Annotated in this window: 102 protein-coding genes, 1 pseudogene and 1 riboswitch (1 of these 104 running past the window's edge); of the genes and pseudogenes, 51 read left to right on the top strand and 52 right to left on the bottom strand. The window is 72.9% G+C overall.

The genetic code is table 11. From position 1 onward, the window contains the following. Positions 1-391 carry the 5' portion of a pyridoxamine 5'-phosphate oxidase family protein gene (locus IH09_RS04945; RefSeq protein WP_052854373.1) on the bottom strand. 92 nt of this gene lie to the left of the window's left edge, so only the first 391 of its 483 coding nucleotides appear in the window; the start codon lies at positions 389-391; its stop codon lies beyond the left edge, outside the window. 223 nt (positions 392-614) lie between these two features. On the opposite strand from IH09_RS04945, the gene IH09_RS04940 reads away from it, so the two are divergent. Further along, positions 615-1,259, top strand: coding sequence for a cysteine hydrolase (locus IH09_RS04940; RefSeq protein WP_052854370.1), 645 nt, complete (start codon positions 615-617; stop codon positions 1,257-1,259). Between the two features lie 65 nt (positions 1,260-1,324). Here IH09_RS04940 and IH09_RS04935 read toward each other — a convergent pair whose 3' ends face one another. Beyond that, entirely contained in the window at positions 1,325-3,487 is a 2,163-nt protein-coding gene (locus IH09_RS04935; protein WP_052854369.1) for a S9 family peptidase, read from the bottom strand. A 654-nt stretch (positions 3,488-4,141) separates the two neighbouring features. Beyond that, complete coding sequence (locus IH09_RS04930) at positions 4,142-5,653, bottom strand: glycoside hydrolase family 3 protein (RefSeq protein WP_052854368.1); 1,512 nt, start codon at positions 5,651-5,653, stop codon at positions 4,142-4,144. Between the two features lie 899 nt (positions 5,654-6,552). Here IH09_RS04930 and IH09_RS04925 point away from each other — a divergent pair. The 5 genes from IH09_RS04925 to IH09_RS04905 are packed head-to-tail and all read left to right on the top strand — an operon-like array spanning position 6,553 to position 11,915. Then, on the top strand, positions 6,553-7,617 hold the full coding sequence (locus IH09_RS04925; RefSeq protein WP_052854366.1) for a YbiU family protein: 1,065 nt from the start codon (positions 6,553-6,555) through the stop codon (positions 7,615-7,617). Further along, positions 7,599-8,930, top strand: a complete 1,332-nt coding sequence (locus IH09_RS04920) for a DUF6271 family protein (RefSeq protein WP_052854364.1) — start codon at positions 7,599-7,601, stop codon at positions 8,928-8,930. The genes IH09_RS04925 and IH09_RS04920 overlap by 19 nt, the downstream gene beginning before the upstream one ends. After that, positions 8,927-10,174, top strand: coding sequence for a type III PLP-dependent enzyme (locus IH09_RS04915; RefSeq protein ID WP_052854362.1), 1,248 nt, complete (start codon positions 8,927-8,929; stop codon positions 10,172-10,174). Before IH09_RS04920 ends, IH09_RS04915 begins: the two co-directional genes overlap by 4 nt. Continuing rightward, positions 10,171-10,740, top strand: a complete 570-nt coding sequence (locus IH09_RS04910; protein WP_052854360.1) for a GNAT family N-acetyltransferase — start codon at positions 10,171-10,173, stop codon at positions 10,738-10,740. Before IH09_RS04915 ends, IH09_RS04910 begins: the two co-directional genes overlap by 4 nt. After that, the gene (locus tag IH09_RS04905) at positions 10,740-11,915 is read left to right on the top strand and encodes an MFS transporter (RefSeq protein WP_190233205.1); all 1,176 of its coding nucleotides are present in this window, start codon (positions 10,740-10,742) and stop codon (positions 11,913-11,915) included. The genes IH09_RS04910 and IH09_RS04905 overlap by 1 nt, the downstream gene beginning before the upstream one ends. A 114-nt stretch (positions 11,916-12,029) precedes the next feature. Here the strand turns inward: IH09_RS04905 and IH09_RS04900 are convergent, their stop codons facing one another. The 7 genes from IH09_RS04900 to IH09_RS04870 all read right to left on the bottom strand — a co-directional run bounded on the left by IH09_RS04900 (position 12,030) and on the right by IH09_RS04870 (position 18,755). Next, the gene (locus IH09_RS04900; protein ID WP_052854358.1) at positions 12,030-13,037 is read right to left on the bottom strand and encodes a HEAT repeat domain-containing protein; all 1,008 of its coding nucleotides are present in this window, start codon (positions 13,035-13,037) and stop codon (positions 12,030-12,032) included. Between the two features lie 3 nt (positions 13,038-13,040). Next, a complete protein-coding gene (locus IH09_RS04895) occupies positions 13,041-13,712 on the bottom strand; it encodes a HEAT repeat domain-containing protein (RefSeq protein WP_052854356.1) in 672 nt (223 codons plus the stop codon). Between the two features lie 238 nt (positions 13,713-13,950). Then, complete coding sequence (locus IH09_RS04890) at positions 13,951-15,951, bottom strand: beta-N-acetylhexosaminidase family protein (RefSeq protein ID WP_110952067.1); 2,001 nt, start codon at positions 15,949-15,951, stop codon at positions 13,951-13,953. Then, positions 15,948-16,256 (bottom strand): hypothetical protein, encoded by a 309-nt coding sequence (locus tag IH09_RS04885; protein WP_244933824.1) that lies wholly within the window; start codon positions 16,254-16,256, stop codon positions 15,948-15,950. Before IH09_RS04885 ends, IH09_RS04890 begins: the two co-directional genes overlap by 4 nt. 400 nt (positions 16,257-16,656) lie before the next feature. Then, entirely contained in the window at positions 16,657-17,538 is an 882-nt protein-coding gene (locus IH09_RS04880; protein ID WP_052854354.1) for an ABC transporter substrate-binding protein, read from the bottom strand. A 156-nt stretch (positions 17,539-17,694) separates the two neighbouring features. Continuing rightward, a complete protein-coding gene (locus IH09_RS04875) occupies positions 17,695-18,453 on the bottom strand; it encodes an SDR family NAD(P)-dependent oxidoreductase (protein WP_052854353.1) in 759 nt (252 codons plus the stop codon). Next, the gene (locus IH09_RS04870; protein WP_143682008.1) at positions 18,450-18,755 is read right to left on the bottom strand and encodes a hypothetical protein; all 306 of its coding nucleotides are present in this window, start codon (positions 18,753-18,755) and stop codon (positions 18,450-18,452) included. Before IH09_RS04870 ends, IH09_RS04875 begins: the two co-directional genes overlap by 4 nt. Positions 18,756-19,239: 484 nt before the next feature. Here IH09_RS04870 and IH09_RS04865 point away from each other — a divergent pair, with 484 nt between their 5' ends. From IH09_RS04865 to IH09_RS04840, 6 genes are all read left to right on the top strand, one after another. Further along, positions 19,240-20,064: a HipA family kinase gene (locus IH09_RS04865; protein ID WP_052854349.1), complete on the top strand. Its 825-nt coding sequence runs from the start codon at positions 19,240-19,242 to the stop codon at positions 20,062-20,064. Further along, on the top strand, positions 20,061-20,456 hold the full coding sequence (locus IH09_RS04860; RefSeq protein WP_052854347.1) for a DUF3037 domain-containing protein: 396 nt from the start codon (positions 20,061-20,063) through the stop codon (positions 20,454-20,456). The genes IH09_RS04865 and IH09_RS04860 overlap by 4 nt, the downstream gene beginning before the upstream one ends. Positions 20,457-20,723: 267 nt before the next feature. Further along, positions 20,724-21,485, top strand: coding sequence for a 3-oxoacyl-ACP reductase FabG (gene fabG, locus IH09_RS04855; RefSeq protein WP_052854345.1), 762 nt, complete (start codon positions 20,724-20,726; stop codon positions 21,483-21,485). 29 nt (positions 21,486-21,514) lie between these two features. Next, positions 21,515-22,285: an SDR family oxidoreductase gene (locus IH09_RS04850; protein ID WP_052854343.1), complete on the top strand. Its 771-nt coding sequence runs from the start codon at positions 21,515-21,517 to the stop codon at positions 22,283-22,285. 176 nt (positions 22,286-22,461) lie between these two features. Then, positions 22,462-23,139 (top strand): uracil-DNA glycosylase, encoded by a 678-nt coding sequence (locus IH09_RS04845; protein WP_052854341.1) that lies wholly within the window; start codon positions 22,462-22,464, stop codon positions 23,137-23,139. A gap of 102 nt (positions 23,140-23,241) precedes the next feature. Beyond that, positions 23,242-23,784, top strand: coding sequence for a hypothetical protein (locus tag IH09_RS04840; RefSeq protein ID WP_052854339.1), 543 nt, complete (start codon positions 23,242-23,244; stop codon positions 23,782-23,784). Here IH09_RS04840 and IH09_RS04835 read toward each other — a convergent pair. Together IH09_RS04835 and IH09_RS04830 are read right to left on the bottom strand one after the other, a co-directional pair. Beyond that, positions 23,772-24,233 (bottom strand): hypothetical protein, encoded by a 462-nt coding sequence (locus IH09_RS04835; RefSeq protein ID WP_052854337.1) that lies wholly within the window; start codon positions 24,231-24,233, stop codon positions 23,772-23,774. The two genes, IH09_RS04840 and IH09_RS04835, sit on opposite strands and share 13 nt — an antisense overlap. Before the next feature lie 157 nt (positions 24,234-24,390). Next, complete coding sequence (locus tag IH09_RS04830; RefSeq protein WP_052854335.1) at positions 24,391-25,002, bottom strand: TetR/AcrR family transcriptional regulator; 612 nt, start codon at positions 25,000-25,002, stop codon at positions 24,391-24,393. A gap of 80 nt (positions 25,003-25,082) precedes the next feature. Here IH09_RS04830 and IH09_RS04825 point away from each other — a divergent pair, with 80 nt between their 5' ends. Further along, a complete protein-coding gene (locus IH09_RS04825) occupies positions 25,083-26,318 on the top strand; it encodes an FAD-dependent monooxygenase (RefSeq protein ID WP_052854333.1) in 1,236 nt (411 codons plus the stop codon). Continuing rightward, a complete protein-coding gene (locus tag IH09_RS04820; protein ID WP_052854331.1) occupies positions 26,315-27,220 on the top strand; it encodes a Gfo/Idh/MocA family protein in 906 nt (301 codons plus the stop codon). Before IH09_RS04825 ends, IH09_RS04820 begins: the two co-directional genes overlap by 4 nt. Here the strand turns inward: IH09_RS04820 and lnt are convergent. The 4 genes from lnt to IH09_RS04800 all read right to left on the bottom strand — a co-directional run bounded on the left by lnt (position 27,192) and on the right by IH09_RS04800 (position 32,037). Next, complete coding sequence (lnt, locus tag IH09_RS04815; RefSeq protein ID WP_052854329.1) at positions 27,192-28,721, bottom strand: apolipoprotein N-acyltransferase; 1,530 nt, start codon at positions 28,719-28,721, stop codon at positions 27,192-27,194. The genes IH09_RS04820 and lnt overlap by 29 nt on opposite strands. Positions 28,722-28,855: 134 nt before the next feature. Beyond that, on the bottom strand, positions 28,856-29,356 hold the full coding sequence (locus IH09_RS04810) for a nuclear transport factor 2 family protein (RefSeq protein WP_052854327.1): 501 nt from the start codon (positions 29,354-29,356) through the stop codon (positions 28,856-28,858). A 60-nt stretch (positions 29,357-29,416) separates the two neighbouring features. Continuing rightward, positions 29,417-31,309, bottom strand: coding sequence for an ABC transporter ATP-binding protein (locus IH09_RS04805; RefSeq protein WP_052854325.1), 1,893 nt, complete (start codon positions 31,307-31,309; stop codon positions 29,417-29,419). Positions 31,310-31,488: 179 nt separating this feature from the next. Beyond that, complete coding sequence (locus IH09_RS04800) at positions 31,489-32,037, bottom strand: GNAT family N-acetyltransferase (protein ID WP_052854323.1); 549 nt, start codon at positions 32,035-32,037, stop codon at positions 31,489-31,491. 165 nt (positions 32,038-32,202) lie between these two features. Between IH09_RS04800 and IH09_RS04795 the strand changes: the two genes are divergently transcribed. Next, a complete protein-coding gene (locus IH09_RS04795; RefSeq protein WP_052854322.1) occupies positions 32,203-33,510 on the top strand; it encodes an SLC13 family permease in 1,308 nt (435 codons plus the stop codon). Between the two features lie 20 nt (positions 33,511-33,530). On the opposite strand, the gene IH09_RS04790 is transcribed toward IH09_RS04795, so the two are convergent. From IH09_RS04790 to IH09_RS04755, 9 genes and pseudogenes are all read right to left on the bottom strand, one after another. After that, positions 33,531-35,249, bottom strand: coding sequence for a GAF domain-containing protein (locus IH09_RS04790; protein WP_110952066.1), 1,719 nt, complete (start codon positions 35,247-35,249; stop codon positions 33,531-33,533). Between the two features lie 258 nt (positions 35,250-35,507). Further along, complete coding sequence (locus IH09_RS39630; RefSeq protein WP_275126321.1) at positions 35,508-35,633, bottom strand: hypothetical protein; 126 nt, start codon at positions 35,631-35,633, stop codon at positions 35,508-35,510. 171 nt (positions 35,634-35,804) lie between these two features. Continuing rightward, positions 35,805-36,161: an ASCH domain-containing protein gene (locus tag IH09_RS04785; RefSeq protein WP_052854320.1), complete on the bottom strand. Its 357-nt coding sequence runs from the start codon at positions 36,159-36,161 to the stop codon at positions 35,805-35,807. 142 nt (positions 36,162-36,303) lie between these two features. Further along, positions 36,304-36,537 (bottom strand): cold-shock protein, encoded by a 234-nt coding sequence (locus IH09_RS04780; protein ID WP_052854318.1) that lies wholly within the window; start codon positions 36,535-36,537, stop codon positions 36,304-36,306. A 366-nt stretch (positions 36,538-36,903) separates the two neighbouring features. Next, a pseudogene (locus IH09_RS04775) lies at positions 36,904-37,262 on the bottom strand (glutathione peroxidase); the annotation flags it as partial. Between the two features lie 127 nt (positions 37,263-37,389). Continuing rightward, complete coding sequence (locus tag IH09_RS04770) at positions 37,390-38,736, bottom strand: SGNH/GDSL hydrolase family protein (protein ID WP_052854317.1); 1,347 nt, start codon at positions 38,734-38,736, stop codon at positions 37,390-37,392. Then, positions 38,733-40,229, bottom strand: coding sequence for an alpha-L-fucosidase (locus IH09_RS04765; protein ID WP_110952065.1), 1,497 nt, complete (start codon positions 40,227-40,229; stop codon positions 38,733-38,735). The genes IH09_RS04770 and IH09_RS04765 overlap by 4 nt, the downstream gene beginning before the upstream one ends. 81 nt (positions 40,230-40,310) lie before the next feature. Further along, complete coding sequence (locus tag IH09_RS04760; RefSeq protein ID WP_240150910.1) at positions 40,311-42,104, bottom strand: hypothetical protein; 1,794 nt, start codon at positions 42,102-42,104, stop codon at positions 40,311-40,313. Between the two features lie 622 nt (positions 42,105-42,726). Beyond that, entirely contained in the window at positions 42,727-43,101 is a 375-nt protein-coding gene (locus IH09_RS04755; RefSeq protein WP_052854315.1) for a VOC family protein, read from the bottom strand. A 934-nt stretch (positions 43,102-44,035) separates the two neighbouring features. Here IH09_RS04755 and IH09_RS04750 point away from each other — a divergent pair. The 5 genes from IH09_RS04750 to IH09_RS04730 all read left to right on the top strand — a co-directional run bounded on the left by IH09_RS04750 (position 44,036) and on the right by IH09_RS04730 (position 46,707). After that, the gene (locus IH09_RS04750; protein ID WP_052854313.1) at positions 44,036-44,278 is read left to right on the top strand and encodes a hypothetical protein; all 243 of its coding nucleotides are present in this window, start codon (positions 44,036-44,038) and stop codon (positions 44,276-44,278) included. After that, on the top strand, positions 44,275-44,637 hold the full coding sequence (locus tag IH09_RS04745) for an ArsR/SmtB family transcription factor (RefSeq protein WP_052854311.1): 363 nt from the start codon (positions 44,275-44,277) through the stop codon (positions 44,635-44,637). The genes IH09_RS04750 and IH09_RS04745 overlap by 4 nt, the downstream gene beginning before the upstream one ends. A 101-nt stretch (positions 44,638-44,738) precedes the next feature. Beyond that, a complete protein-coding gene (locus IH09_RS04740; protein WP_052854309.1) occupies positions 44,739-45,134 on the top strand; it encodes a hypothetical protein in 396 nt (131 codons plus the stop codon). 422 nt (positions 45,135-45,556) lie between these two features. Next, a complete protein-coding gene (locus IH09_RS04735; RefSeq protein WP_052854307.1) occupies positions 45,557-46,201 on the top strand; it encodes a histidine phosphatase family protein in 645 nt (214 codons plus the stop codon). 62 nt (positions 46,202-46,263) lie between these two features. Further along, entirely contained in the window at positions 46,264-46,707 is a 444-nt protein-coding gene (locus IH09_RS04730) for an SPW repeat protein (protein WP_052854305.1), read from the top strand. A gap of 155 nt (positions 46,708-46,862) precedes the next feature. Here IH09_RS04730 and IH09_RS04725 read toward each other — a convergent pair whose 3' ends face one another. From IH09_RS04725 to IH09_RS38795, 3 genes are all read right to left on the bottom strand, one after another. Further along, complete coding sequence (locus IH09_RS04725) at positions 46,863-48,098, bottom strand: cation:proton antiporter (protein WP_052854303.1); 1,236 nt, start codon at positions 48,096-48,098, stop codon at positions 46,863-46,865. A 6-nt stretch (positions 48,099-48,104) separates the two neighbouring features. Continuing rightward, on the bottom strand, positions 48,105-48,590 hold the full coding sequence (locus IH09_RS04720; protein WP_052854301.1) for a cation:proton antiporter regulatory subunit: 486 nt from the start codon (positions 48,588-48,590) through the stop codon (positions 48,105-48,107). Positions 48,591-48,753: 163 nt separating this feature from the next. After that, positions 48,754-48,927: a hypothetical protein gene (locus IH09_RS38795; RefSeq protein ID WP_190233204.1), complete on the bottom strand. Its 174-nt coding sequence runs from the start codon at positions 48,925-48,927 to the stop codon at positions 48,754-48,756. A 551-nt stretch (positions 48,928-49,478) separates the two neighbouring features. Here IH09_RS38795 and IH09_RS04715 point away from each other — a divergent pair. From IH09_RS04715 to IH09_RS04680, 8 genes are all read left to right on the top strand, one after another. Then, positions 49,479-50,480 carry a methyltransferase gene (locus IH09_RS04715; protein WP_397846839.1) on the top strand — a complete coding sequence of 334 codons (1,002 nt, stop codon included), beginning with the start codon at positions 49,479-49,481 and terminating at the stop codon, positions 50,478-50,480. 104 nt (positions 50,481-50,584) lie between these two features. After that, positions 50,585-50,758: riboswitch (M-box (ykoK) riboswitch) on the top strand. 305 nt (positions 50,759-51,063) lie between these two features. After that, positions 51,064-52,704: an NRAMP family divalent metal transporter gene (locus IH09_RS04710; protein WP_052854295.1), complete on the top strand. Its 1,641-nt coding sequence runs from the start codon at positions 51,064-51,066 to the stop codon at positions 52,702-52,704. A gap of 158 nt (positions 52,705-52,862) precedes the next feature. Continuing rightward, entirely contained in the window at positions 52,863-53,312 is a 450-nt protein-coding gene (locus IH09_RS04705; protein ID WP_052854293.1) for a winged helix-turn-helix domain-containing protein, read from the top strand. A gap of 176 nt (positions 53,313-53,488) precedes the next feature. Then, complete coding sequence (locus tag IH09_RS04700; protein ID WP_052854290.1) at positions 53,489-54,268, top strand: 2,3-dihydro-2,3-dihydroxybenzoate dehydrogenase; 780 nt, start codon at positions 53,489-53,491, stop codon at positions 54,266-54,268. 116 nt (positions 54,269-54,384) lie between these two features. Beyond that, positions 54,385-55,029 (top strand): isochorismatase family protein, encoded by a 645-nt coding sequence (locus IH09_RS04695; protein WP_052854288.1) that lies wholly within the window; start codon positions 54,385-54,387, stop codon positions 55,027-55,029. A gap of 5 nt (positions 55,030-55,034) precedes the next feature. Then, positions 55,035-55,265 (top strand): phosphopantetheine-binding protein, encoded by a 231-nt coding sequence (locus IH09_RS04690; protein WP_052854285.1) that lies wholly within the window; start codon positions 55,035-55,037, stop codon positions 55,263-55,265. Continuing rightward, positions 55,262-59,188 (top strand): non-ribosomal peptide synthetase, encoded by a 3,927-nt coding sequence (locus IH09_RS04685; RefSeq protein ID WP_052854283.1) that lies wholly within the window; start codon positions 55,262-55,264, stop codon positions 59,186-59,188. The genes IH09_RS04690 and IH09_RS04685 overlap by 4 nt, the downstream gene beginning before the upstream one ends. Then, the gene (locus tag IH09_RS04680) at positions 59,185-59,370 is read left to right on the top strand and encodes an MbtH family NRPS accessory protein (RefSeq protein ID WP_052854280.1); all 186 of its coding nucleotides are present in this window, start codon (positions 59,185-59,187) and stop codon (positions 59,368-59,370) included. The genes IH09_RS04685 and IH09_RS04680 overlap by 4 nt, the downstream gene beginning before the upstream one ends. A gap of 81 nt (positions 59,371-59,451) precedes the next feature. On the opposite strand, the gene IH09_RS04675 is transcribed toward IH09_RS04680, so the two are convergent. The 7 genes from IH09_RS04675 to IH09_RS04645 are packed head-to-tail and all read right to left on the bottom strand — an operon-like array spanning position 59,452 to position 68,938. Continuing rightward, positions 59,452-60,510 (bottom strand): FecCD family ABC transporter permease, encoded by a 1,059-nt coding sequence (locus tag IH09_RS04675; protein WP_052854278.1) that lies wholly within the window; start codon positions 60,508-60,510, stop codon positions 59,452-59,454. Continuing rightward, positions 60,507-61,556 carry a FecCD family ABC transporter permease gene (locus IH09_RS04670; protein WP_052854276.1) on the bottom strand — a complete coding sequence of 350 codons (1,050 nt, stop codon included), beginning with the start codon at positions 61,554-61,556 and terminating at the stop codon, positions 60,507-60,509. Before IH09_RS04670 ends, IH09_RS04675 begins: the two co-directional genes overlap by 4 nt. Then, positions 61,553-62,161, bottom strand: a complete 609-nt coding sequence (locus IH09_RS04665; protein ID WP_052854274.1) for a dTDP-4-dehydrorhamnose 3,5-epimerase family protein — start codon at positions 62,159-62,161, stop codon at positions 61,553-61,555. The genes IH09_RS04670 and IH09_RS04665 overlap by 4 nt, the downstream gene beginning before the upstream one ends. After that, a complete protein-coding gene (gene rfbD / locus IH09_RS04660) occupies positions 62,161-63,123 on the bottom strand; it encodes a dTDP-4-dehydrorhamnose reductase (protein WP_110952064.1) in 963 nt (320 codons plus the stop codon). Before rfbD ends, IH09_RS04665 begins: the two co-directional genes overlap by 1 nt. Then, complete coding sequence (rfbB, locus tag IH09_RS04655) at positions 63,120-64,079, bottom strand: dTDP-glucose 4,6-dehydratase (RefSeq protein ID WP_052854272.1); 960 nt, start codon at positions 64,077-64,079, stop codon at positions 63,120-63,122. Before rfbB ends, rfbD begins: the two co-directional genes overlap by 4 nt. 51 nt (positions 64,080-64,130) lie before the next feature. Next, positions 64,131-65,198, bottom strand: a complete 1,068-nt coding sequence (locus IH09_RS04650) for a glucose-1-phosphate thymidylyltransferase (RefSeq protein ID WP_052854270.1) — start codon at positions 65,196-65,198, stop codon at positions 64,131-64,133. Beyond that, positions 65,195-68,938, bottom strand: coding sequence for an ABC transporter transmembrane domain-containing protein (locus IH09_RS04645; protein ID WP_190233203.1), 3,744 nt, complete (start codon positions 68,936-68,938; stop codon positions 65,195-65,197). Before IH09_RS04645 ends, IH09_RS04650 begins: the two co-directional genes overlap by 4 nt. Positions 68,939-69,113: 175 nt before the next feature. Here IH09_RS04645 and IH09_RS04640 point away from each other — a divergent pair, with 175 nt between their 5' ends. From IH09_RS04640 to IH09_RS04630, 3 genes are all read left to right on the top strand, one after another. Continuing rightward, on the top strand, positions 69,114-70,262 hold the full coding sequence (locus IH09_RS04640) for a nucleotide disphospho-sugar-binding domain-containing protein (RefSeq protein WP_052854268.1): 1,149 nt from the start codon (positions 69,114-69,116) through the stop codon (positions 70,260-70,262). Next, on the top strand, positions 70,259-71,587 hold the full coding sequence (fes, locus tag IH09_RS04635; protein ID WP_094791108.1) for an enterochelin esterase: 1,329 nt from the start codon (positions 70,259-70,261) through the stop codon (positions 71,585-71,587). Before IH09_RS04640 ends, fes begins: the two co-directional genes overlap by 4 nt. A gap of 103 nt (positions 71,588-71,690) precedes the next feature. Further along, on the top strand, positions 71,691-72,689 hold the full coding sequence (locus tag IH09_RS04630; RefSeq protein WP_052854266.1) for an ABC transporter substrate-binding protein: 999 nt from the start codon (positions 71,691-71,693) through the stop codon (positions 72,687-72,689). A 189-nt stretch (positions 72,690-72,878) separates the two neighbouring features. Here IH09_RS04630 and IH09_RS04625 read toward each other — a convergent pair whose 3' ends face one another. Both IH09_RS04625 and dhbC read right to left on the bottom strand, forming a co-directional pair. Beyond that, entirely contained in the window at positions 72,879-74,558 is a 1,680-nt protein-coding gene (locus IH09_RS04625) for a (2,3-dihydroxybenzoyl)adenylate synthase (protein ID WP_052854264.1), read from the bottom strand. Next, on the bottom strand, positions 74,555-75,760 hold the full coding sequence (gene dhbC, locus IH09_RS04620) for an isochorismate synthase DhbC (RefSeq protein ID WP_052854262.1): 1,206 nt from the start codon (positions 75,758-75,760) through the stop codon (positions 74,555-74,557). Before dhbC ends, IH09_RS04625 begins: the two co-directional genes overlap by 4 nt. A gap of 361 nt (positions 75,761-76,121) precedes the next feature. On the opposite strand from dhbC, the gene IH09_RS04615 reads away from it, so the two are divergent. Together IH09_RS04615 and IH09_RS04610 are read left to right on the top strand one after the other, a co-directional pair. Continuing rightward, a complete protein-coding gene (locus IH09_RS04615; RefSeq protein WP_052854260.1) occupies positions 76,122-77,192 on the top strand; it encodes an enoyl-CoA hydratase/isomerase family protein in 1,071 nt (356 codons plus the stop codon). Positions 77,193-77,400: 208 nt separating this feature from the next. Next, positions 77,401-79,431 (top strand): ATP-binding protein, encoded by a 2,031-nt coding sequence (locus IH09_RS04610; protein WP_052854258.1) that lies wholly within the window; start codon positions 77,401-77,403, stop codon positions 79,429-79,431. Between the two features lie 18 nt (positions 79,432-79,449). On the opposite strand, the gene IH09_RS04605 is transcribed toward IH09_RS04610, so the two are convergent. The 6 genes from IH09_RS04605 to IH09_RS04580 all read right to left on the bottom strand — a co-directional run bounded on the left by IH09_RS04605 (position 79,450) and on the right by IH09_RS04580 (position 84,213). Then, entirely contained in the window at positions 79,450-80,490 is a 1,041-nt protein-coding gene (locus tag IH09_RS04605; protein WP_052854256.1) for a serine hydrolase domain-containing protein, read from the bottom strand. Further along, entirely contained in the window at positions 80,487-81,419 is a 933-nt protein-coding gene (locus IH09_RS04600) for a DUF6895 family protein (RefSeq protein WP_052854254.1), read from the bottom strand. Before IH09_RS04600 ends, IH09_RS04605 begins: the two co-directional genes overlap by 4 nt. Continuing rightward, a complete protein-coding gene (locus IH09_RS04595) occupies positions 81,416-82,381 on the bottom strand; it encodes a DUF6895 family protein (protein ID WP_052854489.1) in 966 nt (321 codons plus the stop codon). The genes IH09_RS04600 and IH09_RS04595 overlap by 4 nt, the downstream gene beginning before the upstream one ends. Then, positions 82,378-83,037, bottom strand: a complete 660-nt coding sequence (locus IH09_RS04590; protein WP_052854252.1) for a hypothetical protein — start codon at positions 83,035-83,037, stop codon at positions 82,378-82,380. Before IH09_RS04590 ends, IH09_RS04595 begins: the two co-directional genes overlap by 4 nt. Positions 83,038-83,086: 49 nt before the next feature. Further along, positions 83,087-83,272 (bottom strand): hypothetical protein, encoded by a 186-nt coding sequence (locus IH09_RS04585; RefSeq protein ID WP_052854250.1) that lies wholly within the window; start codon positions 83,270-83,272, stop codon positions 83,087-83,089. Between the two features lie 164 nt (positions 83,273-83,436). Then, the gene (locus IH09_RS04580; protein WP_052854248.1) at positions 83,437-84,213 is read right to left on the bottom strand and encodes a GNAT family N-acetyltransferase; all 777 of its coding nucleotides are present in this window, start codon (positions 84,211-84,213) and stop codon (positions 83,437-83,439) included. A gap of 225 nt (positions 84,214-84,438) precedes the next feature. On the opposite strand from IH09_RS04580, the gene IH09_RS04575 reads away from it, so the two are divergent. From IH09_RS04575 to IH09_RS04540, 8 genes are all read left to right on the top strand, one after another. Continuing rightward, positions 84,439-86,394 (top strand): MFS transporter, encoded by a 1,956-nt coding sequence (locus IH09_RS04575; RefSeq protein WP_404827227.1) that lies wholly within the window; start codon positions 84,439-84,441, stop codon positions 86,392-86,394. Further along, positions 86,394-86,888 carry a MarR family winged helix-turn-helix transcriptional regulator gene (locus tag IH09_RS04570; protein WP_052854246.1) on the top strand — a complete coding sequence of 165 codons (495 nt, stop codon included), beginning with the start codon at positions 86,394-86,396 and terminating at the stop codon, positions 86,886-86,888. The genes IH09_RS04575 and IH09_RS04570 overlap by 1 nt, the downstream gene beginning before the upstream one ends. Positions 86,889-86,951: 63 nt before the next feature. Then, the gene (locus IH09_RS04565; protein ID WP_052854244.1) at positions 86,952-87,695 is read left to right on the top strand and encodes a dienelactone hydrolase family protein; all 744 of its coding nucleotides are present in this window, start codon (positions 86,952-86,954) and stop codon (positions 87,693-87,695) included. 62 nt (positions 87,696-87,757) lie between these two features. Beyond that, on the top strand, positions 87,758-88,042 hold the full coding sequence (locus IH09_RS04560) for a DUF6295 family protein (protein WP_052854242.1): 285 nt from the start codon (positions 87,758-87,760) through the stop codon (positions 88,040-88,042). Between the two features lie 461 nt (positions 88,043-88,503). Then, positions 88,504-89,013, top strand: a complete 510-nt coding sequence (locus IH09_RS04555; RefSeq protein WP_052854240.1) for a molybdopterin-binding protein — start codon at positions 88,504-88,506, stop codon at positions 89,011-89,013. A 161-nt stretch (positions 89,014-89,174) separates the two neighbouring features. Beyond that, a complete protein-coding gene (locus IH09_RS04550) occupies positions 89,175-89,570 on the top strand; it encodes a TOBE domain-containing protein (RefSeq protein ID WP_052854238.1) in 396 nt (131 codons plus the stop codon). Between the two features lie 100 nt (positions 89,571-89,670). Then, positions 89,671-90,474, top strand: coding sequence for a molybdate ABC transporter substrate-binding protein (modA, locus tag IH09_RS04545; protein WP_052854237.1), 804 nt, complete (start codon positions 89,671-89,673; stop codon positions 90,472-90,474). A gap of 199 nt (positions 90,475-90,673) precedes the next feature. Further along, a complete protein-coding gene (locus IH09_RS04540) occupies positions 90,674-92,671 on the top strand; it encodes an ABC transporter permease (protein ID WP_052854234.1) in 1,998 nt (665 codons plus the stop codon). A 73-nt stretch (positions 92,672-92,744) separates the two neighbouring features. On the opposite strand, the gene IH09_RS04535 is transcribed toward IH09_RS04540, so the two are convergent. Further along, the gene (locus IH09_RS04535; RefSeq protein WP_052854487.1) at positions 92,745-93,191 is read right to left on the bottom strand and encodes a nitroreductase family deazaflavin-dependent oxidoreductase; all 447 of its coding nucleotides are present in this window, start codon (positions 93,189-93,191) and stop codon (positions 92,745-92,747) included. Between the two features lie 29 nt (positions 93,192-93,220). Then, positions 93,221-93,697, bottom strand: a complete 477-nt coding sequence (locus tag IH09_RS40550; protein ID WP_094791098.1) for a TetR family transcriptional regulator — start codon at positions 93,695-93,697, stop codon at positions 93,221-93,223. A 36-nt stretch (positions 93,698-93,733) separates the two neighbouring features. Between IH09_RS40550 and IH09_RS04530 the strand changes: the two genes are divergently transcribed. After that, positions 93,734-95,239 (top strand): APC family permease, encoded by a 1,506-nt coding sequence (locus IH09_RS04530; protein WP_052854231.1) that lies wholly within the window; start codon positions 93,734-93,736, stop codon positions 95,237-95,239. 139 nt (positions 95,240-95,378) lie between these two features. After that, entirely contained in the window at positions 95,379-97,019 is a 1,641-nt protein-coding gene (locus IH09_RS04525; protein WP_052854229.1) for an amidohydrolase, read from the top strand. 278 nt (positions 97,020-97,297) lie between these two features. Here the strand turns inward: IH09_RS04525 and IH09_RS04520 are convergent, their stop codons facing one another. Further along, positions 97,298-98,218 (bottom strand): UbiA family prenyltransferase, encoded by a 921-nt coding sequence (locus IH09_RS04520; RefSeq protein ID WP_052854226.1) that lies wholly within the window; start codon positions 98,216-98,218, stop codon positions 97,298-97,300. Between the two features lie 289 nt (positions 98,219-98,507). Here IH09_RS04520 and IH09_RS04515 point away from each other — a divergent pair, with 289 nt between their 5' ends. The 3 genes from IH09_RS04515 to IH09_RS04505 all read left to right on the top strand — a co-directional run bounded on the left by IH09_RS04515 (position 98,508) and on the right by IH09_RS04505 (position 101,261). Continuing rightward, positions 98,508-99,563: a type III polyketide synthase gene (locus IH09_RS04515; RefSeq protein WP_052854222.1), complete on the top strand. Its 1,056-nt coding sequence runs from the start codon at positions 98,508-98,510 to the stop codon at positions 99,561-99,563. Between the two features lie 130 nt (positions 99,564-99,693). Next, on the top strand, positions 99,694-100,251 hold the full coding sequence (locus IH09_RS04510) for an isoprenylcysteine carboxyl methyltransferase family protein (protein WP_052854219.1): 558 nt from the start codon (positions 99,694-99,696) through the stop codon (positions 100,249-100,251). After that, positions 100,248-101,261, top strand: a complete 1,014-nt coding sequence (locus IH09_RS04505; protein WP_052854217.1) for an NAD(P)/FAD-dependent oxidoreductase — start codon at positions 100,248-100,250, stop codon at positions 101,259-101,261. Before IH09_RS04510 ends, IH09_RS04505 begins: the two co-directional genes overlap by 4 nt. Positions 101,262-101,295: 34 nt before the next feature. Here IH09_RS04505 and IH09_RS04500 read toward each other — a convergent pair whose 3' ends face one another. Beyond that, on the bottom strand, positions 101,296-101,592 hold the full coding sequence (locus IH09_RS04500; protein WP_052854215.1) for a hypothetical protein: 297 nt from the start codon (positions 101,590-101,592) through the stop codon (positions 101,296-101,298). Between the two features lie 242 nt (positions 101,593-101,834). Continuing rightward, positions 101,835-103,055 carry an erythromycin esterase family protein gene (locus IH09_RS04495; RefSeq protein ID WP_052854213.1) on the bottom strand — a complete coding sequence of 407 codons (1,221 nt, stop codon included), beginning with the start codon at positions 103,053-103,055 and terminating at the stop codon, positions 101,835-101,837. A gap of 58 nt (positions 103,056-103,113) precedes the next feature. Here IH09_RS04495 and IH09_RS04490 point away from each other — a divergent pair, with 58 nt between their 5' ends. After that, positions 103,114-103,848 (top strand): TioE family transcriptional regulator, encoded by a 735-nt coding sequence (locus tag IH09_RS04490; protein ID WP_052854208.1) that lies wholly within the window; start codon positions 103,114-103,116, stop codon positions 103,846-103,848. A gap of 103 nt (positions 103,849-103,951) precedes the next feature. Here the strand turns inward: IH09_RS04490 and IH09_RS04485 are convergent, their stop codons facing one another. Together IH09_RS04485 and IH09_RS04480 are read right to left on the bottom strand one after the other, a co-directional pair. After that, positions 103,952-105,619 carry a gamma-glutamyltransferase gene (locus IH09_RS04485; RefSeq protein ID WP_205379972.1) on the bottom strand — a complete coding sequence of 556 codons (1,668 nt, stop codon included), beginning with the start codon at positions 105,617-105,619 and terminating at the stop codon, positions 103,952-103,954. A 283-nt stretch (positions 105,620-105,902) separates the two neighbouring features. After that, positions 105,903-107,675, bottom strand: coding sequence for a gamma-glutamyltransferase (locus IH09_RS04480; RefSeq protein WP_110952061.1), 1,773 nt, complete (start codon positions 107,673-107,675; stop codon positions 105,903-105,905). Between the two features lie 844 nt (positions 107,676-108,519). Here IH09_RS04480 and IH09_RS04475 point away from each other — a divergent pair. Then, the gene (locus tag IH09_RS04475; RefSeq protein WP_052854203.1) at positions 108,520-109,176 is read left to right on the top strand and encodes a class I SAM-dependent methyltransferase; all 657 of its coding nucleotides are present in this window, start codon (positions 108,520-108,522) and stop codon (positions 109,174-109,176) included. 117 nt (positions 109,177-109,293) lie between these two features. On the opposite strand, the gene IH09_RS04470 is transcribed toward IH09_RS04475, so the two are convergent. Both IH09_RS04470 and IH09_RS04465 read right to left on the bottom strand, forming a co-directional pair. Continuing rightward, entirely contained in the window at positions 109,294-110,403 is a 1,110-nt protein-coding gene (locus tag IH09_RS04470) for an LAETG motif-containing sortase-dependent surface protein (protein WP_110952060.1), read from the bottom strand. A gap of 122 nt (positions 110,404-110,525) precedes the next feature. Then, positions 110,526-110,957: a hypothetical protein gene (locus IH09_RS04465; protein WP_190233202.1), complete on the bottom strand. Its 432-nt coding sequence runs from the start codon at positions 110,955-110,957 to the stop codon at positions 110,526-110,528. Positions 110,958-111,385: 428 nt separating this feature from the next. Between IH09_RS04465 and mobA the strand changes: the two genes are divergently transcribed. The 3 genes from mobA to IH09_RS04450 all read left to right on the top strand — a co-directional run bounded on the left by mobA (position 111,386) and on the right by IH09_RS04450 (position 113,926). Continuing rightward, a complete protein-coding gene (gene mobA / locus IH09_RS04460; RefSeq protein ID WP_052854196.1) occupies positions 111,386-111,997 on the top strand; it encodes a molybdenum cofactor guanylyltransferase in 612 nt (203 codons plus the stop codon). 56 nt (positions 111,998-112,053) lie between these two features. Further along, entirely contained in the window at positions 112,054-113,367 is a 1,314-nt protein-coding gene (locus tag IH09_RS04455) for a bifunctional folylpolyglutamate synthase/dihydrofolate synthase (RefSeq protein WP_240150909.1), read from the top strand. Between the two features lie 244 nt (positions 113,368-113,611). Next, the gene (locus IH09_RS04450) at positions 113,612-113,926 is read left to right on the top strand and encodes a hypothetical protein (protein WP_190233201.1); all 315 of its coding nucleotides are present in this window, start codon (positions 113,612-113,614) and stop codon (positions 113,924-113,926) included. Positions 113,927-114,025: the final 99 nt, after the last annotated feature.

The raw sequence follows: 114,025 nt of genomic DNA, 5'->3' as shown, positions 1-114,025 counted from the left end.
TGCCGAAGTACTTCGCCGCGAACAGCCGCTCCGGAACGGCCAGTTCGGGGCATGGCTCGCCGGTCCGCGGCGCCTCGCCGACGAGGGCGGCGCGGCCGGTCAGTTCGACCCCGCGCAGTTCCCCGTACGCGTGCCCGCCATCGACGACCACCGCGACCCGCGGGTCCGCGCGTACCTGGGCCCACCGCTTGCTGCGGGTGATCGAGTACAGCCACAGCGCCGTCCCGTCCCAGGCGAACCAGAGCGCCCCGATGTGGGGCGCGCCGTCCCTGCCGACCGTCGCGATCCGGCAGGTCCGCTGCGCCGTCAGGAACGCGTCGCGCTCGTCCCGCGTCATCATGATCCGGCGCCCGCGCCGCTGTGCGCCGGCCTCGGGCCGTGTACCGGCCATCCGTCATCGCCTCCCGCTGTACGGGGACCGCCGGCCGGCCCGGGAACGACTCCCGCGGGCTCCCACTCGACCACCGGCCGCCCTCACCACCCGACCTGACTAAGTGTCAGAAAGCATGCGGGCTCTTCCTGCCGGGCGCAATGGCCGATAGCCTCGCGCACTTCCGGCAGCTCCGTGCACCGGCCCGGAACGGGGTCGCGAACGCGCCACAGAGGGGGATGCGATGCCTTCGGACGCCCGACTGGCCGGGCAACTGGACCCGGCGTCGACGGTGCTGCTCACCGTCGAGTGCCAGCGCGGTGTGGTCGGCCCGGACAGCGCACTGCCCGAACTCGCCGAGGAGGCCCGCGGATCGGGCGCGCTGGCGAACGTCGCCCGGCTCGTCGCGGCCGCCCAACACGCCGGGGTCCAGGTGCTGCACGCGGTCGCCGAGCGCCGCCCCGACGGCCGCGGCGCCAGCCGCAACGCCCGCCTCTTCAGGGCGGCCGAGCGCCTGCCGGTCCGGCAGACCACCGGATCCCCCGCCGTACGGATCGCCGACCCGATACCGGTCTCGGCGGACGACCTGGTGGTGCGCCGCCTCCACGGTCTCTCGCCGATCGCGGGCACCGAAGTGGACGCGCTGCTGCGCAACTTCGGCTGCCGGACGCTCGTCGTCACCGGGGTGTCGGCGAATGTGGCCATCCCCAACGCCGTGTTCGACGCGGTCAACCTCGGCTATACGGCCGTGGTGCCCGCGGACGCCATCGCCGGGGTGCCCGCCGACTACACCCCGGCGCTGGTCCGCCACACGCTCGCCCTGGTCGCCACCGTCACCCGCACCGATGACGTCCTGGCCTGCTGGCGAGAGCCGCCCGGCACCCGCTGACCGGGGCCGGACCCGGCCGGACGGGACGCACCCGGCCGGGCCCCGCCCGCCGCTCCGGGTACGCCTCACCCCTCGGCGGCGCGCTCCCTCAAGGCGTCGAGCAGGAAGTCGCGCTGGAAGCGCAGCAGGTTCTCGTTGACCCTGTCGTCGGCCGGCATATGTGTGGCGCCGGGCAGCGGCAGCACGGTGTGCGGTCTGCCCGCCGCGAGCAGTTCCGCCGAGAAGCGCAGGGTGTGCGCGACCGCCACGTTGTCGTCCGCCAGCCCGTGGACGAGCAGCAGCGGACGGCGCAGCAGATGGCCGTGCCCGGCCAGGGAGGAGCGCGCGTAGTTCTCCGGCCGCTCCTCCGGGTGGCCCAGAAAACGCTCCTTCCAGTGGGTGTCGTACAGCCGCTGGTCGGTGGGCGGGGCGCCGGCCACCGCGGCGTGGAAGACGTCCGGCCGGTGCAGCACCGCGGCCGCCGCCAGGAACCCGCCGAACGACCAGCCGCGGATCGCCACCCGCGTCAGGTCCAGGTCGGGGAACCGCTCCGCGGCCGCGTGCAGCGCGTCCACCTGGTCCGCCAGCGCCGGCCCGAGCTGATCGCCCAGAATGGCCTTCTCCCAGGCCGGGCCGCGCCCCGGTGTCCCGCGCCCGTCCACCACGAGCACCGCGAACCCCTGCTCCGCGAACCACTGCGACACGCACGCGAACCAGCCGCGGGCCCGCACCGCGAGCTGCATGGACGGGCCCCCGTACGGATCGAGCAGCACGGGCAGCGGACCGGTGCCCTCCTCGTACCACGACGGAAGGTAAAGCGCACCGCGCAACTCCCGTTCGCCCAGCGTGAGATGGCGGGGGCGCGGCGCGACAAGCGGCTCCTCGGCGTGTGAGGCGATGACACCGTACGGCGCGGGGTCACCGGGCCCCGTGTCCGCCCCGGTGTCCCGCACCACGCTCACCTCGGCGCCCCGCGGCGTCAGCCCGGCCAGGACGGCCGTGCCGCCGCGCGAAGTCGCCCCGTACACACCGGGATCGCGGGTCAGCCGGCGGTTGCCCAGGGCGGGGTCGTGACGCCACACATGCGTCTGCGTCGGGTCCTCGCTCGCCGTGAACAGCACCCTCTCACCCTCGACCCCCAGGACCTCGCGCAACTGGAGCCCGTCCGGTGTGACCCGCCGCCCGCCGACGGTCAGATACCGGGTGTCGCCCGCGTCCTCGGGCAGTACGAGAGCGCCGGAGGCGGTACGGGCCGGCGTGCCGGGCACGATCTCCACCCACGCGGGATCGGTCCGCTCGTGCAGCACCTCGGTGGCGCCGGTCGCCGGGTCGACCGCGAGTGTGCGCAGGGTGCGCTGGTCGCGGCTCTGTACGGCGATGAGGGGCCCGTGCGCGTCCCAGCCGGCGTCGACCAGGTACTCGAACGCCTGCCGGTCCCAGGTCACCTCGGTGCGTTCCCCCTCCAGGGACAGCAGTTGCAAGGTGACCTCGGCGTTGGCGGTGCCCGCCGCCGGATAGCGGATGACCCGCGGCGGCTGCGCCGGGTCGGCCGGATCGCTCAGGTAGCGCCGTGCCACGGGGGAGGTGTCGACCCGGGCCACCAGGAGGCGGCGGCTGTCCGGCGCCCACCAGTAGCCGCGCGGCCGGCCCATCGACTCGGCGGCCGTGTACTCGGCGAGCCCGTAGGAGATCTCGGGTCCTTCGGCGCGGGCCAGCTGCCGGTCGGCCCCGGCCGGCTCGACGACGTGCAGGCAACGGCGGCTGACGTAGGCGATGTGCCGGCCGTCGGGGGAGGGGCGGGGGTCGACGACCGGCCCGGCCGCCGGGACGGAGAACGGCGCACCGCCGTCCGTACGGACCGCCCACAGGGCACCGGACAAGGTGAAGGCGACGAGGCGGGCGGCGGTGTCGGTCGCGTAGCTCACCACGCCCACGGACCGCTCGCGGGCCCGCTCCCGGCGCAGTCGCTCCTCCTCCGGAACGGCCGCGGGACCGTCCCCCACCAGGAGCGCAGGGTCGGCCAGCAGATGTTCGGCACCGTCCGCGTACTGCCAGAGCCGGCCCACCGGGTCGGTGCCCGATCCGGTACGGGTGAAGAGAATCCGGTGGCCGTCCGGAGAGACGGTGAAGTGCCGCGGCGCCCCGAGGGAGAAGCGGCGGGTGCGCGCGAACTGGCGGGGGAAGTCCGCCGCGTTGACGGAGTGGTGGTCCGTGGGGTGGTCGGTCGGGTGGTGCGTCGAGTGGTCCATGGCGCTGTCCTCCAGAATGTTGTCGTCCAGCGGCCGCCCGTACGGTACGCGGGCAGCACGAAGGGCCGGTACGTGACCGGGACAAAGGCTGATACATGACCGGGTGAAAACGATCGGGAAAGTGGCCGCCACCGCGTCGTCCGGGACTGCCGGACCGGTCCCCGTGGCGCGCTCCGGCACGCCTCGGATGAGAGTGGATCGCTCCCGGAATCGTCGGGGCCGACGAACCTGCGTACTTATTATCATGAACGGGCCGGGGCCGGGGTCGCCGAGCGGGGCATTCGACGGGCGGTGAGCGGGGCCCGGGGGCGGCATTTGGTCACGGCTGACATGCGGTCATGGCTGGTATACGGCCAGGTACGTGGAGCGGGACCGTGCGGCGCGGTGGCCGGGCGCTTGTGCCGGGCCGGCAGCGGAACGGGAGTTGCTGGGCGGGGCATGGCCGGTGCCGCCGAACTGGCGGCCGACGCCCGCGAGGCCGCCGCCGCGATCGGGCGACGGCCTGCGCGAGGCGGTCTTCTCTCCGAGGGCAACGGCGTGATGTACGCCGCCTGGACCTCGCCGAGGTCTGCCGGCAGTCGTCGTGATCCGCTTACGTGATCCGCCGGCGCGGGACCGTCGGTGCCGACGTGGACACCGGGGCGAGGTGACGGCCTATCGGGCGCCGGCCAGGACCTCCGCGGCGGCGACGCCGGCGGCCGCGGTGGCACCGTGGGTGAAGATCTGGACCGCGCCGAGGGCGGGGCCACCGGGCAGGCCCATCTCCACCACGATCGCGTCGGGGCGCGCCTTGGCGAGGTCGGCGAGGGCGCGGCCCATCCAGGCGTGCCGGGAGGCGTCCCGGACGACGATGACCATCGGCCGTCCCGCGGCGGGGGCCAGCGCGTAGTCCTCCAGGACGGCGGAGCGAGCCGTCAGCTCCTGGTGGTGGACGCGCACGAAGGTGGTGCCGGGCAGGCGCTCGCGCAGCGGCGCGGCGACGCCCCACGGCGTCTCCTTGCCGATGGCCAGGTTGGTGGTGGGCACCAGCTCCACCACGTGCGGCGGGGCGGCCAGGGGGAGGGTGTCGTGCACGGAGCCGCTCAGCCGGACGGCGCGCCGGGCGGCGGTGAAGCCGATGTCGCCGCTGATGGGGTTGACCGGGACGGCCCGGCCCAGGTCGATCGACCAGTCGGCGAACGCCCGGACGCGGTCGGCCGCCTCCGCCAGCCGCGCTTCGGCGAGTTCTCCGCGGGACACGGCGTCGACAAGGGCACCGGCGAGGAGTTCGGCGGTCGCCTCCTCGGCGTTCTCCCCGCCGACGCAGATGGCGTCGGCGCCGGCGGCGATGGCCTTCACCGTGGCGCCGTCGATGCCGTAGCGGTGGGTGACGGCGCCCATCTCTATGGCGTCGGTGACGATCAGGCCGTCGAATCCGAGTTCTTCGCGGAGCAGGCCGTTGAGGATGCGGTGGCTGAGGGTGGCCGGCCGGTCCGGGTCGTAGGCGGGCACCAGGAGGTGGCCGCTCATGACCGCGCGCACGCCCGCGTCCAGGGCGGCCCGGAAGGGGGGCAGCGCCTGTGCGGCGATCTGGTCGAGGCCGGCGTCGTAGCTGGGCAGGCCGTGGTGGGAGTCGACGGCGACGTCCCCGTGGCCGGGGAAGTGCTTGGCGCAGGCGGCGACACCGGCGGACTGGAGTCCCCGTACCCATGCGGTGGTATGGCGGGACACCACGGCGGAGTCGATGCCGAACGACCTGACGCCGATGATGGGGTTGTCGGGGTTGGAGTTGACGTCCACGCTGGGCGCGTAGTCGAGGCTCACCCCGGCGGCGTGCAGCTGACGGCCCAGGTCGCGGGCGACGGACTCGGTCAGCTCGGGGTCGTCGACGGCGCCGAGGGCGAAGTTGCCGGGGCGGGTGGAGCCGGTCGCGGACTCGATCCGGGTGACATCGCCCGCCTCCTCGTCGATCGCGATGATCAGCGCCGGGTTCTCGGCGCGGAGTTGCGCGGTCAGCCGGGCGAGTTGTTCGGGGGAGGCGATGTTACGGGTGAAGAGCACGACGGACGACAGCCCGTCACGAATGGCGCGCAGTACCCACTCCGGTGCCTCGGTGCCCACGAAACCCGGTTGCAGGACGGAGAGCGCGAGTCGCCGCAACTCCTTGCTGTGCTTGCTGGAGGACATCGGCTGGGCCTTCCGGGTAGTGCGCGCGCATGGATCACAGCGACGAGCATTGGTACAGGCCAACGAATATTGGCCTAGTCCAATCCGCAGTGTCAAGGGTCCCGTTCACCCCGCTTCGGCGCCGGGTGGCCGGGCTGGGCCGCCTCATGACGGAACGGGCGCGGGGTGCGGAGGGGTGTCGGGTGGGGTGCGGGAAGTGCCGTGCGGGGAGCGTCGAGTGGGGGTGCCGGGGGGTGAGTGTCGTGCGTGGGTGGCCTCTCCGGTCGGCTTCCCCGGTTGCTCCGGCGCCGTGCGAGCGATGGTCGTTTCGAGCGGGGAAGCCGTCGGCCGCTCCGGAATTCGGTATTGACACCGGAAGTTGGTCTAGTCCATTTTAGTGGGGCGCAAGCGCAGCAAGTGATGGATGTTGCGTGCCGGCCCTGGCGCAGCGGGGGAATGTGGCCGGCCGACATCATGCGGACACTTCGTCCATGGCCCGTGAAGGGCACCACGTACACGGCGTAACGGTGCGGGAAGCCGGTGCTGTTTCGCCGAGAACCACGACTTCTGCGGAACGGCCGGTCGGCGCGGTGGTGCGCCCCTTCCGGGTCTCGCCGCACTGATCCTTTCTGCCCCCTGCTCCTTTCTCTCCTGCCCTTTCACCCCCTGCCCTTTCCTCCTCGAAACGACTTCTGCCGCTGCACGCGTCAACGTCCGCGCCGGTGAACGGCGTCGGCCGCGCCGCGCGCCGCCGCGGCATGGGCGCCGACGGCCGTACCGAGGCCGTTCTCGACGCCGACCGCGTATACGACCGCGTATACGACTGCGTATGCCCCACCCACCCGGCGATTCCCGGTACGCGAACAGTCCGGGAGCGATCTGCTCGGGCATACGGAAAATTCGAGCTCTGGAGCGACTGCATGCCGACATCTGAACGCCATCTGTCCCGAGCCCCTTCGGACGTGCCCTATTTCAGCTCGGACGGTGACACCTATCTCGCGCAGACACCGCTGCGGGACCTCCGGAAATCACGGCGGCTTCGCGTGCTGTCCGAGGAGGACTTCGCTTTCTGGCAAACCTACGGTTACGTCGTGGTGAAGCAGGCGATACCCGCCTCGGCGGCGAAGCGCCTGCTGGAGTTCGCCTGGGACTTCCAGGGGCTCGATCCGGCGCGGCCGGACACGTGGTACGAGGACCGCGAGTTCCGGTCGGATCTGGACCGGGAACTGCATATCTACGGGTTCGTCGAGGCGTACCACCACCAACTCCTCTGGGACAGCCGGCAGGCACAGCGGGTCTACGACGCATTCGTCGATGTCTGGGACTGCGAAGAACTCTGGGTGACCCTGGACCGGCTCAACCTGAACCCGCCCAACATCAAGAACCGCGACCGCGCCCTCATTCCGGCCACGGAGCGCGGGTTCGACATCGAGCTCCACTGGGATATCGACACCTCGCTCGGTGTGCTGCCGCAGCGGGTTCAGGGGATCATCGCGCTGAATGCCACCTCGCCGGAGCACGGCGGCTTCCAGTGCGCGCCCGAGCTGTTCCGTCAGTTCGACCGGTGGAAGGCCCTTCAGCCGGCGGACCGGGACCCGATCCGGCCCACGTTCGACCGGGCGGAGATGCCCGTGGTCCGGCCGGAACTCCAGGCCGGCGACCTGCTGATCTGGAATGGCGCGCTGGCGCACGGTGTGGCGCCCAACACCTCGGAGAACGGGGTGCGGGCCGTCCAGTACCTCTCCATGATGCCCGCGCTGGAATCGCATGAGGAACTGCGGCGCTCCCGGGTCGAGTCCTGGCGCCGGCTCAGTACACCGGACTGGAACAGGACGCTGCTCGGTGACGCCAGGCGGCATGAATCCCTGAGGTACGGCACCGCCGCGCTGAACGGCCTGGGTGCCAGACTGCTGGGCCTCGAACCGTGGCGCGGGCGGGAAAGCGAAGAGTCGACCGGGGAACGGGTATGCGCAAAATCTGCCTGACGCTGCCCACCAACCGGGAATGCGCCGCGACGATAGCGGCCGTCAACGAGGAGGCCGTGTACGCGGCCGAGCATTTCGATGTCGAGGTCCATCTGCTGATCCTGGACTCCTCCGACGCATCCGCGTTCGCCGGGCACACGCGAACCGTCCGGGAATTGCCCAGGGTGCCGGGGGTGGTCGTGCACCATCTCGGCGAAACGGAGCAGCGGGACTTTCTGCAACGGGTCATCCACCGCGCCGACGTCATGAAGCCCGAACTGGTGCTTGATCTCATGCTCCCGGCCGATGTCTCCTACGGCGCCTGCACCAATCGTGCGTTCCTGATCGGTGGAGCGCTCGGCTGCCATTCCATCCACCGCAGGGATTCGGACAGCCGCTACCAGGTCGTGAACGGCGCGCCCGTCTTTCCCATCCATCATGAGCTCGGATCGCTCGGAAAACGCGCGAGCGACGCGGTGCACGGCGTATCCGAGACCACGCTGGATCCGCGGCACGCGGACAAACCGGTGACGATGGCGGGCAGTTCCTTCGTGGGCGAGCTTTCCGTGGACATCGGCGAGATCTATCAGCTCGACCCGGACGTCTATACCGACATGGTCGGCCTCTGGGCGCCCGCCGACTGGTCCGACGAGGAGAAGAAGCAGCTCGTCGACGAGTCCTTCCGGGGAGCCGGCTCCGATTCGTTCACCCGGGACCATTCGATCCTGACCCTCGTCGATCCCCTGCGGGTGGACATGTGCAACATCAGCTTCCATCAGGTGCACGAACGTGTGCCGCTGCCGCCCGCGACCAACACCATCGGCAGCGACTACTTCCTCATGCACCTCGTCCACGACGCCGCGCTGCCCGGTGTGCTGCACAACCGCAACATCGAGAATTTCTACACCGGGGAGCGCAGAACCGGTCCGGGATTCCTGGCGTACCAGATGCGGTTCGTGAAGTTCTTCCTCTCCATGCTCTACTTCAATTTCCTCTACGACAGGATGGCGCAGGCCGGCGAGTCACTGCTCGACGACCGGTATCAGGTGCGCGCCTCCGTGGTTGCCGAGCTGGTCCGGGAAAGCACCCGGCTGGACCGGGCGGAGAACGTCCGGCGGCTGGATGTCCTCGATGTCTCCTACCGGAAACTGGGCGGCAGGTATGCCGAGTTCGCCGATCTCCTGGCGTCGCGTCGCGAGCGGCTGCTCGACGAGGCCCGGCATGACATGGAGGACTTCGCCCTGCTCATCGAGGTGTGGGAAGCGATGATGAGCGCGAGCGGAGCCACCGGCCTTCACCACATCCCGAGGCAGCGAGGCTGCGACCGTCGATGACGTACGAGAACACGTCCATGTTCGCCGCGCTGGCGGCCGCCGCCGAGGACCGGATCATCTTCGATCTCGCCGGAATCGAGGACTCCTACGACACCCTGCTGAGGGAGCTGCCGGGATTATCCGTCCGCTTCGCGATGAAAGCCTGCCCGGTGGACGAGGTGCTCTCCTGTCTGGCGGACAAGGGCGCCGGGTTCGACGCGGCGAGCCCCCACGAGATCGCGCAGGCGCTCCGGACCGGAGTGCCGGTCGAGAGAATCCACTACGGCAATACCATCAAGTCCGACCGGCACATCATCGAGGCATATCGCCTCGGCATCCGGGATTTCGCGACCGACAGCCTGGAGGACGTGACGGCGATCGCCCGCCACGCCCCCGGTGCCCGGGTGTTCTGCCGGCTGGCCACCGAGGGGGACGGGGCGCTCTGGGGACTCGGCAACAAATTCGGCTGCTCGCCCGCGGACGCGGTGCGCGTGCTGGAAACGGCCCGCGAAACGGGGCTGACACCGTCGGGGCTTTCCGTGCACGTCGGTTCGCAGCAGATGACGGCCGAAGCCTGGCGCAGTGCCGTCGAACGCCTCGCGGACGTTCTCGAAGTCCTGGACCGGCGAGGGATATCCCTGGATCACGTCAATCTCGGCGGTGGCCTGCCGGCTCTCGGCTATCTCGACAAACGGGGCAGACCGCTGGACCCGCCGACGGACAAGATATTCGCCGTGATCCGCGAGGGCATGCAGCAGCTCAGGGAGATACCCGGGCACCAGCTGGACTTCATCGTGGAACCGGGGCGCTATCTCGTCGCCGACCACGGTGCCATCCGGACGCATGTCTCCCGGCTCTCCGCGCGGCAGAAACTGAACGGTGAACGTCAGTACTGGCTGTACCTGAGCTGCGGAAAGTTCAACGGCCTGTATGAGATGGACGAGTTGCAGTACCGGCTCGTCTTTCCCTCGCACCCGGATGCCGCATCGGTGCCGGCCGTGGTCGCAGGCCCCACCTGCGACAGCGACGACGCCTATGCGCATGAGCACGGTCTCGTCCAGGTGCCCCGAGCGGCCGCTTCGGGAGATCCGGTCTGGGTGCTCTCCTGCGGCGCCTACGCCACCAGCTATATGACCCAGGGCTTCAACGGCTTCACCCCGCTTCCGTACACCTGCGTACCGGGCGAGGGCGGTGGGCCACCCGGCCCGCGGCACCAGGTTCCGCCACCCGGTGCCGGCACTTCCCGGGAAGGCACCCGTAAATGAGCCACGATGTGCGTATACGGCATATCTCCGACGGCGACTGGGGCGGCATCGTCGCGCTGGAATCCCGTACCTATGCCGCCCTCGGGCTGTCGGAGGAACGGGCCGCGCTGGAGTCCCGAGTTCACGCGTCGCCGTCCACCTGCTTCGTGCTGGAACTCGGGCAGCAGTTGGCGGGTTACCTGTTGGCCCTGCCCTATCCGGCGTTCCGGTATCCGGATCTGACCCGGACGGAAGAGACCGTCTTTCCCTCGCGCAATCTGCATCTGCACGATCTCGTCATCGCGGAGAACCTCCGCGGCAGGGGGCTGGCGCAGCATCTCCTGTACCAGGTCACGGCGACGGCGGGCGCACAGGGATATGAGCAGATCTCCCTGGTCGCCGTCGCCGGCAGCGCGGCCTTCTGGGCGGCGAACGGATTCATCGCCCATGACGAGGCCGTGCCCGCGGAGAGCTACGGCGCGAACGCCGTGTACATGTTCCGGCCGGTGCGGACCGGCCGGGCCGGGAATCCGGAGCCGGCCGGCATGGTGCCGAGCGGTTCCTCATCGCAATGCGAAGTGGGCTGATGCATGTGTTCCGCGTTCACGATCCGTTCCGCAGAGCACAGTTGGCGATTGCCGCCCTGTTCTGTTCTCTCGGTTTCCAGTACGCCACCTGGGCGTCGCGAATTCCCGCGCTCAAGACGGACCTCGGCCTCACCGCGGGGGAAGTGGGGCTGCTGCTGATGGCCGCCGGTGTGGGTGCGGCGGTGTCCTTCCCGCTGGTGGCGTTGCTGATGAAACGGCTGGGCTCCCGGCGCCTGGCGTTCGCGTCGGCGCTCTGCCTGGCCGTACTGCTCCTCGCCCTGGCCGCGGCCCCGAACTATCCGACCGCGCTGGTGATCATGTGCGTGGACGGAATCCTGGTGGGGTGCCTGAATGTCGCCATGAATGCCCAGGGAGCCGCGCTCGAAGTCAAGTACCGGCGAAACGCCATGGCGAAACTGCACGCGACGTTCAGCGGCGGGTCCCTGTGCGCCGCGGTCCTCGCGTCGGCCATGAACACGGTGACCTCGACCGTGGCCGTGCATTTCGGCGTGGCGGCCGTTCTCCTTCTGCTGCTGGTCGCCTCTGCCGGACCGGGACTGCTGACGGAGGACCAGCCGGCCGCGGAAAAGGAGAAGAAGAGCCGCCGCGGCTGGACCATGCCGTCCCGTATGACGTTGTGGATGTGCTGCGCCATGGCGTTCGGCACCGTGACCGAAGGCGCCATGAACGACTGGTCGGCCCTCTATCTGAAAGATATCGCCAAGGCATCGGTGGAACTGGCGCCCATGGGCATCGCCGTCGTCTCGGGAATGATGGTATTGGCCCGCCTTTTCGCCGACGGCTGGCGCAGCCGCTGGGGCGACGGGCGCATCGTCCTGGTCGGCAGCGCACTGGCCGGCGCGGGGCTGGCGCTCGCCCTGCTGAGCGGCGGCGTGGTACCGGCCCTGATCGGGTTCGCCTGCGTCGGGCTGGGCATCGCCGCCGTGACCCCCTGCGTCTATGTGGCCGCGGCGGGACAGGGCTCGGACGCGCTGACCCTGGTCGCCGCCATGGGCACAACGGGCCTGCTGGCCGGACCGCCGGTCATCGGCTTCATAGCGAACGCCGGCAGCCTGGTGTGGGGTCTGGGAGCCGTCGCCGCCTCCGCGCTCGTCGTGGCCCTGTGCAGCACCCGCATCCGTTGGACGAGCCCGCGAACGGCGGACATCTCATGAGCCACACCCGACGCCCCCGGGTGGACGCCCCACCATTCGCTGGGACGTCCATCCGTGGGCCTGTCGGCGCTGACCAGCAACAACTGGCCCCGTACACAGCACCTCAGGAGAGATTCACTGTCGTGCGTCGCGCAGCGTGAGAACGTATGTCGCGGTGAGCGCGACGGCACGGTCTTCGTCATGTGACAGATCCGCGAGGGCACGTGACGTCGTGAGCCCCGGGATGTCCGCGAGCGCCTGTGCCAGCCGTCGACGTGCAGGCGCGCCAAGGGTGCCGCGGGCGAGGCAGTCGACGAGCCCGGTGGCGATCTGATCCGCCCACGCGGGATCACTCGCCAGCGTGCTCAACGCATCGGCTGCGTCGGCATCGTTCCTCTCCTCGACGATCATGTCGATGAGCGTCGGGACCGCGTCCGCCACTCCACGCGCCCCGAGCGCCAGAGCCGCGTACCCGCGGACCACGATGTCGGGGTGGGCGAGGGCGTCCCGCAGCAGTGCGGTCGCCGCACCGTTCGGAATCTCGGCGATGGACCGGACAGCACGTTTCCGTACCTCGGCCGCGGGTGAGCCGAGGCCCTCCGCCAGCAGTGCCGGCCCGTCCTCGCCCGTCTGCGCCAGAGCCCACCGAAGGGCTCCGGCGACGTGCGGGTCCGGCTCGCTCAGCACGGCCTCGACCAGTGCTTCGACCGGCACGGGAACGTCCTCGACCGCGGACAGGGCCGCGCGCTGCCGCGCCCCCGCGCTCTTCGACCCCAACGCCTGGAGGAGCGTGACGATCTGGAGGACCTCCTCCCAGCCCGCGGGCTCCGCGGCACCGATCCGGCGGAGTCGCGTGAGCAGCTCCGTCTCCGCCGCGATGCGGTCTCGCGTCTGGCGGATGAGGCCGTCGACGAGCTCCGCGGGCGCGAAGCCGGGGTCATCGAGCGCGCGCCCGACGTCGCGCAGCGACAGCCCCAATGACCGAAGGCTCTCGATGTGGAAGATGCGCCGGATGTCCTCGCCGGAGTACTCCCGATAGCCGGAATCGGTGCGACCCGTTGGCCGCACCAGGCCGAGCGATTCGTAATGCCTGAGCATGCGGGCGCTGACCCCGGACCGTCGCGCGACATCACCGATCAACAATGCCTACCGCTCCTTCTGGCCGGCCCTGCCGAGGGCGACGATGCGCTTCGCCTCCTCGATCGCGAACTCGAATCCGGCATCCGGGTCGCGCCACAGCCGTTCCGTGGCGATCGCGTGCGTGCGCACACGAGGGTCGGGATCCGCCGTCGCGGCGCCCACCGTCGGCAGCATCGCCTCCCCGAGCGCGATCAGCGCCCGGCTGAGGCTGAGCTGCGTCGCACGTTCGCCGCGCCCGAGCTGTGTCGCCAACACTACGGCCAACTCGTGCTCCGCACCCTCGGGCACGAGCACGACCGCTGCCCGCCAGGCGCTCCGGGCCACCTCGTCGTCGGCGTCGGACACCAGCGCCGGTGTGATCGCCGGCCACGCTCGCCGATCCCCGATCTTGGACAGCGTGTGCAACGCCTGGCTCCGTGCCTGCGCACGCTCCGAGCGGACTTCGTCGAGCAGCACCGGGAGCGTCATCGATGCCGCGTGGCGGGTGAGTGCCCAGGTCAGCATTTCGCGCACGGAGAACTCGGGCTCGATCGCGCAGCGCTCGATGAGCTTGCCGATGAACGCCGGCTCCGGGGCCGTACCGACCGCCAGCGCCGCCTGCAGCCGGACCGACGAGCTGTCGTTCTCCAGCCCCTGCAGAGCTCGCATCGTGTTCGTGTCCTCTTTCGGCACGGTCATCGGGACCACCTCCTTGACACAGTGAAGACCTTGTCACTGTGTCAAGGTCAAGCAGCGGCCCGCGCGGCCCTGCCCCGGACGCCGAAGACCTTCCGGCGCGGGCGCAGGACACCCGTCCGTACCGGCTCCGGCGGCGGCACCCACGTCTGCGGGAGCGCCCCGGCTCGGGGCCGGTGGACGGCGCGACGGTCGGCAGCCCGCGCCGCGCGGGGAGCGGGGCGGCGAACTCCCCGGTGTTTCAGGTGAGTTGGGGGGCGCGCTGGATGAAGGTGTCGAGGACGCCGTCGGCGATCTTGATTGTGCCCTGCGGTCTGGTGGCACCGGGGAGGGTGCGGATTGCGGATGCCTGGCGTGCGACGTCGGCGGCGGCGGTGAAGGAGCGGGTCGCTTGGGTGCTGCGGCCGCTGCTGCGGAGTTCGAGCGCTTTGCAAGTGTGCCGGAGCGCTTGGGCCCACAGCGTGAGGGCATCCAGCCAGGGCTTGGCCTCGGTGACGAAGCCGGGGTCGGTGACTCCTTGGCGGATCCGGCCGGGGGCCTGCGCGAGCGCATCGACCTGTGCCCGCAGGGCGGCGACCGCTCGGTCCTTCCTGCCCGCTCGCCAGGAGCGTTCGACGGCGTCGAGCCGGGCTTTGAGAGCCGGGGCGGGTGGCTGCCACGGGGCGTCCGACCAACTGGGCGCCAGATGCTGGGTGTCGAGGAACACCAGCAGGGCCCGGGTGGTCTGCTGGTTGCCCCCGGTGAGATACGCGGCGGCCGCGCGCCAGGAATCGGCGGGCCGGTAGGCGCGGGGGTTCCATGCGTAGTCGGCGCCGGTGAATTCGGCGATCTTGCTGGCCGATGCCTGGTTCATCGGGTTCAGGGCGAGGCCGCCGAGGTGCTCGCCGAGCTCGGGGGTGCGCTTGTCGTAGGGAGCGAGCAGGAGGCGTCCTGCGGCGCGGTCGTAGTCATTGGTGGGGTAGTTGTCCCACAGCAGCACGTCGTGGCCCCACACATCGGCCGCCCGGCGTGCCTGGCCGCTGGTGATGGAGGTGGGTACCACGTCGGCGCCGGTCCACCACACCTTCACCCGGCTGTCCAGGGTGCGGCGCAGTGTCTTCTTGTAAGGGGAGTCCGCGAGGTCGCTGTACTGGGTGGGGACGAACTGCAGTGGCCGTACGCCGGGATGGCGGTCGGCGAACTCGCGCTGGACGCGGTTGGTCAGGTCGCTCTGGGCGGCGGCGGCAGCCTGTTCGGAGACGGTGCCGTAGCGGGCCAGGTCCGCGGCGCTGTTCCACACGGGGAGGGGGTGGACGTCGTCGAAGGCGAGGGCGAAGTCCTTGATCCCGAGGTCGTACAGGAACCGGAGTTTGCCGGTCAGGGCCTTGCGGTCACCGGCATCGTTGTAGCCGATGGACTTGCCCGGGGAGAGGACGTACGTGAAGCGCACATGATGGGCGGCCGCGTGGCGGGCGAGCTCGGCCAGCTCCCGTGCCTGGCGGGCGGGATACGGATCGCGCCAGCGATCCCGTTCGTACGGATCGTCCTTGGGCGCGTAGAGGTAGGTGTTGAGCTTGACGGAACCGAAGAACGCGATCTGGTCCATGCGTTCCTGGTGGGTCCAGGGTTTGCCGTAGAAGCCCTCCACGACACCACGCAGGGGCATCGCGGGATGGTCGACGACCGTGGCACCCGCGATCCGGCGGTCACCGGCCAGTTGGGCAAAGGTCTGGGCGGCGTAGAAGACGCCGTCATCGTCGGCCCCGGCCAGCAGGACCGCGGTGCGGCCGCCGAGGCTGCCGGCGGTGATCTGGTAACCCTCCGGTGGCAAGGGCCCGGCGGTGAAGGCTCTGCTGCGCTGGAGCATGCCGGCCATGGGCGGGGCCGCGGCGTTGCCGAGGACGACGGTCAGCGGGCGGGGGGAGCGCGGGGCCGACCCGGCGGGGCTGACGCGGACGTCGGCGGCGCCCGCGCGTCGCAGCGCCCGGCCGACGATATCCGCACAGCGGGGGTCCGCCCCTTCAGCGGTGAGGACGTCCACCAGGCGGGGCACGGGCAGGTCCGGGCCGGTACGGCGCATTTGCTGCGGGGTCGGTGACACCGTCGGCAGAGCCTTGCCGGCAACCGCCTCCAGAGCGATCGACGGAGCCTTGGGAGTGCGGGGGACGGAACGGCCGGCGGAGCCTGGTGCGTCCCCGGGCGCACAGCCGGAGAGCAGCAGGCCCGCGCCGAGAAACGTGGTGACGATCCTGCGGCTGATCATCGGCGCGCCCCCCTGTTGCAGGCGCCGAGAAGTGCCCAGGCCGCCAGGAGCAGCAGCAGGAACCAGCTGCTGGGGACGAGGAGGAACAGCGAGGTGGCGATGGCCGACAGCGGGTCGCCCAGGGGCAGGACGAGCCAGTACGTGGCGGCGCTGGTGACCGTCAGGCCCAGGGCGGCGACAGGCCATACCAGGACCCCTGCCATTTTGGCGCGCACGCTCCATCCACGGGCCGGTATCCACAGGGCCAGGCCGAGCAGCCAGCCGACGACGGGCAGCAGGAATCCCCCGAAGACCAGTAGCAGCACGGCAGTTGTCTGCCGGGATGAGCAACCACGGAAACGGTTGCCGGAACACGCGGACGGCGGGGTGCCGCCGCCCGTGGCCGGTACCGGTTCGAAGGGGCCGGAGGCGGGGTCAGGAGAGGTGTGCATGAACTTCCCTCGGGATCGAGCATTCGGCGGTTCGCCCGTGGCCAAGGGCACTCGGAGGCCCTCAAGGACGACGATTCAACTAATTGACGCCCAAAGTGGAGTAAACAGTTCCACTCATTTTGACCGGCTGACCTTGACCGGCTGGCCTTGCCCGGTTCGGCCGATGCAGTCCGGGGAGCAGGTGCAACGGCCGAGGGCGACGCGGTCGAGTGGATCCACCGGCAGTCCGGCGCGACCCGGCTGCTGCCCCGACTGACCGCGGGCAAAAGGGCCCTCAGCGAGGACAGGTGGCCGCGGTGCGGTAGAACTCGGCTGCGGTGACGGTGGCGGGGACGCCGAGTTCGGCGGCTACTGCGGTGATCGCGGTGGCGCCGATGCCGAGGTCGGCCTGGCCGTCGGTGGTGAAATACGGTGCGATGAACGCCTCGTAGTGGGCTCGGGCTTCGTCTGCGGTGTGCCGGCCGAGGAACGTCCGGATGTGCCGCACCGCGGTCCCGGAATCGTTGTGGATCACCTGTAGGGCGCGCCGGTGGGCTCGTACGACGGCCTGGACCGCGGGGTCGTCCGGGCGGATGTGAGTGGGGTCGACGGCCACGCCTACGGTGGGGATCCGGAAGTGGTCGCCGACCCAGGCCAGCACCCGCCAGCCGTGCTCGGCGGCTATCGCCTCCGGTGCCATGGTGCTGCCGACCAGTGCGGCGTCGATCCCGCCGTCGTGCAGCCGGCGCAGGTCCATGCCGTAGTCGCCGGGCGGGCGGACGACGGTGTGGATGTCGCGGTCCGGATCGAGGCCGGCCTGGCGCAGCACGATCCGGGCGAAGCACCCGGGTGCGGTGTGGGCGGCGTGTACCGCCAGCCGTCGGCCGGTCAGGTCGGCCAGGGTGGTCGGGCCGGGGCGGGCGAGGAACCAGAACAGCGGGTGGTGGGTGTTGACATGGAGCGCGACCCAGGGGATGCCGTTGGCGAGTCGGGACTGCAGCGCCCGGCCGAGCCCGATGGTGGCGCCGTGGCGCAGCCGCTCCTCGTCCCAGGAACAGCCATCGCGCAGTGCGACGTGGACGCCCTCGTCGGCGTAGTAGCCCTGCTGGTCGGCGATATAGGCGACCAGTTCCTCATGCAGGCCCCGCCCGACGTAGGCGAGATCGATCGTATACATGAACGTGTTCCTTGATCGTGTCACCGCTGTGCGCCGGCCCGTGCCGCGGGCTCGGCCGCTGACGCTCATGGTGCCCATGTGACGGTGCGCCGGATGTGGTCCGGCCGTCGGCCGGGCCGGGACGGCAGGGCCCCGTGTGCGCAGGGCGGCGGGGCGTCAGTACATGGACATCCCGCCGTTGACCGCGGCCGTGGTACCGGTCATGAAGGCGTTGTCCTCGCCGGCGTAGAAGGCGACGGCTTGGGCGACGTCGTCCGGGTGCGCCAGGCGGCCCAGGGGAGTAGCGGCCACTTGCCGTCGCTTGTGCTCCGCGTCGAACACGTCCGCCGCCATGCGGGTGTCGTCCACCGGGCCGGGCTCGACGACGTTGACCGTGATGCCCCGCGGGCCCAGTTCCTGGGCGAGGTACCGGGCGAACTGCGTCAGTGCGGCCTTGGCCGTGCCCAGGGCGATCATGCCTTCCCGGGGCCGGCGGCTGAGACCGGTACCGAGATAGACGATGCGTCCCCGGCCCGTTTCGGCCATGGCGGGCAGGACGGCTTTGGTGACCGCGAACGCCGCACGCATCTCGTCGTCGAGCTTGCCGCCCAGTTCTTCCCACGTCATCTCCTGGAAGGGCTTGACCGCATACGGGGTGAGCGCGTTGTGCACCAGCACGTCGATACCGCCCCATGCCGCCCGGACCTGCTCGACCATGCTCGCGACCGCCGTCGCCTCGCGCACATCGGCCTGCACGGCCATGGCCTGACCACCTGCGGCCTCGATGCCGGCCACGACCTCCGCGGCCGCCTCGGCGCTGTGCAGGTAGTTGACCACCACGCGCAGCCCTCGTGTGGCCAGCAGGCGCGCGGTGGCCGCTCCGATTCCGCTGCTGGCCCCGGTCACCAATGCCACCCTGTCGGTTGCCCCGGTCATGGGACCACCTCCTGTTTGTCATCGCGGGCCGTAGGGATGACCGCCCGGAGCTGTTCATCGTCGATACCGGGACGTGCTGGGCGAATCGCCCCGTGGAGCACGGCGTCGACGGTCGCGCGCACCAGATCGGCCACGGTGCGGTTGAGTTCATGCGCCAACGGCGAGGTGAGCGGCCGCTCCAACGCGCCGCGGGTGATCTCACCGAGCAGCTCAGGCGGCGCCGGCAGCTCTCTCCGCCGGTGCCCGTCCCGGAACAGCTCGCCGAGCCGCTGGCAGACCGCCGGATCCACGCGCTGCGCCACGTACTGGCGCGGTATCGCATCCGCAGTGCCGCGCCCCGCCGCGAGCCGGGCCGCGCTGATCCGCGAACGCCCTCGCGGGGCAGGCCCAGGCTGACCTGGACCATGTCTTCACCGTACGCCCGGCACCACAGAGCGGCTTGCCAGGAACCCCGTGCACGCGAAGCCCGTGCGGGTGGCCCGAGGCGCCGCAATTCCGCCGTGCACCGAGGGAGCGGAACCCCGGCAGTGGCCGGCGGCCCCGAAAGACCGCTCGGCTCGGGCACTCCTCGCCGGCGATCACCCTCGGTTACTATGCACACTTCATGCCGGAGGCCGGAAGCAACGGGCGAACGGCCATCGACGGACTACCGGGAGGCGGGGAAGTCCGCATGCCGGTCGGAACTCCCCAGATTCTCCCCAGGGCCGTTGAGGGACGATTCTCGCTGCTGCTCCCCTCCGAGTTCGGTCGTGGACTGCAAGGCTGAAGAGACAGGCTGTCTGGGAAATGCTGAAAGAGGTCATCGCGACCCGCTATGTCACGCCCTTGCGTGAGGGCGGATCGCTCCCGGGGATCGTCGAGGCCGACGATCTCGGGACATATGTCATGAAGTTCACGGGTGCGGGACAGGGTCGTAAGACGCTGGTCGCCGAGATCATCTGCGGGGAGCTGGGCCGTCGGCTCGGCCTGCGGGTGCCCGATCTGGTCCGGATACAGCTCGACCCGGTGATCGGTCTGAGCGAGCCCGACCAGGAGGTGCAGCAGCTCCTGAGGGCGAGCGGCGGACTGAACCTGGGGATGGACTACCTCCCCGGGTCGCTCGGTTTCGACCCGCTCGCGTTCGAGGTGGGGGCGTGTGAGGCGGGCCGTGTGGTGTGGTTCGACGCGCTGATCAACAACGTCGACCGGTCCTGGCGCAACCCCAACCTGCTGGTCTGGCACGGTGAACTGTGGCTGATCGACCACGGCGCCACGATGATCTGGCACCACAACTGGCCCAGCGCGGAGAAGGCCGTTGCCAAGCCCTACGACGCCTCCGACCATGTGCTGGCCGGTTTCGGCCCGGACATCGCCGCGGCCGCCGCCGAGTTGGCGCCGCGGATCACCGAGGAGTTGCTGACCGCGATCGCGGCCGATGTCCCGGACGAATGGCTGGCCGACGAGCCCGGCTTCGACTCCCCGGACGCGTTGCGCCGGGTGTACGTGACCACGCTGCTGGCCCGTGCCCGGACGATCGGTGACCACATCACCCTCGGCGAGCGCAGCAAGGACAAGCCCTCGCAGGCACCGGAGTGGCTGGCGGGCAAGCCGCCGCGGAGGACAGTGAAATGAGCGGTCTGCACAACGGGCGCGATGTCTTCGAGTACGCGGTGCTGAAGGTCGTGCCGCGCGTCGAACGCGGCGAGATGATCAATGCCGGGGTGGTCGTGTACTGCCACGCGAAGGGCTTCGTCGAGGCCCGGACGTATCTGGACGAGGCCCGGCTGCTGGCGCTGGACCCCACGGTGGACGTCGGCGGTGTACGGGCCGCACTCGGCGCCGTCGAGGGCATCTGCCATGGCGGCGAACAGGCCGGGCAGGCGGCGGGGGACGACGCGGGGCGCCGCTTCCGCTGGCTGATCGCGCCGCGCAGCACGATCGTCCAGCCGGGTCCGGTGCACACCGGACTGACGGCCGACCCCACCGCCGAGGCCGAGCGGCTGCTGGAGCTGCTGGTGCGCTGAGGCCGGTGCGGCGGATGCGGCGGGTGAACGGCCCGGCGGCGGTGCCCGGTGGACGTACCGGGGCGCCGGCGCCGGGCCGTGCGGCGGGATCGCCCCACGGCCGGGCTCGCACCGCGGATGAGGTGGGCGTTGGTGCGGCGAAGGGGCGTTGACAGTCGGTGGCCGGGCTTCTAGCGTCAGCCCTGCTGAAGATACTAAGCGGTTGCTCACCTGCGAGGCCGGTGCGGCGGACCGCTTGTCGAGGTTTCGAGGGTGAGGAGAACCCGCATGTCCACCACCGAGCAGCGCGTCGCCATCGTGACGGGCGCGGCCCGTGGCATCGGCGCGGCCACCGCCGTCCGCCTGGCCGCCGAAGGACGCGCCGTCGCCGTACTCGACCTTGACGAGGCGGCCTGCGCGGACACCGTCGAGAAGATCACCGCGGCCGGCGGCAAGGCCCTCGCCGTCGGCTGCGACGTCTCGGACGCGGCGCAGGTGGAGGCGGCGGTCGCCCGGGTCGCGGCCGAGCTCGGCGCGCCGACCGTACTCGTCAACAACGCGGGCGTGCTCCGCGACAACCTGCTGTTCAAGATGAGCGACACCGACTGGGACACGGTCATGAACGTGCACCTGCGGGGCGCGTTCCTGATGTCGCGGGCCTGCCAGAAGCACATGGTGGACGCCAAGTTCGGGCGGATCGTCAACCTCTCCTCCAGCTCCGCGCTCGGCAACCGCGGCCAGGCCAACTACGCGGCGGCCAAGGCCGGACTCCAGGGCTTCACCAAGACCCTCGCCATCGAGCTCGGCAAGTTCGGCGTCACGGCCAACGCGGTGGCCCCCGGTTTCATCGTCACCGACATGACGGCCGCCACCGCCGAACGCGTCGGCATGGGCTTCGAGGAGTTCCAGGCCGCGGCCGCCACCCAGATCCCGGTGCAGCGCGTCGGCCGCCCCGAGGACATCGCCAACGCCATCGCCTTCTTCACCGGCGAGGCGGCCGGTTTCGTCTCCGGCCAGGTCATGTACGTCGCCGGCGGCCCGCTCAACTGACCGCCCCACCGACCTCAGGAGTACACGACATGACCGAGCAGCACAGCGCGCTCCCCGCCCCCTCCGGCAGGACGGCGCTGATCACGGGCGCCAGCCGGGGCATCGGCTACGGCATCGCCCAGGCGCTGGTCGCGCGCGGCGACCGGGTCTGCATCACCGGCCGCAACGAGGACGCCCTCAAGGAGGCCGTCGACCGGCTCGGCGCGGACCGGGTGATCGGCGTCGCGGGCAAGGCGCACGACGAGGCCCACCAGGCGGTCGCCGTCCAGCGCGCGATGGAGGAGTTCGGCCGCGTCGACTACCTCGTGAACAACGCCGGTACGAACCCGGTGTTCGGCCCGCTCGCCGATCTCGACCTCAATGTCGTGCGCAAGGTCTACGAGACCAACGTGATCTCGGCACTCGGCTTCGCGCAGCGCACCTGGCACGCCTGGCAGAAGGAGAACGGCGGGGCGATCGTCAACATCGCCTCGATCGCCGGCCTCAACGCCTCGCCCTTCGTCGCCGCGTACGGCATGAGCAAGGCCGCGATGGTCAACCTGTCGCTGCAGCTGGCGCATGAGTTCGCGCCGGTGGTGCGGGTCAACGCCATCGCCCCCGGCGTGGTGAAGACCAAGTTCGCCGCCGCGCTGTTCGAGAACCGTGAGGAGGAGGCGGCGGCCGGCTACCCCATGGGGCGGCTCGGCGTCCCGGAGGACATCGGCGGGGCCGCGGCCTTCCTGCTGTCCGACGGCGCGGGCTGGATCACCGGCCAGACGCTGGTCGTCGACGGCGGGCTGTTCCTCAACGCCGGCGTCTGACCACCGCGCCCGACGGCGGGGCCGGTCCGGTTCCGCCCGGTCCGGTCCCGGCCGCGCCGCGCGGGCCGGGAGCCCGCCCTCCGGTGCCGTGCTCCCGGCCCGCGGACGGCATTGTCAGTGGTCGCCGGTAGGTTCGGAGAACGAGAACGGAACGTACACCGGAGGTTGTTGACGTGATGGCCGACATGCTGCCCGAGTCCTGGCGCGGGGTCCTCGGCGAGGAGCTGGCGAAGCCCTATGTCAAGGAGCTGGTCGACTTCGTCGAGCAGGAGCGGGCCCGGGGCCCGGTCTACCCGCCCCGTGAGGAGGTCTTCGCGGCGCTGGAGGCGACCCCCTACGACCAGGTGAAGGTGCTGATCCTCGGCCAGGACCCCTATCACGGCGCGGGCCAGGGGCACGGTCTGTGCTTCTCGGTGCGGCCCGGCGTGCGGACACCGCCGTCGCTGCGGAACATCTACAAGGAGATGAAGGACGAGCTGGGCCTGCCGGTTCCGGACAACGGCTATCTGATGCCCTGGGCCCGCCAGGGCGTGCTGCTGCTGAACGCCGTGCTGACGGTCCGCGAGGGCGAGGCCAATTCGCACAAGGGCAAGGGGTGGGAGAAGGTCACCGACGCGGTGATCCGCGCGGTGGCCGCCCGGCCCGACCCGGCGGTCTTCGTCCTGTGGGGGAACTACGCCAAGAAGAAGCTGCCGCTGATCGACGAGGAGCGGCATACCGTGGTGCAGGGCGCGCACCCGTCCCCGCTGTCGGCGAAGAAGTTCTTCGGGTCCCGCCCCTTCACCCAGATCAACGAGGCGGTCGCCGCGCAGGGGCACACCCCGATCGACTGGCGCATCCCGGACCTCGGCTGAGCCATGCGGTCCCGCGCGTCGCGCACGGCGCGCGGTGCCTCTCCCCGGCGGTTAGCGTCGGGGAGAGCAGCGGGGGCGGCGAGCGAAGGCGGTGCACAGGCGATGGCGGAGACACAGCGGGCCCAGGCGCCCGAGGGCGGTGTCCCGACCCGGATAGCCCAGGCGATCATGCTGCACCGCGCCGGGGACCGGGAGGAGGCGCGCAACCGTCTCGCGCTGCTGTGGGACGAGATCGGGCCCGGGGGAGACGCTCTCCACCGCTGCACCCTCGCCCACTACCTGGCCGACACCCAGGACGACCCCTGGGACGAACTCGACTGGGACCTCAGGGCCTTGGAGGTGGCCGAGGGCTTCGTCGCGGAGCGGGCCGGGAGCACCGCCGGGCCCCTCGGGGAAGCGCGCGACGCCGGGGAGCCGGGCCGCCGTCACCCCGTCGTCGCCCTGCGCGCGTTCTTCCCCGCCCTGCATCTCAGCCTCGCGGCCGACTACGCCGCACTCGGCCGGCCGGCCGAGGCCCGCGCCCAGCTGCTGCGGGCACGGGCCTCGGTCGGCGCCCTCGCCGACGACGCGGAGCGCCGGGGGTTCGGCGAGGCAATCGACCGGCTGGCGCTGCGGATCGACGGGGCCGCGGGTCAGTCGTCGTAGAACGCGCCGCAGAGCCGCTGCTGCGCACTGCCCTGCCGCCAGTGCCCGTACGCCCGGCCCAGTGCGCAGACGTCCGTACCGGACGGGCCGGCGGGCAGGCCCCCGATGCGCGGGATGCGGAGCGGGCCGTGGTGGTGCGCCGGGCCCGGATCCCGGTGGCTGTGTCCGGCCGGTGCCGGGTGGCCGCCCTGGGCACCGGACCTCCGGTGCTGCCCGCCGCCATCCGGCCGGGAAGATCCCGGATCCGTGCGGTCGTGGCCCGGCGACGGCGGGGGCGCCGCGGTGGCCCGGTCGCCGCCGGGGGACCGGGCGGCGGGACCCAGCGGCTCCACGGAAGGGGCGGGCGGTGCGGGACGGGGCGTGGCCTCGACGGCCGGCGGAGTGGCGACGGTCATACAGCCGGTGGCGGTCGCCGCGGCCATCACCGCCAGGACCGTGAATGTGGGCAATCTGTGCACCTCCGCAACTTTTCCGGCCGTATATGTCTTTGGGAAGGCCCCGCAGGGGTGACCGGCGCGTCGCGGACGGGACGCCCCGGCAGGACGGCGCGCCGCGCGGACGGCGGTCGATCACCGACGCTGGTGCGGGCGGGCCGCCGGCCCCGGGTCAGCGGCCGAGCATGCCGTCGAGCAGTTCCGCGCAGGAGGTGCGGAGCGCGTCGTGGGTGGGGAGCGCGGCGTGGAACTGGCCCGCGGTGCAGGAGAACAGCACCCCGTCGCACCAGGCGACCAGGCTGAGCGCATGGCGCTCGGGCTCGGCGGAGCCGGCCGCCGAGAGCATCGCGGTCACCGGCTCCCGGAAGCGCCGGCCGGCCCGGTCGTAGACCGCCCGCAGTTCGGGGCGGCGGGTGGCCTCCAGCGCGAGCTCGTAACGGGCGACGAGGAGTTGGCGGTGCCCGGACAGATAGCGGTGCAGGGCCCGCGCGAGCGCGTCGGCGACCGCGGCCGTGGTGGCGCCGGCGGCCGGCTGTGCGATGCCGCCCGCGGCACCCGGCACCGTGTGCGGGGTGAGCACCGCGGCCTCGCGCTCGGCCAGCCGCCGTACCGCGCTCTCCAGCAGGGCCGCGCGGGTGCGCGCGAGGTTCGAGGTGGAGCCCTGCGGCAGTCCGGCCGCCTCGTCGACGGCCCGGTGGGTCAGCCCTCGCATCCCGCGCTCGGCGAGCAGGGTCAGGGCCGTATCGGCGATCAGTTCATGGCGGGGCGCGTTGCGGGCGTTCATGGCAGGGAGCCTAACGCGCCGACTACAGATGTAGTACTCTGTCACTACAGATGTAGTTAACGAGAGGGGCGGGTGGCGGTATGCGGCACCGGACGGCGATCGTGATCGGCGGCGGCATAGGCGGGCTCACCGCGGCGGTGGCACTGGAATGTCGCGGCTGGGAGGTCACCGTCCTGGAGCGGGCCGCCGCGCTGGAGCCGGTGGGTGCGGGCATCGGCCTCGCCCCCAACGCCCAGCGCGCCCTGGACGCCATCGGCGCGGGCGACGCCGTCCGCGCGGGGGCCGCCCGGCAGGCCGCCGGCGAAATCCGCCTCCCCGGCGGCCGCCGGCTGGCCCGTACGGACAATGCCGCGGCCGTCCGGCGCTTCGGCGGCCCGGTCCTCGTCGTGCACCGCGCCGAACTCGTCGGCCTCCTCGCCGCCCGGCTGCCCGCGGGCGCCGTCCGCACCGACGCCGCGGCCGAACTCGTCGACATGGGGGAAACGGGCGCGGCCGGCCGGCCGGCGCGGGTGCGGCTCGCGGACGGCGAGGAGCTGTCCGCGGACCTCGTCGTGGCCGCCGACGGCATCCACTCCGCCGTCCGCCGCACGCTCTTCCCCGGCCACCCCGGACCCCGCTACGCCGGATTCACCACCTGGCGCCTGGTCGTCCCCGCGCCCGACCGCCCGTTCGTGGCGCACGAGACCTGGGGCCGGGGCGGCCTGTGGGGCTCCCTGCCGTTGCACGACGGGCGCGTCTACGCGTATGCCACCGCGGCCGTACCGCCGGCGGGGCGGGCCGTCGATGACGAACGGGCCGAACTGCTGCGCCGCTTCGGCCACTGGCACCATCCCGTCCCCGCCCTCCTCGCCGCCGCCGGCCCGACGGCCGTGCTCCGCAACGACGTGTACACCGCGGCCGCCCCGCCGCCCGCCTTCCACCGGGGCCGGGTCGCGCTGCTCGGCGACGCCGTCCACCCGATGACCCCCAACCTCGGCCAGGGCGGGTGCCAGGCCATCGAGGACGCCGTCGTCCTCGCCCACGAGGCCGCGCCGGACGCCGATCCGGCCGCCGCGCTCGCCGCCTACACCCGGCAGCGGCTGCCGCGCACCATGGAGGTGGTGCGCCGGGCCGAGCGGATCGGGCGGTTCACCACCTGGCGGTCCCGGCCGGCCTGCGCGCTGCGCACCGCCGTGCTGGCCACGCACGCCCGCCTCACGCCCGATCTCGCCCTGCGCACCCTGGACGGCATCGCCGACTGGCGCCCGCCGGCCGCCACGTATGCTTCCGGCACGCGGGGCACCCGGACCGCGGCACAACGCGAGGAGCACAGGTGAAGGTCGGCTGCATCGGACTCGGCGACATCGCCCGGAAGGCGTATCTCCCCGTACTGGGCGCACAGCCCGGTGTGGAGCTGCATCTCCAGACCCGCACCCCGGCCACCCTCCACCAGGTCGGCGACGCCCATCGGCTGGCCGCCCGGCGGCGCCACACCGACCTGGACTCCCTGCTCTCCGCGGGCCTGGACGCGGCCTTCGTGCACGCGCCGACCGCAGTCCACCCCGAGATCGTGACCCGGCTCATCGAGTCCGGTGTGCCCACCTATGTCGACAAACCGATCTCCTACCGGCTCGCGGAGACCGAGCGCATCGTGCGGCTCGCCGAGGACCGCGGGGTGGGGCTGACCGTCGGCTTCAACCGCCGCTTCGCGCCCGGCTACGCCCAGTGCCTGGACCACGCCCGCGAACTGATCCTCATGCAGAAGAACCGCGTCGGCCTCCCCGAGGACCCCCGCACCCTGGTGCTGGACGACTTCATCCATGTCGTGGACACGCTCCGCTTCCTGGCCCCCGGCGAGATCGAGCACATCGACGTACGCGCCAGGGTCCGCGACGGACTGATGCAGCATGTCGTGCTCCAGCTCTCCGGCGACGGCTTCACCGCCATCGGCACCATGAACCGGGTCAGCGGTTCCACGGAGGAGATCCTCGACGTCTCCGGCCAGGACACCAGGCGCCAGATCGTCAACCTCGCCGATGTCATCGACCACCAGGGGCAGCCGACTCTGCGCCGCCGCGGCGACTGGGTGCCGGTCGCCCGCCAGCGCGGTATCGAGCAGATCGTGCTCGCGTTCCTGGACGCCGTCCGGGCGGGCGAGCAGCCGTCCGCCCGGGACGCGCTGCGCACCCACGAACTGTGCGAACGCGTGGTCACCGACGCGCTCGCGCAGACCGGCTGACCGCCCGCAGCCCCGCCCACCCGACGTACGCGGCGAGGGCCGCCGCCGCGCCGTACACCGGCCAGTCGCCGAAGCGGGTGTACGGACTGGTGCCCTCGGCCAGCGGCAGATCGTAGACGGCCGTCGCGCTGCTGCCGGTGCCCAGCCGGCCGCCGACCGGTTCGCCCCGCGGGCCGTACGCCGCGCTGATGCCGGTGAGGGTGGCGTGCACCATCGGCCGCCAGGTCTCCGCGGCCCGCAGCGCGGCCAGTGAGGCGTGCTGGGCCGGCGCCCAGCTGTGCTGGAACGTCGAGGTCGAGGACTGCGCGACCAGCACCCGCGCCCCGTCCTGCGCCAGCCGGCGGCTCATGTCCGGGAACGCCGTCTCGAAACAGATCAGCGGGCCGATGCGCAGTCCGCCGGCCGTGGCGATCGGCATCAGCACCTGATGGGTACCGCGCCTGCGGTCGACCGGGGCGGCCTTGCCCACCCGGGTCGCCCAGCCCAGCACGGAGCGGAACGGGACGTACTCGCCGAAGGGCACCAGCCGCATCTTGGCGTAGCGGTCACCGGTCGGCCCGTGCGGACCGATCAGTACCGCGGTCTTGTAGATGCCCGCCCCGTGCCTGGCCGGTGCGTCCGCATTGACCAGCAGCTCCGCGCCCGTCTCGCGGGACAGCGCGGCGAGGCGGGCGGCGAGCGCCGGATGCTCCGCCGGGTCCTGGCCGAGGCTGCTCTCGCCCCAGACGACGAGCCGCACCCCGCGCCCCGCCAGGGTGCGCGTCAGCGCCTCGCCGCGGGCCAGCCGGGCCGCGGGGCCGTCGATGATGCCGGGCTGGACCACCGCCATCCGTACCGTGCCCGCGGGCCGGGGGACCGGCGCCCAGAACCAGACGACGGTGGCGGCCACGGCGCACACCAGCAGTCCGCCGACGGCCGGCCGCCGCACCGCGGGACGGGCGATCAGCTCGGTCAGCGCGGTGTTCACCGCCACGATCAGCAGACTCAGCAGCCACACCCCGCCGATCGAGGCCAGCCGCAGGGCGGGCGGCACCTGCCACTGACTGGCGCCCAGCAGCCCCCACGGGCCGCCCAAGTACTGCCAGGACCGGACCAGTTCGACCATCAGCCAGCCGGACGGCACCAGTACCAGCGCGGCGGCGAGGCGCCTCGCACCGGGCGCACCGCCCAGCAGCGCGCGCACCAGCAGCCCCCACGGCGCCCACAGCGCACCGAGCAGCAGGGCCAGCACCAGGATGAAGACATGCAGGCTCGGCAGCAGCCAGTGGTGGACCGCCAGCATGAAGCCGGTGCCGCCCAGCCAGCCGTCCAGTGCCGCCCGCCGGTTCGTCGGCGCCGAGCGCACCAGCAGCAGCCACGGGACGAGCGCGCCGTACGCCAGCCACCACCAGGACGGCGCGGGAAAGGTGAGTACGGGGAGCGCACCGGCCAGCGCCGCGGCCGGTCCCCGCGACCAGGGGGAGTCCAGCAGGCGTGCCCAGTGGCCGAACGGTCCGCGCATACCGTCTTCCCTCCTGCCGGTTGCCGCTGCTCACTGTTCAGTTTCCGTTGGCCGGACGGCCGGTGGGCGAGGCCGGGCCGGTCGGCGGAAGGGGGTTGGGCCGACTGCTCCGCCGGGGCGCGGCGGTGGGCCGGTCACCCGGCGGCGGGCGGCATCTGCCGCCACTTCTCCTGGACGACCACCCCGGTCAGCCGCCAGCCCTCCGGGGTGCGGCGGGCGGCGAAGTCGTAGCGCCCGGCGAAGGTGAAGTGCGGACCGGCGGGGCCGGCGGGGTCGGCGGGCTCATCACCGGGTCCCGCCGCCGGACCGGCCGGCCGCATCGGGTTGAGGTAGTCGGCCCGGACGGTGGCCGTGTCGCCGGGCGCGCCGTCGTGCGAGACGACGCGGATGCGGCGGTTGACGATCAGATGCTGGCGGACGGCGAACCGCCCCAGTGTGGTGCGCAGCCAGGCCGAGATCTCCCCGGCGCCGCCCTCGATGCCGCCCGCGGAGCGGTAGTCGGCGCGGCCGTCGCCGGTGAACAGGGCCCGGTAGCCCGGCCAGTCGCCGTCGTCCACGGCGATGGCGTAGTCGGTGATCAGATCGTCGATCGCGAGGCGGTCCATGACAGTCGTGTGTTCCGCGCGCTGCGTCATCACCTCAGTTTTCGGCATGCGCGGGTCCCCGCCAAGGGGCGGGGACCCGCGGGCGCGGGATCAGTGCGCCGGCACCGTCGCGCCCGCTCCGTCCGCCGGGGCGAACTGCGTGCGGTACAGCTCCGCGTACCGCCCCCCGGCCGTCAGCAGCGACTCGTGCGTGCCGCGCTCCACGATCCGGCCGGCCTCGACGACGAGGATCAGATCGGCGGCCCGTACGGTCGACAGCCGGTGGGCGATCACCAACGAGGTCCTGCCCTCCAGCGCCTCGGTGAGCGCCTCCTGCACCGCCGCCTCCGAGGTGTTGTCCAGGTGGGCGGTGGCCTCGTCCAGGATCACCACCCGGGGGTGCGCCAGCAGCAGCCGGGCGATGGTCAGCCGCTGCCGTTCGCCGCCGGACAGGCGGTAGCCGCGCTCGCCGACGACGGTCTCCAGGCCGTCGGGGAGCGAGTCGACCAGCTCCGCCAGCCGGGCGCGGCCCAGCGCGTCCCACAGTTCCTGGTCGTCCGCCTCCGGCTTGGCCAGCAGCAGGTTCTCGCGGATCGAGTCGTGGAAGAGGTGCCCGTCCTGGGTGACCATGCCCAGGGTGTCGCGGAGCGAGGCGGCGGTCAGCTCGCGGACGTCCGTCCCGGCCAGCCGGACCGCTCCGGAGTCCGTGTCGTACAGCCGCGGCAGCAACTGCGCGATGGTCGACTTGCCGGCGCCCGAGGAGCCCACCAGGGCGACCATCTGGCCTGGTTTCACGTGGAACGAGATGTCGTGCAGCACCTCGGCGCCGCCCCGGGTGTCGAGGGTGGCGACCTCCTCCAGGGAGGCGAGGGAGACCTTGTCGGCGGACGGGTAGCCGAAGTGTACGGAGTCGAACTCGACCGACACCGGGCCGTCGGGCACCGCACGGGCGTCCGGCTTCTCGGCGATCAGCGGCTTGAGATCCAGCACCTCGAAGACCCGCTCGAAGCTGACCAGTGCGCTCATCACCTCGATATGCGCGCCGGACAGGGCGGTCAGCGGGGCGTAGAGCCGGGTGAGCAGCAGGGCGAGCGAGACGATCGAGCCCGCGTCGAGCGATCCGCGCAGCGCCAGGAAGCCGCCCAGCCCGTAGACCACGGCCAGCGCCAGGGCGGAGACCAGGGTGAGCGCGGTGACGAAGTACGTCTGCACCATCGCCGAGCGGACCCCGATGTCGCGCACCCGCCGGGCGCGGGCGGCGAACTCGGCGGACTCGCGGGCCGGGCGGCCCATCAGCTTGACGAGGGTGGCGCCCGGCGCGGAGAACCGTTCGGTCATCTGCGTGCCCATCGCGGCGTTGTGGTCGGCGCCCTCGCGCCGCAGCGCCGCCAGCCGCCGGCCGACCCGGCGGGCGGGCAGGACGAACACCGGCAGCAGTACCAGCGCGATCAGGGTGATCTGCCAGGACAGGCTGAGCATCACCACGAGGGTGAGCAGCAGCGTCACGATATTGCTGACGACCCCGGACAGGGTGTCGCTGAACGCCCGCTGGGCGCCGATCACATCGTTGTTGAGACGGCTGACCAGGGCGCCGGTGCGGGTCCGGGTGAAGAACGCGACGGGCATCCGCTGCACATGGTCGTAGACGGTGGTGCGCAGGTCCAGGATCAGGCCCTCGCCGATGCTCGCCGACAGCCAGCGGGTCAGCAGGCCCAGACCGGCCTCCGCGACCGCGATGACGGCGATCAGCCCGGACAGACCCAGGACGAGGCCGGCCGAGTCGCGGTGCACGATCGCGTCGACCACCCGGCCCGCGAGCAGCGGGGTCGCCACCGCGAGCATCGCGGTCACCGTGCTCAGGGCCAGGAAGCAGAGCAGCTGACGGCGGTGCGGGCGGGCGAAGGCCGCGATCCGGCGCAGCGTCCGGCGGGAGAACGGCCGCCGGTCCTGCTGCGCGGTCAGCGAGCTGTGCAGCGAGTGCCAGGCGGTGACTTCCATGTCCATCGTGCTCTCCAGGGCGTCGTGGGCGGGGGCCGCCGTGGCTGCCCGGCGACCTGACAGGAACCTATGACCTCAACCAATATTGAGGTCAAGGGAATGCCCTCGGCTCACCCACCCGGGTAAGGCCGTACCGCCCGCCGGCCCGTACACCCGCCGCCCGCGGACGCCGTCAAAGACTGCCGTCAGCGGCCGTCCCGGTGTGTCGGGCGGGGGCGGCCGGTCCGGGCGAAGTGCCGCAGCGAGATGCCGCCGCCCGCCGCCGGCGTGCCGGTGCCCGGCCGGACGAACAGGGTGACGGTGACGCCCTCGGTGAAACCATTGCGGCGCATCAGCGTCGCCGACGCGGTGTTGCTCGCCTCGACATCGGTGACCACCGACGACGCGCCCGCCTCGGTCAGCACGGTGCAGCACTCCTGCACCAGCCGGCCGGCCACCCCGCGCCCCTGGAACGCTGGATCGACCGCGATCCACTCCAGGTACCCCCAGTCCTCCCGCTGCTCGAAGGTCATCGACCCGAGGACGAACCCGGCCAGCCGGTCGCCCGCCATGGCGACCCGGCACGCGGAGACGGAGGCGTCCAGATGTGTGGCGACGGCGGTCAGCGACCAGCCGGTGTACGGCTTGGCGTCGGTGTCGTAGACCCGGGAGCCCAGTTCGAGGACGGCCGGCAGATGGTGGTTCTCCAGGGTGTGCAGGGTGATGTCGGGGGTGTTCGCTGCCGGTGCGGACATGGCCGGTCGCATTCCTCACTGCCGGTTCTTCGGGCACTCGGGCTGCTGCGCGCAGGTACGGCGCTTCACTCGATGTGCTCCATAGATGTGCTCCACAAAAGGGACAAAAGAAGCCTAAGGGGGTCGATGTCATGGTGCGCGGTCAGGCCGGTAGTTTTTTCGGCTGTGAGCCGTTCCGTCGCCGAGATCCTCTCCCTCCTGCTGCTGCTGGGTGTGCTGGCCTTCGCCGTACGGCGGCCGCGCGGCGCGCCAGAGGCGGTGGCGGCGGTCCCCGCGGCGGCGGTCCTCGTCCTGACCGGCGCGGTGGCACCGGCCGCCGCGTGGTCCCAGGTGCACCGCCTGCTGCCGGTCGTCGGCTTTCTCGCCGCGGTGCTGGCGCTGGCGCATCTCTGCGCGCGCGAGGGCCTGTTCGAGGCGGCGGGCGCGGCGCTGGCCAGAGTGTGCACCGGCCGGCCGGACCGCCTGCTCGCGGGGGTGTTCGCGCTCGCGGCGGCGGTGACCGCGGTGCTCAGCCTGGACGCGACGGTGGTGCTGCTGACCCCCGTGATCCTGGCCACCGCGGCGCGCGCGGGCGCCCCCGCCCGGCCGCATCTGTACGCCTGCGCCCACCTGGCGAACTCCGCCTCCCTGCTGCTGCCGGTCTCCAACCTCACCAACCTGCTGGCGCTGAGCGCCGCCGGACTCTCCTTCACCCGGTTCGCGGCGCTGATGGCGCTGCCCTGGGCGCTCGCGGTCGCCGTCGAGTACCTCGTCTTCCGCCGCTTCTTCGCCCGCGACCTCATACCGGATCCCGGCACACCGGAGGGGACGGGGGAGCGAATACGGGAGGGCGGCACGGCACCGGCACCGGACGCCCCGCCGCCCGCGCCCCCGCTCCCGGTGTTCGCGCTCGTGGTCCTCGCCCTCACCCTCGCCGGGTTCGTGGTGACCTCCTTCGCCGGGGTGAACCCGGCATGGGCCGCGCTGGGCGGTGCCCTCGTCCTCGCGGCCCGCGCGCTGCGCCGCAAGGAGACCACCCCGGCACAGCTCGTCTCGGCGGCGAACCCGCTGTTCTGCGTCTTCGTACCGGCCCTGGGCATCGTGGTCGAAGCCGTCGTCGACAACGGCGTGGGCGACGCCGTGGCCCGCTTCCTCCCCGCCGGCCCGTCGCTGCCCGCCCTGCTCGCACTCGCCGCGTGCGCCGCGCTCCTCGCGAACCTGATCAACAACCTGCCCGCGGTCCTCGCGCTGCTGCCCGTGGCGGCGCAGTCCGGCGCGGGCCCGGTCCTCGCGGTGCTGATCGGGGTGAACATCGGCCCGAACCTCAGCTACGTCGGCTCACTGGCCACGCTCCTGTGGCGGCGCATCCTGCACGACCATGGCAGCGCCCCCGACCTGCCGTCCTTCACCCGCCTCGGCCTGCTGACCGTGCCGGCGACGCTGGTGCTCGCCACGACCGGCCTCTGGGCGGGGCTGCACCTCATCGGTACGTGACGGGCGGGCCCGCCCCACGGCTACAGGGGCCGTTCCCAGACCAGGTGCGCCTCGGGCGTGCCCGGCATCCCGGGTCCCTCGGCGGCCGCCGCGCCGCCGGGTTCCGCCCCGGCCGCCGCGCACGACACCGTCAGCCGGACGCCCGCCCGGCCGTCGGGCAGGGTGGCGGTGGCGTCCACGAGGACCTCGACCCGGGTCCGGGCCGCCGGCGCCGCCGCGGCCAGGTCCGCCAGTGCCTCGCCCAGCGCCGCCACCAGCTCGTGGCCGCTTGCCTCGCCCACCCGCGCGTCCACCGGGCCCACGAACTGCACCGACGGGCGGGTACCGAGCGCCGGGGTCGCCGCGCCCACCTGCTGGAGAACGCGGGTACGGAGTCCGGGCGGCGCCTCCGAGGGCCCCTGCTGAAGCGCGATGATCGCCGTCCTGATCTCCTGGATCGTCGCGTCCAGCTCGTCCACCGCTCGGTCGACGCCCTCCCGGACCTCCGGCGTCACGGCCCTGCGCGCCGTGCTCTCCAGCATCATCCCGGTCGCGAAGAGCCGCTGGATGACCAGATCGTGCAGATCGCAGGCGATCCGGTCACGGTCCTCGAAGACCGCCAGCCGTTCGCGGTCGCGATGGGTGTCGGCGAGCACCAGCGCCAGTGCGGCCTGGGACGCGAACTGCGTCGCCAGGGTCCGCTCGGAATGGCTGAAGCGCCGGTCGCCGGAGAGTCGGCAGAGCGCCAGGGCGCCCAGTACCCGCCCATTGCTGCGCAGCGGGAGCAGCATCGCCGGGCCGTAGTAGCGGGCGATCGGGGAGATCGAGCGCGGGTCCGCGGCGAAGTCGTCGGAGAAGGCGGTGAGCCCCGCGCGTATCTGCTGCACCACGGGGCTCTGCGCCGGGATCGTGCCGTGGTGCGCCTCGTCACGGACGGTTTCGGGCAGCTCGGTGGAGATCGCCACGATCTCCATACCGCCCTCGGCGTGCGGCAGCAGCACCGCGCCGGTCGCCGCCTCGGCCAGCTCCCGGCCCTTCTCCGCCACGACCGTCAGCGCGTTCTCGGTCGTCGAACAGGTCTCCGGGCCGGCCAGCAGCGCCGTGGTGACGGACGCGGCGCCGTCGATCCAGCGCCGCCGCTGCCGGGCGGCGGAGTGCATCCGGGCATTGCCCATGGCGATACCGGCCTCGGTGGCCAGCACCCGCACCAGATGGAGGTCCTCGGCGCTGAACTCGCCGGTCGGCTTCTCCGCGAGGTAGAGGTTCCCGAAGATCTCGCCCTGCACCTGAATGGGCACGCCGAGGAAGGACCGGATGGGCGGATGCCCCTTGGGCAGCCGGCCGGAGGTCCGCGGATCGTCCCGCACATCGGCGATCCGGACCGCGTCCGCGCCGTGCAGCAGGGCGCCGAGGATGCCGCTGTGACCGTCCGGGATGCGCCCGATCAGCTCCTTGTCCGCGGCGGACACGCCGTAGCTGATCAGGTCGGCGAGCCCGTCGCCGTCCTCGTTGAGGACACCGACGGCGGCGTACCGCGCACCGGTGAGGGAGGCGGCGGTCTCCGTGATGCGGTCCAGCACACCCCGCAGGTTCAGATCGGAGCCGACCGCGACCATCGCCTCCAGGAGCTGCGGAAGCCGGGAGATCGGGCCGCCGGCCAGATCGCGCAGACTCTGCGCGGTCCGTTCCGCCAGCTCGGCGGTGGCGTCGGGGTGCCCGTGCGGGACGGTGGAATCGGGGGCGTAGGGGGGCTGCGGCATCGGTCCCGCTTCTCCTCGGCGGCGACGTGGCCACGACCATTCGGGTCGCGGCCACATTCGCCGTGCGGTTTCAGGGCGCACCTCACGCTTTCGGGTGGTTTGGACAGTCTAGTTCGCCTGTAAGAGTGACGTTCGGGCCGCTGGGACTGCTGGGACTGCGGTGTCGCCGACGCGGTGCCGGGCGGCGGCTCGGCTGTACGGCCGGTCCCCGTCCCCTGGGGCACGGACCGGCCACCCGGTGGTGCCTCCCGCTGGCGGTCAGGCCGGGAGAGCCGCCTTGATGGCCTCGACCAGCTCATTGCCCCCGGGATCGGCGCGCGGCCGGATGCGGCCCACGATCTCGCCTCGGGGGCCGACGAGGACCTTCTCGGATTTCCTCTCCAATGAACTCACCCCCCGTGACCTGGGCTGACCTGGCCAGGCCACGGAGCCGTAGTGCCCTACGGGTAGTCGGCACGGCGCCCCCGGCCAACGCCGGGGGCGCTCTGCGCTGCGGGAGCCGCGACGCCCCCGCGGGGGAGCACGAGCGGCGCGTTAGCCAGGGAGTCGCGGTACTCAGGGAGTAAGCAGCTCGATCTTGATCGCGAGGGTGCCGAGCGCTTCTTTTCCGGGCGGGTAGATGGTGCGGATGTTGGCGAGCTGTTCCTCACGGGTCACCGTCGGGTCGACGTTCGCCGCTCCCTCGCCGTCGAGCAGAGCCTCGAAGTCGGGGTACTCCGTGATCTTCTTCACGAGTACGTCGCATGTCTCGTCGGTGCCCTTGATCCGGAAGCGGATCACGTCGCCCGCGGCGAGGTCGGCGAGGTACAGGTACTTCACCCGTACCTCGGTGGTCTTCTTTCCGGTGGACACCAGGTCGAAGTACCGGCGGTAGAGGTTCAGCTCGCGGATGCGGGCGGCGGATTCCGTCATGGTGCGGGAACGCTCCTGGTTGCCGGCGCGGTCAACATGCGGCCGAGTTCACCGGCCGGTTACGAGTGGAAGAAGTGCCGGGTGTCGGAGAGTACGGCCACGGTCATGTCGAGCGGTCGGTCGACGAACCCGGATGTGCGGGTTACTCGTGGTGGGCGGCTCCCGGGGAGTGCCTGACGATGGTCAGGTGTTCCGCGTGCCAGCCGTTTTCGTCTTCCACGGGCACGTAGGTCACCCGCAAGCCCTCGACGACGAAGGTTCCGTGCTCGATGGACCGGCGGTCCACCCGCACTTCGAGGTCGTCGTCCCCGTCGATGTACCCGACGCCCCGGGCTTGGTTGTACCACCGGACTACGCCACTGACCCTGTCAGCCATTTGATTGCCTCCAACTCGGGTGTCCGGACACGCCATTGACTGTCAGTCGGAGTCATTCCCGCCCCGACGTGGTGCGTACGCCGGGCAGGTGTATTAACTCCGCTACAGTCCCCGATCATGCTGAGAAGGCTTCGGTGAGGCGGGCTCGGCCGGTGGCGACATGGGTGGGGCGCGGTTCGCTTCCCAGAGCCGGCAGCCTGCCGGCACGGTCCGCGTCCCGGTGTTGTACGTGTCGGCGGCCGCATCGAACACCTCAAGTTCCGAGGGCATGCACGGCACGGTCGAGGACGGTCGCGGTTGGTGGGCCGCCGGTGTAGCGGATGTCTTACGCGACCTCGCCGAGAACGTCGAAGCTCCCCTGCGCATCCCCGGACGCCCCGCCGCGTCCTCGGCGGCGGCCTGCTCCGCGTACCGCGGGTGCCGCTCCACGTCATTGACATCGGTCTTCTCGAACAACGGGAAGCCGACACCGTACGTCGTGGCGCAGGACGCGGCGATCTCCTCGGCGGTGCCGGGCTCCTGGCCCGCGAACTGGTGGCTGGGGAAGCCGAGCACGCTGCAGCCGCGGTCCGCGTGGCGCTCCTGTAGCCGCTCCAGCCCGGAGTGCTGCGGGGCGGCCCGCACTTGGCCGCCACGTTTACCACCGGTAGGGCCCGGCCGCGGTAGTCGGCGAGCGATGCGGGCTCACCGGTCAGGGTGCGTGGCGGGATGTCGTACAGGCTCACGGTCATGCTCCTCGGAACGGGGTGCGGACAGAGACCGACAGCACCGGTTCCCACAGCGGCGCCGGCCCCGGTCTTCCCCGGTGCGCGGACCGGCCCGGCAAGGAGCCGGAGCATGCCGGGGGACCGCTCAGCCCGCCACCGGCGGACGGCTCAGCGCCGGCAGATCCACCGTCTGTGCCATCGTCCGCATACCGGCGATATTCGGGTGCACGCCGTCACCGCTGTCGTAGCCGGGCAGCAGGCGCTGTGGTGCGGCCGGGTCGCGTAGTGCCGCGTCGAAGTCGATGACGCCGTCGAAGGCGTGCCCGGTGCGGATCCACCGGTTGACCGTGACCCGGATGCGTTCGGCGGCGGGGGTGAGTTTGGTGTTCGGGGTGATGGTGCCGGCGTGCAGCGCGATCCACGCGGCGTGCGCCCGGTCCGCCAACGAGGCTAGTCCCGCGATCAGTTCACCGGAGGTCAGCGCGGAGCCGGGATGCACGCCGCTGTCCGACCCCAGATCGTTGGTGCCCAGCAGCACGATCGCGGCCGATACGGCGGGACGGTCGAGCACATCGCGGGCGAAGCGGGCCTCGGCGTTGACCCCGAGGTTGATCCGGCCCTCGACCGCGGTCCCGGCGTCGCTCAGCAGCCGGTTGCCGCCGATCCCGGCATTGACGACGGAGAGCCCCCGGCCGGGCCGCGCGCCGTCGGCCAGCCGCCGGGCGAGTATGTCGGGCCAGCGGAGGTTGACTTCGTCGGGGATGGCGCCGCCCTCGGTGATGGAGTCGCCGAAGGCCACGACCGTGTGCGCCGCGACGGTGGAGGACACGTCCACCCCGTGGAGGAAGAACCAGGACGTGGCCTCTTCGGGGAAGGCCGTGCCGTCCTCGTCCCCGGTGTGGTCGCCCGGTGTGGAGAGGTAGTTGGTCTGCTTGGCCCAGCCGTGCCAGGTGGTGGGGCCGGTCGGCGTCGGCAGATGGACGCTCACCACCAGATCGCGGTCCGCGGCGACGCGCAGCGGTACGGGATCGCTGACCGCCTCCGCGCCCACCGGGACGGCTGCCGAGCGTAGCCCGCCGAAGGTCACCGCGCGCCGGGTCCCGGGCACGGTGGCCGCGCCCGCGGACCGCCGGGCGACGGTCACCGCGCCCAGGTCCAGCGGACGGGTGCCGTACGCGTTGGACAGGCGCAGCCGGATCCGGTCGCCGCCGGCCGCGAGATGGACGACCATCCGGACGGTCCGGTCGGCGAAGCCGGTGGCGGACAGGCCGCTGCTGCCGGGCGGGGTCAGGGCGGTGGCCCAGCCGCCCACCCAGTGGTGCGGCGGGCGCGCGGCGGCCGGGACGGCACCGGACGGTACCGCCGCCCGCCCCGGGACCGCCGGCCGTGGTGCCGCGGTCGCCCCCGGCAGCGGAAGCACCGTCAGGACCAGTGCCAGCACCGGCAGCAGCACGCGGGCGGCCGAACGGCGCAGCCCGCCCTGCCGCCTCATCGGTCCGCTCCCCGTACGGCGTGCAGGACGACCGGGAACTCCGGGCCCCCGGGGCCGGGCGGGCCGCCGGTGGGCAGCGTGATCTCGCAGCCGTCCGCCGTACGGCGCCAGTCGAGCGGTCCGCCGGGATGGCCCAGCAGCCGGATCCGGTCGCCGTCGCGCAGCGGCAGATCGGCAGGGAGCGAGAGGCGGCCGGACGGCCGGCTGAGCGGAATGATGTGGAACGCGCCGTCCTCGCCCACCGTGTACCGCACGGCACCGTCCTCGGCCCGGTGCCACGGCCTCGATCCGTACACGGCGCGGCCGTTGACCGCCAGCCAGGCCCCGATCGCCAGCAGCCGCTCGCGCTGCCAGCCGGGGATGGTGCCGTCCGGGCGGGGGCCGATGTTGAGCAGCAGATTGCCGTTCTTCGCCACGATGTCGACCAGCAGCCGCACCAGTTGCACCGCCGGCTTGATCCGGTACGTGGGATCCATGTAGCCCCAGGACCGGCTCATGGTCAGGCACGCCTCCCAGGGGCCGGTCCGCAGCGGATAGGACGGTTTGTCGCCCTCCACCACGGCGTAGTCGGCGTGCGAGGCGGTGAACCGGTCGTTGACCACCACCTCCTTGGGGTGCGGACGGAGTTCGGCGTGGTTGTAGTAGTGGGCCAGGATCTCGTCACCGCGCCAGTCCCAGCGCGCCGGCCGGAAGATGTGCCCCGCGCCGCCGGCGAAGTCATGGCTGCCCTGGCCGTCGGCCCAGAGCAGGTCCGGGTCGTAGCGGTCGACGAGGGTACGCAGATGGACGTGCGCGTACTGCCGGACGTAGTCGTCGACCGGCCGGTAGCCGGTGTACGGGACGGGCTCGTGGGTGTACGGGTTGACCGGCGGCGTCCCCAGCGCGGGGTGGTAGAACTCGCCGAGCGAGTAGTACAGGCCGCGCTTCAGCCGCGTCCCGCGCGCCGCCCGGAAGAGGTCGCCGACCAGATCGCGGTGCGGCCCCAGGGCCACCGAGTGGCGGTCGGAGGCGGTGTTGGGGAAGAGCTGGAAGCCGTCGTGGTGCTTGGCGGTGAGGACGAAGTAGCGGGCGCCGGCCCGTTCGAAGAGCCGGACCCAGGACCGTGGGTCGTAGCGCTCGGCGGTGAAGCGCGGGATGAAGGCGTCATAGGGGAAGCCGGCGCCGTAGACGCGGCGGTGCCGCTCGTACACACCGCCCTTGGCGGAGGCGTTCATCGCGTAGAGGTACCACTCGGAGCTCCAGTCGTCGTCGCCCCAGTGCGGTACGGCGTAGACGCCCCAGTGCAGGAAGATGCCGAATTTGTCGCGCCGGAACCAGGTGGCGGTGCGGTGCCGGGCGAGCGACTCCGGTGTCGGCTCGTAGCGGTGGTGGTGGTCGGCGGCGCCCCGGGGGAGGGGCGCCGCGGTGGCGGGCCGGGGCGGCAGGGCGGCCGCGGCGCCCAGGGACGCGGCACCGGCCAGCAGCGATCTGCGGGCCAGGGAACGGTGATGCACGGTGTGCCTCCTGTCGCGAGGGAGGTGCGGTGCGGGAGGGGAAGTTGTCGACGGGCGGTGCGCGCGGCCGGTGTGGTGGGGTCAGCGCGTGAGCAGCGCCCGGTAGCGGTCGACGGACGGGCCCATACCGTGCTCCGGATCGGCCTCGTAGACGCCGTTCGCGTCCTTCTTGCCGAAGCCGAGCGGCTGATAGAGCGTCGCGCAGGACGGCTCGCGCGCGGCCAGCCGCCGCCAGTCCCGCCAGGCCGCGTCGTACGCCCGCAGATGTGCGGCCATCGCGGCCGTGTCGTAGCCGCCGGAGCGGTCGCCCGCGACGCCGCGCAGCATGACCTGCCAGCCGTGCCGGATGACGGTGTACAGATACTGGCCGTAGCGGGCGGAGACGCGCAGATAGCGGCGGTCGGCGGGGTCGTGGAGCGGGAGGGTGTCGGCGAGCGCGGTGATCTCGCGCCAGATGCGGGCGGCGTGGTCCTTCTCCGCCAGCGCGGCGGACATCAGTCCGCGGTCGAGGATCGTGCCGAAGTCCCCGGTCAGGTCCTTGTCGGAGCCGCCGAGGAACTGGTCCCGGGTCCAGGTGAGCGAGCGCACCGGGACGACCGCGGAGTAGTGGCCGCGCAGTGTGCCGGCCGCGGAGAGCAGCGCCAGGCGCCGGAACCGGCGGGCCGCGGCACCCTGCAGTCCGACGCGCCGGGCGTACGCCGCGAACGCCCCCGTCTCACCGCCCCCGGTGTCCCGCGCCCACCGGGCCATCACCCGCATGTTGAGATCGCACCACAGCTCGTTGGCGAGGTACGGGCCGCGCCAGCCGCCGCCGCGCGACCAGGTCCAGACCCCGGCGAGCAGCGGATTGTCCACGAGATCCGCGAGCCCGCGCGGGCCCGGCCCGGACCCGTACTCCTCGAACCCGTTGATCACTCCGTCCGCGATGTAGTCGGGACAGGCGCCCTTGGCCTCGTATTCGCGTGCGCACTCCACCTCGACGATCTGCCGGTGCCGGCCGATGCCCAGCGTCGGATTGAACGCGACCGTCCGCCAGAAGTCGCTTGCGGTGTGCTTGACGGAGAACAGCAGCCGTTCGTGCGGCGCGATGGCGTCGGTGACGGCACGGTAGAACGCGGGATCGTCCCGGAGCCGGTCGCCGCCGGTCGACCAGGTGCGGTAGAGGAGCCGCTTCCCGGCCCGTACGCAGACCTCCTCCCGCAGCAGGCCGATCAGCAGCTCATGGCTCGAACTCCCCTCGGTGATCGGGTTGTTGCCGGTGTGGAACGGGACGTTCTGGAGGTAGGTCTCACCGGTACGGATCACCAGGCCGTCCAGGCCGGGAAAGCGCGCGAACACCTCGCGCAGCATCAGCCGGTGGATCTGCCGGGTCAGCGGCCGGTGCAGGCTGATGCGGCCCTCGTCGTCCAGGACGCGGTCGCCGTGGAGCTCCACGAGGCGCCGGGGCAGCACGATGATGTCGGTGAAGAAGTACGCGCCGATACCGGCCGCGTGCGCCCGTCGGATGTGCGCGTCGATCCGCTGCGCGGTGTCCTCGACCCAGGCTCGGGCCGCCGATCCGGCCGGGAAGATCCGCTCGTCGAACGAGTCGAAGGTGGCGGCGGTGTGCGGCGGCCGGAACTCGTTGATCACCTGGCCGTCGTATCCGTAGTCAGCCAGCGTCCGTGGATCGTTGTAGCGGGATTCCGTCATGGGTTCGCCGGGGTTGGCCTGCACCATGTCGAACAGATACGGCAGCCGGCGCCCGCCGCCGTGGGCCGGGACCGGGGCGGCGCCGAGCGTCAGCAGCGCTCCGGCCCCGGCGGCGGCGCCGAGGAGCGCGCGGCGGGACGGGGGGAAGGTCCGGGGGGACGGGGACGGGGACGGAGCGGCCATACGACCTCCAGTCGTGCCCGTACGCGCGCCGTACCGGTGCGCGCGCCACCCGGTCGGGCCGCGAGGGCGCGGCGCGCGGACCGGCGCTGCGCGGGGGCCGGTCATGTACGTGTACGGAGTCTGTGTCGCTGAATTCCGACAGTCGCATACTGCACGCGGGAGGCCGGTACGGAAAGCCCTCCGACCGGACAAACGTCGGAGGGGAGCGGGGTCAACTCCGCTTGGTGTGACATCAGTTGGGGGCTGACGTGGTGATTCCTCGGATGATGAGGCGATCCAGCCGCGGGTGGGGAGCGGAGGGCGGGCGATCCGGCCGAGGAGGCGGAGGGCTGAAGGTGCGGCGGGCTGACCCGGGCCGATCTCGCTGTGGAGTGGCTGCACCGCAAGGGCCCCCGGCCGGGCATGGTGCCGCCCTGCCCCCGACGTGGCGTCACCTGCCGTGCTGGCGGTGGCGCCACGCCAGGGGCAGGGCGGGTGTCTCGCGGCGCCGGGCGGGGGCGGATACGGCCCGCCCCCCTCACGCCTCTGCGGGGTTCCTGTCAAGCATCAGCCGTGGCCGGATCCGCCGGTGGCCGGAAACTGGTGACGGACGGTCCGCTCGTGGGCCGTCCGCGCCGCCGGATCAGCCCGCGAGTTCGGCTGCGCTGCGCTCCACGCAGAACTCGTTGCCCTCGATATCGGCCAGCGTGGCCCAACCGGTTCCATCGGCTCTGCGATGGTCCTCGACCAGGGTGGCGCCCAGGGCGAGCACCCGCTCGACCTCCTCGTCCCGGCTCCGGTCCTGCGGCTGTAGATCCAGATGCACCCGGTTCTTCGTGATCTTGGTGTCGGGCACCGTGATGAACAGCAGCGCGCCGCCCTCGGCGGTCACCGTGGCCTCCGGGTCGCCCGGCAGATCGTCCGAGGCCAGAGATCCGCCCAGCACCTCCGCCCAGAAGCTGGCGAGGCGATAGGCGTCGGTGCAGTCGATGGTGGTGTGACGGACCAGTGAAGTCATGGGCATCACTATGGGATGGGTTGCTGAGGCTGTCCATCGGGTTCTCGGGTGCCTGGGTCCCCGGGCGCTTGGGTGCTTTGGTGTCTGGGGTGTCGGTGGGTCGGGCCGCGGGCCGCGGGCATCGGTCTGCCGGTCCGGCTGTGTGGAGGCGGGCGGAGTCGGCCGGAGCCGGTCGGACGGTGCCGTAGCGGTGGCCGACGAGCATGTTCCGGCCAGGCGGCTCCTTCCGGTGAGCGTCACACGAGGCGCCGCCCGGTGTCCTCGTTCGCGGAGTGCGGCGGCCACCTCGGGCCGGATCCGGCCACCGGGGTAGCCCTCTGCCACCAGGGCGGAGGCGGTCGTCGCGTATCCCGGACTCCGCCGTGATGGCCGTCTTCAGCGGGAGAGGCAGGCGAGCGGGGGTGTAAGAGGGCAAGGGGGAGCGGGGAGGTCGGCCGGGAGCGGACCGTGGGTGGCCGGACCGGGGCGTGGTCCCGATTGCCGAGAGGATTCCGGCCGCGCGCCGAATCGGCAGGCCGTCGAAGCGTCTGCCTGTCCGGCCCGCCGATGGGGACTGTGGTCTCGACGTCCGCTTCCTCCGTCATTTCGGGTGGGGCGTCGGTAGCGCAGGCCGGTGGGGCGCCGTCCGCAAGGGGTGAGGTCGGGGCGGTAGTTGTCGTTGCCGGGAAGCGGCGGTGGTCCGGCGCGGGGTTTGCCCGGGGTTCAGGTGGTAGCGCGGGATCCGGCCATGCTCGTGTTGTCGGTTTTACCTTGGCGCCGGGTGCGTCGGGCCGGTGCAACCCTTCGGCCGTCGTCGTCTACAGTTGCAGAATTCTTCAATTCGATAGTCAGCGCGATGCGACGGACAGCGCGATGCGACAGATCACGCCATCTGACGGTGGCGCGATGCGGCAGACGGCGCGCTGGCCGGTCGGCCTGGTTGCGGAGGACATGCGTGGGCGGATTCGCCGAGTCGGTACGGGAACGGGTGCGGGCGGCGCGAGCCGCCGTCGCGGAGGCGCGGGCGGCGGACGACGCGTACGCGCTGGCCGTGGCGGAGGACGAGCTGGATGACGCGATCCGCGTGGCTCTCGGTGTCGGCGTGGACCCGGATGCGGAGCCGGACGGATCCGGTGTCGCACCGGACGGCGGCACACCGGGCGCCGGTACCGGCCCGGACAGGGGAGGGGCGGCATGAACGGCGCATGGGTGCCGCTCTATCAGGCGAAGGCCGAGTTCTTCCGGATGCTGGGCCATCCGGTCCGTATCCGGGTCCTGGAACTGCTCCAGGACGGGCCGCTGCCGGTGCACAGTCTGCTCACCGCGATCGAGGTGGAGCCGTCCGCGCTCTCCCAGCAGCTGGCCGTACTGCGCCGCTCGGGCATCGTGACCGCCACCCGCAGCGGCTCCACCGTCGTCTACGAGCTGGCCGGGGGCGATGTCGCGGAGCTGATGCGCGCCGCCCGCCGACTGCTGACCCAGGTGCTCACCGGGCAGCACGAACTCCTCGCCGAGCTGCGGGCGGCCGAGGGCGGCGGAGTGGGGGCGGTGTCGTGACGGGCACCTTCCGCAGTCAGGCCGCCGGCCGGCTGTCCTTCACGCACTGCCGGGGCCGGGGCGGGCGTCGGCCGTCCGGCGACGGATCCGGGTGATCGCGGATGACCGGCGCATCGAGACGCAAGGGGCCGCCGCCTTGGCGGGCGGTCCGGTCACGCACCTGTATACGGGCGGCCGCCGGGCCGCGCACCGTACGGTCCGGCAGCGAACACCATCATGGCCGGGGGCCGCTCCGCACCGCCCGCCGGCACCGGCGCACCTGCCCCGAGATCGCCATCCGGCGCCGGACGTCCCCGCGCTGCGGTGTCCGGCGGGCCCGCACCATCGCGATCCGTCTGCGCACGCAGCCCCGGCGGCTGTCCGGTGTCGTGGTGCCGTCGGCGCGGGCGGCGCAACGCAGCCTGTTCCGGAGGGTGTTGCTCTACATCACCGTCACCATCCTCGTTCTCTGCTTCATGGTGCTGGTGGTCTACCTGGGCCGGCACGCGGGCACCTAGCGGTGGCACCGGAGCGGCCGTAGCGGACTCGCGGCGCGGGATTTGCCGCACGGAGCCCGTCCGCCGTGTCAGGGGACGTGCCGACAAGGGGGCATCCCGAGGCATAACCCCCTCCGCTTCCCCTCCCCTCAGTCTTTCCCGGGCGCGAAGACGCCCGTATCCGGCGGAGAACACCGAGCGGACATCAGCGGACATCGGCGGACATCACGGAAGCCATGTGCACTGCGGGTACCACGTCCGTCGTGTGAGCCGCGGGCGCTGCGGTCATCGTCCGTACCGTCAGGGCATACCGCGACCCGCGCACCGACCCGAAGACATGCGGCCCTCGGAGTAGCCGGCGTGGCGCGGCGCGGCGGAACTGTCGACTCCCTTACCCGGGGCGCTGGTTACCGGGTGGTGGGGCAAGAGTGAGGGATGGGTGGATGACAACTCGGGTGATGCTGATCTCGCCGGCCGCCGGTGAGGCCCAGCGCGAGGTGCGCTTCGATGACGACGGACCGCTGACCGCGGCCGGGGCGCGTCGGTGCCGGGCCGCCGCCGGGGCGTTGCCGGCCGCGGACCGGATCGCCGTCTCGCCCTCCGTCCGGTGCCGCCGGACGGCCGAGGAGCTCGGGCTGGTGGCGGCGCCCGCGCCGGAACTGGCCGGCTGCGCGATGGGGCGCTGGCGCGGGCGGACCCTGGCGGAGGTGGCCGCCGCCGAGCCCGAGGCGGTGTCCGCGTGGCTGACCGACCCCGGCTTCGCGGGGCACGGCGGGGAGTCGCTGCGGGAGTTCTGCGGCCGGATCGAGGGCTGGCTGGCGCGGGCGGGCGCCGAGCCGGGGCGGGTGCTCGCCGTCGTCGAACCGGACGTGGTCCGTGCCGCGGCGCTCGCCGCCCTCCGGGTCCCGGCCGATGCCTTCTGGTGGCTGGATGTGCCGCCCCTGACCGTGACCGAGCTGAGTGGCCGGGGCGGGCGCTGGAACCTGGGCCTGGGCCGGACACTGGGCGCGGCCGGGGGCGGTGTCGGGCCCGGGGGAAATTCTCAGACTCCGACATCTACCCATAAAGACGACATAAGCGCAGAATAAAAAGTGCGCGGCCCGATGCCACGCGATGCGGCCCAGGCTTACGGACGAAGGAGGCGAGTCGTATGGCCCACGTCTCACACGGCAGGGGTGATCTCGCAGGTCATCCCGACGTTTCGGAGATGCAAGCGCGATACGAGCGGGTGCTCGGCGGACGTGATGTGGTGCTGGTGGACGGACCGGTGTTCCTCGTCGGCCTGTACTGCGCCGCCTCGCCGTGGATCGTGCACTACACGACCTCACAGCCCGCACTGGTGCTGCACAACGTCATCATCGGTATCGCGATCGCCGTCCTGGCGCTCGGGTTCACCGTCATGCCGGACCGGATGTACGGGCTGAGCGGGGCGATGTGCGCGATCGGCGTCTGGATGATCATCGCGCCGTGGATCGTCGGCACCGGCCCTGACCGGGGCGTTCTGTGGAACAACATCATCATCGGCGCGCTCACGTTCCTGCTGGGCGCGATGTGCGTCGCCGTGGCGTCGCGGAGCCGCCGCGCGACACCATAGGGTGCCGCGCCGAGAGCGCGGTAGCCACCGGCCGCCGGCCCACCCGCCGTCCGTGTACGGCGGGCAGGCCGGCGATTGCGTACGGTGTGCGCGCCGGGGCCCCACGGGGGAGCGCCCGGCCTTCGCTCCGGGCTACCGGGCCGTACGCGCGGCCCTCAGCCGTGCGCGGTCGCCGCGTCCGTCGGCTCCGGGGCCGGTGCCGCGGGGGCGGGAGGCGCGGGGCGGCGGGTGATACGGCGGACCAGCGGGGTGCCGCGGCGGGCCAGTGGCTCGGTCCAGCGGGCGGCCAGCGGGCCGAGGATGACCAGGATGAGGACGTACGCGGTGGCCAGCGGGCCGATCCGGGGCTCCACGCCGACCGCCAGACCCGCGATGACGATGGAGAACTCGCCGCGGGCCACCAGGGTGCCGCCGGTCCGCCAGCGGCCGGCGGTTTTCACCCCGGCCCGGCGGGCCGCGTACCAGCCGGTGGCCACCTTCGTGCAGGCGGTGATCACGGCCAGGATCAGCGCGGGAACGAGCACCGGCGGAATGTCCGCGGGGACGGTGTTGAGGCCGAAGAAGACGAAGAAGACGGCGGCGAACAGATCGCGCATCGGGGCCAGCAGATGGTGCGCGCCCTCGGCGACCTCGCCGGAGAGCGCGATGCCGACCAGGAACGCGCCGACGGCGGCGGAGACCTGGAGCTGCTGGGCGACGCCCGCGACCAGCACGGTCAGTCCGAGGACGACCAGCAGCAGCATCTCGGGGTTGTCGGAGGAGACGGCGCGGCTGATCAGGCGGCCGTGCCGGAGCGCGAGATACAGGACGGCGCCGACGGTACCGAGGGAGATGAGGAGCGTGAGGCTGCCGCCGGCCAGGCTGAGCCCGGCGAGCAGTGCGGTCAGCAGCGGCAGATAGACCGCCATCGCGAGGTCCTCGATGACCAGGATGCCGAGAATGACCGGGGTCTCACGGTTGCCGAGCCGGCCGAGATCGCCGAGGACCTTGGCGATGACGCCGGAGGACGAGATCCAGGTGACGCCGGCCAGCGCCACCGCGGCGACCGGGCCCCACCCCAGGACCAAGGCGGCGACGGCGCCGGGTACGGCGTTCAGCGCGAAGTCGACGAGGCCCGAGGGGTACTGCGTCTTGAGGTTGGTGACGAGCTCGGAGGCGCTGTACTCCAGGCCCAGCAGGAGCAGCAGCAGGATGACGCCGATCTCGGCGCCGGTGGAGACGAATTCCTCACTGGCGTTCAGCGGCAGCAGACCGCCGTGGCCGAAGGCGAGACCGGCGAGCAGGTAGAGGGGTATCGGGGAGAAGCCCACCCGTCCCGCGAGCCGGCCGAGTATGCCCAGGCCGAGGATGATGGCCCCGAGTTCGATGAGCAGTTCGGTGGTGTCGTGCACGGGCTTCTATCCTCCGGTGATCAGAGCGGCGACGGCGTCCACGCCCTCCCGGGTGCCCACGACCACGAGGGTGTCGCCGAGTGCGAAACGGAAGTCCGGGGTGGGCGAGGGGAAGGCGTCGGTACGGCGCAGGACGGCGACGATGGAGGCGCCGGTCCGGGTGCGGGCCTGGGTGGCGCCGAGCGTCCGGCCGGCGAACGGGGAGCGGCTGGTGACCGGGATGTGCTCGGTGACCAGATCGATCTCCAGGTGCTGGCGCAGATGCGCGACGGGATCGGGGACGAGCAGTTTGGACAGCGCGATCGCCTCGTGCGGGGCGAGCGCCGCGGTGTCCTTGCAACTGTCCTCGTCCGCCGGGTCGTGGAAGGCGAGGATGCGCCGGCCGTCCTGGTGGACGACGACCGAGAGATGCCGGCCGCCTTCGGTGGTGAGGTCGTAGCGGGTACCGACCCCGGGGAGAGGGGTCTTGGCGACGTGGGCCGATGGCTCCATGTGACTGCGCTCCATTGCGGGCATTCAGGGACTGCGTACGGGCGGTGCGAGGCGCCCTGGGACGGTGGCCGGGCCGCGCGGGGCGGTGGCCACGGTCAGGAATTGTGCATCACGCGGCGTCGGCGGCCGGGCCGGGTGGCCGCCGCGCACGGTCGATACCACGTCAGCTGACGTGGGCGGCATCGGGAATGCCGCGGTGGGCGCACGGGGCGATACGGCCGCGGGCACCCGCGGCACCATACGGGGGACGGGGTGCGTCGGCGGGGGCGCGCCGGATGCCGGCGGCACGGGCCGTGCCGTACACGGGCGCGGCGACGGCCGCGATGGCTGTGCGCATCTCCGGCCCTCCTCGACCATGACCACGGCTGCGGCGACCGGCCGCCCGGCAGACGGTCCGGGAAACGCCCCCGAAAACGGAAGTGGGTGGTCCCCGCCCAGCACGGTGCGCAGACCACCCGGTATTGCCCGAGAGGTAGTTTAACGCAACAAAAATGGCTGGAATGGGGGTTATGGGTGGTTCGGTGAGGCGGTAGTGCCGCAGGCTGTGGCGCCGTTCGAAGTGGGGGCTCGTGCCTCGTGTCTCACCCTGTGCCGCTCGCCTGCGCCGCCGTCCCGTGCCGTCTCCCTCCGCCATCTCGCCGCGCCGTGTCACCGTGTCGCCCTCAATCGATGGCCGAATAAAGGGTGTTGATCCGAACGGTGTGCGAACTTAGGCTTGCCTAAGTTGAGACGGAGTGGCGGGCGGGCCGCGATATCACCGGAGTTGTGGTGTCGCGCCCCGCCCCGTATCGCCCGCCCCGTCCTGACCGCAACGCCGTCGAGGAGAGAGGTCGCACCATGTCGCAGGAGAAGCCGCAGAAGAGCGGGGCGCCCGCCGACCCCCGGACCATGCTGGCCCACGTGTTGTACGGGGCGATGGCCGGTCAGACAATCGGCGCCGCCGCCCGGCTGCGGATCGCCGACCTGATCGGCGACGGTGAGCGTACGGCGGACGAGCTGGCGGCGGAGTGCGCGGCCCAGCCCCGGGCGATGGCCCGGCTGCTGCGCGCGCTGGCCGGACTGGGGCTGCTCGCCGAGCGCGCCCCGGGGCGCTTCACGGTCACCGAGGCCGGCGCCCTGCTCCGCAGTGACCGGCCGGATTCGGTGTACTCCATGGTCCGGATGTTCACCGACCCGGTCATGCTCCGGGCCTGGGAGCGCCTGGACGACAGTGTGCGCACCGGCGAGACGTCCTTCGACGAGGTCTTCGGCAAGGACTTCTTCGGCCATCTCGCCGAACACCCGGAGCTCTCCGCCGAGTTCAACGCCGCGATGAGCCAGGCCACCAGGGATACCGCGGCGCTGGTGCCGGCGGCCTTCGACTTCGGCCGGTTCACGACCGTGGCCGATATCGGCGGTGGCGACGGCACGCTGCTGGCCGCCGTACTGCGGGCGCATCCGGCGCTGCGCGGCATCGTCTTCGACAGTGCGGAGGGGCTCGCCCAGGCTGGTCCGAAGCTGGCGCGCGAGGGGCTGGACGACCGCTGTTCGCTGGTGACCGGGGACTTCTTCGCCACCGCTCCCGAGGGCGCCGACCTGTATCTCCTCAAGAGCGTCATCCACGACTGGAGCGACGAGCAGTGCGCGGACATCCTCCGGCACTGCCGGGCGGTCATCCCGGACGGCGGCCGGCTGCTGATCGTCGAGCCCGTCCTGCCGCCCGTCGTGGACCCGTCGCAAGCCGGCACCATGTACCTCAGCGACCTGAACATGCTGGTCAACGTCGGGGGCCGGGAGCGCACCCGGGACGACTTCGAGGAGCTCTGCCGCACCGCGGGCTTCGCCGTGCGCACCGTGACGGCGCTCCCGAAGCCCAACCCGTTCTCGCTCATCGAGGCCGAACCGGTCTGAGCCGAGCCGGTGTTGGCTGTCGAGGGGGTGGCGAACGCGCCAAGTCTTCGTCAAATAGTTGCGTCAACGCGCAAGTGTGGGTCTATTCTTCAGACGAATGCAGAAAGGCACCTCGTTCGGTGAGGCTTCTGCACGGACACAGGCCACTGACCCCACGACATCGAGAGACGCCCAGGGTCAGGACAGGTCTCCCCGGCCTAAGGGGTGACCCCAAGTGGCTGCCCTCGACGAGGGATTACGCCGTGCAGTGCCAAAGCTCTGACGAGTTGGGGTGAACCGGCCGTGCGGGCCGGTCCGCTCCTTGCCGAGTCGCTGTGACGCCCAGTGCGTCCCCGGCCGGGAGGAGGCGAGCGGCATGGACAGCGGTGGCAGTAGACCGGGCCGTGGTTGCGCCCCACTCTGCATGTTCTCGTTCTTCTCCGGCACCCGGTAACCACCTTCTCCACCGGCGCGTTCGCGCTCCCACCCTGCCCCCGTGCGGCCGATCGCCGCCCCGGGGTGCCGGGCTGCGCCCGCCCGCCGGCGGACCGCTGCCGCGTGCCCCCCAACACCTCGCCCTGTCAAGGGGTTCGGGAGGCTTGCCATGACCCACACCGCACTCGACCCGGTACCGGCGGAGCGCGCCGCCGTACTGGATGACGCGCATCTCGGCGACATCCAGGGCGCGCTCGGCACCATCAGGCTCGACGACCACGGCGCGCGCCGGGGCCTGTCCGCCAAGCTCAAGACCCTGCTGGCGATAGTCGGCCCCGGCCTGATCGTGATGGTCGGCGACAACGACGCGGGCGCGTTCGCCACCTACGGCCAGGCCGGGCAGAACTACGGCACCCACCTGCTGTGGACCCTGCTGCTGCTCGTCCCCGTCCTCTACGTCAATCAGGAGATGGTCCTGCGGCTCGGCGCGGTGACCGGGGTGGGGCACGCGCGGCTGATCCTGGAGCGGTTCGGGAAGTTCTGGGGCGCGTTCAGCGTGATCGACCTGTTCCTGCTCAATGCGCTGACCCTGGTGACGGAGTTCATCGGGATCACCCTCGCCGCCGGATATCTGGGGCTGCCCAAGGCCGCCTCGGTCGTCCTGGCCGCGCTCGTCATCGTCGCCTCCGCGTTCACCGGCTCCTTCCGCCGCTTCGAGCGGATCGCGATCTGCCTGTGCGCGGCGTCCCTGCTGCTGGTGCCGGTCTACTTCCTCGTCCACCCCGCGGCCTCGCAGATGGCGCTCGGCCTCATCACCCCCGGCCTGCCCGGCGGCTCCGGTGAGCTGTCCACCGTCATACTGCTGATCATCGGCATCGTCGGCACCACGGTCGCCCCCTGGCAGCTGTTCTTCCAGCAGTCGTACGTCATCGACAAGCGCATCACCCCGCGGTTCATGCGCTACGAGAAGGCCGACCTGTGGATCGGCATCGTCATCGTCGTCATCGGCGGCGCCGCCATGATGGGCTTCACCGCCGCCGCGTTCGCCGGCACCACCGGCTTCGGGAACTTCGGCGACGCCGCCGGTATCGCCCACGGTCTGGAGGTCCACGCCGGCAAGCTCGCCGGAGTCCTGTACGCCATCGCCCTCCTGGACGCCTCCGTCATCGGCGCGTTCGCGGTGTCGCTCTCCACCGCCTACGCCATCGGTGACGTCTTCGGCATGAAGCACTCCCTGCACCGCGGGGTCAAGGGCGCCAAGGGCTTCTACGCCATCTATGCCGGGCTGGTCGCGGCGGCCGCCGCGATCGTGCTGATCCCCGGCTCCCCGCTCGGCCTGCTCACCGAGGGCGTACAGACCCTCGCCGGTGTCCTGCTGCCGTCCGCCTCGGTCTTCCTGCTGCTGCTCTGCAACGACAAGCAGGTCCTCGGCCCGTGGGTCAACGGCCCCCGTACCAACGCCTTCACCGCCGTCGTGGTGGGCGTGCTGGTGTCCCTGTCCGTCGTCCTGACCGCCTCCGTGCTCTTCCCCGACATCAGCGCCGACGCGATCATCGACATCATGGCCGGCTGCGCCGCCGCCGGCATCCTCGCGGCCGGTTACGCCGGCACCCGGCGCCGCACCGCGGCCAGGCAGGACCCGGTCGACCGCACCGGCCGGGACACCTGGCGGATGCCGCCGCTGGAGACCCTGACCCGCCCGGCCATGTCCACCACCCGCAGGATCGGCATGGGCACCCTGCGGACCTATCTGTTCATCGCGATGATCCTGGTCGTCGTCAAGATCGTCCAAGTGGCGCTGGGCGGTTGAACCGTGGGGCGGTCCGGGCCCCCTGACCCGGGCGCCGGATCCGGCGCCCGGTGGAACGCCTCGGGCGCTCGTTTCCGTCTTCCATACCGGCGGTGCGGGTCCGCCCGGTCCCGCACCGCACCCGATTTCCCGCACCACCGAACCCGTCAGGAGCAGCTATGACCCTGCGTCACCGATTGGTCCACCGCGTTTACCGCGACCGCGTCGCCACGGCCGCGGAGTTACGGCGGGGCGACCCCGCCCGCCCCGTACCGCGGCCGCCGGCCATCGCACCACGGGCCGCGGAACCGCCCCGGGCCCCGGTGCACCGCGTCCGCGGTCTCGTGGTCGACTGCGATTCCCGCAGTGTCGAGGTCGACGGGCGCCAACTGGAGCTGACCTGCATGGAGTTCGAACTCCTCGCCCATCTCGTCGCCAACCGGCGGCGGGTCTACAGCCGCCCGCAGCTGATGGAGCTGGTGTGGCAGCAGACCCCCGTGGGGTACACGCGCACCGTCGATGTCCACATCGCCCGCCTGCGGAGCAAGCTCGGCCCCGGCCACCGGACGCTGATCCGCACCGTACGGCAGGTCGGCTACGCGTTCGATCCGGCCAACCGGGCGCGGTAGGGGAGGGCCGGCCGGGGTCCGGGCCCGCACCGGAACCCGGCCGGGTGCAACGTCTTTGCGGGTGGCCGCCGTTGACACCCACCGGGCCGGGCGCCCGGCCGGGGCGGCGCCCGCGCTCGCGATCTTCGTGTTAGGTTAGGCTTGCCTAAGTGATGACGTGAGTGAGGGGAAACGGCGTGCGGGAAACCGAACTTTCCGGCCGGACGGCACTGGTCACCGGCGCGGGCCGGGGCATAGGGGAGGCCGTGGCGCGACTGCTGGCCGACCAGGGTGCGCGGGTGGTCGCCGTGGACCGGGACGCCGACGGCGTCACCGCCCTGGAGGACGAGTACGGCGCCGGCCGGATCACCGGCCGTGCCGTCGACATCACCGACCGCGCGGCCGTCGACGCCCTGGTGGCCGACGCCGAACGCACCGCCGGGCCGCTGGACATCCTGGTCAACGTCGCCGGTGTGCTGCGGACCGCGCCCGTCGTGGAACTCACCGACCAGGACTGGGACGACACCTTCGCCGTGAACACCACCGGCGTCTTCCAGCTCTCCCGCGCCGCGGCGCGCACCATGACCACCCGGCGCAGCGGCTGCATCGTCACCGTGGGCTCCAACGCGGCCGGGGTGCCGCGCGCCGGAATGGCCGCGTACGCCGCCTCCAAGGCCGCCGCGACGCTCTTCACCAAATGCCTCGGCCTCGAACTGGCCCGCAGCGGCGTACGGTGCAACGTCGTCTCGCCCGGCTCCACCGACACCCCCATGCAGCGGCAGCTGTGGACCGGACCGGAGGCCCGCGACCGCATCATCGACGGCGACCCCGAGTCCTACCGGGTCGGCATCCCGCTCGGCCGGATCGCCGAACCCCGCGACATCGCCGAGGCCGTCGGCTTCCTCGTCTCGGACCGCGCCCGGCACATCACCATGCACGATCTGTACGTCGACGGCGGCGCGACGCTGCGCGCCTGACGCCGCCCGCACCCGACGGCCCGCACGCCCGCCGGCGACCGCCCGTACGACGGCCCCGGCCGCCCGGCCCCCGCAGCTCCGACACCCCCACCCCTTCACCAGCGAAAGGCCCTGTCATGGCGCTCCCCGCCATCGCCCCGTACCCCATGCCCACCCCCGACGCGCTGCCCGCCCAGCGCGTCGACTGGACCGTGGACCCCAGCCGGGCCGTACTGCTCGTGCACGACCTCCAGAACTACTTCCTGCGCGCCTTCACCGAAGGGGCCGCGCCGCTCACCGAACTCCTGGAGAACGTGGGCCGGTTGACGGCCGCCTGCCGCGCGTCGGGCATCCCCGTCGTCTACTCCGCGCAGCCCGCCGGCCAGACCCCCGACCAGCGCGGACTCCAGCAGGACTTCTGGGGCCCCGGACTGCCGGCCGAACCGGCGGACGCCGCGGCCATCGCCGCACCCGTCGCCCCGCAGCCCGGCGACACCCTGCTGACCAAGTGGAAGTACAGCGCGTTCGCCCGTACCGACCTCGGCGAGCAGCTCGCCGGCCTCGGCCGCGACCAGCTCGTCGTGGTCGGCGTCTACGCGCACATCGGCGTACTGATGACGGCCTGCGACGCGTGGATGCGCGACATCCAGGCATTCGTCGTCGCCGACGCCGTCGCCGACTTCTCGGCCGCCGACCACCAGCAGGCGCTGCGCTGGGCGGCGGACAAGTGCGCGCGGCTCACCACCACCGACGCCCTGTGCCAGGGCATCGAGGGGGTCTGACCGCGATGGCCCTGACACTGCAGCAGATACGCGCCGATGTCGCCGAGACGCTCGGCGAGGACCCGGCCGACATCCCCGACGACGAGAACCTCGTGGACTACGGCCTCGACTCGATCCGCATCATGAGCCTGATCGGCCGCTGGCGCCGCGACCACGGCATCGAGACGACCTTCGTCGACCTCGCCGAACGCCCCGCCATCGACGCCTGGGCGGCACTGCTGGGGGTCGCGCCATGACCGCCGCCCCGGCCGGGACCGCTACCGCGGGCGGCGCACCGCTCACCGCCGCGCAATCCGGTATGTGGTACGCCCAGGCCCTCGACCCGGACAGCCCCGCGCAGAACACCGCGGAATGCGTCGAGATCCACGGCACGCTGGACCCGGCGCGCTTCGCCGAGGCGCTGCACCGGACCGTCGGCGAGACGGACGCGTTGCGCGTCCGCATCGAGGACACCCCCGCCGGACCACGGCAGTTCGCCCTGGAGATCGAACCGTCCGGGCATGGCTTCCCGATGCACGCCGCGGACCTGCGCGACCAGGGCGACCCGGACGCGGTCGCCCGCGCCTGGATGCGCGACGACCTCGCGGACCCCTTCGACCTGGCCACCGGACCGCTCTTCCGGCACGCCCTCTTCCGGGTGGGCGAGCGGCGCTGGCTCTGGTACCAGCGGGTGCACCACATCGTCCTGGACGGCTTCGGCTACGCGCTGGTCGCCCGTCGGGTCGCCGAGGTCTACAGCGCCCTCGCCGCGGGCGAGGAGGCCGGGCCCAGCCCCTTCGGGCGGCTCGCGGAACTCGTCGCCGAGGACGCCGCGTACCGCGCCGGTGAGGCGTACGAGAAGGACCGCGCGCACTGGAGCGACACCTTCGCCGACCGCCCCGACGTGCCCACCCTGGCCGGGCGCGGCGCCCTGCCCTCGCGTACCTTCCTGCGCCGCACCAGCACGCTCGGCACCGATGTCCGCGACCGGATCGAGACGCTGGCCGGCGCCGTCCGCGCCACCTGGCCGGAAGTCCTGATCGCCACCCAGGCGCTGTACGTCGCCCGCGCCACCGGCAGCGCCGAGGTCGTCCTCGGCCTGCCGATGATGGGCCGGCTGGGCTCCGCCGCGCTGCGTATCCCCGGCATGGTCATGAACGTGCTGCCGCTGCGGCTGACCGTCACCCCGCAGGCGACGTTCGCCGAACTCACCCGCCAGGTCGTCCTCGGCATCCGCGCCGCCCGCCGCCACCAGCGCTACCGCTACGAGGACATCCGGCGCGACCTCGGACTGCTCGGCGAGCGGCGGGCGCTCACCGGCCCGCTGGTCAACGTCATGCCCTTCGACTACGCGCTGGACTTCGCCGGCGCCCCCTGCACGGCCCACAACCTGTCCGCGGGCCCGGTCGACGATCTGACCGTCAACATCTACGACCGGGGCGACGGCGGCGGACTGCGTATCGACCACGACGGCAACCCGGCCCTCTACACGGCCCGGGAACTCGCCGCCCACCAGGACCGGTTCCTGGATCTGCTCGACCGGATCGCGGCCGCCGACCCGCACGCCCCGCTGGCCGTCCACGGCATCGCCACCGCCGCCGAACGTCACCTGGTGCTGACGGAGTTCAACGACACGGCCCGCGCCGTGCCGGCGACCACCCTGATCGGCCCCGTCGAGGCGCAGGCCATCCGCACCCCCGACGCCCCCGCCCTCGTCCACGGCGATCTGACCCTCAGCTACGCACAGCTCACCGGCCGCGCCAACCGGCTCGCCCGGCACCTGGCCACGCTGGGTGTGCGCCCCGGAGCGGTCGTCGCCGTCGCGCTGCCGCGCTCGGCCGACCTGGTCATCGCCCTGCTGGCGGTCCTGAAGGCGGGCGGCGCCTACCTGCCGCTCGACCCGGACCACCCGGCCGACCGGCTCGTGGGCATGGTCGAGGACGCCGCACCCGTCTGCGTCCTCACCGATGTCGCCGGCCGGCTGCCGGAGACCGGCCCGCCCACCGTCGTCCTCGACGGGCTCGACCTCTCCGCCCACCTCGACATCACCCCGCCCCGCGCGCTGACCCCGCGGCACCCCGCGTACGTCATCTACACCTCCGGCTCCACCGGCCGCCCCAAGGGCGTCGTCGTCCCGCACGCCGCGATCGACAACCGGCTGCGGTGGATGCAGGCCGCCTACCCGCTGACCGCGGGCGACCGGGTGCTGCAGAAGACACCCGCCGGCTTCGACGTGTCCGTATGGGAGTTCTTCTGGCCGCTGCGCGAGGGCGCCACCCTCGTCGTCGCCGAGCCCGGCGGCCACAAGGACCCGGCCTACCTGGCCCGCACCATCCGCGAACAGGCCGTCACCACCTGCCACTTCGTGCCCTCCATGCTCCAGGTCTTCCTCGCGGAACCGGACGCCGCGCGCTGCACCGGGCTGCGCCGGGTCTTCTGCAGCGGCGAGGCGCTGGCGCGCGAGACGGCGCAGGACTTCGCCCGGGTGCTGCCCGGAGTGCCGCTGCACAACCTGTACGGCCCGACCGAAGCAGCCGTCGACGTCACGTACCACGCCTGCCGGCCCGGCGAGGACGGCCCGGTGCCCATCGGGCGGCCCGTCTGGAACACCCGGCTGTACGTCCTGGACGCGGCCCTCCAGCCGTGCCCGCCGGGCATCCCCGGCGAGCTGTACCTCGCCGGCCCCCAGCTCGCCACCGCCTACCTCGGCCGCCCCGGGCTCACCGCCACCCGCTTCGTGGCCGACCCCTACGGCGCCCCGGGCACCCGGATGTACCGCACCGGAGACCTGGCCCGCTGGACGGCGGACGGCGAGGTGGAGTACCTCGGGCGCACCGACCACCAGGTCAAACTGCGCGGGCTGCGCATCGAACTCGGCGAGATCGAGGCGGCGCTGGCGGCCGCGCCCGCCGTCACCGGGGCCTGCGTCCTGGTCCGCGAGGACCGGCCCGGCGACCAGCGGCTGGTCGGCTATGTCACCGCCGCGCACCCCGCCCCCGCCCCCGACCCCGAGGAACTGCGCACTCGGCTCGCCGCGACGCTGCCCGACTACATGGTGCCCGGCGCGGTACTCGTCCTCGACGACTTCCCGCTCAGCCCCAACGGCAAGCTGGACCGCGGCGCGCTGCCCGCCCCCACCGCCGTTACCGGCGACCGGGCACCGCGCACCCACCAGGAGGAGACCCTCGCCCGGCTGTTCGCCGACGCCCTGGGCCTGCCGTCGGTCGGGGTGGACGACGGTTTCTTCGACCTCGGCGGCACCTCGCTGCTCGCGGCCCGGCTGGTCGCCCGGGTGCGCGACGCGCTGGGGACGGACCTCACCATCGGCACCCTCTTCCAGGCGCCGACCCCCGCCGCGCTCGCCACGAAGCTCGGCGCCGGGACCGGCAGCGCGGACGACGCCCTCGGCGTGCTGCTGCCGCTGCGCCCCCACGGCGACCGCACCCCGCTCTTCGTCCTGCACCCGGCGGGCGGTATCAGCTGGTGCTACTCCGGGCTGCTCGCCCACCTCGACGCGCACCAGCCCGTGCACGGCCTCCAGGCCCGCGGACTGGTCCACGACGAACCCCTGCCGGCCACGCTGGAGGAGATGGCGGCCGACTACGCCGGCCAGCTCCGCCGCGTCCAGCCGCACGGCCCCTACCGGCTGCTCGGCTGGTCCGTCGGCGGCGTCCTCGCGCACACCGTCGCGGTACTCCTCCAGGAGGCGGGCGAGCGGGTCGAGTTGCTCGCCATGCTGGACGCCTACCCCTCCGACCAGTGGCGCGACCAGGCCGTACCGGGCGAGACGGACGCGCTGACCGCACTGCTGCGGATGGCCGGCTTCGACCGCACCGACGAACTCACCCGCGAGGACGTGCTCGGCACGCTCCAGCGCGAGGGCAGCGCGCTGGCCGGACTCTCCGAGCGCACCCTCTCCGCCGTCGTGGACATCGTCGTCAACAACGCCCGGCTGATGCGCGCCCACCACCACCGCGTCTTCGACGGCGAGGTGCTCTTCTTCACCGCCGCGGCGCCCCGCGCCGAGGACTGGCTGACCCACGAGGCGTGGACGCCCTACGTCAGCGGCGCGCTGCGCGCCCACGAGATCGACTGCCTGCACCCGCAGATGACCCAGGCACCGCACCTCGACACCATCGCGGCGGTGCTCGCCGCCCGGCTGAAGGAACTCGACGGATGACCCCCACCGCGCCCTTCGACCCGACGGAGTCCGCCGCCGCCACCCACCTGGTGCTCGCCGACGGGCACGGCGACCGCTCCCTGTGGCCGGGCCATATCGCCGTCCCCGCGGGCTGGCACACCGTCCACGGACCGGCCTCGTACGCGGCCTGCCTGGCACACGCCGAGGCCGCCGGAAACTGACCGCACACCGCGAACCGCCGCCGCCGACCGGAACTGCCCGGTCGGCGGCGGCGGTTCGTTCCCCGTGCTCCGGGCCGCGCGCTACAGCCGCCCCGACCTGCGCTCCCGCAGCAGCAGCCAGGCCAGATACACCCCGCCCGCGACGCCGGTCACCACGCCCACCGGCAGGATCGCCGACTGGGAGATCCGCTGGGTGGCCCAGTCCGCCCCGGTGACCAGCACCGCGCCCATCCAGGCCGCGGGCAGCACGTTCGGGCCGGGGGAGCGGGTCACCCGGCGCGCCAGCTGGGGTGCGGCGAGGGCGACGAAGGGGATGGGGCCGGCCGCCGCGACCGCCATCGCGGTCAGCCCGGTACCGGCCGCCAGCAGCACCAGCCGGCTGCGCTCGGGCCGGATACCGAGCGCGGCCGCCGTGTCGTCGCCCATCTCCAGCAGCGACAGCCGGCGCGCGTAGGCGAGTACCACCGGAACCAGCGCGGCCAGTCCCAGCGCGGCGGTCCATACCTCGCTCCAGCCGCGCCCGTTGAGCGACCCCACCATCCAGGTGGCCGCCTGCGCGGCCTTGCCGATCTCCGCGCGGACGTACAGGAAGCTGGTGGCCGAGCCCAGCACCGCGGCGGCGCCGATGCCCACCAGGACCAGCCGGTAGCCGTGCACCCCGCGCTTCCAGGCGAGCAGATACACCGCGGCCGCCGTCACCAGGCCGCCGCAGACCGCCCCGAGCGCCGTCTGCGGGGCGCCCGCGTTCAGCACGATGATGGCGACCAGCGCCCCGGCCGAGGCGCCGTTGCCGAAGCCGATGATGTCCGGGCTGCCCAGCGGATTGCGTGACAGCGACTGGAAGACCGCGCCCGCCATCCCCATCGCGAAGCCGACGAGCAGCCCGTCCAGGGCCCGGGGCAGGCGCAGGCCGCGCACGATGAAGTCGGCGCCCGGCGGCCCGTCTCCGGCCAGCGTGCGCACCACCTCCCACGGGCTGAGCGCGTAGCGCCCCGTACCGATGGCCAGCACCGTCACCACGGCCGCGACCAGTGCCAGCGCCGTACACACCAGCAGCGCGCGCCGGTCGAAGCGCAGCGACCAGCCCGCCCCGGTACGCACCGCACCGCGCGTGACGGTCACGTTCTTGAACAGGGTCACAGCTGGGCCACCTTCCGCTGCCGGACCAGATGGATGAAGAGCAGCCCGCCGAGGAAGGCCGTGACGATGCCCACCTCGATCTCGGACGGCGGGACGACGACCCGGCCCACCACGTCGGAGGCGAGCATCAGCACCGGCGCGTACAGCGCACAGGCCGGGAAGAGCCAGCGCGGATCGGGGCCGCTGAAGACCCGTACCGCGTGCGGGATCATCAGCCCGATGAAGCCGATCGGACCGCACACGGCGGTGGCGGCGCCGCACAGCAGGGTGATGGCGGCGATCGACAGCACCCGGGTACGCCCCACATGGGCGCCCAGCGCCCGCGCCGAATCGTCCCCGAGCGCCATCGCGCCGAGCGGCCGGGCGAGCCCGAACGCCAGCAGCATCCCGGCCACCAGCATCGGCAGCGCCTTGACCAGCAGGCCCGCGTCGCGGCCCGCAAGGGTGCCGACGGACCAGTGGCGCATCGTCTCCAGCGTGCCCAGATCGACCAGTTGCAGCCCGTTGACATAGCCGAACAGCGCCGCGTTGACCGCGGTCCCGGCCAGCGCGAGCCGCACCGGGGTGGCGGCCCGGCTGCCGCCCAGCAGATTGACCAGGATCGCGGCGAGTGCCGCGCCGGCCAGCGCGAACCACAGATAGAGGTCGAAGGACTCCACCCCGAGCAGGCTGATCGCGGTGACCACGGCCGCCGAGGCGCCCGCGTTGACCCCCAGCAGCCCGGGGTCGGCCAGCGGGTTGCGGGTCAGCGTCTGCATCACCGCCCCGGCGAGGCCGAGCGCCGCGCCCGCCGCGATCCCGATCAGGGTGCGCGGCAGCCGCAACTGCCGGACGATGGCGTCGTTCTCGGTGCCCGACGGGGAGACCAGCGCCGACCACACGTCGTGCAGCGGTATCTGCCGGGTGCCGATCGCCAGGCTCGCGAGCACCACGACGGCCAGCAGGACGAGCCCGAGCAGCAGCCCGGCGGTGCGTAGCGCCGCCCGCCGGCCGGGCGGCGCCGGGACCTGCGCCGCGGGGCCGAGCGCGCCGGCCACCGCCGTCATCCGGCCCGTCCCGCGGCGGCCGCGTCCGCACGGTGGCGCACACAGTCCTCGTACGACGGCAGGATGCCCAGCCGTTCGGCCTCCCGCAGGGTGGGGGCCGCCGCGTCCTTGGGCGACAGCAGCGGCGCGAGGTCCGCCGGCCACTCGATGCCGAGGTCCGGGTCGAGCGGGTGCACCGCGTGCTCGCGCCGCGGCCGGTAGCCGGTGGAGCACAGGTACACCACCGTGGCGTCGTCGGTCAGCGCGCAGAACGCGTGCCCCAGCCCCTCGGAGAGGTACACCGCGGTGCCCTCGGCCGAGGCGAGCGGCACCGCCTCCCAGGCGCGGTAGGTCGGTGAGCCGCGCCGCAGGTCGACGACGACGTCCAGCACCGTGCCTCGCACACAGGTGACGTACTTGGCCTGGCCGGGCGGCACCTCGCTGAAGTGGATACCGCGCAGCGAACCGCGCCGGGAGACCGAGCAGTTCGCCTGGGCGAGCACCGGCGGGTGCCCGGCGGCGGCGCCGAACTCGTCGGTCCGGAACCATTCGTGGAAACTGCCCCGCTCGTCGCGGTGCACGGCCGGGCTGCGCACCCAGGCCCCTTCGATGCTCAGCGGGCGCATCAGGCCACTCCCTTGGAATCGTAGGTACCCGTGGGGAAACCGGAAACATCGGGCGCATCGGGCGCGTCCGGCGGGGGCGGTGACGGCAGCGGCGGACAGGGCCGGGTGGTGGCGCTCAGCGCCTCGGCGAGCCCGTCCGCCCAGGGCCGCGGCGGCGCCAGCCCGGCCGCCGCCCAGCGCCCGTGCCCCAGGACGCCGAACGCCGGGCGCGGGGCGGGCCGGCCCAGCTGCGCGGTGCTGATCGGGCGGACCAGCGCGGGGTCGGCGCCGGTCAGCCGGAAGACCTCCCGGGCCAGCCCGAACCAGGTGGTGCGGCCCGCGGCGGTGGCGTGGAAGACGCCCGCCGCCCGCTCGGCCGGCAGCCCGCCCAGGGCCAGCAGCCGCCCGGCGACGTCCCGCGCCCAGGTCGGCTGCCCGTACTGGTCGTCCACGACCCGCACCTCGGCGCCGGCCGCGGCCCGTTCGGCCATCGTGGTCACGAAGTTGCGGCCGTGGCCGGCGTAGAGCCAGGCGGTGCGCACCACCGTGCCCAGCCGGGGCAGTTCCTCCAGCACCGCCCGCTCACCGGCCAGCTTGCCGCGGCCGTACGCCGAGCGCGGTGCCGCCGGGGCGTCCTCCGGGTACGGGGTGTCCGCATCGCCCGCGAAGACGTAGTCGGTGGACAGGTGCAGCATCCGGGAGCGGACACCGGCGCAGGCGCGGGCCAGGGTGCGTACCGCGTCGCCGTTGACGGCCAGCGCCGCCCGCTCGGCGCTCTCGGCGCCGTCGACATCGGTCCACGCGGCGCAGTTGACGACGACGGCGGGCCGGGCGCGGCGCAGTGTCCGGTGCACCGCGGCGGCGTCGGTGAGGTCGAGGTCGGGGCGGGCGAGCGGCAGGACCGGCGCGCCGGTCCGCCGCAGCGCCGCCACCACCTCCCGGCCGAGCATGCCGTCCGCGCCGGTGATCAGCCAGCCGCTCACCGCTGCCACCAGTCCCGGTGCGTGCGGTACCAGTCGACAGTCGCGGCGAGCCCGGTGTCGAAGGAGTGCCGCGGCCGGTAGCCCAGTTCGTCGCGGATCTTCGTCCAGTCCACGGAGTAGCGCAGATCGTGGCCCTTGCGGTCGGCGACGCGCTCGACGCGATCCCAGGAGGCGCCGCAGCCGGTCAGCAGCCGGTCGGTGAGTTCGGTGTTGGTCACTTCGGTGCCGCCGCCGATGTGGTAGACCTCGCCGGCCCGGCCGCCGTCGAGGACCAGGCGCAGGGCCCGGCAGTGGTCGTCGACGTGCAGCCAGTCGCGGACGTTGCGGCCGTCGCCGTAGAGCGGCACCTTGCGGCCTTCCAGAAGGCGGGTGGTGAACAGCGGAATGATCTTCTCCGGGTGCTGGTACGGGCCGTAGTTGTTCGAGCAGCGGGTGACGCGTACGTCGAGGCCGTGCGTGCGGTGGTAGGCCAGCGCCAGCAGATCGGAGCCGGCCTTCGACGCCGCGTAGGGGGAGTTGGGGGCGAGCGGCTGGGACTCCGTCCAGGAGCCGTGGGCGATCGAGCCGTACACCTCGTCGGTGGAGACGTGCACGAAGCGCCCCACACCGTGGGCGACCGCGGACTCCAGGAGGGTCTGGGTGCCCAGGACGTTGGTGGCGGCGAAGTCGGCGCCGGAGCGGATGGACCGGTCCACATGGGACTCGGCGGCGAAGTGCACCACCGCGTCGTGGTGGCGCATCAGCGCCTCGACCAGTTCCCGGTCCCGGATGTCACCATGCACGAAGTCCAGGCAGGGGTGGTCGAGTACGGGGGCGAGGTTGGCCACGTTCCCGGCGTAGGTGAGGGCGTCCAGGACGGTGACCGCGAGGGGGTCGCCGGGTCCTTCGGGGCCGAGCAGGGTGCGGACGAAGTGGGAGCCGATGAAGCCGGCCCCGCCGGTGACGAGGATGCGCATGTAGGGGCTTTCGGTCGCAGGAGGTGGGGACGTGCGGCGGCGCGGCCGCGCTCAGCTGCTGATCTGTACGCGGCTGTGGTCGCCGAGGACGAGGCGGTGCGCCCGGGGCGCCCGGGGCGCACCGGTGACGTGCACATCGCGGGCGATCAGCGAGCCCTCGACGCGGCCCGCCTGTTCGATCCGGGAGCCGGTGAGCACGATGGAGAACTCCACCTCGCTGCCGGTGATCACACAGTCGTCGGCCACCGAGGTCGAGGGGCCGACGTAGGAGTCGGTGACGACGCTGCCCGGACCGATGACCGCGGGCCCCACGATCCGGGAGCGGACCACCCGCGCGCCCGCCTCGATGCGCACCCGGCCCACGAGTTCGCTCGCCGCGTCCACCGTGCCGTGCCGGGCGGGCTCGACCGTCTCCAGGACGGAGCGGTTGACCTCCAGCATGTCGGTGACGTTGCCGGTGTCCTTCCAGTAGCCGGTGATGACGGTGGGGCTGACGGTGTACCCCTGGGCGACCAGCCACTGGAGGGCGTCGGTGATCTCCAGCTCGCCGCGGGCGGACGGGGCGATGGCCCGCACCGCGGTGTGCACGGCGGGGGTGAAGAGGTAGACGCCGACCAGCGCCAGGTCGCTGCGCGGGGCGGGCGGCTTCTCCGTCAGCCGGCTCACCCGCCCCTCGGCGTCGAGTTCGGCGACGCCGAACGCGCTGGGGTCGGACACCTTGGTCAGCAGGATGCCCGCGTCCGGCCGCCGGGCACGGAAGCCGTCCACCAGCTCGGTGATGCCGCCGACGACGAAGTTGTCACCCAGATACATCACGAAGTCGTCGTCGCCGAGCCAGTCGCGGGAGATCAGCACCGCATGGGCCAGGCCCAGCGGCCGGTCCTGCGGCAGATAGGTGACACGGGCGCCGAACCGCGACCCGTCGCCCACCGCCGCCTCGATCTCCGGCGCGGTGTCGCCGGTGACGATGCCGATCTCGGTGATGCCCGCGGCCACCAGCGATTCGATGCCGTAGAACAGCACCGGCTTGTTGGCGACGGGGACGAGCTGCTTGGCGGAGGTGTGCGTGATGGGCCGCAGTCTGCTGCCGGTCCCGCCCGCCAGAACGAGTGCCTTCACGGTCGGTTCACTCCTGAGGTGTGTGTCGCGTCGGATGTGGGCGAGGTGTCCGGTGCCGGCGGGGCGCCGGGCGTCGGCGCCGTGCCGTCGAGGGCGGGCGGGGCGTCGGCCCCGGTGCCCGCCGTGTAGTGCCGCCACAGCCGCGCATAGCCGCCGCCGGCCGCGAGCAGCTGGTCGTGGGTGCCCTCTTCGGTGACGGCGCCGCCGTCGAGGACGACGATCCGGTCGGCGCGGGCCGCGGTCGCCAGCCGGTGGGCGACGACGACGGTGGTGCGCCGCGCGGCGGTGCGTTCGGTGGCGCGGGCCACCGCGCGTTCGGTGGCCGGGTCCAGCGAGGCGGTGGCCTCGTCCAGCAACAGCAGCCCGGGATCGACGAGTTCGGCGCGGGCCAGCGCGATCAGCTGGCGCTGCCCCGCGGAGAGCGACTGCCCGCGCTCATCGACCGGCTGGTGGAACCCGTAGGGCTGCGCGGCGACGGCCTCCAGCGCGCCGACCGCGCGGGCGGCGGCCTCCACCTCGGCGTCGGTGGCGTCCGGGCGCCCATAGCGGATGTTGTCCGCGATGTCGCCGGTGAACAGATGGGCCTCCTGCGGGACGTAGCCGATCAGCCGGCGGTAGCCGGACGCCGGCCAGCGGCGGATGTCGGTGCCGTCGACGGTGAGGCGGCCCGCGCCCGGGTCGTAGAACCGGGCCAGCAGTTTGACCACCGTGGACTTGCCCGCACCGGTCGCGCCGACCAGCGCGACGGTCTCGCCCGCCGCGACCCGCAGCCCGGCCCCGCGCAGCGAGGGGCGGTCGGCCCCCGGGTAGGTGTGGGTGACGCCGTGCAGTTCGAGCGCGCCGGTCAGCCGCGCGGGCAGCGGTGCGGGGTCGGCCGTCTCCGGGACGGACGGCGCCAGGCGCAGCAGCTCCACACACCGGCGCAGGCCCACGGACGCCTGCTGATAGCTGTCGAACGCCTGGGAGAGCTGCTGGATCGGGGCGAAGAACATCCCGAGGTAGAGCATGAACGCGACCAGCACCCCGGGGCTGAGGTCACCGCCGGCCACCCGGTTCGCGCCGACCAGCAGCACCAGCGCCCGGGAGAGTTCGGAGCACAGGTTGACGGCGGGGAAGTACACCGACGCATAGCGCTGGGCCCGCAGCCGGCTGGCCCGGTAGGCGTCGGAGAGCCGGTCGAAGTCCTGGGCCGCGCCCTTCTCGTGGACCTGGGCCTGGGCGGTGCGCAGTCCGCTGACGTTCTCCTGGAGGCTGGAGTTGACCTCACCGATGCGGCGCCGCGCCTCGTCGTACGCGGCGGACGACAGCCGCCAGAAGACGGCGGTGGCGAGCACCACCAGCGGCAGCAGCGCCAGCGCGGCGAGGGCGAGCGGCGGGTGGACGGCGACCATCGCGCAGACCGCGCCGGTGACGGTCGCCAGCGAGGCCACGGAGGTGAGCAGACCGGTCTGGAGGAAGGCGGCGAGCGCGTCGATGTCGTTGACCACGCGGGTCATCACCGCGCCGCCGCGCTCGCGCTCGTAGAAGTCCATGCCGAGCCGCTGGAGCTGGGCGAAGGTCCGTACCCGCAGGCCGAACAGCACCCGTTCACCGGCCCGCCGGGTGATCCGGCCCTGGAGCGTGAACGCGGCCCAGCCGATGGCCACCGCGAGCGCCGCCAGCAGCACGGACACCGTCAGCGCCGCGCCGTCGTGCGCGCCGACCCCGTCGTCCAGACCGCGCCGTACCAGCAGCGGCAGCGCTACCCCGGCGGCGGTGTCCACCACCAGCAGGGCCAGGCCGAGCAGCAGCGGCAGCCGTACCGGGCGCAGCAGTCGGCGCAGCGAGATACGCGGGTCGGGGGCCCGCAGCCGGTCCTGGTCGAGGTCCGGGTCGTGGTCCGGTACGCCGTCGTCCGGGTCGGCGGGCCGGGCGTCCTCCGGGCGCCGCGGCCACAGGTCGGGGGTGACGCCCGCGGTGGATTCCGGCGCGGTGGCGGTGCGTTCGTCGAGGGAGCCGCTGGCGCCGGCCAGCAGTTCGCGGAAGAGCGGGCAGCGGGCGGTGAGTTCCGCCTCGGTGCCGGTGTCGACGACGCGGCCCGCGTCCAGTACGGCGATCCGGTCGGCGAGCGCCAGGGTGGACCTGCGGTGGGCGATCAGCACCGTGGTGCGGTCCTGGGTGACGGTGCGCAGGGTGGCCTGGACGGCGGCCTCGGTCGCCGGGTCGACGGCCGAGGTGGCGTCGTCCAGTACCAGGACGCGCGGCGCCGAGAGCAGGGCGCGGGCCAGGGCGACGCGCTGGCGCTGGCCGCCGGAGAGCGCCAGCCCGCGCTCGCCCGCCTCGGTGGCGTAGCCGTCCGGGAGCCCGGCGATGAAGGCGTGCGCCCCGGCGGCCTCGGCGGCGGCCCGTACCTCGGCGTCGGTGGCGTCCGGGCGGCCGTAGGCGATGTTGTCGCGCAGCGAGCGGGAGAAGAGGAACGGGTCCTCGAAGACGGTGCCGACGGACGAGCGGAGGGAGGCCAGCGCGATGCCTCTGACGTCGTCCGGTGCGCCCGGCGGGCCGAGCCGGACGCTGCCGGTCTGCGGGTCGTAGAACCGGCTGAGCAGCAGGGAGAGGGTGGATTTGCCGGAGCCGGGCGGGCCGACGACGGCGAGCGTCTCGCCCGCCCGCACGGTCAGCGACACCTCGCTGAGCACCGGGTCGCCGGGCGCGTAGCCGAAGGTCACCCCGCGCAGCTCGATCTCCAGCGGCCCGTCGGCCACCGGTGCCGCGTCCGGGGCGTCGGTGACATCCGGTGTGGCGTCGATGAGTTCGTGGACGCGCTCGGCGGCGGCGCGGGCCTGCTGGGCGGTGACGGTGAAGGTGGCGAGCAGCCGGGCGGGGCCCGCCAGCAGCGTCAGATAGCCGGCGAAGGCGAGGAAGGTGCCGACGTCGATGCTGCCGCGCAGCGCGAGCCAGCCGCCGAGGGCCAGCACGCCGACCTGTCCGGCGGCCGGCAGCGCGGCCATCGTCGCGGTGGCCGCGGCCTGGAGCCGGGAGACGCCGATCCGGTGGGCGAACAGCCGCCGGGCGGCGTGCGTGAGCCGGTCCGTCTCCCGTTCCTCCTGGCCGAAACCCTTCACCACGCGGACGCCGGTGACGGTCTCCTCGACGTGTTCGGCGAGGGCCGCGGCGCGCACCTGGGCGCCGCGGGTGGCCGGCACCAGCCGGGCGCGGCTGCGGGCCGCGGTGAACGCGAGGGCGGGGACGACGGTCAGTGCGACGAGGGTGAGCGGCGCGGAGAGCCAGAGCATGGCGCCGGCCGACACCAGGAACAGGGCGCTGACGCCCACCGGGATGGGGAGCATGCCCAGCAGGACCTGGACCTGCTGGAGATCGCTGTTGGCGCGGGAGACGACCTGCCCGGTACGCAGGGCGTCCTGTTGGACGCCGTCGTAGCGCTGGACGGCGTCGAAGACCTGGGTCCGCAGCCGGTGCTGGACGGCCAGGGCGAGTTTGCCGGCGGCGAACCGGCGGGTGAACTCCGCGCCGAACTGGACCAGGGCCAGCGCGGCGAGCAGTGCGACGAGCGGGCCGATGCGGGAGGTGTCGCCCGCGACGGCGTCGTTCACCGCGAGGCCGGCGAGCAGGGGCCCGAAGGCTTCCAGTCCGGTGCCGAAGACGGAGCTGAGCAGGACGGCGGTCAGGAGGAGGGGATGGCGGCGGCACGCGGCGGCGAGCCTACGTATCCAGCCCGGGGACGTTGCTGATCCGGTAAGCACGAACTTAGCTTAGGCTAAGCTAAGTAGCGGTTGCTCCAGGGTGGCCCGATCCGGCCGACGGAGACGGCACGACACCCGGCAACACGTCCCGCCGCGAGCCCATGTGACGGCAGTTCAGGCAGGCCGGCGGCGACACGGGACGAGACGACGGACAACGACGGAAGTGGAGAGCAACATGCGTGTCCTTTTCGCCGGGCCGCCCTTCTTCGGGCTCCTCTACCCGATGGTGCCGCTGGCCCAGGCGCTGCGCGCGGCCGGTCACGAGGTGCTCATGGGCACCTGCGGCGCCGCGGTGGGGCACACCGTGCGGGCCGGCCTGCCCGCCGTCGACTGCGCACCGGGCCTCGACCCCGACGCGCGCTACGCGCAGTTGGAGCGGGACCGCCGCGGCAAGCGGCCGCCGACACCGGGGGAGGGCGGCGAACCACCCCGCGGCCAGGGCTTCTCCTTCTTCAGCGACGAGATGGCCGACCGCATGGTGACGCTCGCCCGGCACTGGCGCCCCGACCTCGTCGTCCACACCCCCAACGGCGTCGTCGGACAGCTGGTGGCCGCGCGGCTCGGCATACCCTCCGTGCTGCACGCCGTCGGCTTCGGGCACACCGCCGCACATGTGCGGATGATGAACAACGCGCTCGCCGGCGCCTACGACCGGCACGGCCTCACCGGCCCCGAACCGCTTGCCGCCTGGCTCGACGTCACCCCGCCGAGCATGACCGCCACCACGGAGCCCGATCGCTGGTTCCTGCGCCATGTGCCCTACAACGGCGGCGCCGCACTGCCCGAGTGGCTCTTCACCCCGACCGCCCGCCCGCGGGTCGCCGTCACGCTCGGCACCGTCCGCCCCGTCGTGGACGGCGTCTCCCCGGTGCGCTGGGTGGTGGACGCGGCCCGCGCGGTCGACGCCGAATTCGTCCTGGCCCTGGGCGGCGCCGACCTCGCCGATCTCGGCCCGCTCCCGGAGAACGTCCGCCCGGTGGACTGGATCCCCCTCAACGCACTGCTCGCCGCCGGCGACGCGGTCATCCACCACGGCGGCGCGGGCACCACCCTGGCCGCACTCGACTCCGGCCTGCCGCAGATCGTCCTGGGCGAGGGCGCGGACCGCCCGGCCAACGCCGCCGCGGTACGCGACCGCGGCTGCGGACTCGTACCGGCCGGCCCCGACGCGTGCACCCCTGAACTCGTCGAACGGCTGCTGACCGACGAGGAGTTGCGCACGCAGGCCCGTGCGGTGGCCGCCGAGATGGCCGCCCTGCCGAGCCCCGCCGACCTCGTCGGCCGCCTCGTCGAACTGGCCCGCACCCACGGGCGGGCCGGATGAACGGCGCCGCACCCCTCGCCCCCGACGCGCGCCCGCGGGCGCGGACCGCCGCCGCGGACCGGCCGCTGCCCCGCCCCGCGGCCGGTCCGCGGATCACCCGGCTCGCCCACCGCCTCGACACCGCCGCACCGGACGAACGCACCGCCCTGGTCGCGGACTTCTGGGCGGCGGCCGAACGGTCCGGCACCCCGCTGGTCGAACCCCTCGACGGCGACCGGGACCACCGGGCCGTCACCTTCCTGTGGCGCGGCCACCGCGCCACCCGCCAGGTCCTGCTGCTCGCCAACCGCCTCATGGACCGCGACCACCTCGCCGGTTCACTGCTCACCCGGCTGCCGGGCACCGACATCTGGTACCGCACCCAGCGGCTGCGCGCCGACCACCGGGGCTCCTACCGGATCGTCGCCGACCTCACGCCCGGCCCCCCGCCGGCCGGTGGCGGACCGCTCCAGGACCGCCTGCGCGCACTGACCGCGCACGCGGCACCCGATCCGCTCAACCCCGGGCGCATTCCCGGCCGTTGGGGAGCCCCGGACAGTTCGGTCTTCGCCCTGCCGCAGGCCCCGCCGCAGCCGTGGCACGCGCGGCGCGCCGACGCGCCACGCGGTACGGCCGAACGGCACCGCCTGCCCGGCGTGACGCTCGGCGACGAGCGCGACATCTGGGTCTACGTCCCCCCGGGTCATGCCGCGGCCGCCCCGCTCGATGTGCTCGTCCTGAGCGACGGCGACATGTGGTTCGGCGCGCTCGGCATCCAGCACACCCTCGACGCGCTGATCGCCGACCGGGCGATCCCGCCGCTGCTGGTGCTGTCGCCGGACGCCGTCGACAACGCCACCCGGTGGCGGGAGCTGGGCGCCCGCGACCCCTGGGCCGACTTCCTGGCACACACGCTGCTGCCCTGGGCGGCGGACCGCTGGCCGCTCACCGCCGATCCGGCCCGCACGGTGGTGGCGGGCCAGAGTCTGGGCGGGCTGGCCGCGCTGTACGCCTGTTTGCGCCACCCCGGCCGCTTCGGCAACGCGCTGGCCCAGTCGCCGTCCCTGTGGTGGCGCCCCGGTATGCCCCGCGGCGTACCGAAGGCCATGACCGGCGGTGTCCCCTGGCTGGCGCAGCAGTTCGCGGACGCCGGCCCGCGCGCCGTCCGGGTCCACCTCGACGTCGGGCTGCACGAGGGCGCGATGGTCGACTACAGCCGGACGCTCCACGACATCCTGCGCGCCGGCGACTACCGCGTCACCCGTACCGAGTTCAACGGCGGTCACGACTACGCCTGCTGGCGCGGCGGCCTGGCCGACGGCCTGGTCTCCCTCCTCGGCCGCTGACCACTCCGGGGAGCGCGTCCGCTGCCCGGCCCCCTCCCGCCGCATCCCCGGCACCCTCCGACCCGTCCCCTCTCCCCTCCCCAACGAACCAGGAGCCACCCCCATGCCGCGTGCTTCCCAGCCGCACCGATCCGCCGTCCGCCGCGCGGCCGCCCTCCCCGCCGCCGTGCTCGCCGCCTCCCTCGCGCTGACCGCCTGCGGCGGTGAGACGACGTCCGGTACGGCCGGGGCAACGGCGGACAAGACCGCCGGTACGCGCAGCGTCACCGACGCCAACGGCAAGCAGGTCACCGTGCCCGCGGCGCCCAAGAAGGTCGTCACGCTCAGCGAACCGACCCTCGACGCGGCACTCACCCTCGGCTTCAAGCCGGTCGGCGCCACCGCCGGACGCGGCCAGCACGGCGTCTCGACCTACCTCGCCGGCAAGGCGGGCGGGGCCGAGATCGTCGCCACCGTCGCCGAACCCGACCTGGAGAAGCTCGCCACCCTCCAGCCGGACCTGATCCTGGTGGACGAGACCGTCGGCGCCAAGCGGGTGCTCGACAAGCTCCAGGGCATCGCGCCCACCGTGCTCACCGCCAAGCTCAACGAGGACTGGAAGAAGGCGTTCACCGCCACCGCGGACGCGCTCAACAAGAAGCCGGACGCCGAGAAGTGGCTCGGCCGCTTCGACTCCGAGGTGGCGACCACCAAGACCGCACTCAAGGGCAACGCCGGGGCCGTCACCAGTGTGGTCCGCTGGCAGGACGGCGCGCCCTCGATCGTCGGCAAGGGCAAGGGCCATGTCGGCGCCACCCTCGCCGCGCTCGGCCTCCAGCGCCCCGCGAACCAGCAGGGCGAGAGCGCCGGCCACAGCGAGCCGGTGAGCCTGGAGAAGCTGGACACGATCGACGGCGACTGGCTGTTCTTCGGCACGCTCGGCGACAAGGCCGCAGGCCAGAAGGCGTACGAGGAGGCCAAGAAGGTGCCCAACTTCGGCCAGCTGAAGGCCGAGAAGCAGGGCCATGTCGTGGTCATCGAGGGCGCCGCCTGGAACAGCGCGGGCGGCCCGATCGCCGCGCAGACGGTGCTGGACAACGTCAAGAGCGCCCTCGCGCGCTGACGGCCGGGAAGGCCGCAGGCCGACGCCCGGGAACGGACGGAGCGGCCGACGCCGGTGGGCGTCGGCCGCTCCTTCGTGTCCGCGGCCGGACGGCGCCGGCACCACCCCCGCACCGGCCTCGGCCACCACATACGGCACGAGGGCCCCGCGCGGCATCGCGGGGCCCTCGTGAGCAGTTGGGTACGCCGGTCACTCCACGGCGGGCACCGGCACCGGTCCGGTCTCCCGTTCCGGTGCGCGGGCCGTGCGGGCGGCCGCGGCCCGCAGGTCCTTCTTGGAGATCTTGCCGATACCGGTCTGCGGGAAGGCGGTCACGAACTCCACCCGGTCGGGCACCTTGTAGGCGGCCAGGCCCCGTTGGCGGATGAACGCCTTGACGGCGGCCGGCTTCAGCGGCGCGGCCCCGGCCCGCAGGATGACGTACGCGCAGGTGCGCTCGCCCAGATACGGATCGGCCTCCGCCACGAGATTGGCGTCGTGCACGGCGGGGTGGGCGAGCAGATGGTTCTCCACCTCCTCGGCCGCGATCTTCTCGCCGCCCCGGTTGATCTGGTCCTTGGCCCGCCCCTCGACCACCAGATGGCCGGTGGGGGTGAGCCGGACGATGTCGCCGGTGCGGTAGAAGCCGTCCTCGGTGAAGGCCGTGGCGTTGTGCCCGGGAGCCCGCCAGTAGCCGCGGATGGTGTACGGGCCGCGGGTCAGCAGATGGCCCGCCTCCCCGGTCGGCACCTCGCGGTCCGCGTCGTCCACGACCCTGATCTCGTCGTCGGGCGAGATCGGCCGGCCCTGGGTGGTGACGATGACCTCCGCGGGGTCGTCCAGCCGGGTGTAGTTGACCAGGCCCTCAGCCATCCCGAAGACCTGCTGCACGGTGCAGCCGAGCGCCGGCCGGACCCGCCGGGCCGCCTCCTCACTGAACTTGGCACCGCCCACCAGCAGCACGTCGAGGCTGCTCAGGTCGTACGCGGACGCGGCCGCCGCCTCCGTCCACACCAGCGCCAGCGGCGGCACCACACCGGTGAGGGTGACGCCCTCCCGCTCGATCAGCGGGAAGGCGGTGTCCGGGCTGGGCTCCGGACAGAGCACCACCCGGCCGCCCGCGTACAGCGCGCCGAGGGTGCCGGGCGAGGAGAGCGGGAAGTTGTGCGCCGCGGGCAGCACGCACAGGTACACGCTGTGCTCGTCGACGCCGCAGATCTCGTTGGAGCCGCGCACCGAGTAGAGGTAGTCGTCATGGGTGCGCGGGATCAGCTTGGGGATGCCCGTACTGCCGCCGGAGAGCTGGAGGAACGCCAGCTCGTGCGGCTGCGGTCCGGTGATCTCGACGGGCTCCGCGAAGACGTCGGCGAGCGGTTCGCAGCCGTCGTCCGCGTCCGGCGGAGAGCCGCCCGCCACGAACACATGGCGCAGCGCGGGCGATGTCGCGCGGACCTTCCCGGCCAGCGCCCGGTAGTCGTAGCCGCCGTGTGCGGCCGGGATGACGTAGGCGACGGCCTCGGTGAAGGCGCAGAAGTAGCCGATCTCGCTCTCGCGGTGCGCGGGCAGCGCGAAGACCGGGAGCGCGCCGATCCGGAAGAGCGCGAAGATCACCTCGAAGAACTCCGAGGTATTGGGCAACTGGACGACCACCCGGTCGCCCTTGGCAATACCGCGTGCGAGGAAACCGGCCGCCAGCCGGTCGGCGCGCGCGTCGAGTTCGCCGTACGTACGGCGCACACCGGCCGCCGGATCGACGACGGCGATCCGGTCCGGGTGCGCGGCGGCGCGGTCCCGCAGCACCTGTCCGAAGGTCTCGCCGCGCCACCAGCCGGCCGCGCGGTAGCGCGCGGCGAATTCGGCGGGCCAGGTCGGCGTGGGCACGGCACTCACAGCTCGGCCCCCACGGCGTGCAGGAAGGTACGGAACTTGGCGGCCGTCTCGGCGGTCTCCGCCGCCGGGTCGGAGGCGGCGACGACGCCCGCACCCGCGTACAGCCGCAGCGAGCGCTCCGCGGCCTCGGCGCAGCGGATGGTCACCACCCACTCGCCGTCGCCGTGCGCGTCACCCCAGCCGATCATGCCGGTGAAGAAGCCGCGGTCGAACGGCTCGGTCGCGCCGATCACCTCGCGGGCGGTGTCGGTCGGGGTGCCGCAGACGGCGGGGGTGGGGTGCAGCGCACAGGCCAGTTCGAGCGCCGAGGCGTCCGGTGTGGCGAGGGTGCCGTGCACGGTGGTGGACAGATGCCACATGGTGGCGGTGCGCACCAGCGTGGGCCCCTCGGGTACCTCCAGCGCCGTGCAGTAGGGCGCGAGCGCCTCGCGTACCGCGTCCACCACGACGGCGTGCTCGTGCAGATCCTTCGCGGACCGGAGCAGCGCGGCGGCGCGGCGGACGTCCTCGGCGAGGTCGGGGCTGCGCTGCGCCGATCCGGCGAGCGGGTTGGCGACGACGCGCGGTCCGCGTCGGGAGACCAGCAGTTCGGGGCTGGCCCCCAGCAGCGTGCGGCCGGGCGCGGTGGGCAGCGCGAAGGTGTAGCCGGACGGGTCGCGGCGGGCCAGCCGTTGCAGCATCGCGGGGATGTCCAGCGGCGCGGGAGCGGTGAGTTCGAGGGTGCGGGCCAGCACGACCTTGCTGAACTCGCCGCGCCACATGCGCTCGACGGCGGCGGCGACGCCCGCCCCGTACACCTCGGGCGCGGGGTGCGGGCGTATCTGCCAGTCCGTCGCGGCCGGTGCCTCGGCGGGCAGTGCGATCAGCGGGTCCGCGGTGAGCGGCGGCGCGCTGCGCACCGACTCGGCGACGACCAGGGCGGCGGGCGCGGCGTGGTCGAAGGGGGTGGCACCGATGACGACCGGCGCGCGGTGCCCCGCGGCGCGGGCCGCGTCCAGCGCGGCGGCCACCCGTTGCGGCAACGGGCCCGTGCCGTGCGGCACTTCGCGTTCCACGCCGTGCGCCAGCAGCGTACGGGTGGGGGTGGCCAGGAAGCGGTCACCGGGCGAGTAGCCGTCCAGGAGCGCGGTGGCCGCCCCCACGGCGGGGTGGGCCGGGCCGGCCGCTGGGACGTGCGTGGCGACTTCGGGTGCCGTCGGCACGGGGACTCCATTTCTCCGAAGGTCCCGTCGGGGAACCGGTGTGGGGTGTGCAGGGAACCGATACGGGTGGGCGAAGTGCGGTGTCCGGCCGGAGTTCCGGCGCGGCCGTGCCGGCGTTGCCGTCATGGACCGGTGCGGTCCGGCACGGAGACCGCCCTGACGAGTAAGGTGAGCCTAACCTAAGCCTAAAGGATTGCCCAGTGATCGAAATCCGGCGGCGGACCGCAACGGCGAAGCCGCCGCCACCGTCTGATGGAGTGGGGGCGAGCAACCGCCCGCGGCCAGCGGGCGCAGCGGATCCTGGAAAGGACGACGAGACCATGTGTGTCACTGCCGCACCGGCGCCGAGCGGAGCGGGCCGATGAGCGCCGACGACTCCGTACTCCTGCACACCGAAGGCCGGGCCGGATACCTCACCCTCAACCGGCCCCGCGCCCTCAATGCCCTCGACCACACCATGGTGCGCCGCATCGACGAGGCGCTCACCGCATGGGAGCACGATCCGGCGGTGGCCACCGTCGTCCTGCGCGGCGCCGGTGAGCGCGGGCTCTGCGCCGGCGGCGACATCCGCGCCATCCACCGGGACGCCGGTGCCGGCGGCGGAGCCTCGTCGCGGGCCTTCTGGCGCGATGAATACCGCCTCAACGCCCGGATCGCCCGCTACCCCAAGCCCTATGTCGCCCTGATGGACGGCATCGTGATGGGGGGCGGCGTCGGCCTCTCCGCGCACGCCGGGGTACGGATCGTCACCGAACGCTCCCGGATCGCCATGCCGGAGACCGGCATCGGCTTCGTCCCCGACGTCGGCGGGACCTTCCTGCTGGCCCGCGCCCCCGGCGAACTGGGCACCCACCTCGCGCTCACCGGTGCCGCGGTCGGCGCGGCCGACGCCCTGCTGCTGGGGCTCGCCGACCACTTCGTCCCCGCGGCGCGGCTGTCGGACCTCGCCGACGGGCTGGCCGGCGCCGGTGTGCCGGAGACCGTGGCCCGCTGCGCCGCCACCGCGCCCGGCGGCGAACTCGCCGCCCACCGGGAGTGGATCGACAGCTGCTACGCGGCCGACACGGTCGAGGAGATCACCGAACGGCTGGCGGACAGCGGCGAACAGGCCGCGAAGGAAGCGGCGGAGACCCTGTACACCAGGTCTCCCACCTCCCTGAAGGTCACCCTCGCCGCACTGCGCCGGGCCCGCGCGCTCGGCTCCCTGGAGCACGCCCTGGACCAGGAGTACCGCATCGCGTGCGCCATGCTGACCTCGCCCGACCTGGTCGAGGGCATCCGCGCGCAGATCATCGACAAGGACCGCGACCCGCGCTGGACACCGGACCGGTTGGCCGCGGTGACCGCGGCCGAGGTCGCGCGGCACTTCGCGCCGCCGGCCGGACCGGACCTCGGCCTCGGCGCCGGCGGGGCGGCCGCACGGGACGCGTGACGGCGGGCGAATCCCCGGCCGCGGCCCGGCCGGACGGCGGCCGGGGACGCTGTCCGTCAACCTCGTCGCGGTAGACCATCGGGTGACACCGGGCCCGCCGGACACCCCCGCCCTACCGCGAAACCACCGCGCCAGGGGCGGTATCCGGCGGCCCGCGGGGGCCTTTGCCGTCCTCACCCCGGTGCCGCAGGTGCGGCAAACTGGCCCGGTGGAGAGCAATATTCCCGAGGAATCGACCAGCTTTGTCGGTCGACGGGCCGAACTGCGCCGACTGGACAGCGAGTTGGCGCGGCACCGGCTGATCACCCTGACCGGGCCGGGTGGTGTGGGCAAGACACGGATCGCGATGCGGGCCGCCGGAGCGGCGCTGCCGCATTACCCCGACGGGGTGTGGTGGGCCGACCTCGCACCCCTCCACGGTGAACAACTGCTGCTGGCCACCGTCTCCGATGCCGTCGGACTGTCCGACCACACGGCCCGGATGCCGGTGGCGGCACTGTGCGAATGGCTCGCCGACAAACAGCTGCTCCTGGTGCTGGACTCCTGTGAACACCTCGTCGATGCCTGCCGCAACCTGACCGGCGATCTGCTGACCGCCGCCCCCGGGCTCACCGTGCTGGTCACCAGCCGGCAGCCGCTGGAGGTCGGCGGCGAATGGGTCACCGAGATCGAACCGCTGCCCGTCGAGGGTGACAACGATGCCCTCGCCTTGCTCGCGGAACGGGCGGCCACCGCGTCCCCCGGGCTCCGGCTCACCGACCCGTCGCACACGGCGGCCGCCGCCGAGATCTGCCGCCGTCTCGAAGGCATCCCGCTGGCCCTGGAACTGGCCGGCGCCCAGCTGGCGGACAGCACCCCCGAGCGCGTTGCCGAGCGGCTCAACTCCCGCTTCGACACCCTCGACGGCGCCGGCTGGGCATGGACCCCGCGCCACCGGACGCTGCGCACCGCCATCGGCTGGAGCCACGAACTGTGCGAACCGCTGGAGCGGCTGCTGTGGGCGCGCCTCTCCGTCTTCCGGGGATCATTCGACGAGACGTCCGCGCGGGCCGTCTGCGCCGGCGGCCCGCTCTCCGCACAGGGGGTCCGCACGGCACTGGCCGGACTCGCCGCCAAATCGGTGCTCACCCGTGAGGGCCAGCGCTTCCGCATGCTCGACACGCTCCGCGAGTACGGCCGCATGTGGCTGGCGGAACTGCGCGAGGAACCGGCCCTGTCGGCCCGGCACGCCGCGCACTTCGTCGGCTTCGGCCGCCTGGCCGAGACCGGCTGGCTGGGCCCCGACCAGGTTCAGTGGTACCGGCGGGTCGCCGAGGCGCATATCGACCTGTGCACCGCGCTGGACCACCTGCTCGTCGTCGACCCGGAACGCGCCCTCGAACTGAGCGCCGCGGTCGGCTTCTTCTGGAGCTGCTGCGGCCATCTGCACGAGGCCCGGGACTACTTGGAACGCGCCCTCGTCGCGCACCGCACCCCGTGCCCGGCCCGCACCCGGGCGCTGTGGGCGCTCGGCGTCGGCGTGCTGCTCCAGGGCGATCTGGAGACCGCCGACGAACTGGGCCGCCAGTGCTCCCGCGCCGCCCGCGCCGACGACGACGTGGAGGCGATGCTCGCGGCCGGCTACCTCGTCGGCCTCACCCACCTGATGGCGGGCCGGCCGCTGGCCGCGTACAGCGTCGCCGACCAGGCCCTCGGCCCGCTGGTGAACGCCCCGTTCGACTCGCCCGCCCGGCTGCGCTGCCATCTCATCCGGGTCTTCGCCCTCACCGGCCTGGGCAAGCTGGCCGAGGCGCGGACCGAGGCGACCGCACTGCGCCGCGGCTGTGTGGAACTGGGCGAGTACTGGACCCGCGCCTACACCGACTACCAGCTCTCCCTGATCTCCCTCTTCCAGGGCCGCCCGAAGGACTCCGCGGACCACGCCCGCGCGATGCTCGCCGGGAAGAAGGGCATCGGCGACAACTTCGGTATCGCGCTCGGCCTCGACCTGCTGGCCGCCGCGGTGGCGGCACAGGGCAACGGCGAGGGCGCCGCCCTCATCTACGGCAGCGGCCAGGCGTTCTGGCGCACCGTCGGCCACCCGCAGCGCGGTACACCGGAGCTGCGCGCGGTCCGCGAGGAGTGCGAGCAGCGGGCCCGCGCGGCGATCGGCGACCACGCCTACGCGGACGCCTTCCGCCGGGCTACCGAGGAACGCCCCGAGGCATCCCTCGCCCGGGTCCTGGCGGGCGAGCTGTAGGGGCGCCGCGCGGCGGGCTCAGGGCGCGGGCTCGCCGCCGAGCGCGTACAGCAGCTCGTACGCCGTGCCGGTCAGCCGGCAGCCGCGGCCGCGGCGGGTGGCGAGGGCGACGACGCCGGTCCGGGACACCGGGTGGTAGCCCAGGAACGCCTGCTGGCCGAAGGTCGCCCCGGCGTGGAAGAGCAGCGGCCCGCCCGGCGCGGGGTGCTGGTACCACGTCAGCGTGTGGGTGTGGCGGTGCCGCAGGCCGCGCCGCAGCAGCGGGACCTGGACGTCGCGCAGCGGCCCGCTCAGCGCGGCGGAGTCGGGGGAGAGCAGCGCTTCGAGGTAGGTCAGCAGATCACCCGGGGTGGCGCGGACCGCCCCGGCGGCGGCGAAGCCGCCCATGTCGGAGCCCGGCACCGGCGTACGGCCGTCCGCACGGTGCCCGACGGCGTCGGTGCCGGTGGGGCCGGGGCCCAGGGCGGTGCCGGTCAGCGCGAGCGGGCGCAGCACGCGGTCGGTGAGCAGCGTGCGGTAGTCGGCACCGGCGGCCCGCGCCATGGCGGGGCCCAGCAGCGCCAGCCCGAGGTTGGAGTAGTGCCAGCGGGTACCGGGCGGATGACGGGGCCGGGTACGGGCGAAGGTGCGCAGCAGCCGCTCGGTGTCGTACCCGGCGTAGCCGCTGCGGTACGGGCGCAGCAGCGCACCCGCCACCAGATCGCGCGGGACGCGCGGCAGCCCCGCGGTGTGCGTGGCCAGATGGCACAGCGTGATCCGGCGCGAGGCGGGGTGCGGGAGCCGCAGGTCCGGCAGATGGGCGGCGAGCGGATCGTCGAGGCGCAGCACCCCGGCCCGCGCCAGGTCGGCGAGGAGCAGCACGGTGAAGGTCTTGGAGAGCGAACCCAGCTCGTAGCGCAGTGCCTCCCGCGGCCGGGGCGGCGGGCAGGCGGTGCCGCCGGTGACCAGGGTGCGCTCACCGCGGCGGGTCACCGCGAGCACGGTGTCCGGGGCGTCGACGGCGGCGAGCGCCCGGGTGAGGCGGTCCGCGAGGCGGGTGCCGGGGCCGTGCGGGCTCATCGGGCGGTGCCGGGGGAGAGCGCCCGGGAGGTGGCCATCGCGGAGGCGAACGCGGCGACCAGGGTGGGGTGGTGGACGAGGTCGAAGACCTCCGCCGGGTCACCGGCCGGCATCCCGTGCTGGATGGGCATCGCACCGCTGCCGCACTGCGCGGCGGCGTACCGTTCCCACAGCTCGCCGTCCAGCGTCGGACGCGGCAGGCAGGCGTCCACGACGAGGAGTTCGCCGAGCAGATCCCAGTGTTCGAGGTCTGCCCAGTCCTCCATCCACGCGGGCAGGTACCGCGTGAGGTAGGCGGCGATCGCCGGCGGGATCCGGCCGGGCGCCTCGCCCCAGTTGGTGAGGTGGAAGACGGTGTGGGTGAGGTCGTAGGCGATGTGGTATTGCACCGACCACGGTTCGGGCAGCTGCCCCAGCCAGGTGCGGGCCACGGCCCGGTCGAAGTCGCCGCTGGGCGCCAGCCCCATCTTGCGTTCGGCGTTGAGCACACCGAGCCGCCGGTTGGGCACCATCTCCAGCGCCGACCACGTCGTGGTGCGCCGGCACACCTCGATGGCCGCCTCCAGCTGGGGGTGGCGGTGGCCCAGTTCGTGGAAGGGCGCGTAGATCTCCAGAGACACCGGGGAGAGCGGTTCGGCGCGCTGCAGCGCGGCCAGCACATTGCCGCCGTCCAGCAGCTCCCGCCAGGCGAAGTCGAGCAGCTGTCCGGCGCGGGCGTGCTGCCGGGAGCCCGCCACGCCCTCCCGGAAGAGCACCTGCATATTGATCGCCAACTCGCCGATCGGCTTGAGCCGTTCGATCACCGCGCCGCTGGTGGCGTGGTCCTCGGGCATCAGCCGGAAGTGCTCGCGGTGGGCGTCGAGCCAGGTCAGCGCGCGGTCGCCGACCTGGTGCAGCAGTGCGGGGGGTGCGGCCGTCGGTACGGTCACGGGGCTGCCTCGCTTTCGAAGGGGGGCCGTCCGGCCGCCGCCGGGCCGTCCGCGGCCTCGGTGGCGGCGATCCGGGCGAGGGTGCCGGCGAAGACGGTCACCAGGGTGGAGTGGTAGCAGGCCAGGAAGGTCTCCGCGGGGTCGGCGGACCGGGTGGCGGTGCCGGTCTCGGGGACGGCGCCGTCGGAGGTCTGGGCGGCGGCCAGCCGCTGCCAGGCCGCCGCGTCGTACGGAGCGTCGGGCAGACAGGCCGTCACCGCCAGCAACTCACCCACCAGGTCCCACAGCTGTTCCTCCAGCCAGCACTCCAGCCAGGCGGGCAGCCACAGGCGCAGATATCCGGCGTGCGCCGCGGGCAGCCGCCGGCGGGCGCGGCCCCAGTCGGTGAGGTGGAAGACGTCATGGGTCACGCCGTACGCCGCCTTGCGGTCCAGCGTCCACGGCTCCGGCAGCAGGCCCAGCCCGGTGTGCGCGAACTCGGCGTCGGCGGCGGCGTGCCGGGGCAGGCCGATCCGCCGCTCCGCGTTGAGCACGCCGAGCGTACGGGTGTGGTCCTCGCGCGCCACCCGCCAGCCCCGCAGCCCGGTCGTCGTCACCAGCAGCTCCTCCACGGCGGCGTGGCGGAGCCCGGCCTGCGCGAAGATCCCGTACAGCTCCACCGGATAGGTCGCCCGCGGCTCACCGCGGATCAGCTCGGCGAAGAGCTCCCCCTCGCCGGTCTCCTGCCAGGCGAACGCGAAGAGGGCGTCCGCCCGCTCGCGGATCTCGCGCCGGGGGTGCGCCGTCCGGGTGAGCTCGGTGAGTTCGGCCAGTTCACCGAGGGGTTTGAGGGTCGTGTTGGGGTCGGCGTCGGTGGTCACGTCCGGCGGCAGTCGGAAGGACGCGCGCGCCCCGTCCAGCCACCCCAGGCCGTCACCGACCAGCCGGTCCAGCAGCGCCGGGTCGCCCCGGCCGCCGGTCACCACCCCCGCCCGTGGAACCGCCGGGCGGCCACGACGTGCAGCGCCACCCGGGCATCCCCGCCGCTCATCTGCCGGACGAAGGCCAGCCCGCCGTCGAGGCCCAGCGTCGGCGGCACCTCGGGCAGCCGGGCCAGCCAGCGGCCCAGACCGGCCGCCTGGAGCCAGTCCTGACGGCGTACCGCCCGGACGAAACCGCGGGAGAGATCGTCGGTGCGTGCCGCCAGCGCCTCGGCCAGCCCCGGCGCCAGGCCGGGGAGCGCGAGGGCGGCGAGCTGGGAAGCCCGGTGGGACAGCCGTGGCCACGGGTCGGTGCCGATCCACCCGGCGCCGGCCTCGGGCGGACGCGGCCAGCCGTCCGCGCCACCGTTCAGAAAGGCGTGCGACGCCTCGATCAGGCCCCGGTAGCTCCACACCGACACATCGGAGGCTGCCACCCCCGGCGGATATGCCGCGAGCGCCTCCCTGACCACACTCTCGTCCTCGCCGCCGGGTCCGGCCCGGTGGCCGAGCGCGTACGGTGCGAGCGCGTCGGCGCCCAGCACCCGGATCGCGGCCAGCGCCAGCGCGTCCCCCTGCCGCAGGGTGCGGGACAGCGCGTAAGGGTCGCCCTCACCCCGCAGGGCGAGGGCGACCCCTGTCGCAGCATCAGCGATCACAGCGCTCAGTGGGACTGCTCCCTGCGCCTGTTCAGCCAACGCAGGTCCCTTATCGGGCGTCCGTCTTCGGCCGCGGAGTGGGCGGCGAGATCAGGAGCAGGCCGAGGAGCAGTAGCCCTCCACCGCACTCGCGGGTGTCCCGGAAGACGGCGTCGGGTTCGGCGGAGTCCACCAGATTCTCGACCTCCGCGGTAAGGGTTACCGACTCGGCCGGTGCTGTGCGGTCCGTAATCATGCGATCAACTCCTTCTACGGGAGATCCCAGCGTTACATCCGGCACATTTCGCCGCAAACGGTAGAAACCGCCCCTGCGGTATTTTCCCGCCCGCTCCGGTCTCGGTGCGACGGCGGCCACCCTGCCCAACTCCCTTGCGGTACAGGGTCGGTGGCGTCCGCCCGTCAGGGGCGGTGGAGGTACGGGGTGGCCGTGCTCAGCTCGGCGAAGCCCAGGCGCCGCAGGATCGGGCGGCTTTGGTCGGAGGCGTCCACCCGCAGGTAGCGCACCCCGCGTTCGGCGGCGAGCCGGGCGCGGTGGGCGATCAGCGCCCGGTAGATGCCGCGGCCGCGCCAGGCGGACAGCGTGCCGCCGCCCCACAGCCCCGCGAAGTCCGTCCCCGGCACCCACTCCAGCCGCGCCCCGGACACCGGCTCGTCAGCGGCCATCACGACGGTGAGGGCGAGCGCGTCCGGATCCGCCGCGAGCCGGGCGAGCAGCCGGTCCCGCAGCCGGCCGCCGGGCGCGCCGAACACCTCCTCGTGCACCCGCACCAGCAGCTCCACCCCGGCCGGGTCCGTCACCGGCAGCAACCGTACGTCCGGGGGCAGTTCGACCTCCTTCGGCAGCCCGGCCACCTCGGCGACCATCAGCGTCTCCGCCGGTTCGGGCTGGAAACCGGCCGCCCGCAGCCGCGCGGCGAGGTCGGCGGGCCGGTCGTGCGCGTACACCGTCCACTCGAACTCGCGGTCCATCGCGGCGAAGTGCCGCACCTGCGCGGCGATCGCCGCGTCGGCGGTGGCCTCGGTCAGCTCCGACCAGAGGATGCCGTTCCAGTCGGTGGGCCCGCCGGTCTGGCGCACCACACCGCCGGTCCGCTCGACCTGGGCGGCGGCGGAATCGGGCGGCGCCGCACGCCGCAGCTGCCGGTCGAGGAGGGCGCGTACCGCATCAAGATCCATCCGCACATTGGAGCACCGGGACGCGGGCGGGCCAACCGGATATTTCCGCCCGCGCGGCCGTCCGCCCGCACCCGTCCGCGCGGGACGGGCAGGTGGTGCCGCGCCGGCACCGGGAGCGCGGTACGCGGTATGCGGAACGCTGGCCGGACGCCGGGGGCGGGACTAAATTGGTTGACGTCAAGCAAGTGAATCTCCCGGTGTACCTCCCGATGGGAGTGGTGTCCCGTGGGAAAGACCGTCGCGGCGGTGACCGGCCCGAGCCCGGGGCCGCGCTTCGTACCCGGCCCGCGCTACAAATGGGTCGCCCTGTCGAACACGACCCTCGGCATGCTGATCGCCTCCATCAACATGTCGATCATGCTGATCGCGCTGCCCGACATCTTCCGCGGCATCGGAGTGAATCCCCTCCAGCCCGGGAACACGGGCCTGCTGCTCTGGCTGATCATGGGCTATCTGGTCGTCACCGCCGTCCTCGTGGTGAGCTTCGGCCGGCTCGGCGACATGTACGGCAGGACCCGGATGTACAACCTGGGCTTCGCCGTCTTCACCGTCTTCTCCGTACTGCTCTCGGTGACCTGGCAGCACGGCACGGCCGGCGCCCTGTGGCTGATCGGCATGCGCGTCCTGCAAGGCATCGGCGGCGCGATGCTGATGGCGAACGCCAACGCGATCCTCACCGACGCCTTCCCCGCCCGGCAGCGCGGCCTCGCCCTGGGCCTGAACCAGGTGGCGGGCATCGCCGGGTCGTTCCTCGGGCTGGTCCTCGGCGGGCTGCTCGGCCCCGTCGACTGGCGGCTGGTCTTCCTGGTGTCGGTGCCGTTCGGCGTCTTCGGCACGGTCTGGGCCTATCGGAAACTGCGCGACACCGGTATCCGCACCCCGGCCCGGCCCGACTGGTGGGGCAACCTCACCTTCGCGGTGGGCCTGATCGCCGTGCTGACCGGCATCACGTACGGCATCCAGCCCTACGGCGGGCACACCATGGGCTGGACCAGCCCCGCGGTGGTCGCCGCGCTGGCCGGCGGGGTGGCGATGCTGGCCGTCTGCTGTGTGATCGAGACGAAGGTGCCCGCACCGATGTTCCGGCTGGACCTGTTCCGCATCCGCGCGTTCACCGCGGGGAACCTCGCCAGCCTGCTCGCCGCGCTCGGCCGCGGCGGCCTGATGTTCATCCTGATCATCTGGCTGCAGGGCATCTGGCTGCCCCGGCACGGCTACAGCTTCACCCAGACACCGCTCTGGGCGGGTATCTACATGCTGCCGCTGACCCTCGGCTTCCTGGTGGCCGGACCGGTGTCCGGCTGGGCCTCGGACCGGTTCGGCGCCCGGACCTTCGCCACCGGCGGCATGCTGCTGGCGGCCGGTACGTTCGTCGCGCTGCAAGCGCTGCCGGTCGATTTCGACTACCCGGGCTTCGCGCTGATCCTGCTGCTCAACGGCATCGGCATGGGCCTGTTCGCGGCGCCGAACCGGGCCGCCGTCATGAACAGCCTGCCCCCCGACCAGCGCGGCGTCGGCGCCGGTATCAGCACCACCTTCCAGAACTCCGCCATGGTGCTGTCCATCGGCATCTTCTTCTCCCTGATGATCGCGGGGCTGGCATCCGCGCTGCCCGGCGCCCTCACCCACGGCCTGACCGCGCAGGGCGTCCCGGCGGCCGACACCGCCAAGGTCGCGGCGCTGCCGCCGGTGGGCGTGCTGTTCGCCTCCCTGCTGGGCTACAACCCGGTGCAGACCCTGCTCGGCCCGCACGTCCTGAGCCAGTTGCCGGCCGGCCACGCCGCGTACCTGACCGGCCGCGAGTTCTTCCCCCGGCTGATCTCCCCGCCGTTCGCCGACGGGCTGGCCGTCGCCTTCGACTTCGCCATCGCCGCCTGCCTGATCGCGGCCGTCGCCTCGCTGCTGCGCGGCGGGCGCTACATCCATGACGAGCGGGTCCACGAGGAGCGTCGCCAGGACCGGACCGGCCGCGACGGGCCGTACGACCACCGCCGTCACGACGACCGGACCGGGGACCCGGCGCTGCGGGGGCGGGGACCCGGTGCCACGGCCGTATCCGCGGGCCCGGTGACCGGCCCCGATCCGGCGACCGGTCCCGGTCCGGCCACCGGCCCCGCCCCGGCGCCGCCCCCCGCACCGGGCCGCCCCGGGAACCCGCCGGACCGCCCCGGGAGCCCCTGATGGACACCACCGGGCGGCCGGCGGAGACCGCGGAGCTGGCCGGGCGACTGCGCGCGGTGATACAGCATCTGCTGCCGCTGCTCCGCGGCCATGACGTGCACGCCGATCTCACCCCCAGCAGGCTGACCGCCCTCGCCGTACTCGCCGCCCACGGCCCGCTGCGCGTCAGCGGCCTCGCCGCCCGCATGAACATCGCGCTGTCCACCGCCTCCCGCATGGTGGATCTGCTCGACGACTGCGGCTGGATCGCCCGCCGGCCCGACCCCGACGACCAGCGGGCCACCCTCCTCAGCCTCGACGAAGCCGGCCGGACCCTGCTCGACGCGGTACGCCGGGAGACCACCAGCCGGCTCGCCGAGGAGATAGCCGGGCTGCCCCAGGACCGGCAGCGCCTGCTGTACGCGGCGCTCCCGGCCCTCGAAGACCTCGCGGAACGGGCGCAGCGGCCCGGCCCCCGCAGGCCGGCCCCGGACCCCGTCGACGCCACCTCCTGAAACCCGTCACCCCGGCGGCCGAGGGCAGCCGCCCCGCCGCCGTGCCCGAGCCGAGGATCCGCCATGTACGACGCACTGCTCGCCGAGACCATCACCCTCACCGGCCACGACGGCGACGCCATCGAGGCGTACACCGCACGCCCGCTCACCCCCGGACCCACCGGCGGCGTGGTCGTCATCCACCACATGCCCGGCTACGACCGGGCCACCAAGGAGATCACCCGCCGGTTCGCCGCGGAGGGCTACGCCGCCGTCTGCCCCAATCTCTACAGCCGCGAGGCGCCCGGCGCGGACCCGGACGACGCGGCGGCCGCGGCCCGCGCCCGGGGCGGCGTCCCCGACGCACGCCTGGTCGGGGACGTGGCGGGCGCCGCCCGCTATCTGCGCGGGCTCTCCTCCGCCAACGGGCGCGTCGGGACCATCGGTTACTGCTCCGGCGGCCGCCAGTCCTTCCTCGCGGCGTGCAGCCTGGATCTCCAGGCCGCCGTGGACTGCTACGGGGCGTTCGTCGCCGGCCGCCCGCCCCACGATTTCCCGGTACCGGCCGAACCGCTGCTCCACCTCACCGAGAACCTCTCCTGTCCGCTGCTCGGCCTGTTCGGCGCCGAGGACCAGCACCCGTCCCCGGCCGAGACCGCGGAACTGGAGGAGGCGCTGACGGCGCACCGCAAGACGTACGAGTTCCACACCTATGACGGCGCCGGGCACGCCTTCTTCGCGGTGGACCGGCCCAGCTACCGCCCGCAGACCGCGGTCGAGGGCTGGGGCCGCGTCCTGGACTTCTTCGGCCGCCACCTCGCGGGCTGAACCCCGCTCCGCCACACACGTCTCGTCCACACCAGCACTCCACGGAAGGCGACACCGCCACCATGTGCACCTACCTCACCGAGAAGATCGCGATCGACGGCAGCGGCAAGGGCGCGCAGGGGTACTTCGCCCTCAGCGAGGCCATGGTCTACGTCGACCACCCCCAGCACGCCCCCTACGAGCACACCGTCAACATCGACTTCCTCAACCCCGCGCAGGGCCCCGCGGCGCGGGTGGCCGTCGAACTCACCGAAGAGGCCGCGCTCGCCCTCGTCGAGGCGATCCGCCACGCCCTGGACGTCGCGCCGCCCGGTCTCGCCTCCGCCGCCGGTACCCCGGGCCGCTGATCCGCCGGGCGCGGCGCCCGCGACCACCGAAGCGGGCGCCGGTGTGCGGCCGGTTCCCTCGTGAACCATGCGACGGGCACCGGCGCCGACGTCGGCCGGCCCCGCGGCGGACCCGCGAGGGCCGGCGGTCCGCCGCGAGGCCCCCCGCGGCGCCCGTGGTGGGTCTGCGCGTTGCCCATACGGCCGGAGGACGCTCTGGGTCAACCCGGACATGCCGCCCGTAGGCGGTGGTTCACCTCGCATCGGCGAGGTAAAGAAGCGCAAGGAGGTGGCAGACGCGGTTCATCGGCGGGGCGGTCGGGCATCACAGGGGGGCAGCCGCCGCGCGGACCGCCTGGAGGGGGACATCCATGAGCCGGACCGGCACGCCGTCCCGCACCTCGCCCATAGACACCACGCCTGGATGCCCCACATCCGGGTGCCCCACTCCCGTATGCCCCACGTCCGGGTGTGCCGCGCCCGTGGATGCCACGGCCGCCGGAGCCGATCCCGGCGCCGCCGTCCCCCGGCGTCTTCTGATCGGTGGTCAGGTGTGCCGCCCGGCCTCGCTGACCGTCGCCGATCTCCGGGAGCGGTGGGCGCAGCACCGCGCCCGGGTGGTCTTCGACTGCGCCACCAGCGGGCCGCGCCGGCACACCTTCGAAGGGCCGCTGCTGCGGGAGGTGGTGGGCGACGCGGGCCCCGCCTTCGACGTCCGGCGGCGCAAGGACCGCTCCCGGTTCCTGCTCTCCGTCACGGGCGGGGACGGGCATCACGCCGTGCTGGCCTGGGCGGAGATCGACGCCGACTTCGGCGCTGCGCCGGTGCTGCTGGCCGCCTCCCTGGACGGGCGCGGACTGGACACGGCGGGCAGTCAGCTGGTGGTGCCCACCGACCGCTGCGGGGCGCGCTACATCAGCGCGATCACCGGCATCTGGGTCGGGACCTGGGAGGCCGCCGGGGAGTGTGACGGCGGTCCCGGAGAACGGTGAGGAAGCGGCCCGGCGGAGAGGCCACAGCGCGGGGGAGGGGCGGTGGCCGGAAGGGCCGCCGATTCCTCCCTCGGCCCCTTTCGTTGTATGCCCTGGCATCTGCTGGGCGAGATGGTCTTATGAATTGCAAATACCAGCCAATGGCGAATATGTTGTCGCATATGCAGTCCTACACGATCGGCCAGGCGGCGCGTCTGCTGGGCGTCAGCCCCGACACCGCCCGCCGCTGGGCGGACGCCGGAAAGGTCGCGACCCATCGCGACGAGAGCGGCCGCCGCCTCATCGACGGCCGTGACCTGGCCGCCTTCTCCGTCGAGGTCGCCCAGAACGGCAGCGGCGAGGAGGACATCTCGTACACCTCCGCCCGGAACGCCTTCCCCGGCATCGTCACCGCCGTGAAACTCGGCGATGTGGCCGCCCAGGTCGAGATCCAGGCGGGCCCGCACCGCCTGGTGTCCCTGCTGACCCGGGAAGCGGTGGAGGAACTGGGCCTGGAAGTGGGCATGCAGGCCACCGCCCGCGTGAAGTCCACCAATGTGCATATCGACCGCACCTGAGCCACCGCGCCGACCGAGCGGCGCCGGCCGTCCCCGGCGCGGCTCGTCCCTACCCGCTCGGGCGGCACCGGTCGCCCCGCGTCCCAAGGAGTCCCGCCCCATGTCCCTCGCCTTCACCGGGCGCCGCGCCGCCGCCGCGATCGTCACCGCCGCGCTGCTCGTCCCGCTCGCCGCATGCGGCAACAAGGACGACGGCGCGAAGGCCGGCGGTGCCGAGAAGTCCGGCGGCAGCGCCGCCAAGGCGGACCTCACCGTGCTGGCCGCCGCCTCGCTGACCGACGTCTTCAAGACCGCGGGCGCCGCCTACGAGAAGTCGCACCCGGGCACCAAGGTGAAGTTCTCCTTCGCCGGTTCGCAGGAACTGGCCGCCCAGGTCAAGCAGGGCGCCCCCGCCGACGCCCTGGTCACCGCCGACACCAAGACCATGGACGGGCTCAAGGCGGACACCGGCACCCCGGCCGTCATCGCCAAGAACCGCCTGGTCATCGCGGTGGGCAAGGACAACCCGAAGAAGATCCACGACCTCAAGGACCTCACCGGCAGCAACCTCAAGGTCGTCCTCGCCGCTCCCGAGGTACCGGTCGGCCGCTACAGCAAGAAGGTCCTGGACCAGCAGCACCTCGCGGTGCACCCGGTCTCCCAGGAGCCCAACGTCCGCGCCGTGCTGAGCAAGGTGGAACTGGGCGAGGCCGACGCCGGCATCGTCTACAAGACGGACGCCGCGACCGCGCCCGGCAAGGTCGAGGCCATCGACATCCCCGACGCGCAGAACGCCGTTGCCGACTACCCGGCCGCGACCCTGAAGACGTCCAAGAACAGCGCGGCCGCGGCCGCGTTCGTGACGTGGCTGAACACGCCCGAGGCACAGCAGATCCTGCAGAAGGCGGGCTTCCAGAAGCCGTAGGCAGCCGTCGGCCCCACGGCGTACGGCCCACGGTGCGTACCGCCGCACGCCGCACGGAGCTGTCCGGATCGGGGGACCGGACAGCGCCGTGCGGCCGTCCGGCCCGCGCCCTGCGCACCCCGCGCCCTCCGCGCCACCGCCGTACGCGTCCCGTCCGCCCGCCCCGATCCGTCCGCCGACCCCGATCCCAGGACCTCCGATGAGACGCCCCCGCACCCGCACGCCCGGCACCCGTACCCCGGTCGCCCTGGCCGTGCCCGCACTCCTGGCGATCGCGTTCCTGCTGATGCCGCTGATCGGCATCCTCGCCCGCACCTCCTGGGGCGAGCTGGGCACCCACCTCACCAGCCCCGGCGTCACCGAGGCCCTCCGGCTCTCGCTGCTCGTCTCCTTCTGGGCGCTGGGGCTGTCCCTGCTGCTCGGAGTGCCGCTGGCCTGGCTGCTGGCCCGGGTCACGTTCCCCGGCAAGACCCTGGTGCGCACCCTGGTGCTGCTGCCGATGGTCCTGCCGCCCACGGTCGGCGGAGTCGCCCTGCTCCTCGGCTTCGGCCGCCGCGGTCTGCTCGGCCCCTGGCTGGAGGACACCTTCGGTCTCACCCTGCCCTTCCACACCTCGGGCGCGGTGGTGGCGGCCACCTTCGTCGCGATGCCGTTCCTGGTCATCAGCCTGGAGGGCACACTCGCCGGACTGCGCCCCGCCTACGAGGAGACGGCGGCCTCGCTCGGCGCCTCGCCGGTACGGGTCTTCTGCACCGTCACCCTCCCCATGGTCGCCCCCGGGCTCGCCGCCGGCGCCGCGCTGACCTGGGCGCGCGCCCTCGGCGAGTTCGGCGCCACCATCACCTTCGCGGGCAATCTGCCCGGGACGACCCAGACGCTGCCCCTCCAGGTCTATCTGCTGCTCCAGGACTCCCCGGAAGCCGCCACCTCCGTCTCCCTGCTGCTGCTCGCCATCGCCATGGCCGTCCTCATCGGCCTGCGCGGCCGCTGGACCGGGGGCGCCACCGTCCGCCCCCGCCGCGCCCCGCGCGCCGCGGCACGCCCCGCCGACGACGCGCACCCGGCGCCGCCACCGCCCGCCGGGACCGACCGGCACCGCACCGGGGACGACGGCCACCCCCGCCCGGAACCCGCGGCCCCGAAGCCCCCCGCCCCGCAGGAGCGCTGGCCGCTGCACGCCGAGGTCACCGGCTTCAACCAGCTGACCCTCGACGCCGATCCGGGCACCACCATCGCCGTCGTCGGCCCCAACGGCGCCGGCAAGACCACACTGCTGCGCGCCCTGCTCGGCCTCACCCCGCGCGCCCGCGCGGCCCTGCGGCTCGGCGGCACCGACGCCGGCGCGCTGCCCCCGCACCGTCGCGGCGTCGCCTGGGTGCCCCAGGACGGCGCGCTCTTCCCGCACCTGAGCGCGCTGACCAACACGGCGTACGGGCTGCGCGCGCAGCGCGTCCCGCGCGCCGAGGCCCGCCGCGAGGCCCAGTGGTGGCTGGACCGGCTGGACGTCGGCCACCTCGCCCACCGCAAGCCCGCCCAGCTCTCCGGCGGCCAGGCCCAACGCGTCGCGCTGGCCCGCGCGCTGGCCGCCCGGCCCCGGCTCCTGCTGCTCGACGAGCCGCTCGCGGCCCTGGACCAGACCACCCGCGCCCATGTCCGGCACACTCTGCGCACCCACCTCGCGGGCTTCGGCGGGGTCTGCCTGATCGTCACCCACGACCCGGTCGAGGCGGTCTCCCTGGCCGACCGCGTCCTCGTCCTGGAGGACGGCCGCACCCTCCAGGACGCCCCGCCCGCCGAGGTCACCCGCCGCCCGCACTCTCCCTGGGTCGCCCGGATGCTCGGCCGGAACGCCTGGCCCGGCACCGCCACCGCCGACGGTCTCGCGCCGGCCGGCGGCGGCCGGCTCGTCGTCGCGGAGAGCCTCCCGGCCGGCACCCGGGCGCTGGCGATCATCGCGCCCGAGGCCGTCTCCGTCCACCGCGACAAACCCGGAGGCAGCCCGCGCAACGTCTGGCCGGGCACCATCCGCGAGATCACCTCGGCGGGCAGCCGGCTGCGGATCCTGATCAGCTCGACCGAGGTGCCCGACCTCGTCGCCGAGATCACCCCGCAGGCGGCCCTCGAACTCGGCCTGGCCGACGGCGTACCGGTGTGGACCGGCGTCAAGGCCACCGAAGTCTCCCTCGTCCCCCGCTGACCGGCGCCGGACGGCACGGTGCCCCATGGACCCGGGGACGGGAACATGGGGCACGGCGGCACCAGGCAGCTGGTCAGTGGCCGGCGGGCGTCGCCTCCAGGACGAAGACGGGGATCTCGCGGGCCGTCTTCCGCTGGTAGTCGGCGTAGTCGGGGAACGCCGCGACCGCGCGCTCCCACCACACCGCCTTCTCCTCACCGGTCACCTCACGCGCCGTCATGTCCTGGCGCACCGGGCCGTCCTGGAGCTCCACCCGGGGGTCGGCCACGATGTTGTGGTACCAGACCGGGTGCTTGGGGGCGCCGCCCAGTGAGGCGACCGCGGCGTACGCCCCCTGGTGCTCCACCCGCATCAGCGGGCTCTTGCGGATCTTGCCGCTCTTCGAGCCCCGGGTGGTCAGGACGATGACGGGCATGTCCCGCAACGTCGTGCCCTCGGTGCCGCCGGAGCTCTCGTACAACGCGACCTGGTCGCGCACCCACTGCGTAGGGCTCGGCTCGTACTCACCCTCAAGAGGCATGCTGCCCGTCCCCTCATCGAAGAATTGATTCATCGGCACAGGGCCGCGGCGGCGGGCCGCCGCGGGCCGTCATGACGATCGCTCAACAACCCGGAGCCGCGCAATCTTCCCCGCTCCGCCGCCGTGTCGGGCGAGCGCGCGCGAGCACGCCGGACCGCCACCGCGCACCCGCCCCGGCGACTCAGGCGCGTGCCTCGGCGAGTGACCAGCCGCCGTACGCCCTCGACGACCGCCGCCCGGCCCGTGACGTGGTGGTAGAGCGACGGCGTCCTGATCCCCAGCCGCGCCGCGAGCCGGGGCAGGCTGAACGCGTCGGCGCCCTCGGCGTCGATCAGCGCGAGCGCCTCCCGGTGATCCGGTCCGTGCCGAGCAGCGGTGTGTGCGGCCTCCCCATGGCCCGACTTCCCTCCTCGCGCGGCCCGGACGGCCCGCCGGGATCCGGTTCCCCCGAGGTCTTCCCCGCGGACCGTGTGCCGCGTACGGTCTCCCCACAAAACTAAAGCCATTAGTTAAGAGGGTCGCGCATGAGCCCGCAGCCGTCCATGTCTTCATCGCATTCATTGCATTCCTCGTATTCATCCGTTTCATCGCCCACCGCTCCGTCCACGGCCTCGTCCACCGCCGCCGGCGCGCTCGAAAAGGGCGCCATCGGCACCGGTGACCTGGTCTTCTTCGTGGTGGCCGCGGCCGCGCCGCTGACCGTGATGGCCGGTGTCGCCCCGGTGGCGATCGGTATGGCGGGCCAGGCTGCGCCCCTCGGCTATCTGATCTCCGGTCTGCTGCTCATCGTCTTCGCCGCCGGTTTCACCGCGATGAGCCGGTACGTCCGCAACGCCGGCGCGTTCTACGCGTACATCGGCCGCGGTCTCGGCCGGGCCGTCGGGGTGGGCTCGGCCTATGTGGCGCTCCTCGCGTACAACGCCATCGAGGTCGGACTGCTCGCCGTCTTCGGCTGGTTCACCGAGTCCGGCTTCCACGAGCTGACGGGCGTCCGCGTCTCCTGGTGGGTCTGGGCGCTCTCGGGGCTGGCCGCCATCGGCGCCCTCGGCTATCTCAAGGTCACCCTCAGCGCCAAGGTGCTCGGCGTCGCGCTCGCCCTCGAAGTGCTGGTCCTGCTGGTGTTCGAGGCGGGGGTGTTCGCGCACGGCGGCGGGCCCGACGGCCCCCGGCTCGGCGCGCTCTCGCCCGAGCACCTCGCCAACGCGGGCGTGGGCGGCATGTTCGTGCTCGCCGTCGGCGCGTTCATCGGCTTCGAGGCGACCGCGATCTACGCCGAGGAGGTGCGCCGGCCGGAGCGTTCGGTGCCGCGCGCGACGTATATCGCCGTCGGCTTCCTCGCGCTCTTCTACACCTTCACGGTCTGGACGATCATCAACGCCTTCGGCGCGGACCGGGTGCAGGCGGTGGCGAACGGCGCGGGCGGCACCGACATGGTCTTCACCGCCACCGAGCGGTTCGCCGGCGCCTGGGCCGCTGACGCCATGCATCTGCTCGTCATCAGCAGCGCGTTCGCCGCCGTCCTCGCCTTCCACAACGGCGCCACCCGCTACTTCTACGCCCTGGGCCGCGAGGGACTGCTGCCCCGCCGCCTCGGCACCGTGACGGCGGGGACCAGATCGCCGGCCGCCGCGGTCCTCCTCCAGTCCGCGCTCGGGCTCGCCGGGGTGCTGGCCACCATCGCCACCGGAGCGGACCCGTACGCCGTCACCTTCCTGTGGACCAACGGCACCGGCATCCTGGGCATCATGATCATGCAGGCGCTCGCCGCGCTCGCCGTGTACGGCTTCTTCCGCCGCGACCGCCGGGGGCTGCCCGCCTGGCGGGTGGTGGCGGCGCCACTGCTGGCCGGCGCCGGGCTCGCCGTGCTGATCGTCCTGGTGTGCCGCAACCTCGGCCTGCTGACCGGCGCTTCGGCCGGGATCAACGCCGCGCTCCTCGTCCCCCTGCCGCTCGCGTTCGCCGCCGGACTGGCCGTCGCGCTGCGCATCCGGCGCCGCGACCCGCAGCGGTACGCGCTGCTCACCACGGTGGACGCCGAACGCGGCTGACCTCCGGCACCACACACCACCGTGGTGTGGCGCCGCCCGCCGCGACGCGGCACTTCACTCCTGTCGCAAAGCGGCGCACCGTACGCCACACGGCACCGCTGCCGGTGCGACACCGCGACACCGAGAGGAACCAGCTGACATGGCAGCCACGACGGGGACCCTGCTCTTCCGGGGGACGGTACGTACCGGCGACGGCGCGGACGGCCGCGGCGACAGCACCGCGCTCGCCGTACGCGACGGCAGGGTGGTCGCACTCGGCGCGCAGGCCGAGGCCATGGCGCCGGCCGCCACGGAACTGGTCGACCTCGGCGGCGGGTTGCTCACGGCGGCCTTCGGGGACGGCCACGCCCACCCGATGTTCGGCGGTCTGGAGGAGGCGGGACCGCGGATCAAGGGGCTGGCGACGGTCGACGCGGTCGTCTCCGAGGTCGGGCGCTGGGCCGCCGCGCACCCGGACGAGGAGTGGATCGTCGGCGCCTCCTACGACCCGGCGCTCGCGCCCGACGGCGAGTTCGACGCCCGCTGGCTGGACGCGGCCGTACCCGACCGGCCGGCCGTCCTGCGCGCGGACGACTACCACACGGTGTGGTGCAACACCGAGGCGCTGCGCCGGGCCGGGGTCGACGGGACGACGCCCGACCCGCCGCTCGGCCGGATAGTCCGGCGCCCCGACGGCACCCCCATGGGCACCCTGCGCGAGTGGCACGCCTGCGACCTCGTCCTCGACAGGCTCCCCGCACGGCCGGTGGACGAACTGGTCCAGGCGCTGCGGGTGGCCGGCGCGCACTACGCCCGAGCGGGGCTGACCTGGGTCCAGGACGCCTGGGTCGAACCGGAGATGGTGCGTCCGTACCTGGAGGCGGCCTGGCGCGACGCCCTGGCGTTCCGGGTGAACCTCGCCCAGCGCGCCGACCCCGACCGCTGGCGCGCGCAGCGGGCACCGTTCGCCGCGGTCCGGTGGCGGGTCGAGGCCGCGGGCAGCGCCCTGCTCTCCGCGCGCACCGTGAAGTTCTTCTGCGACGGCGTCATCGAGGGCGGTACCGCGGCGGTGCTGGCGCCGTACCGGGACGCCCCGCACACCTGCGGTATGCCGGTCTGGCCCGCGGCGGAACTCGCCGCGGCCGTCCGCGCCTTCGACGCCGACGGGTTCCAGGTGCACCTCCACGCCATCGGCGACGCGGGCGTACGCACCGCCCTCGACGCGATCGCCGCCGCGGTGGCGGCCAACCCGGCCTGGGACCGGCGCCCGGTGATCACCCATGTGCAGCTCGCCGACCCCGTCGACCTGCCGCGCTTCGCGGCCCTGGGCGTGATCGCGAACTTCGAACCGCTCTGGGCCCAACTGGACCCGCTCCAGACCGAGTTGAGCATTCCGCGGCTGGGTGCGGCGCGCGCGGCGTTGCAGTACCCGATGGGGGATCTGGCGCGCGCGGGGACGCGGCTCTCCTTCGGCAGCGACTGGCCCGTCTCCTCCCACGAGCCGCTGGCCGGTATCCAGGTCGCGGTGACCCGCCGCACCTTCGACGGCGAGCCCCGCGACGGCTGGACGGCCCATCAGCGGCTGACGGCCGGCCAGGCACTCGACGCTTACACCTCCGGCGTGGCCCACCAGGCATACGCCGACGACCGCACCCGGCTGGCGCCCGGCACCCCCGCGGATCTGGTCTGGCTGTCGGACGACCCACGCACCGTCGATCCGATGCGGATCCGGCACATCCGCGTCCTGGGCACCTGGCTCGCGGGCCGCCCGACTTATCGCGATACCGACGGCACCGGCTGAGTGCTGCGCCGCACGCTGACCGCGCGCCGATGGTGACGGCCGGGACGGCGGTGGCCGTCCTCGTTGCCCGACGTGCGGCCCCGCCGTCTCCCGGTGGCGGGCGGGGACCGGACGAGGCGGCGCACGCCGACCCCGTACGGACCGACGGCCCGGTGCCCGTCCCGCCCCTCCCGGTTCCGCATCGCCTCCCCTCACCGGGGCCTTGTACGCGTAGCGCAACGGTGGTCCGCCGGGCGACGTGCCCGCACCGCCGTGGCGCGGTGGCCGACCGCCGTACCTCAGCCGGTGGCCATGCCCTGCCGCAGCAGCAGGACGACGCCGACCGCCGCGACGACGACCGCCGCGGCGAACGGCACCTTCGGCCGGGTCCGGCCCAGCAGCGCCCCGCCGGCCGCCACGATCACCGCCGCGGCCACGGCGAACGGCCCGGCGGCACCGGCCGGGCCGGGCCGCCCGAACGCCAGCACCGCGGTCGCCGCCACCAGCGGTACCGGCAGCAGCAGGCCCGACCGGTGCCGGCCCAGCCGCTGCGGCCAGCCGTGCACCCCCGTGGCCAGGTCGTCGGCGATGTCCGGCAGCACATTGGCCAGATGCGCGCCGACCCCGAGCAGCGCGGCCCCGAGGACCGTCCACCACGGCGGCCAGGGCCGGCCCGGCAGGCCCAGCACCACGAAGGCGGGGAGCGAGGCGAACCCCGCGGCGTACGGCAGCCAGGACAGCACGGTCGACTTCAGCCCCAGGTTGTACGCCCAGCCCGCGCCGACCCCGGCCAGATGCACCGCCCCCGCGAGCGGCCCGCAGGCGAAGGAGAGCGGCAGGCAGAGCGCGAGGGCGGCACCTGCCGCGGTCCGTACGGCACCCGCGGTCACCGCGCCCGCCACCACCGCCTTGGTGCGCCGGCCGACGGCGGTGTCGCGGGCGGCGTCCACCGCGTCATTGCTCCAGCCGACCGACAACTGCCCCGCCAGCACCGCGGCGACCACCAGCAGCACTCCGGGTCCGGTCCGCCCGGCGGCCACTGCCAGCCCGCCCGTCAGGAGCGTGACCGCCGCGGCCGGCCCCGGGTGACAGGCCCTCAGCAACGAGCACACCGCACCCGCCGCCCGTGGCCCGCGGCGGTCCGGCGCACACGGACCCCGCGCCGCCGCGCCGGCGTCCGGCGCCCGGTCGGCGGTGCCCGCCCGGTCCATGGCATCCACGCGGTCATGCTAGGTATGCGCACCACGGCCGGGGCGCAGCGCCATGCCGCCGGCCCGGACCGGAGGTGTGACGAGGCGCGCCGGGCCCCGCGGTCCGGCACCGCCGACGTGATCCGGGCGGACCGCGGCCGGACGCGCGGGCCGCCCACCCGTCGCCCGTGCCGCCTCGGAGGCCCCCGCGGACCGCGGCTGCGGCCGGACGGGCGACTTCGGCAGGGGCGCGGTGTCGGGCGGCCGCGGCCAGGGGCATGTGTCGCGGGGTGACCCCTCTCCCGACCCCGGACCGCAGATGACCCACATCGCAGCCGTCCACGGAGTGCTGGCCCCGCACCGGTACGCCCAACGTGAGATCACGGACATGGTCGCCCGGACCTGTCTGCCCGTCGGGGCCGACCACCGCGCCCTCTACCGGATGCACCGGCGAGTGGGGGTACGCGCCCGCCATATGACGCTGCCGCTCGACCGGTATGCCGGCCTCGGCGACTTCGGCGCCGCCAACGACACCTTCATCACCACCGCGGTGGACCTCGGCGCCGACGCCGTCGGCGCGGCGCTGGACACGGCGGGGCTCTCACCGCGCGACGTCGATCTGCTGATGTTCACCTCGGTGACCGGTATCGCCGCGCCGTCCGTCGACGCGCGCCTGGTGGGCCGGCTCGGGCTGCGCCGGGACGTCAAACGGCTGCCGGTCTTCGGCCTGGGCTGTGCGGCGGGGGCCGCGGGCCTCGCCCGGCTGCACGACTACCTGCTCGGCAGGCCCGATGACGTGGCGGTACTGCTGTCGGTGGAACTGTGCACGCTCACCCTCCAGCGCGCCGACACGGCACCGGCCAACCTCATCGCCACCGGACTCTTCGGGGACGGCGCGGCCGCCGTCGTCGCCTGCGGTACGCGCCGGGCGGTGGCCGGCGGGCCGACCGTGGTGGCCGGCCGCAGCCAGCTCTACCCCGGCACCGAGGACGCGATGGGGTGGGGCATCTCCGGCTCCGGTTTCCGCGTCGTACTGGGCGCCGGCATCCCCGAGCTCGTACGGGAGAACCTCGCCGCCGACGTCGACGCCTTCCTCGCCGACCACGGGCTGCGCCGCGCGGACATCACCGCCTGGGTCTGCCACCCCGGCGGCCCGAAGGTGCTGGACGCGTTGGCCGAATCCCTTGCCCTCCCCGACGGCGCCCTCGACCTCAGCCGCCGCTCACTGGCGGACGTGGGCAACCTCTCCTCCGCGTCCGTGCTGCACGTACTGCGCGACACGTTGGCCGAGCGCCGGCCACCCGCCGGTACCCCGGGGCTGCTGCTCGCCATGGGGCCCGGGTTCTGCTCCGAACTGGTGCTGCTGCGCTGGTAGGGAGGGGGACGGCTGGCAGGAAGGGGACACCCGAACCGAACCGACCGGACGGCGGACACCTGATGCGACGGCACGGCGGACTCCCGCTCCGGCGGGACGGCGGACACCTGACCCGGAGGGACGGGGACACATGATCTGGTACACCCTGCTGGTGCTCGCCGTCGGCGCCGAGCGGATCGCCGAACTCGCCGTCGCGCGCCGCAACACCCGCTGGAGCCTGGCCCACGGCGCCATCGAGGCCGGACACCGGCACTATCCGGCCATGGTCGCCCTGCACTGCGGACTGCTGGCCGGCTGCCTGGTGGAAGCGTGGACGGCCGGCCGGCCGTTCGACGCCGTACTGGGCTGGACGATGACCGCCGTCGTGGCCGCCGCGCAGGCGCTGCGCTGGTGGTGCATCCGCACCCTGGGACCGCGCTGGAACACCCGCGTCCTCGTCGTGCCCGGTCTGCCCCTGGTGAGCGCGGGCCCGTACCGCCGGCTGCGCCACCCCAACTACGTGGCCGTGGTGGCGGAAGGGCTCGCCCTGCCCCTGGTGCGCGGGGCCTGGCTGACCGCACTCGCCTTCGGCGTCCTCAACGCCGCGCTGCTGACCGTACGGATCCGGTGCGAGAACCGGGCACTCGTCCGCAGCCGCATGTCAACGGGCCTGCGTGCACCGGCCGTTACCCCGGACTCGGGACAGTGATCGACCTGCTGATCGCGGGCGGCGGACCGGCCGGGCTGGCCACCGCCGTGCACGCGGCGCGGGCCGGGATGGAGACGGTGGTGGTCGAACCGCGCGGCACACCGGTGGACAAGGCGTGCGGCGAGGGCATCATGCCCGGCGGGGTACGCGCCCTGACCGACCTGGGCGCAGAGGTCACCGGCCACCCGCTGCGCGGTGTCCGCTACCTGGACGGAGCGCACCGCGCGCAGGCGTCCTTCCGCGGCGGCACCGGGCTGGGCGTGCGCCGTACGGTGCTGCACGCCGCGCTGTCCCGGCGGGCCGCCGAAGCCGGCGTCACGATCCTGCCCGGCCGGGTCGGCGAGGTACGCCAGAGCGCCGACCGGGTATACGCCGCGGGCCTGCGGGCGCGCTGGCTGGTCGCCGCGGACGGCCTCCACTCACCCGTCCGGCGCGCCCTCGGCCTGGACCTGCCCGACCCCCGTCCCCGGCGCTACGGCCTGCGGCGGCACTACCGCGTGGCACCGTGGTCGGACTTCATCGAGGTGCACTGGTCCCGTTGCGGTGAGGCGTATGTGACCCCGGTCGGCGAGGAGTTGGTCGGCGTGGCCGTACTCGGCACGGCCCGGCGCGGCTTCGACGACCTGCTGCTCGGTTTCCCCCATTTGGCGCCGCTCCTGGCCGGCCCCCCGGACGGCGCGGTACGCGGGGCCGGCCCGCTCCGTCAGCGGGTCGCCCGCCGCACCGCGGGCCGGGTGCTGCTCGTGGGTGACGCGGCGGGCTACGTCGATGCCCTCACCGGTGAGGGCATCGCCCTCGCCCTCGCATCGGCGGCCGCCGCCGTCCGCTGCCTGGCGGCGGGCCGCCCGGAGGCGTACGAGAGCCGGTGGCGCCGTCTGTCGCGCCGCCACCGGCTGCTGACGGAGGCACTCGTCCGGGCGAGCGGCCATCCCGCCGCCGCCCGGCGGATCGTACCGACCGCGGCCAGGCTGCCGGCCGTCTTCGCGGCGGCGGTGCACGCCCTTCAGTGAGGACACGGCCCGCGCCCGGCGGCGGAGATCCCGGTTAGGGCGCGCACAGCCTGTTCAGGTCGTTGACGTCGTTCTTCAGCGCCTCGACGCCGGAGCCGCCGCCGGGGTGGCTGTTCACGAAGTTCTGTGCGGCGTTGCGTACGGACTGCCAATCGTTGGCGCCGGTCGGGGCACCGGCCTGCGCCAGATGCTGCTTGGTGATGCGCACCGCGTCCGAACACGTACCCGCCGCCGGCACCGAAGCTGCCTGCGCCGTGGGGGCGACGCATACCAGGGTGCCGAACGCGACGGCACCGACGATGCCGGAGACCGCGAGCCTGCGAATCTTCATCTGTCCTGCCTCTCACCGGACCTGCGGCGCTCGCCTGGGCCGGTACGCCCGGAGAGCGCCCTGCAAGTGGCGCCTTGCCTCATCCGGTTTTGCTCACACGCAGACCGGACCGCGTTCGCCCACGAGCGCCGCAAGTACCCCCGGACGGGTGACGGGACGGGCCTGTGCCCGCCGCCCGTCAACCCCGGCCGCCGAACACTTCCGTCCGGCGCCGGGCCCCACCAAGATTCCCCGGGCAAGCCCTACCGTTCCCGAGGCACGTCCTTGACGAACACGATGCCGTCGCTGTCCGCCAAGTGGGCCGGGTCGAGCGGGGCGTAGCCGAACCAGGGGGAGACGCGGGGCGCGGGCGGCGTGTCGCCGAGGGCGGTGGCAAGCCGCGGGGCGTCGATGACGCAGCGGTCCTCCGGGAGCGCGTACAGGAGCCCTTCGACGGTGTCCGGCGGCGGGGTGTCCACGCCCTGGTGCCGGATCGTGCCGAGGGCCGTGGCCACGAAGGCGTACTCCTCGCCGAGCCGGGCGCTCACCAGCGCACCGGCGCCCCACCACTCCAGCGGCCTCCCGCCCATCCGCATCGAGCTCTTGGCCCGTTGGAGATGGCTGTTGTGGGCGTGGACGAGTGCCGGGCCCCGTCCGGCGATGGCGAGGAGGTTGTGAGCCATCATCTGGTCCCGGACACCGGCAAGTTGTGTCATGCGGGCCGGTGAGGTGTCGGCCATCCAGTGGTGGTAGCGCAGCAGGCCGGTCGCGGTGCGCCCGTACAGGCGCGCCCGGTCCCAGGCGTCCGGCGAGTCCGCCGTGATCAGATGCGGCGTCTGCGCGTCGAGCAGCGCCACCAGATCGTCGGCGAGCAGCCGCAGTTGGCCGGCCTCTGCCGACCGCCCCGTGGATTGGGACGGATCCATCATCGCGGCGGGGTCGGTCCACCGGTCGTCGGCGCCGAGCAGGCGGTCGAGAGTTTCCGCGGTACAGGGGAGCAGGTCCGCGTCCACCCGGGCCGCGAGGTAGCCGTGGAGCGCGGTGAGGGCCTGCCGGGGGCTCGCGGCGTGGGTGATCTCCAGCGGGCCGTCGAAACCGGCGAAGCGGAGCCGCTCGGACGCGGGCCGGCCGTCGTTGGCGGCGCGGACGTTGTAGGCGCGCATCCAGCGCACGAGCTCACGGTTGGCCGCGGAGGCGCCCCAGCCGTGGCTGATTCCCCGCTCCACGACCTCGCCGAGGGTGCCCGTGCCCGAGGTGACGTAGTCGTCCACGGTCAGGCCCGCCAGGCAGTCGCTCTCGATCGCGATCGTCCGGTAGCCCTCCTGCTCGACGAGTTGCCGGAAGAGTTCGTTGCGCAGATCGAGCAGCGTGTCCTCGCGGTGGGTGGGCTCGCCCAGGGCGAGCAGCCGCGGCCGGGCCGGCAGCAGCCCCATGACGGCGGCGGCCTCGACGGCATGGACGGTGTCCTTGATGTCAGTAGCCATGCCTTCAACGGTATCGTTGAACCTTCGGTGGAAACTTGTCCGCGATATCGTCGGGCCCGTGGGACGAAACCTTCAAAACGGCGGACGGCTCAGGCCGGTTGACCTGGCGCGCGGGCACGGTCTGTCCACGCAGGCCATCAGGAACTACGAGGAGGCCGGCATCCTCCCGGCCGCCGCACGCACACCCAGCGGATACCGCGCCTATACGTCGCTGCACGCGATGGCCCTGGGCGCGTTCCTCGCCCTGCTGCCCGGCCACGGCCACCGGACGGCGACGTCGGTCATGCGGGCCGTGAACCGGGGCGCGGTCGACGAGGCGTGCCGCCTCATCGACGAGAGCCACGCCCAGTTGCTGGACGACCGGCGGACCCTCCAGGCCGTGGAACGCGCCCTCCGCGACCTGGCGCCCACCACCGGGTCCGCACCCGACGCGGCGGTGTCCGGGCCCGGCGGCACGTTCATCGGGCCGCTGGCGGACACGCTCGGAATCCGGCCCGCGACGCTGCGCAAATGGGAGGGCGCCGGGCTGGTGCGCCCGCGCCGCGACCCGTTGACCGGGTACCGCGTCTACGACGAGGCCGACGTACGGGACGCCCGGCTGGTCCACCAACTCAGGCGGGGCGGCTACCTGTTGGAGCAGATCGCCCCGCTGATCACCCAGGTGCGGGCGGCCGGCGGACCGGCGCCGCTGGAGGCCGCGCTGTCCGACTGGCGCGGCCGGCTCTCCGCCCGCGGGCGGGCGCTGCTGACCGGGGCCGCCGAACTGGAGGCGTACCTCCGCGAGCGCGGATGAGACACCGGCCGCCGGACGACGAGAACAAGGTGCACCAACGGGTGCCGTCCCGGCCGAACCGTCCGCCGGTGCCGGTTCTCGGTGGTTCCGCGGCGGACCCGGCTCACAGGCCGTCGGCCACCCCCTCGCGGCGCGGACCGCTGCACGCGCCGAGGGCACCGTCCTCCTGCCGCCAGCTCATCTGGTACGTGCCCATGTGGTAGTCGTATTCCGGCAGCGGGTTGACCAGCACACCGAGGCGGGCGAGTCCCGTGACCACCTCGGGTGCGACGCGGCTCTCCACCGAGATGGTGTGGTCGTCCTCGTACGGCAGACAGCGCGGCGCGTCGTCCGCGTCGTACGGGCGCATGCCGAAGTCGAGGATGTTCGACAGCAGTTGGGGGACCGTGCAGTGCACATTGCCCGGTGAGCCGAGCGCGAGCCACGGCGCACCGTCGCGCAGCACCATGGTGCTGGACAGGGTGGAGCGCGGCCGTCCGCCGCCGCTGTGCCAGCCCTCGAAGGGTGACCCCAGACCGTTCATCTGGTGGCTGCCGACCATCGGCACACCGCCGACCACCTCACCGGGGATGCCCCCGCTCTGGAGGGTGTTCATCATCTGCACCCAGTTGCCGGCCCCGTCCACCACGCTGAGCTCGCAGCTGCCGACCGGCTGCTCGGCGGCGCCCGAGGCGGCCACGGCGGGGTTGCCGCGGACGAGCCGCACATGCTCGGTCAGATCGACACGGGCCTTGGCGTGGCGCAGGATGTCTGCGAAACCGGCGATGAGCTGCTTCGAGGTCATCGCGGCGCTCGCGTCGTCGAAGACGGCGGGATCGTTGAGCAGCCCCGTCTCCAGGCTCGCCCGGCGCAGCGCGTGCGCGAGGTAGTAGAGCGCCTCCGCGGACTGCGACCAGTGCCCGAGCGACACGATGTCGAGCTCCTGGAGGATCCCGAGCACGATCCGGCAGAACACGCCCTGCCGTTCGGGCGGCGACTGCTGCACGACGGTGTGCCCGTTGTGCTCCCACCGGTAGCCCGCGGACCAGCGCGGGGGTATCGCGGCGAGATGCTCCAGCCGTACGGGCCAGCCGAGTTCATTGCCCCGGGTCACGAAGTCCCGGGCCCACTCACCGGTGATGAAGTGGTCCGGCCCGTCGGCCGCCAGGCGGCGCATCGTCCCGGCCAGTTCGGCGGACCGCCAGCGGTCGCCGACCTGCGGCAGGTGCCCGTCCGGGGCGAAGTGCCGACGCCCCGAGGGGGTGTAGAGGAAGAAGTCCACGGTCTGCGCCCGGACCAGGTGCTCGAACGAGGTGACCGGGTGGCCCTGCTCCGCCCAGTGCACGGCGGCCTCGCACGCCTGCGCCCAGGACCTCGTGGCGAACCGGTCGTGGAGCGCCTTCAGCCCCGGCATGAAGCCGGGTGTCACCGCGATGGGTCCGCCCGGGAAGCTCGCGAACAGTCCCTTGCCCGCGGGGACGGGCGCGAAGCGCGGCAGCCCCGGCACGATCGTGCCGATGCTGTTGAGCTCGTGCACCTGACCGGTTGCGGCCTCGTACACCAGGGCGGAGACCGTACCCGCATGGTTGGTCATGTCCTGCTGCACGACGGCCTGGACCAGGCTGCCCGCGATCGCCGCGTCGATCGCGTTGCCCCCGGCCCGCAACGTGTCGAGCAGGACCGTCGTCACGATCGGGTGCTGGCTCGACGCGACCGCGCGCTTGCCGGTGACGGTGGCCTTGGGCCCGACCCGGCCACGTACGGTGTGCGGGCCGTCAATGGTGCTGGTCACATACCCTCCCTGAAGTTCCGGCGTTCCGGCCACTGTTGCCCACCCGCCCCCGGCGCCGACAGCGGCAGGTGTCGCGGCTTGTACGGCGCGGGGCGACATCTGTCGCCCGGCCGCCGCGTACCCGGCCCACCGCGGCGCCACCGGGTGAGCGGTGGCGCCGCGGTGGGCCGTGCCACCGGGGACGGGCCGCCGGGGTGGCCGGGCCCGGCGGTCAAGCGCTCCGGGGGCCGGCCGGTGCGGACGACGTGCTGGGGCACGGTCGTTCGGCCTGGGCCGCGACGGTTCAGAACGCCACCGCGTCGCTGTTGTGGCCGTTGTGGGAGGCGGCGCTGATCACGCCGGTCTCCGGGGAGCGTTCCACCGCGACCCAGTAGCCCTCCCCGCCGAGGAGGGCGTGCTCATCCTCGGCCGCGGCCTCCCGCCAGGCGACTCCCGTGCCCTTCAGGACCGCGGGGTCGAACTTCCCGGCGGGGAAGACGGCGGTGGCCTCGAAGGTGGTGGGATCGGTCGCCGGAGCGAAGAAGTCCGGGGTGTTGACCGCGTCCTCGACGGTCATGCCGAAGTGCAGGTAGTTCAACAGGCCCTGGAACGTGCGCTGATGAAGCCCCGCCCCCATGGAGGCGAAACCCAGGACCGCCCTGCCGTCCCGCAGGACGACACCCGTCTCGGTGGGCGCCGGCAGCCGCCCGCCCGGGGGAACCGCCGCCACCTGCGCCTGCTGGTACGAGGCGGGGTCACCGATCGAGATGCCGTCGATATTGAGTGCCGTCCTGCCCCACAGGGCACAGTTGATCGAGTGCGTGACGGCGACGATATTGCCCTCGGCATCCGCCGCGACCACGTCGTCGGAGTGCATCGGCGAGGTGCGCTTCCATCCGGAAAGCGGAGAGCCGTCCTTGAGGAGCGCCCACAGCTTCTCCGCGTGCGCCCGCGTGACCCGGGCCTCGGGGGAGAGATCGAGACCGGGGAAGAGCTTTCCGGCGTCCTCCGGGGAGACGTGTCCCACCATCTGCATCTGAGTGATGTCGAGGGCCTTCCGCAGCGCCTCCGACGACTCGGTGAAGTGCGGGCCCCGGACGAGTCCGGCGGCGTGGGCGAGATGCTGCGCCTCGATCAGGGCGACGCCGCCCGCGTTGGGCCAGGGCGAGGTCGCGAGGGAGTAGCCGTCGCCGACCTCGGCCACGAGCGCGTCGGCCCAGGTCACCTCGTAGTCGGCGAGGTCCTGGAGCGTCATCCTGCCGCCCTCGGCCTGGACGGCGGAGATCAGCTTCGCCGCCCAGGGCCCCTGGTACATGTAGTCGCTGCCGTGCTCGGCGACCAGCCGCAGCGTCTGCGCCAGCCGGGGCTGACGCAGGATGTCGCCCTGCCGGTAGGCGGACCCGTCGGCCTTCAGGAGCGCTTCCCGGGTCTCCGGCAGCCGGGCCAGATCGTCCCGGCGCAGCGCGTACATCCACGCGAGGCCCTCGTCGACCGGTATGCCCCGCTCGGCGACCTCGACCGCCGGCTGGAAGAGACTGGCGAAGGGCAGTTTCCCGAACCGGGAGTGAGCGGCGTCGACGCCCTTCATGAACCCGCCGACCAGCGCCGTACGGCCGCTCGGCCGACCCCGGCCGAGCAGCGACTCGGTCGACGAGAAGTCGAGGCCGCCGGGGATGGAGAGCGGGTCGGTCTCGCCGGCGACCGTGTTCCATTCCGCGTTCATGGTGTGCACCCGGCCCGTCTTCGCCTCGAAGCAGACGAGCGACATGATGCCGAAGTAGCTGATCGGAGCCCCAGCGGTCAGGGCCACCTGGGTCAGTGCGGTCGTCAGCGCCGCGTCGACGGCGTTGCCGCCCTGCTTCATCGCCTCCAGCCCGGCGCGCGCCGCGTACGAACCGTGGGCGACGGTCACGGCGCCGTTCCTGCCGGACGCCGTGGCGGCGCCGGTACGAGATGCCTGCTGCGAGGCGACGAACCGGTCGCGCTCACCCGGGCCCCAACTCGCCGACGTGAGGTCGGGGAACGCCCCCTCGCTCCGGTGTGCCCGCTCTTTCCTGTTGGCCGGCCGACGGTCCATGGGCCGTCCTTTCCGCCGCAGCGCTGTGCGGCCAGGTGAATGGTGAGGAATGAATAAGTTGTTCCTGCTGCGGTGGTTCTGCCGTCATGGAGAATTCCGCGACGGTGTCAGGCTTCGCCACCGTCGCCGCGTTGAGCGCCTGCGCCGTCCTCCGGTCCCTTGCCTGGAAGCCGGCCCCATTCCGTGAACTCCGGAAAGGCGCGTGAGCGTGAGACCGAGGCGCAGGGCGGGGCGTTCTGTGCCCTCGCGTATGCGCCACGCCCGCATATCTTCGACGGGGCGACTACCGGTACGAAGCGGCGCGAGGGGTATCGAGGAAATCCGCTGTGCGTGGGGCACCACGGGCGAAGTCGAGGATGTCTCCGCGGTGATGACGGGGGAGGGCCTGCGGGCTTTGCGGGCTTCCGGCCTTGGCCAGTCGCGGCACCGAAGCCGGGATCCGTTTTCCCGGCAGATTCTTCGCGCGCGAAACATAGAGATACCTGCCGTGTCACATCGTGGGCACCACACGGGACGTTGCGGAGCGGGGAAGCCGCCTCTCCATGGTGCGTAGTGCCGGTCGGCGACATCAATCGGCAGATGTCGAACGTTCCGCACGATGCGACCGACAGATGTATACGGGAGTCCGGCGGGGGTGGTCCTGTCGGCTCCGCACGCGCGGCCGACTGGCCATGCCCGCCGGGCCCGCCCCGGCCGGTGCCGATCCCAGCCGTCCGGTCCGCCGGCAGCGCCGACGCGTCAGCCCCGCGACCCGCTCGGCGAATCCGGCAACTGCCCCCACCGCGACCGCAGTCGATCAGCCATCGAAGTGCCGCAGGCAACAGGAACTTGATGGAGTGACGGCATGACGACACTGCCGCACCGCGCCCTCCGGGCTCTCGACCAGTTCAATGCCGCCCACCCTTGGGACCACAACGCCCACTACCACCCCTGGATCCTGCGGCAGCTCCCCCAACGCTTCGACAGTGCCCTGGACGTCGGCTCCGGCAGCGGCGACCTGGCCAGGCTCTTGGCCGGGCGCGCCGGCACGGCGCACGGCATCGACTCCGACCCGGAGATCACCACCCAGGCACAGGAGTTGACCTCTCAGGGAACTCCCGCCACCTTCACCGCCGCGGACGCGCTGACCGGGATCCCCGCGGACTCCTACGACGTCATCACCTGCGTCGCCGCGATCCACCATCTGCCGTTCACGGCTGCTCTCACCGTCTTCCGCCGCCACCTGGCGCCCGGCGGAACCCTCGTGATTCTCGGGCTGTCCCGTCCGACGACTCCGGGCGACTACCTGCTCGGAGCCGTGGCCAGCCCACTCAACGCCATCACGGGCTGGCTCAAGAACCGGGGTCGCACGGCACCTCGCCCGGTCGCGATGACGGCCACGACCCGACCCGCGGACATGAGCTTCCCCGACATCGTCCGGGAGGCCCAAGCGATCCTGCCCGACGCGCGACTGCGCCGTCGGCTGTTCTGGCGCTACACGCTCGTATGGCACCACCGTTGACAAGGAGCGTCAACAGCCGTTCCCCGAGGCGTCCGCCGGGCGAGGTGTGGCCGGGGCGGCAGCCCCTGTGCGGGCGGCCGCCCCGGCCTCTTCCTGTATGGGGGCCGGCGTTCGGTGTCAGTTCTCGCTGGAGGCGCGGCGGCGAGCGGTCAGCATCAGGCCGGCGCCGGCGGTGAGGGCGACGGCGCTGCCGCCGATGACCCAGGGGGTGGTCGAGCCGGCGCCGGTGGAGGCCAGCTGGACGTCCGAGGAGCCGGTGCTGGAGGTCGCTACGGCGGGCTGGACGCCGGTGGTGCCGTTGGACTCCTTGGGTTCCTTGGCGCCGTCCCGCTTCTGCTCGTCGCCGTCGATCGCCTTGCCGTTCTTGCTGTCCTTGCCGTCCTTGGCCCCTTGTCCCTCCTTGGACTCCTGGCTGTCCTTGGCGTTCCCGTTGTCCTTGTTCTTGTCCTTGCCCTTGGCGGCCTCGGCCTCGTCCAGCTTGCGGGCCTCGTACTGGCCGACGTCCAGGAAGCGGCGGATGTCCTCGGCCTTGCCGCTTCGCAGCGCCTTCTTGGCGGCTTCCTTGACATGGGGGCCGCCGGTCATGGCGATGCGGGTGGCGCGGATGCGGTCGTCGGTCTCGCGGGCTGCGTGCTGGCCCACCTCGAGGAAGCGCGTGCGCTCCTCGGGGCTGCCGTCCAGGGCCTCCTGTATCGCGTCGTAGAGCACGCTTCCGGGCTTGGCCGTGACGAGCATGCTGGTGATTTCGACAGCGTTGTCCTCGTCGCGCGCCTGATATTGGCCGACCTCCAGGAACTGGCGGAGGGCTTCGTGAGTGCCTTTCTTCAGCGCTTCGCCGGCCTCCCTCCGCACGCCCTTCCCGCCGATGCTCAAGATCTGAGCGGTGCGCAGCTTGTCGTCCGCGAACTGGGCCAGTTCGTAGCCTTCGTCGAGGAAACGCACGCGGTCCTCGGGGGAGCCGTTCATGGCGGCCTGCGCGGCTTCGTAGACCCGGCTGCCGGGCTTGGACTTGTCGATGATCTTGAGGATGGCGAAGCGGTTGTTCTCGTCGGCCTTCGCGTTCCCTTGCGTGTCCGGCTTCGCGTCCGGTGTGGTATCAGGGGCGGAGCTGGCCGGCGATGTGGCGGTGTCGGCGGCGACCGCCGGAGAGGCGAACAGGACGGCAGGCGCTATTGCGGCAGCCGCGACAACGGATGAAATACGCGACAGCTTCACGCGTACCCCCACTTTCCCAGAAAAGGATTATTAAATATCGCGTAAAGCATAGGTGAGTGCGAAATGTCCCTGTCAGGGGGGCCGCTGTCAGGGGGTGGTCACCCGGTGGTCCGCACTGCGACCGACGTCGGTCCTCATTCCCAGAGGTTCTTCGACCCCTTGAGGTCTGCGATGCAGACCGCGGGCTGCCCGGGTGCGGGGGAGCTGCTCTCGGCCAGAGGCTTTTTGCCGTCCAGGAGGATCTGGCAGCGGGCGGTCGCGCCGGGGGCGGGCGTGACCGTGATTTTGGCCTGCCGGTCCGCCGCCAGGATCACCTCGCGGGACCACCCGGTACGTACGCCCTTCTCGACGTGCTCCTTGAGGGACCGGTCGCCCCAGAGGTAGCGGCTCTGGGTGTCCTGGTACGTCACCGATACCGGCTCGGTCTTGCTGCCTACGGCACGGTAGGTGACGTTCCAGGCTTTGCCCGTGAGGGCGTCCCGCTGGGTGTAGGCGCCGGCCAGCACCACGAGTGCGGCCACCACCGTCAGTGCGCCACACCCGAAGCCACTCTTTCTACGACTCATGTCATCCATTGAAATGTCCGCGAACATCGCTTTTGGTCATCATGAAGGATGAATGTCTGTACCTCTCAGGTCGGACTCTGCTGAACAGCGGTGAATAGTTGAGTAGTGCACGAAAGAGGTCAGGTGGCACTTCGGTAGCGCAGTGAACTGTTCGGTGTGTTGGTTACGCGGTGTGTTGCGGTAGTCGCCATCATCAGGCCGATGCCGGGCTTGTCTCGAAGGCTGCGTGCACCGGTGCGCCGGGGCCGTCGAGATTGGCCAGGAACAGGTGGAATCTCTACCTCACAGGCCCGATCCTGCCTTGAGCCGAGCCTTCGATTCTCCGAACGGCAATGACGCCTTCGCGTATCCAGGCAAGGCGGAATGGGGCTTGTGTGCGTGGTGGCGACAGGGCGGTAAGGAGTTCTCTCCTCGACAGCGGTGAGGAGATGTCCGCGGACGACACGGGTGAGTGCTACGACGCGGTGGTGCTGGCGGGCGGGCGAGCCCGGCGTCTGGGCGGGGCGGACAAGCCGATGGTGTCCGTTGGTGGCATGTCGTTGCTCGATCGGGCACTTCAGGCATGCGGCGGGGCGGGGCGGACGATGGTGGTGGGCCCGCACCGGGCCACCGTCCGCCCCGTACATCATGTGCAGGAGAGTCCGGTGCGCGGCGGGCCGCTCGCGGCGCTGGCTGCGGGAGTGCGCTGGGTGCGCGCACCGTTCGTGGTGGTGCTGGCCGCGGATCTTCCCTTCGTACGGCAGGAGACGGTCACGGAGTTGCTGCGTCAGGCGGCTGGTTCCGGGACCGAGGGCGCGGTCATGCTGGAGACGCAGGGGCGGGACAATCCGCTGTTCGCCGCGTATCGGACCGCGGCTGTGCGACGAGGTCTTGCGCTGGCCCTCGCTCGGCACGGAGTGCTGACGGGCCTGCCGATCCGTGTACTGACCCATTCTCTTGTCCTGCGGTACGTGCCTGATATCGGCGGAGTGTCCATCGACTGCGACACATGGGAGGTGGTAGCTCTCGCTCGGGCCATCCTGAAGCCGGACGCCGGTTGACCACATTTCGAGCACGAATTCATCCCCCTCCCCACACTGGTTGCGAGGTGGCACGGTTGGCAACAAGAGAAGAACTGGCCTGTGAAGAGATCACCGGTCGATATCAGTTCAACGGAGCGGGCACCGGTGCGATGCCCCAACTTCTCAAAGCCCTTGGTGACCCGGGACGCAACCTGCGGGGCATGACCGTTGTCGGGACCAACGGGAAGGGTTCGACCTGCGCGTTCGCCGTCGCAGCGTTGGCTGCGGCCGGGCTGCGGATCGGCAGCATGCCCAGCCCGCACCTGCAGCGGGTCACCGAACGCATCCGCATCAACGGAGTGCCCATCTCTCCCACCGCATGTCACCGAGCCTTCGCGCAGGTCGACGACACCCTGAAAAGTACGGGCCTTCTGGTCAATGCAGGAGCAGTGCACGCAGCCGCAGCCGCGGTTCATTTCGCCCGCTCGGAAGTGGACTTGGCCGTCATGGAAGCGAGCATCGGCGGCCGGCGCACCGCGGTCAACTGCTTCGACCCCGGAGTGAAGGTCATCACCGGAGTGGGACTGGACCACGAGCATCTGCTGGGAAACACCCTGGGCGAGATCGCACGGAACAAGGCAGGCATTGTGCGAGACGGCGACCATGTAGTGCTCGGCGAGCTGCCCGAGGAGGCTGCCGAGGCCATAGATGCCGTCCTCCGCAACCACACGGAGCTGACCGTCTGGCGCATCCACCGGGAAGTCCGCTACCGGCCACGCATGGCCCGCGATGGCCGCACCGTGCTGGACGTCGTCACCCCGCATGCCGTCCACCGGGAATTGCCCTGTCCGCTCCGCGGAGAACACCAGCATCACAATCTGGCGCTTGCGGTAGCCGGCGTCGACTTGCTGGCCGAACGAGGACTGATCCGTGGCATCCCGGAGGAGGCCCTGCGCAGCGGCCTTGCCGCGACCCGCTGGCCCGGCCGCCTCGAACTGCTGGCACCGGCTCGCCTCGGTTCCTGGACCGGCCGCCTGCTGCTCGACGTGGCCGCCAACCACCAGGGTGCAGCCACCGTGGCCCCGGAAATCCTGCGAGAATCCCGCGCCGCCGAGCGCACGGCCCTCGTCTTCGGAACCCTCCGGTACAAGAACGTGGCAACCATGCTTGAGCCGCTGCCCGCTGACTGGCCAGTGGTACTGACCCGGGTCGGACACCCCAACGAAGCGGCCCCGGACGCGATGCGCACCGCCTTGGCGGCACGCCGGGAACTGTACGTACGGCAGGAGACCGCTGACGCCGTCCGCCACGCCACCGAACTCGTCGGGGCCGGCGGTCTCGTCACGGTCCTCGGCACCCCCCTTCTTATCGGCCGTGTCCGTGAACTGTTCCATCTCCCGCCCGGCTGACCACTGTTGCCCGAGCGTGAGACAGAGTTCATTGCCCAGGTCAGGGCCTCGGGCACGGAACTCTTTTCCCCGAACCGGCAGACCCGGGCCGGGGTGACCGCTCTTCGCCCCCGCATGCCGGGAGCGACCCGTTGGCCCAGTGCATGTTCCTGCCATTTCTGTCGCTGACGGGGGCATAGTCCCCAGTCACTGGCATGCTGTGGCACGTACACGCCAGGGGTGACGAGGAGAGGGCGGAGACGACATGCGGAGATGGGCAACGGTACTGGCGGCGGGAACGGTCATGCTGACGGCGGGAGCGGTGGTGGCGCCCGGCGCATCGGCGGCTCCGCAGACGTCGTACTGCTTCACCGATCAGGGGCCGAACTGGGGGTCGGCCAACTGCCAGACCACAGCTCCGAAGAACCACTGGCAGCTGCAGCTGGTCTGCCAGAACAACGCCGCGCCCTCGATCCGGATAACGGTCCAGGGGCAGTGGCACACCGGGGACGGGAGCGACAAGCTCTACTGCCCGAACGGGTACAGCGCGGCCTACCCCAACATCAAGAACGACAACTGACCCTGAGGGCAGGGCACTTCGCGCATTCTGCCCGGCCCTTCCGGCGGCTCAGCCCTCCCGATCACACCGGCCGTCCCGGCGGTACGGGCTGAGCCGGCA

This window comes from Streptomyces celluloflavus (genome assembly GCA_000720995.1).
GTDB classification, from domain to species: Bacteria; Actinomycetota; Actinomycetes; order Streptomycetales; family Streptomycetaceae; genus Streptomyces; species Streptomyces celluloflavus.
This window is presented reverse-complemented; position numbering and strand designations above follow the sequence as displayed.

Coding starts and splice junctions, on each gene's coding strand:
- IH09_RS04510 (WP_052854219.1), top strand. CDS start 99,694: ATGATCTGGTACACCCTGCTGGTGCTCGCCGTCGGCGCCGAGCGGATC.
- IH09_RS04865 (WP_052854349.1), top strand. CDS start 19,240: ATGCTGAAAGAGGTCATCGCGACCCGCTATGTCACGCCCTTGCGTGAG.
- IH09_RS04480 (WP_110952061.1), bottom strand. CDS start 107,675: ATGGACCGTCGGCCGGCCAACAGGAAAGAGCGGGCACACCGGAGCGAG.
- IH09_RS04685 (WP_052854283.1), top strand. CDS start 55,262: ATGACCGCCGCCCCGGCCGGGACCGCTACCGCGGGCGGCGCACCGCTC.
- IH09_RS04930 (WP_052854368.1), bottom strand. CDS start 5,653: ATGTCCTCCAGCAAGCACAGCAAGGAGTTGCGGCGACTCGCGCTCTCC.
- lnt (WP_052854329.1), bottom strand. CDS start 28,721: ATGCGCGGACCGTTCGGCCACTGGGCACGCCTGCTGGACTCCCCCTGG.
- IH09_RS04565 (WP_052854244.1), top strand. CDS start 86,952: ATGTACGACGCACTGCTCGCCGAGACCATCACCCTCACCGGCCACGAC.
- IH09_RS04715 (WP_397846839.1), top strand. CDS start 49,479: ATGCTGGCCCACGTGTTGTACGGGGCGATGGCCGGTCAGACAATCGGC.
- IH09_RS04710 (WP_052854295.1), top strand. CDS start 51,064: ATGACCCACACCGCACTCGACCCGGTACCGGCGGAGCGCGCCGCCGTA.
- IH09_RS04720 (WP_052854301.1), bottom strand. CDS start 48,590: ATGGAGCCATCGGCCCACGTCGCCAAGACCCCTCTCCCCGGGGTCGGT.
- IH09_RS04525 (WP_052854229.1), top strand. CDS start 95,379: ATGGCAGCCACGACGGGGACCCTGCTCTTCCGGGGGACGGTACGTACC.
- IH09_RS04705 (WP_052854293.1), top strand. CDS start 52,863: ATGACCCTGCGTCACCGATTGGTCCACCGCGTTTACCGCGACCGCGTC.
- IH09_RS04780 (WP_052854318.1), bottom strand. CDS start 36,537: ATGGCTGACAGGGTCAGTGGCGTAGTCCGGTGGTACAACCAAGCCCGG.
- IH09_RS04475 (WP_052854203.1), top strand. CDS start 108,520: ATGACGACACTGCCGCACCGCGCCCTCCGGGCTCTCGACCAGTTCAAT.
- IH09_RS04665 (WP_052854274.1), bottom strand. CDS start 62,161: ATGCGCCCGCTGAGCATCGAAGGGGCCTGGGTGCGCAGCCCGGCCGTG.
- IH09_RS04920 (WP_052854364.1), top strand. CDS start 7,599: ATGCGCAAAATCTGCCTGACGCTGCCCACCAACCGGGAATGCGCCGCG.
- IH09_RS40550 (WP_094791098.1), bottom strand. CDS start 93,697: ATGGCTTTAGTTTTGTGGGGAGACCGTACGCGGCACACGGTCCGCGGG.
- IH09_RS04850 (WP_052854343.1), top strand. CDS start 21,515: ATGACCGAGCAGCACAGCGCGCTCCCCGCCCCCTCCGGCAGGACGGCG.
- IH09_RS04940 (WP_052854370.1), top strand. CDS start 615: ATGCCTTCGGACGCCCGACTGGCCGGGCAACTGGACCCGGCGTCGACG.
- IH09_RS04745 (WP_052854311.1), top strand. CDS start 44,275: ATGAACGGCGCATGGGTGCCGCTCTATCAGGCGAAGGCCGAGTTCTTC.
- IH09_RS04585 (WP_052854250.1), bottom strand. CDS start 83,272: ATGATTACGGACCGCACAGCACCGGCCGAGTCGGTAACCCTTACCGCG.
- IH09_RS04640 (WP_052854268.1), top strand. CDS start 69,114: ATGCGTGTCCTTTTCGCCGGGCCGCCCTTCTTCGGGCTCCTCTACCCG.
- IH09_RS04880 (WP_052854354.1), bottom strand. CDS start 17,538: ATGTATACGATCGATCTCGCCTACGTCGGGCGGGGCCTGCATGAGGAA.
- IH09_RS04550 (WP_052854238.1), top strand. CDS start 89,175: ATGCAGTCCTACACGATCGGCCAGGCGGCGCGTCTGCTGGGCGTCAGC.
- mobA (WP_052854196.1), top strand. CDS start 111,386: ATGTCCGCGGACGACACGGGTGAGTGCTACGACGCGGTGGTGCTGGCG.
- IH09_RS38795 (WP_190233204.1), bottom strand. CDS start 48,927: ATGCGCACAGCCATCGCGGCCGTCGCCGCGCCCGTGTACGGCACGGCC.
- IH09_RS04935 (WP_052854369.1), bottom strand. CDS start 3,487: ATGGACCACTCGACGCACCACCCGACCGACCACCCCACGGACCACCAC.
- IH09_RS04770 (WP_052854317.1), bottom strand. CDS start 38,736: ATGAGGCGGCAGGGCGGGCTGCGCCGTTCGGCCGCCCGCGTGCTGCTG.
- IH09_RS04450 (WP_190233201.1), top strand. CDS start 113,612: ATGCGGAGATGGGCAACGGTACTGGCGGCGGGAACGGTCATGCTGACG.
- IH09_RS04560 (WP_052854242.1), top strand. CDS start 87,758: ATGTGCACCTACCTCACCGAGAAGATCGCGATCGACGGCAGCGGCAAG.
- IH09_RS04760 (WP_240150910.1), bottom strand. CDS start 42,104: ATGGCCGCTCCGTCCCCGTCCCCGTCCCCCCGGACCTTCCCCCCGTCC.
- IH09_RS04860 (WP_052854347.1), top strand. CDS start 20,061: ATGAGCGGTCTGCACAACGGGCGCGATGTCTTCGAGTACGCGGTGCTG.
- IH09_RS04670 (WP_052854276.1), bottom strand. CDS start 61,556: ATGACGGCGGTGGCCGGCGCGCTCGGCCCCGCGGCGCAGGTCCCGGCG.
- IH09_RS04805 (WP_052854325.1), bottom strand. CDS start 31,309: ATGGACATGGAAGTCACCGCCTGGCACTCGCTGCACAGCTCGCTGACC.
- modA (WP_052854237.1), top strand. CDS start 89,671: ATGTCCCTCGCCTTCACCGGGCGCCGCGCCGCCGCCGCGATCGTCACC.
- IH09_RS04910 (WP_052854360.1), top strand. CDS start 10,171: ATGAGCCACGATGTGCGTATACGGCATATCTCCGACGGCGACTGGGGC.
- IH09_RS04570 (WP_052854246.1), top strand. CDS start 86,394: ATGGACACCACCGGGCGGCCGGCGGAGACCGCGGAGCTGGCCGGGCGA.
- IH09_RS04755 (WP_052854315.1), bottom strand. CDS start 43,101: ATGACTTCACTGGTCCGTCACACCACCATCGACTGCACCGACGCCTAT.
- IH09_RS04825 (WP_052854333.1), top strand. CDS start 25,083: ATGCGGCACCGGACGGCGATCGTGATCGGCGGCGGCATAGGCGGGCTC.
- rfbB (WP_052854272.1), bottom strand. CDS start 64,079: ATGCGCATCCTCGTCACCGGCGGGGCCGGCTTCATCGGCTCCCACTTC.
- IH09_RS04785 (WP_052854320.1), bottom strand. CDS start 36,161: ATGACGGAATCCGCCGCCCGCATCCGCGAGCTGAACCTCTACCGCCGG.
- IH09_RS04845 (WP_052854341.1), top strand. CDS start 22,462: ATGGCCGACATGCTGCCCGAGTCCTGGCGCGGGGTCCTCGGCGAGGAG.
- IH09_RS04630 (WP_052854266.1), top strand. CDS start 71,691: ATGCCGCGTGCTTCCCAGCCGCACCGATCCGCCGTCCGCCGCGCGGCC.
- IH09_RS04605 (WP_052854256.1), bottom strand. CDS start 80,490: ATGAGCCCGCACGGCCCCGGCACCCGCCTCGCGGACCGCCTCACCCGG.
- IH09_RS04495 (WP_052854213.1), bottom strand. CDS start 103,055: ATGGCTACTGACATCAAGGACACCGTCCATGCCGTCGAGGCCGCCGCC.
- IH09_RS04680 (WP_052854280.1), top strand. CDS start 59,185: ATGACCCCCACCGCGCCCTTCGACCCGACGGAGTCCGCCGCCGCCACC.
- IH09_RS04875 (WP_052854353.1), bottom strand. CDS start 18,453: ATGACCGGGGCAACCGACAGGGTGGCATTGGTGACCGGGGCCAGCAGC.
- IH09_RS04830 (WP_052854335.1), bottom strand. CDS start 25,002: ATGAACGCCCGCAACGCGCCCCGCCATGAACTGATCGCCGATACGGCC.
- IH09_RS04915 (WP_052854362.1), top strand. CDS start 8,927: ATGACGTACGAGAACACGTCCATGTTCGCCGCGCTGGCGGCCGCCGCC.
- IH09_RS04735 (WP_052854307.1), top strand. CDS start 45,557: ATGACAACTCGGGTGATGCTGATCTCGCCGGCCGCCGGTGAGGCCCAG.
- IH09_RS04580 (WP_052854248.1), bottom strand. CDS start 84,213: ATGGATCTTGATGCGGTACGCGCCCTCCTCGACCGGCAGCTGCGGCGT.
- IH09_RS04740 (WP_052854309.1), top strand. CDS start 44,739: ATGACCGGCGCATCGAGACGCAAGGGGCCGCCGCCTTGGCGGGCGGTC.
- IH09_RS04810 (WP_052854327.1), bottom strand. CDS start 29,356: ATGACGCAGCGCGCGGAACACACGACTGTCATGGACCGCCTCGCGATC.
- IH09_RS04515 (WP_052854222.1), top strand. CDS start 98,508: ATGACCCACATCGCAGCCGTCCACGGAGTGCTGGCCCCGCACCGGTAC.
- fabG (WP_052854345.1), top strand. CDS start 20,724: ATGTCCACCACCGAGCAGCGCGTCGCCATCGTGACGGGCGCGGCCCGT.
- IH09_RS04530 (WP_052854231.1), top strand. CDS start 93,734: ATGTCTTCATCGCATTCATTGCATTCCTCGTATTCATCCGTTTCATCG.
- IH09_RS04695 (WP_052854288.1), top strand. CDS start 54,385: ATGGCGCTCCCCGCCATCGCCCCGTACCCCATGCCCACCCCCGACGCG.
- IH09_RS04465 (WP_190233202.1), bottom strand. CDS start 110,957: ATGAGTCGTAGAAAGAGTGGCTTCGGGTGTGGCGCACTGACGGTGGTG.
- IH09_RS04730 (WP_052854305.1), top strand. CDS start 46,264: ATGGCCCACGTCTCACACGGCAGGGGTGATCTCGCAGGTCATCCCGAC.
- IH09_RS04790 (WP_110952066.1), bottom strand. CDS start 35,249: ATGCCGCAGCCCCCCTACGCCCCCGATTCCACCGTCCCGCACGGGCAC.
- IH09_RS04925 (WP_052854366.1), top strand. CDS start 6,553: ATGCCGACATCTGAACGCCATCTGTCCCGAGCCCCTTCGGACGTGCCC.
- IH09_RS04800 (WP_052854323.1), bottom strand. CDS start 32,037: ATGTCCGCACCGGCAGCGAACACCCCCGACATCACCCTGCACACCCTG.
- IH09_RS04540 (WP_052854234.1), top strand. CDS start 90,674: ATGAGACGCCCCCGCACCCGCACGCCCGGCACCCGTACCCCGGTCGCC.
- IH09_RS04840 (WP_052854339.1), top strand. CDS start 23,242: ATGGCGGAGACACAGCGGGCCCAGGCGCCCGAGGGCGGTGTCCCGACC.
- IH09_RS04615 (WP_052854260.1), top strand. CDS start 76,122: ATGAGCGCCGACGACTCCGTACTCCTGCACACCGAAGGCCGGGCCGGA.
- IH09_RS04890 (WP_110952067.1), bottom strand. CDS start 15,951: ATGATCAGCCGCAGGATCGTCACCACGTTTCTCGGCGCGGGCCTGCTG.
- fes (WP_094791108.1), top strand. CDS start 70,259: ATGAACGGCGCCGCACCCCTCGCCCCCGACGCGCGCCCGCGGGCGCGG.
- IH09_RS04905 (WP_190233205.1), top strand. CDS start 10,740: ATGCATGTGTTCCGCGTTCACGATCCGTTCCGCAGAGCACAGTTGGCG.
- IH09_RS04690 (WP_052854285.1), top strand. CDS start 55,035: ATGGCCCTGACACTGCAGCAGATACGCGCCGATGTCGCCGAGACGCTC.
- IH09_RS04500 (WP_052854215.1), bottom strand. CDS start 101,592: ATGAAGATTCGCAGGCTCGCGGTCTCCGGCATCGTCGGTGCCGTCGCG.
- IH09_RS04895 (WP_052854356.1), bottom strand. CDS start 13,712: ATGACCGTGCCGAAAGAGGACACGAACACGATGCGAGCTCTGCAGGGG.
- IH09_RS04535 (WP_052854487.1), bottom strand. CDS start 93,191: ATGCCTCTTGAGGGTGAGTACGAGCCGAGCCCTACGCAGTGGGTGCGC.